The sequence below is a fragment of the Alteromonas sp. AWJ4_197 genome, from assembly GCF_056160285.1.
Genome location: NZ_JBSWWW010000007.1, coordinates 57,672 through 173,014, shown reverse-complemented (window position 1 = coordinate 173,014; position 115,343 = coordinate 57,672). Strand labels below are relative to the sequence as shown.

Annotated in this window: 102 protein-coding genes (2 of these 102 cut by a window edge); 63 read left to right on the top strand and 39 right to left on the bottom strand. The window is 49.1% G+C overall.

All coding sequences use genetic code 11. The features are described 5' to 3' along the window. Positions 1 to 968, bottom strand: partial view of an exodeoxyribonuclease V subunit gamma gene (recC, locus tag ACXAGC_RS16715; protein ID WP_474845611.1) — the 5' portion only. Its footprint begins 2,368 nt before the window's first position; the window shows 968 of its 3,336 coding nt (coding positions 1-968); it begins with the start codon at positions 966 to 968; its stop codon lies off the left edge, out of view. Positions 969 to 1,434: 466 nt separating this feature from the next. Here recC and ACXAGC_RS16710 point away from each other — a divergent pair, with 466 nt between their 5' ends. After that, entirely contained in the window at positions 1,435 to 2,088 is a 654-nt protein-coding gene (locus ACXAGC_RS16710) for a dUTP diphosphatase (protein WP_474845965.1), read from the top strand. Between the two features lie 65 nt (positions 2,089 to 2,153). Here the strand turns inward: ACXAGC_RS16710 and ACXAGC_RS16705 are convergent, their stop codons facing one another. Both ACXAGC_RS16705 and ACXAGC_RS16700 read right to left on the bottom strand, forming a co-directional pair. Beyond that, positions 2,154 to 2,549, bottom strand: a complete 396-nt coding sequence (locus ACXAGC_RS16705; protein WP_474845609.1) for a hypothetical protein — start codon at positions 2,547 to 2,549, stop codon at positions 2,154 to 2,156. 91 nt (positions 2,550 to 2,640) lie between these two features. After that, entirely contained in the window at positions 2,641 to 4,317 is a 1,677-nt protein-coding gene (locus ACXAGC_RS16700) for an AMP-binding protein (RefSeq protein ID WP_474845607.1), read from the bottom strand. 191 nt (positions 4,318 to 4,508) lie between these two features. Here ACXAGC_RS16700 and ACXAGC_RS16695 point away from each other — a divergent pair, with 191 nt between their 5' ends. Continuing rightward, positions 4,509 to 4,964 (top strand): (2Fe-2S)-binding protein, encoded by a 456-nt coding sequence (locus ACXAGC_RS16695; protein WP_474845963.1) that lies wholly within the window; start codon positions 4,509 to 4,511, stop codon positions 4,962 to 4,964. Further along, positions 4,961 to 7,219: a xanthine dehydrogenase family protein molybdopterin-binding subunit gene (locus tag ACXAGC_RS16690; RefSeq protein WP_474845605.1), complete on the top strand. Its 2,259-nt coding sequence runs from the start codon at positions 4,961 to 4,963 to the stop codon at positions 7,217 to 7,219. The genes ACXAGC_RS16695 and ACXAGC_RS16690 overlap by 4 nt, the downstream gene beginning before the upstream one ends. A 67-nt stretch (positions 7,220 to 7,286) precedes the next feature. Here the strand turns inward: ACXAGC_RS16690 and ACXAGC_RS16685 are convergent, their stop codons facing one another. From ACXAGC_RS16685 to ACXAGC_RS16650, 8 genes are all read right to left on the bottom strand, one after another. Further along, entirely contained in the window at positions 7,287 to 11,450 is a 4,164-nt protein-coding gene (locus ACXAGC_RS16685) for an EAL domain-containing protein (RefSeq protein ID WP_474845603.1), read from the bottom strand. Positions 11,451 to 11,712: 262 nt separating this feature from the next. After that, a complete protein-coding gene (locus tag ACXAGC_RS16680; RefSeq protein ID WP_474845961.1) occupies positions 11,713 to 13,020 on the bottom strand; it encodes a ribonuclease J in 1,308 nt (435 codons plus the stop codon). Positions 13,021 to 13,163: 143 nt separating this feature from the next. Continuing rightward, positions 13,164 to 15,329 (bottom strand): S46 family peptidase, encoded by a 2,166-nt coding sequence (locus ACXAGC_RS16675; RefSeq protein WP_474845601.1) that lies wholly within the window; start codon positions 15,327 to 15,329, stop codon positions 13,164 to 13,166. Between the two features lie 175 nt (positions 15,330 to 15,504). Further along, positions 15,505 to 15,738, bottom strand: a complete 234-nt coding sequence (locus ACXAGC_RS16670; protein WP_303574528.1) for a DUF2789 family protein — start codon at positions 15,736 to 15,738, stop codon at positions 15,505 to 15,507. A gap of 58 nt (positions 15,739 to 15,796) precedes the next feature. After that, positions 15,797 to 16,162 carry a DUF2750 domain-containing protein gene (locus tag ACXAGC_RS16665; protein ID WP_474845599.1) on the bottom strand — a complete coding sequence of 122 codons (366 nt, stop codon included), beginning with the start codon at positions 16,160 to 16,162 and terminating at the stop codon, positions 15,797 to 15,799. An 8-nt stretch (positions 16,163 to 16,170) separates the two neighbouring features. Further along, on the bottom strand, positions 16,171 to 17,322 hold the full coding sequence (locus ACXAGC_RS16660; protein WP_474845597.1) for a peptidase M16 family protein: 1,152 nt from the start codon (positions 17,320 to 17,322) through the stop codon (positions 16,171 to 16,173). 248 nt (positions 17,323 to 17,570) lie between these two features. Further along, entirely contained in the window at positions 17,571 to 18,404 is an 834-nt protein-coding gene (locus tag ACXAGC_RS16655; RefSeq protein ID WP_119500988.1) for a LysR family transcriptional regulator, read from the bottom strand. 126 nt (positions 18,405 to 18,530) lie between these two features. Beyond that, positions 18,531 to 18,695, bottom strand: a complete 165-nt coding sequence (locus ACXAGC_RS16650; RefSeq protein WP_474845595.1) for a hypothetical protein — start codon at positions 18,693 to 18,695, stop codon at positions 18,531 to 18,533. Positions 18,696 to 19,011: 316 nt separating this feature from the next. On the opposite strand from ACXAGC_RS16650, the gene ACXAGC_RS16645 reads away from it, so the two are divergent. After that, entirely contained in the window at positions 19,012 to 19,368 is a 357-nt protein-coding gene (locus ACXAGC_RS16645) for a MaoP family protein (protein WP_303574533.1), read from the top strand. 223 nt (positions 19,369 to 19,591) lie between these two features. Further along, positions 19,592 to 20,341 (top strand): PRC-barrel domain containing protein, encoded by a 750-nt coding sequence (locus ACXAGC_RS16640; protein WP_474845593.1) that lies wholly within the window; start codon positions 19,592 to 19,594, stop codon positions 20,339 to 20,341. Positions 20,342 to 20,385: 44 nt separating this feature from the next. Here the strand turns inward: ACXAGC_RS16640 and ACXAGC_RS16635 are convergent, their stop codons facing one another. Next, entirely contained in the window at positions 20,386 to 20,706 is a 321-nt protein-coding gene (locus ACXAGC_RS16635; RefSeq protein ID WP_119500985.1) for an ArsR/SmtB family transcription factor, read from the bottom strand. A 207-nt stretch (positions 20,707 to 20,913) separates the two neighbouring features. On the opposite strand from ACXAGC_RS16635, the gene ACXAGC_RS16630 reads away from it, so the two are divergent. The 14 genes from ACXAGC_RS16630 (at position 20,914) to ACXAGC_RS16565 (ending at position 33,372) form a co-directional block, all read left to right on the top strand. Beyond that, positions 20,914 to 21,264, top strand: coding sequence for a rhodanese-like domain-containing protein (locus ACXAGC_RS16630; RefSeq protein WP_474845591.1), 351 nt, complete (start codon positions 20,914 to 20,916; stop codon positions 21,262 to 21,264). Positions 21,265 to 21,395: 131 nt separating this feature from the next. Further along, a complete protein-coding gene (locus ACXAGC_RS16625; protein ID WP_119500983.1) occupies positions 21,396 to 22,313 on the top strand; it encodes a LysR family transcriptional regulator in 918 nt (305 codons plus the stop codon). Positions 22,314 to 22,491: 178 nt separating this feature from the next. Beyond that, on the top strand, positions 22,492 to 24,348 hold the full coding sequence (locus tag ACXAGC_RS16620) for a putative bifunctional diguanylate cyclase/phosphodiesterase (protein WP_474845589.1): 1,857 nt from the start codon (positions 22,492 to 22,494) through the stop codon (positions 24,346 to 24,348). A 92-nt stretch (positions 24,349 to 24,440) separates the two neighbouring features. Further along, positions 24,441 to 25,775, top strand: coding sequence for a sigma-54-dependent transcriptional regulator (locus ACXAGC_RS16615; protein ID WP_303574538.1), 1,335 nt, complete (start codon positions 24,441 to 24,443; stop codon positions 25,773 to 25,775). Between the two features lie 11 nt (positions 25,776 to 25,786). Beyond that, positions 25,787 to 26,011, top strand: coding sequence for a histidine kinase dimerization/phospho-acceptor domain-containing protein (locus ACXAGC_RS16610; protein ID WP_119500980.1), 225 nt, complete (start codon positions 25,787 to 25,789; stop codon positions 26,009 to 26,011). 6 nt (positions 26,012 to 26,017) lie between these two features. Next, entirely contained in the window at positions 26,018 to 27,529 is a 1,512-nt protein-coding gene (locus tag ACXAGC_RS16605; protein WP_474845586.1) for a sensor histidine kinase, read from the top strand. Then, positions 27,519 to 27,971, top strand: coding sequence for a response regulator (locus ACXAGC_RS16600; RefSeq protein ID WP_474845584.1), 453 nt, complete (start codon positions 27,519 to 27,521; stop codon positions 27,969 to 27,971). Before ACXAGC_RS16605 ends, ACXAGC_RS16600 begins: the two co-directional genes overlap by 11 nt. Before the next feature lie 37 nt (positions 27,972 to 28,008). After that, entirely contained in the window at positions 28,009 to 30,060 is a 2,052-nt protein-coding gene (locus tag ACXAGC_RS16595; RefSeq protein ID WP_474845582.1) for a response regulator, read from the top strand. A 175-nt stretch (positions 30,061 to 30,235) separates the two neighbouring features. After that, a complete protein-coding gene (locus ACXAGC_RS16590) occupies positions 30,236 to 30,565 on the top strand; it encodes a DUF883 domain-containing protein (protein ID WP_474845580.1) in 330 nt (109 codons plus the stop codon). A gap of 1 nt (position 30,566) precedes the next feature. Next, positions 30,567 to 31,145, top strand: a complete 579-nt coding sequence (locus tag ACXAGC_RS16585; protein ID WP_474845578.1) for a hypothetical protein — start codon at positions 30,567 to 30,569, stop codon at positions 31,143 to 31,145. Continuing rightward, positions 31,142 to 31,399 (top strand): hypothetical protein, encoded by a 258-nt coding sequence (locus ACXAGC_RS16580; protein WP_303574544.1) that lies wholly within the window; start codon positions 31,142 to 31,144, stop codon positions 31,397 to 31,399. The genes ACXAGC_RS16585 and ACXAGC_RS16580 overlap by 4 nt, the downstream gene beginning before the upstream one ends. 9 nt (positions 31,400 to 31,408) lie before the next feature. After that, positions 31,409 to 31,984: a CC0125/CC1285 family lipoprotein gene (locus tag ACXAGC_RS16575; protein WP_474845576.1), complete on the top strand. Its 576-nt coding sequence runs from the start codon at positions 31,409 to 31,411 to the stop codon at positions 31,982 to 31,984. 151 nt (positions 31,985 to 32,135) lie between these two features. After that, positions 32,136 to 32,681: a type II secretion system protein gene (locus ACXAGC_RS16570; protein WP_474845574.1), complete on the top strand. Its 546-nt coding sequence runs from the start codon at positions 32,136 to 32,138 to the stop codon at positions 32,679 to 32,681. A 229-nt stretch (positions 32,682 to 32,910) separates the two neighbouring features. Beyond that, positions 32,911 to 33,372, top strand: coding sequence for a ferritin family protein (locus tag ACXAGC_RS16565; RefSeq protein ID WP_474845572.1), 462 nt, complete (start codon positions 32,911 to 32,913; stop codon positions 33,370 to 33,372). 24 nt (positions 33,373 to 33,396) lie between these two features. Here the strand turns inward: ACXAGC_RS16565 and yfbR are convergent, their stop codons facing one another. After that, positions 33,397 to 34,041 (bottom strand): 5'-deoxynucleotidase, encoded by a 645-nt coding sequence (gene yfbR, locus ACXAGC_RS16560; protein ID WP_474845570.1) that lies wholly within the window; start codon positions 34,039 to 34,041, stop codon positions 33,397 to 33,399. Positions 34,042 to 34,334: 293 nt separating this feature from the next. On the opposite strand from yfbR, the gene ACXAGC_RS16555 reads away from it, so the two are divergent. Then, positions 34,335 to 34,511 (top strand): DUF1328 domain-containing protein, encoded by a 177-nt coding sequence (locus ACXAGC_RS16555; RefSeq protein ID WP_070125299.1) that lies wholly within the window; start codon positions 34,335 to 34,337, stop codon positions 34,509 to 34,511. 30 nt (positions 34,512 to 34,541) lie between these two features. Continuing rightward, the gene (locus ACXAGC_RS16550) at positions 34,542 to 34,736 is read left to right on the top strand and encodes a hypothetical protein (protein ID WP_119500971.1); all 195 of its coding nucleotides are present in this window, start codon (positions 34,542 to 34,544) and stop codon (positions 34,734 to 34,736) included. A 52-nt stretch (positions 34,737 to 34,788) separates the two neighbouring features. Here ACXAGC_RS16550 and ACXAGC_RS16545 read toward each other — a convergent pair whose 3' ends face one another. The 5 genes from ACXAGC_RS16545 to ACXAGC_RS16525 all read right to left on the bottom strand — a co-directional run bounded on the left by ACXAGC_RS16545 (position 34,789) and on the right by ACXAGC_RS16525 (position 39,271). After that, positions 34,789 to 35,331, bottom strand: a complete 543-nt coding sequence (locus ACXAGC_RS16545; RefSeq protein ID WP_474845568.1) for a DUF6942 family protein — start codon at positions 35,329 to 35,331, stop codon at positions 34,789 to 34,791. 90 nt (positions 35,332 to 35,421) lie between these two features. Next, a complete protein-coding gene (locus ACXAGC_RS16540; RefSeq protein WP_474845566.1) occupies positions 35,422 to 37,869 on the bottom strand; it encodes an efflux RND transporter permease subunit in 2,448 nt (815 codons plus the stop codon). Continuing rightward, the gene (locus ACXAGC_RS16535) at positions 37,820 to 38,722 is read right to left on the bottom strand and encodes an MlaA family lipoprotein (protein ID WP_474845564.1); all 903 of its coding nucleotides are present in this window, start codon (positions 38,720 to 38,722) and stop codon (positions 37,820 to 37,822) included. Before ACXAGC_RS16535 ends, ACXAGC_RS16540 begins: the two co-directional genes overlap by 50 nt. Beyond that, positions 38,709 to 39,050: a hypothetical protein gene (locus ACXAGC_RS16530; protein ID WP_474845562.1), complete on the bottom strand. Its 342-nt coding sequence runs from the start codon at positions 39,048 to 39,050 to the stop codon at positions 38,709 to 38,711. The genes ACXAGC_RS16535 and ACXAGC_RS16530 overlap by 14 nt, the downstream gene beginning before the upstream one ends. A 53-nt stretch (positions 39,051 to 39,103) precedes the next feature. Beyond that, positions 39,104 to 39,271, bottom strand: coding sequence for a hypothetical protein (locus ACXAGC_RS16525; protein WP_161599134.1), 168 nt, complete (start codon positions 39,269 to 39,271; stop codon positions 39,104 to 39,106). A 37-nt stretch (positions 39,272 to 39,308) separates the two neighbouring features. Here ACXAGC_RS16525 and ACXAGC_RS16520 point away from each other — a divergent pair, with 37 nt between their 5' ends. Beyond that, complete coding sequence (locus tag ACXAGC_RS16520) at positions 39,309 to 39,542, top strand: hypothetical protein (protein ID WP_474845560.1); 234 nt, start codon at positions 39,309 to 39,311, stop codon at positions 39,540 to 39,542. Positions 39,543 to 39,680: 138 nt separating this feature from the next. Here ACXAGC_RS16520 and ACXAGC_RS16515 read toward each other — a convergent pair whose 3' ends face one another. After that, positions 39,681 to 40,283: a BON domain-containing protein gene (locus ACXAGC_RS16515; protein ID WP_474845558.1), complete on the bottom strand. Its 603-nt coding sequence runs from the start codon at positions 40,281 to 40,283 to the stop codon at positions 39,681 to 39,683. 261 nt (positions 40,284 to 40,544) lie between these two features. Between ACXAGC_RS16515 and ACXAGC_RS16510 the strand changes: the two genes are divergently transcribed. Next, a complete protein-coding gene (locus ACXAGC_RS16510) occupies positions 40,545 to 41,531 on the top strand; it encodes an endonuclease/exonuclease/phosphatase family protein (RefSeq protein WP_474845556.1) in 987 nt (328 codons plus the stop codon). A gap of 58 nt (positions 41,532 to 41,589) precedes the next feature. On the opposite strand, the gene ACXAGC_RS16505 is transcribed toward ACXAGC_RS16510, so the two are convergent. Together ACXAGC_RS16505 and ACXAGC_RS16500 are read right to left on the bottom strand one after the other, a co-directional pair. Then, positions 41,590 to 41,976: a response regulator transcription factor gene (locus tag ACXAGC_RS16505; RefSeq protein WP_474845554.1), complete on the bottom strand. Its 387-nt coding sequence runs from the start codon at positions 41,974 to 41,976 to the stop codon at positions 41,590 to 41,592. A 406-nt stretch (positions 41,977 to 42,382) separates the two neighbouring features. Continuing rightward, on the bottom strand, positions 42,383 to 42,913 hold the full coding sequence (locus ACXAGC_RS16500) for a hypothetical protein (protein ID WP_474845552.1): 531 nt from the start codon (positions 42,911 to 42,913) through the stop codon (positions 42,383 to 42,385). Between the two features lie 272 nt (positions 42,914 to 43,185). On the opposite strand from ACXAGC_RS16500, the gene ACXAGC_RS16495 reads away from it, so the two are divergent. The 3 genes from ACXAGC_RS16495 to ACXAGC_RS16485 all read left to right on the top strand — a co-directional run bounded on the left by ACXAGC_RS16495 (position 43,186) and on the right by ACXAGC_RS16485 (position 46,988). Then, on the top strand, positions 43,186 to 45,294 hold the full coding sequence (locus tag ACXAGC_RS16495; protein ID WP_474845550.1) for a TonB-dependent receptor plug domain-containing protein: 2,109 nt from the start codon (positions 43,186 to 43,188) through the stop codon (positions 45,292 to 45,294). 108 nt (positions 45,295 to 45,402) lie between these two features. Further along, positions 45,403 to 46,464 carry a hypothetical protein gene (locus ACXAGC_RS16490; protein WP_474845548.1) on the top strand — a complete coding sequence of 354 codons (1,062 nt, stop codon included), beginning with the start codon at positions 45,403 to 45,405 and terminating at the stop codon, positions 46,462 to 46,464. Further along, the gene (locus ACXAGC_RS16485) at positions 46,464 to 46,988 is read left to right on the top strand and encodes a response regulator transcription factor (RefSeq protein WP_474845546.1); all 525 of its coding nucleotides are present in this window, start codon (positions 46,464 to 46,466) and stop codon (positions 46,986 to 46,988) included. Before ACXAGC_RS16490 ends, ACXAGC_RS16485 begins: the two co-directional genes overlap by 1 nt. Before the next feature lie 2 nt (positions 46,989 to 46,990). On the opposite strand, the gene ACXAGC_RS16480 is transcribed toward ACXAGC_RS16485, so the two are convergent. Beyond that, positions 46,991 to 49,879, bottom strand: a complete 2,889-nt coding sequence (locus tag ACXAGC_RS16480; RefSeq protein WP_474845544.1) for a response regulator — start codon at positions 49,877 to 49,879, stop codon at positions 46,991 to 46,993. A gap of 225 nt (positions 49,880 to 50,104) precedes the next feature. On the opposite strand from ACXAGC_RS16480, the gene ACXAGC_RS16475 reads away from it, so the two are divergent. Beyond that, complete coding sequence (locus ACXAGC_RS16475; RefSeq protein ID WP_303574561.1) at positions 50,105 to 50,593, top strand: GAF domain-containing protein; 489 nt, start codon at positions 50,105 to 50,107, stop codon at positions 50,591 to 50,593. 33 nt (positions 50,594 to 50,626) lie between these two features. Continuing rightward, positions 50,627 to 51,859, top strand: a complete 1,233-nt coding sequence (locus tag ACXAGC_RS16470; RefSeq protein WP_474845542.1) for an MFS transporter — start codon at positions 50,627 to 50,629, stop codon at positions 51,857 to 51,859. A gap of 4 nt (positions 51,860 to 51,863) precedes the next feature. Here ACXAGC_RS16470 and ACXAGC_RS16465 read toward each other — a convergent pair whose 3' ends face one another. Next, entirely contained in the window at positions 51,864 to 51,992 is a 129-nt protein-coding gene (locus ACXAGC_RS16465; protein WP_474845540.1) for a hypothetical protein, read from the bottom strand. Between the two features lie 115 nt (positions 51,993 to 52,107). Between ACXAGC_RS16465 and ACXAGC_RS16460 the strand changes: the two genes are divergently transcribed. The 3 genes from ACXAGC_RS16460 to ACXAGC_RS16450 all read left to right on the top strand — a co-directional run bounded on the left by ACXAGC_RS16460 (position 52,108) and on the right by ACXAGC_RS16450 (position 55,156). Continuing rightward, on the top strand, positions 52,108 to 52,551 hold the full coding sequence (locus tag ACXAGC_RS16460; protein WP_474845538.1) for a hypothetical protein: 444 nt from the start codon (positions 52,108 to 52,110) through the stop codon (positions 52,549 to 52,551). A gap of 63 nt (positions 52,552 to 52,614) precedes the next feature. Beyond that, positions 52,615 to 54,411, top strand: coding sequence for a copper resistance system multicopper oxidase (locus ACXAGC_RS16455; RefSeq protein WP_474845536.1), 1,797 nt, complete (start codon positions 52,615 to 52,617; stop codon positions 54,409 to 54,411). Then, a complete protein-coding gene (locus tag ACXAGC_RS16450; protein ID WP_474845534.1) occupies positions 54,404 to 55,156 on the top strand; it encodes a copper resistance protein B in 753 nt (250 codons plus the stop codon). The genes ACXAGC_RS16455 and ACXAGC_RS16450 overlap by 8 nt, the downstream gene beginning before the upstream one ends. A 77-nt stretch (positions 55,157 to 55,233) precedes the next feature. On the opposite strand, the gene ACXAGC_RS16445 is transcribed toward ACXAGC_RS16450, so the two are convergent. Beyond that, positions 55,234 to 56,538: a porin gene (locus ACXAGC_RS16445; protein WP_474845532.1), complete on the bottom strand. Its 1,305-nt coding sequence runs from the start codon at positions 56,536 to 56,538 to the stop codon at positions 55,234 to 55,236. 210 nt (positions 56,539 to 56,748) lie between these two features. Here ACXAGC_RS16445 and ACXAGC_RS16440 point away from each other — a divergent pair, with 210 nt between their 5' ends. The 3 genes from ACXAGC_RS16440 (at position 56,749) to ACXAGC_RS16430 (ending at position 62,082) form a co-directional block, all read left to right on the top strand. Continuing rightward, a complete protein-coding gene (locus ACXAGC_RS16440) occupies positions 56,749 to 59,457 on the top strand; it encodes a M14 family zinc carboxypeptidase (RefSeq protein WP_474845530.1) in 2,709 nt (902 codons plus the stop codon). Between the two features lie 106 nt (positions 59,458 to 59,563). Continuing rightward, on the top strand, positions 59,564 to 60,940 hold the full coding sequence (locus ACXAGC_RS16435) for an alkaline phosphatase PhoX (protein WP_474845528.1): 1,377 nt from the start codon (positions 59,564 to 59,566) through the stop codon (positions 60,938 to 60,940). A 149-nt stretch (positions 60,941 to 61,089) separates the two neighbouring features. Further along, complete coding sequence (locus ACXAGC_RS16430) at positions 61,090 to 62,082, top strand: patatin-like phospholipase family protein (protein ID WP_474845526.1); 993 nt, start codon at positions 61,090 to 61,092, stop codon at positions 62,080 to 62,082. A gap of 151 nt (positions 62,083 to 62,233) precedes the next feature. Here ACXAGC_RS16430 and ACXAGC_RS16425 read toward each other — a convergent pair whose 3' ends face one another. Genes ACXAGC_RS16425 through ACXAGC_RS16415 form a run of 3 tightly spaced genes read right to left on the bottom strand, consistent with a single transcriptional unit; the run spans position 62,234 to position 65,055 of the window. Then, the gene (locus ACXAGC_RS16425) at positions 62,234 to 63,253 is read right to left on the bottom strand and encodes an amidohydrolase family protein (protein WP_474845524.1); all 1,020 of its coding nucleotides are present in this window, start codon (positions 63,251 to 63,253) and stop codon (positions 62,234 to 62,236) included. Between the two features lie 15 nt (positions 63,254 to 63,268). After that, entirely contained in the window at positions 63,269 to 64,366 is a 1,098-nt protein-coding gene (locus ACXAGC_RS16420) for a 4-oxalomesaconate tautomerase (RefSeq protein WP_474845522.1), read from the bottom strand. After that, the gene (locus ACXAGC_RS16415) at positions 64,363 to 65,055 is read right to left on the bottom strand and encodes a 4-carboxy-4-hydroxy-2-oxoadipate aldolase/oxaloacetate decarboxylase (protein ID WP_474845520.1); all 693 of its coding nucleotides are present in this window, start codon (positions 65,053 to 65,055) and stop codon (positions 64,363 to 64,365) included. The genes ACXAGC_RS16420 and ACXAGC_RS16415 overlap by 4 nt, the downstream gene beginning before the upstream one ends. Positions 65,056 to 65,187: 132 nt before the next feature. On the opposite strand from ACXAGC_RS16415, the gene ACXAGC_RS16410 reads away from it, so the two are divergent. The 6 genes from ACXAGC_RS16410 to ACXAGC_RS16385 all read left to right on the top strand — a co-directional run bounded on the left by ACXAGC_RS16410 (position 65,188) and on the right by ACXAGC_RS16385 (position 72,917). Then, entirely contained in the window at positions 65,188 to 66,375 is a 1,188-nt protein-coding gene (locus tag ACXAGC_RS16410) for a LysR family transcriptional regulator (RefSeq protein WP_474845518.1), read from the top strand. 65 nt (positions 66,376 to 66,440) lie between these two features. Then, complete coding sequence (locus ACXAGC_RS16405) at positions 66,441 to 67,868, top strand: GGDEF domain-containing protein (RefSeq protein ID WP_474845516.1); 1,428 nt, start codon at positions 66,441 to 66,443, stop codon at positions 67,866 to 67,868. 83 nt (positions 67,869 to 67,951) lie between these two features. Then, positions 67,952 to 69,136, top strand: coding sequence for an AGE family epimerase/isomerase (locus tag ACXAGC_RS16400; protein ID WP_474845514.1), 1,185 nt, complete (start codon positions 67,952 to 67,954; stop codon positions 69,134 to 69,136). A 348-nt stretch (positions 69,137 to 69,484) separates the two neighbouring features. Beyond that, positions 69,485 to 71,176 carry a GMC oxidoreductase gene (locus ACXAGC_RS16395; RefSeq protein WP_119500945.1) on the top strand — a complete coding sequence of 564 codons (1,692 nt, stop codon included), beginning with the start codon at positions 69,485 to 69,487 and terminating at the stop codon, positions 71,174 to 71,176. After that, a complete protein-coding gene (locus ACXAGC_RS16390) occupies positions 71,176 to 71,775 on the top strand; it encodes a gluconate 2-dehydrogenase subunit 3 family protein (protein ID WP_474845512.1) in 600 nt (199 codons plus the stop codon). The genes ACXAGC_RS16395 and ACXAGC_RS16390 overlap by 1 nt, the downstream gene beginning before the upstream one ends. An 11-nt stretch (positions 71,776 to 71,786) precedes the next feature. After that, entirely contained in the window at positions 71,787 to 72,917 is a 1,131-nt protein-coding gene (locus ACXAGC_RS16385; RefSeq protein WP_119500943.1) for a ThuA domain-containing protein, read from the top strand. Between the two features lie 98 nt (positions 72,918 to 73,015). Here ACXAGC_RS16385 and ACXAGC_RS16380 read toward each other — a convergent pair whose 3' ends face one another. After that, on the bottom strand, positions 73,016 to 74,518 hold the full coding sequence (locus ACXAGC_RS16380; protein ID WP_474845510.1) for a carboxylesterase/lipase family protein: 1,503 nt from the start codon (positions 74,516 to 74,518) through the stop codon (positions 73,016 to 73,018). A gap of 259 nt (positions 74,519 to 74,777) precedes the next feature. Between ACXAGC_RS16380 and ACXAGC_RS16375 the strand changes: the two genes are divergently transcribed. The 6 genes from ACXAGC_RS16375 to ACXAGC_RS16350 are packed head-to-tail and all read left to right on the top strand — an operon-like array spanning position 74,778 to position 81,296. Further along, positions 74,778 to 76,031 (top strand): OprO/OprP family phosphate-selective porin, encoded by a 1,254-nt coding sequence (locus ACXAGC_RS16375; protein ID WP_474845508.1) that lies wholly within the window; start codon positions 74,778 to 74,780, stop codon positions 76,029 to 76,031. 11 nt (positions 76,032 to 76,042) lie between these two features. Next, positions 76,043 to 77,005 carry a Bug family tripartite tricarboxylate transporter substrate binding protein gene (locus tag ACXAGC_RS16370; RefSeq protein ID WP_474845506.1) on the top strand — a complete coding sequence of 321 codons (963 nt, stop codon included), beginning with the start codon at positions 76,043 to 76,045 and terminating at the stop codon, positions 77,003 to 77,005. After that, positions 77,002 to 77,472: a tripartite tricarboxylate transporter TctB family protein gene (locus ACXAGC_RS16365; protein ID WP_474845504.1), complete on the top strand. Its 471-nt coding sequence runs from the start codon at positions 77,002 to 77,004 to the stop codon at positions 77,470 to 77,472. The genes ACXAGC_RS16370 and ACXAGC_RS16365 overlap by 4 nt, the downstream gene beginning before the upstream one ends. 3 nt (positions 77,473 to 77,475) lie before the next feature. Further along, positions 77,476 to 78,993, top strand: coding sequence for a tripartite tricarboxylate transporter permease (locus ACXAGC_RS16360; RefSeq protein WP_474845502.1), 1,518 nt, complete (start codon positions 77,476 to 77,478; stop codon positions 78,991 to 78,993). Between the two features lie 18 nt (positions 78,994 to 79,011). Continuing rightward, positions 79,012 to 80,619, top strand: a complete 1,608-nt coding sequence (locus ACXAGC_RS16355) for a sensor histidine kinase (RefSeq protein WP_474845500.1) — start codon at positions 79,012 to 79,014, stop codon at positions 80,617 to 80,619. Positions 80,620 to 80,621: 2 nt separating this feature from the next. Further along, complete coding sequence (locus ACXAGC_RS16350) at positions 80,622 to 81,296, top strand: response regulator (RefSeq protein ID WP_119500937.1); 675 nt, start codon at positions 80,622 to 80,624, stop codon at positions 81,294 to 81,296. A 24-nt stretch (positions 81,297 to 81,320) separates the two neighbouring features. Here the strand turns inward: ACXAGC_RS16350 and ACXAGC_RS16345 are convergent, their stop codons facing one another. The 3 genes from ACXAGC_RS16345 to ACXAGC_RS16335 all read right to left on the bottom strand — a co-directional run bounded on the left by ACXAGC_RS16345 (position 81,321) and on the right by ACXAGC_RS16335 (position 85,323). Then, positions 81,321 to 84,119, bottom strand: a complete 2,799-nt coding sequence (locus ACXAGC_RS16345) for a rhamnogalacturonan lyase family protein (RefSeq protein WP_474845498.1) — start codon at positions 84,117 to 84,119, stop codon at positions 81,321 to 81,323. A 145-nt stretch (positions 84,120 to 84,264) separates the two neighbouring features. Continuing rightward, on the bottom strand, positions 84,265 to 84,855 hold the full coding sequence (locus ACXAGC_RS16340; protein WP_474845496.1) for a class I SAM-dependent methyltransferase: 591 nt from the start codon (positions 84,853 to 84,855) through the stop codon (positions 84,265 to 84,267). Positions 84,856 to 84,987: 132 nt separating this feature from the next. After that, a complete protein-coding gene (locus tag ACXAGC_RS16335) occupies positions 84,988 to 85,323 on the bottom strand; it encodes a DUF3718 domain-containing protein (RefSeq protein WP_474845494.1) in 336 nt (111 codons plus the stop codon). A gap of 294 nt (positions 85,324 to 85,617) precedes the next feature. Here ACXAGC_RS16335 and ACXAGC_RS16330 point away from each other — a divergent pair, with 294 nt between their 5' ends. Then, the gene (locus tag ACXAGC_RS16330) at positions 85,618 to 86,580 is read left to right on the top strand and encodes a sensor histidine kinase (protein WP_474845492.1); all 963 of its coding nucleotides are present in this window, start codon (positions 85,618 to 85,620) and stop codon (positions 86,578 to 86,580) included. Positions 86,581 to 86,769: 189 nt separating this feature from the next. Further along, entirely contained in the window at positions 86,770 to 88,296 is a 1,527-nt protein-coding gene (locus ACXAGC_RS16325; RefSeq protein ID WP_474845490.1) for a DUF3369 domain-containing protein, read from the top strand. A gap of 54 nt (positions 88,297 to 88,350) precedes the next feature. Here ACXAGC_RS16325 and dnaJ read toward each other — a convergent pair whose 3' ends face one another. The 3 genes from dnaJ to grpE all read right to left on the bottom strand — a co-directional run bounded on the left by dnaJ (position 88,351) and on the right by grpE (position 92,316). Further along, positions 88,351 to 89,481, bottom strand: a complete 1,131-nt coding sequence (gene dnaJ, locus ACXAGC_RS16320) for a molecular chaperone DnaJ (RefSeq protein ID WP_119500929.1) — start codon at positions 89,479 to 89,481, stop codon at positions 88,351 to 88,353. Positions 89,482 to 89,662: 181 nt separating this feature from the next. Then, positions 89,663 to 91,591, bottom strand: coding sequence for a molecular chaperone DnaK (gene dnaK / locus ACXAGC_RS16315; protein WP_474845488.1), 1,929 nt, complete (start codon positions 91,589 to 91,591; stop codon positions 89,663 to 89,665). A 110-nt stretch (positions 91,592 to 91,701) separates the two neighbouring features. Further along, positions 91,702 to 92,316, bottom strand: a complete 615-nt coding sequence (grpE, locus tag ACXAGC_RS16310) for a nucleotide exchange factor GrpE (protein WP_119503362.1) — start codon at positions 92,314 to 92,316, stop codon at positions 91,702 to 91,704. Between the two features lie 235 nt (positions 92,317 to 92,551). On the opposite strand from grpE, the gene ACXAGC_RS16305 reads away from it, so the two are divergent. Further along, positions 92,552 to 95,944, top strand: a complete 3,393-nt coding sequence (locus ACXAGC_RS16305) for a PAS domain-containing hybrid sensor histidine kinase/response regulator (protein ID WP_474845486.1) — start codon at positions 92,552 to 92,554, stop codon at positions 95,942 to 95,944. 55 nt (positions 95,945 to 95,999) lie between these two features. Here the strand turns inward: ACXAGC_RS16305 and ACXAGC_RS16300 are convergent, their stop codons facing one another. Together ACXAGC_RS16300 and ACXAGC_RS16295 are read right to left on the bottom strand one after the other, a co-directional pair. Then, on the bottom strand, positions 96,000 to 96,641 hold the full coding sequence (locus ACXAGC_RS16300) for a response regulator (RefSeq protein ID WP_474845959.1): 642 nt from the start codon (positions 96,639 to 96,641) through the stop codon (positions 96,000 to 96,002). Between the two features lie 119 nt (positions 96,642 to 96,760). Beyond that, positions 96,761 to 99,082, bottom strand: coding sequence for a TonB-dependent receptor (locus ACXAGC_RS16295; RefSeq protein WP_303574594.1), 2,322 nt, complete (start codon positions 99,080 to 99,082; stop codon positions 96,761 to 96,763). Positions 99,083 to 99,270: 188 nt separating this feature from the next. On the opposite strand from ACXAGC_RS16295, the gene ACXAGC_RS16290 reads away from it, so the two are divergent. From ACXAGC_RS16290 to nadK, 5 genes are all read left to right on the top strand, one after another. Continuing rightward, positions 99,271 to 100,566 carry a GntP family permease gene (locus ACXAGC_RS16290; protein ID WP_474845483.1) on the top strand — a complete coding sequence of 432 codons (1,296 nt, stop codon included), beginning with the start codon at positions 99,271 to 99,273 and terminating at the stop codon, positions 100,564 to 100,566. A 20-nt stretch (positions 100,567 to 100,586) separates the two neighbouring features. Next, on the top strand, positions 100,587 to 101,813 hold the full coding sequence (locus ACXAGC_RS16285) for an E22 family MetX-like putative esterase (RefSeq protein WP_474845481.1): 1,227 nt from the start codon (positions 100,587 to 100,589) through the stop codon (positions 101,811 to 101,813). Positions 101,814 to 101,865: 52 nt separating this feature from the next. Then, positions 101,866 to 102,864, top strand: a complete 999-nt coding sequence (locus ACXAGC_RS16280; protein WP_474845479.1) for an extracellular catalytic domain type 2 short-chain-length polyhydroxyalkanoate depolymerase — start codon at positions 101,866 to 101,868, stop codon at positions 102,862 to 102,864. Between the two features lie 9 nt (positions 102,865 to 102,873). Further along, entirely contained in the window at positions 102,874 to 103,638 is a 765-nt protein-coding gene (locus ACXAGC_RS16275) for a 3-hydroxybutyrate dehydrogenase (protein WP_474845477.1), read from the top strand. A 71-nt stretch (positions 103,639 to 103,709) separates the two neighbouring features. Then, positions 103,710 to 104,585 (top strand): NAD(+) kinase, encoded by an 876-nt coding sequence (nadK, locus tag ACXAGC_RS16270; protein ID WP_119500923.1) that lies wholly within the window; start codon positions 103,710 to 103,712, stop codon positions 104,583 to 104,585. Positions 104,586 to 104,607: 22 nt separating this feature from the next. On the opposite strand, the gene ACXAGC_RS16265 is transcribed toward nadK, so the two are convergent. Both ACXAGC_RS16265 and ACXAGC_RS16260 read right to left on the bottom strand, forming a co-directional pair. Then, complete coding sequence (locus tag ACXAGC_RS16265; protein WP_474845475.1) at positions 104,608 to 105,258, bottom strand: sulfotransferase family 2 domain-containing protein; 651 nt, start codon at positions 105,256 to 105,258, stop codon at positions 104,608 to 104,610. 111 nt (positions 105,259 to 105,369) lie between these two features. Beyond that, on the bottom strand, positions 105,370 to 106,227 hold the full coding sequence (locus ACXAGC_RS16260; RefSeq protein WP_474845473.1) for an alpha/beta hydrolase family protein: 858 nt from the start codon (positions 106,225 to 106,227) through the stop codon (positions 105,370 to 105,372). Positions 106,228 to 106,373: 146 nt separating this feature from the next. Between ACXAGC_RS16260 and ACXAGC_RS16255 the strand changes: the two genes are divergently transcribed. The 4 genes from ACXAGC_RS16255 to ACXAGC_RS16240 all read left to right on the top strand — a co-directional run bounded on the left by ACXAGC_RS16255 (position 106,374) and on the right by ACXAGC_RS16240 (position 109,850). Next, a complete protein-coding gene (locus ACXAGC_RS16255) occupies positions 106,374 to 106,820 on the top strand; it encodes a DUF3859 domain-containing protein (RefSeq protein ID WP_474845957.1) in 447 nt (148 codons plus the stop codon). A gap of 301 nt (positions 106,821 to 107,121) precedes the next feature. After that, entirely contained in the window at positions 107,122 to 108,102 is a 981-nt protein-coding gene (locus ACXAGC_RS16250) for a sialidase family protein (protein ID WP_474845471.1), read from the top strand. A gap of 77 nt (positions 108,103 to 108,179) precedes the next feature. Beyond that, positions 108,180 to 109,088, top strand: coding sequence for a hypothetical protein (locus tag ACXAGC_RS16245; protein ID WP_474845469.1), 909 nt, complete (start codon positions 108,180 to 108,182; stop codon positions 109,086 to 109,088). 60 nt (positions 109,089 to 109,148) lie between these two features. Then, positions 109,149 to 109,850, top strand: coding sequence for an SOS response-associated peptidase family protein (locus tag ACXAGC_RS16240; protein WP_474845467.1), 702 nt, complete (start codon positions 109,149 to 109,151; stop codon positions 109,848 to 109,850). A gap of 16 nt (positions 109,851 to 109,866) precedes the next feature. Here ACXAGC_RS16240 and ACXAGC_RS16235 read toward each other — a convergent pair whose 3' ends face one another. Continuing rightward, positions 109,867 to 111,123, bottom strand: coding sequence for a YbiU family protein (locus ACXAGC_RS16235; RefSeq protein WP_474845465.1), 1,257 nt, complete (start codon positions 111,121 to 111,123; stop codon positions 109,867 to 109,869). 156 nt (positions 111,124 to 111,279) lie between these two features. On the opposite strand from ACXAGC_RS16235, the gene ACXAGC_RS16230 reads away from it, so the two are divergent. The 5 genes from ACXAGC_RS16230 to ACXAGC_RS16210 form a co-directional block, all read left to right on the top strand. After that, a complete protein-coding gene (locus tag ACXAGC_RS16230) occupies positions 111,280 to 112,386 on the top strand; it encodes an ROK family transcriptional regulator (RefSeq protein WP_474845463.1) in 1,107 nt (368 codons plus the stop codon). A 77-nt stretch (positions 112,387 to 112,463) separates the two neighbouring features. Next, positions 112,464 to 113,189 carry an AzlC family ABC transporter permease gene (locus ACXAGC_RS16225; RefSeq protein WP_474845461.1) on the top strand — a complete coding sequence of 242 codons (726 nt, stop codon included), beginning with the start codon at positions 112,464 to 112,466 and terminating at the stop codon, positions 113,187 to 113,189. Next, positions 113,186 to 113,524, top strand: a complete 339-nt coding sequence (locus ACXAGC_RS16220; protein WP_474845459.1) for an AzlD domain-containing protein — start codon at positions 113,186 to 113,188, stop codon at positions 113,522 to 113,524. The genes ACXAGC_RS16225 and ACXAGC_RS16220 overlap by 4 nt, the downstream gene beginning before the upstream one ends. A 319-nt stretch (positions 113,525 to 113,843) precedes the next feature. Further along, positions 113,844 to 114,305, top strand: a complete 462-nt coding sequence (locus ACXAGC_RS16215; RefSeq protein ID WP_474845457.1) for a GIY-YIG nuclease family protein — start codon at positions 113,844 to 113,846, stop codon at positions 114,303 to 114,305. 678 nt (positions 114,306 to 114,983) lie between these two features. Beyond that, positions 114,984 to 115,343, top strand: partial view of a restriction endonuclease gene (locus ACXAGC_RS16210; protein ID WP_474845455.1) — the 5' end (the start) only. 546 nt of this gene lie beyond the right edge of the window; 360 of the gene's 906 nt are visible here — the first part of the coding sequence; the start codon lies at positions 114,984 to 114,986; its stop codon lies beyond the right edge, outside the window.

The window sequence follows — 115,343 nt, the reverse complement described above, 5'->3', positions numbered from 1 at the left end:
CGCCGGCCGGCCAGCTCTTCTGCTACTACGGGATCGGTGTCGAATGCGCTGACTTCATAGCTTTCAAGGGGGGTAAGCAGGTTAAACAAATCACGCCCCTGCTGACCCAGATTACCTAACAGGGGGTTGTCCTGCCGGGCTTCCTGCCATTGGGCCAAGCCGGACTCCCGTAACAGTTTCGCCTGCTCTTTGTTACTTTTTACCTCGCCCCAGTAATTCACACTGGGATTAAGGTGAAACACATGGATATGTGTGTGCACAGCCAGTGCATCGAGAAATTGCACCAGTTGCGGAGCCATGGTGTTAATGGCAAAAACAATGATATTTTCCGGTAAGGACAGTTCGCTGCCCCGTTCTGCCAGTGCTTGCATCGCATCGGCATGAAGCCGGGCCGGATGATCGCGGTTCTCTTTTACCAGCGCGCGCCATATAACAGCCTGCCAGACTTCATCGCTGTTACCGGTGTCTGCGCCCTTCCCTTCTTCCCAGGCGAACAGCCACTGAGGCCGGAATAACAGGTATTGTTCGTATACGTCTGCCAGCGCCGTGGCAAATTGAAGGCGCTGTACACTGGCTTCCTCTTCATTACTGCACTGCTGCCAGTAACGGTTTACCGCTTCAGCCTCCGGCAATTCACAGAATGCAGCGCTGCGAATGATGGCGTCTATCCGCCATACCAGCACTTCCCGCCGAAACGGCGACTGCTTCGGCACCCGTTCTTCCCCGAGTATTTTACGTGCGGTATCCCACATGAACCTGACCGGCAAAGGGAATGACAGGTTCATCGCCACGGAACGGTCCTGAGCCAGTGACATGTTCAGCCAGTGTTGCATACCGGGGCTTTCAACCAGAATCGTTTGCGGTGTGAACAGAGTGGCCGTGTCTTCCGACTGGCTCTGTTGGCTAAGCAACGCTGACAATAAAAAACTGAGATGTTCGAGCTTGTTTGAGGGATAAAGGGCTAGCAATGATCACCTGAATTCACGCGTTTTTTTCCATGTTACGGGATAACGTGAGAATGAGCCAGCAGCAAAAAACAGACTAAAGTTCAACAAATAAACGGTTGGCTAAAAAATGGCCTTGAGGTAAAATTATGCGGATAAAAAAAACCCATACAGACCTCAGGACACGAAAAATCTGTATGGGCAAGGTTACGGGCTCACTCGTGACAACCGGTTCGCGGCGTTGCCTGGCACCGGAAAAGGTTAACGCCAGGAGAAAGCACAGATAACACTTTAGATAAGGCACTATGCGTGCCAGAAAAAAATAGCCTATAAAATTCAAAAGCTTAGACTCAACCCCATCAAAAAACTGCGAAAGCAGTTTTTTTGTTTTGGTGCAAACGCACCAAGACAAGGCAACTTGCCAGTGCTTTTCTCCCGTATGCTGTTCCTATACAATTCTGTCATCCTGACAATCGTTATGAAGAAAAACATGTTAAGCCAACAACAACTCGCCACCATGCTCTCGCTGCAAAATAAAATGAATACCAAAGTGAACCCTCAGTGGTTAACCGCCGGATATGGTTACCTGCGTGCCGCGATGGTGGAATCGGTAGAGGCTATTGAGCACCACGGCTGGAAGTGGTGGAAAGCACAACAGAAAGATTTACCTCAGTTACAGATGGAGCTGGTAGATATCTGGCACTTTGCCCTGTCTGCAAGCATTATTGATTATCAGGGTGATGTGCAGGCAACCGCTGATGCACTGGCGGCACAACTTGCACAGACTTCAGTGCAAGTGCAGTTTGACGGCACAGATTATCACCCGGAGCAGCAATCACTGCTGGATAACCTGGAACTGATGGCCGGTCTTTGTGCGGCAAAACGTTTCAGTGTGCCATTGTTTATGCATATCGCCGGTCAAAGCGAAATGAGTAGTGATGAGTTGTTTCGCCAGTATGTGGGTAAGAATGTGCTGAACTTTTTCCGTCAGGACAATGGTTATAAAGCCGGAACCTATATTAAAGAGTGGCAAGGCCGGGAAGATAATGAACACCTTGTGGAAGTATTAGCGGCGCTTGATATCAACCACGAAGGCTACGCTGATCAGGTTTACGCAGGACTGGCAGAACGCTATCCTGCCTGAGAATAAATCATAGTAAAAAGCTCACTTCTTAGTGAGCTTTTTACTTTTTCATCCGGGCTAAGAGGCTATTCAATCAGACCCCTGGCCTTTGCCATAGATTCAGCTTCTTTGCATGAAGCGGGTTCATTTAAGTCTTCAAACTCACTGCAGTCAACATCAAGCATCTCATTAAGACACTCTGTACTTTTCTCCACTATGTCTTCGTGCGCAGCAAATTTCTCTTCGAACATTTCAGGTACATATTGCTGACACATCTGGTCGGCCATACCTTCTACCATCCCGCGCATTTGAGGGGGAACTTCGCCGCCCATTTCTTTTTCCATTTCCAGCGATATACACACTTTCAGCTTGTCGCAGAACGCACCGGCTGCTTTCATGTAGTCAGCAACGTCAGCGTGTGCTGAAGCAGATAAGGCCAGTGAAGCGAATACTAATGTGGCGGGTAATACATTCATTTTCATAAGCGTTCCTTTGCATGCCGGGCCCCGGCGACCCGGAGAGTTTCAATAGTAACAGAGAAACTGAAAACTGTATTAAATTTAACCAAAAAATTTAGTTAATCCACACAACCGGTTCCCGGTATCCGGCCAGAATCACTGACTTATACCGCTCCTCCAGCACATGTCGCTTCACTTTCAGCGTGGGGGTGAGTAACCCATTGTCGATGGTCCACTCCTCATTGATCACCAGCATATGATCAAGCTTCTGATGGCTTTCCAGATTGCTGTTTACTGCGTTCAGTGTGCTTTGCAAACGGGTTTCCAGTGTCAGTTTGGGTTGCTTAGCTGCTTCCTCCGATAACACCAGTAAGGCCACCGGTTGAGGCAATCCGGTACCGACGACACACACCTGCTCAATTAAATCATTCTCCATGATGCGGGCTTCAATAGGCGCCGGCGTCACATATTTTCCTTTTTCTGTTTTAAATATATCCTTCAGGCGTCCGGTAATTTTCACGTACCCTTCGTTGTCAATTTCTCCCTTATCACCGGTTTTTAAATAGCCGTCAGGGGTCAGGACTTCTGCCGTTTTTACCGGATCCAGGTAATACTCCACCATATTGCAGGGAGATTTAACCTGAATTTCGCCTTCACTGCTGATGCGGATATCCACACCTTTATAGGCCTTCCCAATTTTACCTATTTTATCCTGCCGGAACGGTACGCAGGCAGACCCGTATGCACTGTTTTCCGTCATTCCCCAACCTTCACTGATGGGAATACCAATCTTACTGAACCAACTGATAATTGCGGGAGCCAGTGGTGCTGAACCACTGGCAAACAAGCGTGCTTCTGATAAGCCCAGCCCCTGCTGTATCTTCTTTTTCACCATGGAATTGATGAAAGGTATAGCTAACAGCAAAGACAATTTTTTCTGCGGCATTTTGCCAAGCACACCATCTCTGAACTTGGTCCACAGACGCGGTACAGAAATAAACAAGGTGGGCTGACAATGTTTTACGTCCCGCTGGAAGGTATCAAGGGATTCGACAAAGTGGATTTTTCCGCCGGCATAGAAACTGGCCAGTTCTACCAGTACCCGTTCGGTTATGTGCGCCAGCGGCAAATAACTCATCATCCGGTCAGTGGCACAAAACGTCAGCGCATCCAGTGAATTAGCCGCAGCCCAGCAGATACTGCGAAAGCTGTGCACCACACCTTTAGGCTCGCCGGTGCTGCCGGAGGTGTAGATAATGGTCATTACATCATCAAGATCTCGATCAGGCGAGCCAGCTAGCGGTTCGCAGGCAATAAAGGCATCCCATTGCTCGCTGGCAGGGATCCCGGGATAAGGCATCGCCACAGTATGCAAGTCAGCCGGCACAGCAGGTAATTGTGTGTCGGGCTTATCCAGTTTGCCGATGAACAAGAGCTTAATATCTGCATGGCGAATAACATAATTCAGTGTATCCCCGCCGGCAGAGGCAAAAATGGGTACCGAAATATGACCAGCCATCATGATCCCGAGATCAACGACAAACCATTCCGCGCAATTTTTAGCGAAAATACCAATACGGCTGCCGGCAGGCAGTGACAACTCAGTTAACCGGCGGGCAACCCGTCTTGCAAGACCGGCAACCTGCGCGTAGGAATAAGGTTGATAATGACCATCTGAAGGCTGAACAAGAAAGGTATCGGCGGGCCGGGTATTTTCCCAATGGTACAGCATGGCCAGAGGGCTATACTGAACTTGCTGATTTTCATTTACGACGGCTAGAGTCATTGACATTACATCCGTTTTTATTGCTATTGTATCGCAGAGATTAACATTAAATTCACAAAGCGGTTATATAAATCTAAGCGTTATTCATGGTTAATCATAGTAGATACTGACACTTACACCACTTAAACCAGTTAACAGGCATACATTTTTCGCTCCCGGCACTGACCAGGGAACAAGGAATGAACAAACAAGGCGAAATCATGAAAATTACAATTAATGGCAAAACTCAGGAGTATGACGGCGACCCGGCCATGCCCCTGCTGTGGTACATCCGTGATGATCTGAAGATGACCGGCACGAAATACGGCTGTGGCATGGCACTGTGCGGCGCATGTACTGTACATCTGGATGGTCAGGCTACGCGTTCCTGTCAGTTACCCATGTCTGCAGCAGACGGTAAAACAATCACCACAATAGAAGGGCTGGATGAAAATAATGCTCACCCGTTACAAATTAGCTGGGCGGAAGAACATGTTCCCCAATGTGGCTACTGCCAGAGTGGTCAGATTATGCAGGCAGCTTCCCTGCTTGCCTCTAATCCTTCGCCTGATGACGCAGACATTGAACGGGCCATGTCGGGCAATATTTGCCGGTGCGGTACGTATACCAGAATTAAAAAAGCCATTAAAAAAGCAGCGGAGGCAGGAAAATGACTACGTCTGACTTGAAACTGTCACGCCGCTCGTTTCTGAAAAAGTCTGCCGCTGCCGGTGGCTTTTCCCTGTCCGTGACATTGCTGCCGGCCACTCACGCTCTTGGTGCAGAAATGGCCACATCAGCAGAGCGTCTTGCGCCGAACCTGTTTGTGTCTGTCAGTGAGGAAGGTGTGATTACTGTCACCTGCCACCGCTCGGAGATGGGTCAGCAAATCCGCACAGCCATTGCGCAAATCATTGCTGACGAACTGGATGCCGACTGGTCCAAGGTCAAGGTGACTCAGGCAACAGGCGATCCGGTTTACGGTGACCAGAATACAGACGGCTCCAGAAGTATTCGCCGGAATTACGACCGGCTGAGAACAGCAGGCGCTACCGCTGCATTGATGCTGAGGCAGGCCGCAGCAAAAGGCTGGGGAACCGACAGCAGTGAGTGCATTTGTGAAAACCATTACGTAGTACACAAGCCGACAGGCCGCAAAGCCGGCTTTGCCAGTCTGGTTCCTGTTGCAGCAACCTTGTCTGTCCCTGCCGAAGCAGATGTCACTGTTAAGGAAAAGTCCGCCTTAAAATACAGCGGCAAAGGCATGGCCAGCGTCGACTTACCGGATGTAGTAGCCGGCAAAACCGTATATGGTCAGGATGTGCAACGTGAAGGTATGCTTACCGCTGTCATTGTGCGCCCTCCTGTCATGTTCACGACGGTAAAATCGCTGGACGACAGCAAAGCGAAACAGGTCAAAGGCGTAAAACATGTTATCACCATGCCGGCTGCTGCTGCGCCGGCCATGTTTAATCCGTTAGGTGGCGTTGCTGTCGTAGCCGCGTCCACCTGGTCTGCCATGCAGGGCGCAAAAGCGCTGAACATTCAGTGGACACAAAACGAACATAGCCATTATCAGTTTGAAGATGAAAAACAGGCGCTTATTGCCTCAGCCCAAAAAGGCGGCGAAACCGTCAGGTCGAAAGGAGATGCTCCGGCTGTACTGGCATCGTCAGACAAGGCCATTGAATCGACTTACTTCGCCCCCCTTCTCGCACAGGCGCCTATGGAACCTCCAGCGGCAACAGCACACGTACAGGGTGATAAAGCTGAAATATGGGCATGTACGCAAACACCTCAGGCTACCCGTAACAACGTGGCCGGCGCCCTTGGGATCCCGGCTGACAATGTAACGGTCAATGTGACCTTGCTCGGTGGCGGTTTCGGACGTAAATCAAAGCCGGATTATGCTGCTGAAGCCGCGCTGCTTTCAAAGCAAACCGGCGCTCCGGTAAAGCTGATCTGGCGGCGGGAAGACGACATTCAGCATGGCTATTATCACAGTGTGAGTGCCCAGCACCTTAAGGCTGCGCAGGATGAAAATGGAAAAACGCTGGCCTGGCAACACTGCACAGCATTTCCCTCAATTTCCACCACCTTCGCCGGCGGGGTTACCACACCATCAAACGGCGAGCTGAGTCTGGGATTCATGGATAACCCGTTCAGCATCGATAATATGTTGCTGCAAAAAGGTGAAGCGGTTAATCATGTGAGGATCGGCTGGTTACGGAGTGTATGCAATATTTTCCATGCCTGGGCAGTGCAGAGTTTCGCTGACGAACTGGCCCATCACGCCGGTCAGGATCCCAAAGCCCATTTACTGTCCCTCATTGGACCTGCCCGCCTGATTGACTTAAAAGCGGAAGGTGCGGCGTATGAAAATTATGGCGATCCCATTGAAAAATACCCTGTAGATACTGGCCGCCTGATCAATGTGATTGAAAGGGTGACGGCCATGGCAGACTGGGATAAACGGAAGTCACAGGGTCGCTACCTGGGCCTGGCAGCTCATCGCTCATTTCTAAGTTACACTGCAACCGTGGTGGAAATAGAAGTAAAAGAGGACGGTACGTGGCATATTCCGGCTACCTGGGTCAGTATTGATGCGGGCACCATCGTAAACCCGGAACATGTACGGGCGCAGTGTGAAGGGGGGTCGGTATATGGTTTGAGCTGTGCGCTGGGGCAGATTTCAGCCACAGACGGGGCGATAGATCAGAGTAACTTCCACAACTACACCGTGGCACGCATGCAACATGCACCGGCACACTTTGAGATTGATATCGTTGACAGTGATGCACCGGCAGCCGGTGTCGGTGAGCCACCGACGCCGCCATTTACGCCGGCGCTTTGCAATGCGTTATTTGCCGCTACCGGCCAGCGTTTTAAAACCTTGCCGTTACCGTTAAAACTCAATCTGAAAAGCTAAGTGTTGAAAAAGCAAAATGCCTGTACTGAGTACAGGCATTTTGCCGGTTATGACAGACGAATAGCAGCTACCATTGCCGGTTCAGTAGCTCAGGCACATATTTCGCCTCAACAGGGCGGGAATAATAATAGCCCTGGTGGTAAATACATCCCTTCTCAAGTAAATATTCTACCTGTCCGGCTTCTTCTACCCCTTCAGCGACACAACGCATATTCAGATTAGTTGCCATTTCTATGGTCGCGAGCACCAGCGCATCGTTACTGCCATCAGGCTCAATGTCATCGACAAAACTTTTATCGATTTTTAGTACCTGAAGGGGGAATTTTTTCAGATAACTCAATGATGAATAGCCGGTACCAAAGTCATCCAGTGCCAGTATAAATCCTGCTTCGATAAACCGGTTAACTTGACGGAGAGCACCTTCCGCATCATCCATCAGGATCCCTTCAGTAAGCTCGAAGCGCAATGCACTTCTTGGCAAACCGGCCTCATCCAGTAAGGCTTTCACACCGTCAATATCGAACTCGGTTTTAAAGTGTAAAGCTGACAGGTTAATTGCCACATACCCCTCAAAGCCGTCCGCATACCACGTTATGAGATCATCCACGGCGCCCTGCATGGCAGCACGGGTCACATCAATCACATAACGTAATTCTTCCAGTACCGGAATGAATTCGGACGGGTATAAAGGAGGATCATTAAGTGAGCAACGAAGCAGTAATTCGACGCCGACAGTTTTGCCGGTTTTCGCATTTATGATGGGCTGATAATGATTGTAAAAACACTGTTCCTGCCAGGCTTTTTTCACCCTGTTTTCCAGCTTAAGTCTGTCGCGGACTTTGGCATTCATATCTTCAGTGAAATAACTGAAGCCGGACACAGTATCTTTCTTCGCCGTATACATGGCCACATCTGACTGTTTCAGCAACTCAGCGGGCTCAGAGGCATCTTCGGGATAAAAAGAAATCCCCACACTGGCAGACACCCGCACCACTTCGTTGCCAAGGGCGATAGGGGTTTCAACGGACTCAATCAGGTGCCCCACAAACTCGCCGACTTTTTGCCTGTCAGTAACATTTTCAGTCACAATAACAAATTCATCACCGCCCAGTCTGGCTACAGTATCGTCCGGTGATGCCAGGTTCAGCATGCGGTTGGCAACAATCCTGAGTAATTTATCGCCATAATCATGCCCTAAAGAATCATTAATGCCTTTAAACCTGTCCAGGTCGACGAACAATACCCCCACTTCGCTACCATGGTGATTGGCACGCTCAATGGCCTGCTCAAGCCTTTCGAGCAACAGTGTCCGGTTAACCAGACCGGTAAGACTGTCGTAGTTCGCCACTTTAATAAGCTTTCTTTCGGCGTTTTTCTGCTCCGTAATATCTGACATGATAATGAGGTAATGGTCGATTTTATCCGCATCAGTCATCGTGCCGGTCACAGAGACTTCAACCAGTACGTCATAATGGCGGCCATCAGCACCGGTGAGACTTTCTTCGCTCTTCCAGAACTCGCCGGCTTTCAGAACAGATAATTTTTCTCTTAACGTTTTACCCAGTCGCGGCGAGTTCTCAAACATACGATTCAGCTGGCGTTCCAGTCCCTTGTCGCTGTCGAGCCCGAATGCTGCACAGCATGAAGGATTCACAGCCACCGGCATATAGGCGTTGTCGAAAATCATTACCCAGTCACGGGTGTGCTGAAACGCGTCACCGAACAAACGCACCTGATGTTGCGCCTGATGTAAGCGGTTTTGCTGACGCTGCCGGTGAAAGAGATAACTGGCAAGTAAAACCAGCAGAAAGCAAAAATAAATACTGTAGGCCACCGGTGAACGTAGCGGCGGATACGGAATGGTAAAAGACAAAGAAGCCGGCAGCAGCACCACATCGTTGTCCTGCTTTAACGGGGACACATCAAAGTGATATTCGCCCGGAGACAGAAATGCAAATGTGACACTGCCATTTTTGGAGACCGACTCACTGACCACCGAATTTTCTCTGACGAGCTTATAGCGGAATGTTGTATCGCGGCTGTAACTGGACGACAGCGCAGTGAACTGAATAGTAATGCCGTAATCGTCATGATTAAACGTAACATGTTCACCGCTAAGGTTTCGCATAGGTTCATGGATCATGCGGGAGTCCAGCAACACGTTGCTGATCACCATTTTTTTCACGCTACGGGCCCGTTGCTTTGCTTTATCCAGCAATTTTTCCGGATCAAACAACACGAATCCTGCCGTAGAACCAAATGCCAGCCGTCCGTCACTAAGCTTTAACGCTGCGCCATCATTAAACTCAGAGACTCTGATGTCTTCTCCGTAACGGTACCGCTCTACGGAACCGGAAAGAGGTGAATAACGCCCGAGGAATCCATGGGTAGTAAACCAGATGTTCCCGCTTTCATCTCCGGTGAGGCTGTAAACAATGTCTGTGAACAACGACTCTGTTCCGTTCAGGTATGTTTTCACAGCAAAGGTTTCAGCGTCTAAACCCACCATGCCGTAACTGGGAAAGCCCAGCCAGAGTACATCGTGACTGTCGACCATGAAGCTGGTAACCGCGCTGATATTATTGCGTTCCTTTTCAGGAAACCGGTAGACATCGCGGATCCCGAAATCCGTGGTATCTACCATCAGAACGGCATCTCTCACTGACAAGAAGATCTTGCCGGGGTAGCGCTTATCTGCGCCAAGAAAGGTAAAGGAATAATTGGCGTTAATGCCTTCAATATCCAGCGGCAGAGATTCCAGTTTTTCTGTGGCCGGGTCGTAGCGCCAGAAGCCCCGGGTAATAAAATAAATGCGGCCTTCGTTGTCCGTTGCTGTGCCAAAATTCCAGTCATTTAAAACTTTTTCAGCCTCCGGTGTATGTGACGGCAGCGGACTGATTTCTCCGGTTTGCTTAGAGAACATCCGCAGTCCTCTGTATGTCTCCAGAATTAAATTGTCACCCGGCGCAGGATAGATATTCATGATAATACTGACATCGCTGCTGTTGGCGATATCATCTTCACGAAGGAAATGCCGGCTTTCTTCTGTCTTAAGATTGAATGCTGTTAATCCGTTTTTGGTACCCACCCAGAGAATGTCGTCTTCCTGCAAAAATGACCACACAGTGTTATCCGCAACGACCGGTTCATCGTCACGAATGGTGTTTTGATAGGTCTCGATACCTAATGGCTTGGCATACCAGAACAAAAGACCACCATATACGCTGCCCATCCATAAGTTCCCCTGCTCATCTGACAACAGGCTGCGGATACTTTTGTCAGCCAGCGCAATGATGCCTGCATGAGGATAAAGAATATGGCTGTTTTGCCACTGGCCATTTTCACGATACAGCCTGAACAGTCCCAGGTCTGTGCCCAGCCAGTACTCTCCGTTACCGGCCAGTGTCATTGTCCAAATATTGCGATCTTTAACGACATGGCTGCCCTGAACCTCAATAACATCACCATCTTTTTCGGTAAAGCCAGTCACGGGGATTGAAAAAAGCCCCCCTACCGTGCCGATAAATAATGTATCCGGCGAAGGGGTATATAAGGTTTTTGTATTAACAGTAAGATTGGAGATATCACCGGCCGGCAGATAGTTGAGGGTTTTAAGACTTGCCAGCCCTTTTGACAGTGACATAACCTCCAGGCCGTAACTTGTGGCGATAAAGAGCTGGTCGCCCATACTCTTTACATCCCTGATTACGTTCCCCTCTCCGATATGCTCTTTGGTAAGACGATACAGTTCAGTACTTTCACCGGTTTGGGGATAATATCTGATAATGTGCTGTTCCAGCGCCACCACCATAGAACCGTCCGCCAGTTCTTCGAAGGCATCAGCACCCTGGGTCCAACCTTCTTCATCAAAATAACTGACTCTGCTGACCAGTTGGTAACGGTTACTGTTTAAATCAAAAAAATAAACGCCGTCAGAATAAGTGGAAACCCACAGACGATTGCTGCTGTCGACAAACAAATTACGGATTTCGTTGTTGACGAACAATCCGTCAGGACCTTCCAGGGTAACAAAGCGGTAACCGTCCCAGCGGCTCACGCCCCCTTCTGTCGCCACCCAGATAAATCCGTCACGGTCGCGCACGATATCCTGAACCTTGTCCTGAGCCAGACCATCGGCGGTACCGAGCTGTAAAAAAGTGGGATCTTCGATAAGAGGAGCGGCATTCACCGTGCCAGTAAGAAAAAACAGAATAAAAAACAACAGTGTCATTAATCGTTCCCTGATGTCAGGGAACTGGCGCATTATTTTCATTGTTATCATCAGGTGTCGTTTCACTTCGACATGAAAGGCCTCAGCGGGCCTGACAACTTCGCCGTGCACCGTTTTTTTACCGGTCAGACACAGCGAACCGCAATTGCTATTTGTCTATGGTGTGCAGTTTAACGATTCTGCACATAATTGAAAGCGGCACTGCCTGACCTGAGGATAAATTTACATACCTCATTGAAAAATAAGAAGCTGTTAATACGTGTCAGTCTTTTTCCCTGATAGGGATCCGGCCGGCTTTCACCGCGCCGCGTTTGATACCGGCCTGAGGAGCGAGGCGGTAAAGATCACCATTGGTGCCCACATAGGTTTTCCGGATACCGCATGATTTTGCAATATCTGCATGGGCTTGCAGATGTGCAGCTTCGCCATGTACAGGAATGGCAATTTCCGGCTTCACCCAGTGATACATAAGCTTGAGTTCTTCAGCACAGGGGTGACCGCTGGCGTGAACCGGCAACGGGCTGTCTTCACTGAGCAACGTACTGACTCCCATGGCTGCAAAACGGGACAGTAACCGCTCTACCGGCTTTTCGTTACCGGGTATCACTATGCTGGAAAAAATAACATGGTCGCCTCTGGCCAGCTCCAGTTGCGGATGACTGTTTGTTGCCAGACGGGAGAGTGCAGCCCGGGGCTCCCCCTGACTGCCTGTTGCCACTACCAGCACTTCTTCGGGTGGTAAGTAGCCAATATGTTCTGGATCTGCCAGCGTAATATCTTCCGGCCAGAAGCCCTGAGCCCTGGCAATGCTGACCATGTTGATGAGTGAGCGGCCAAGCAGGGCAAGGTAACGCCCTGTCCGTTGAGCAATCCGCGCCAGAGAAATCAATCTGGCGATGTTACTGGCAAAACAGGCTACCACTACTCTGCCCTTCAATGGTTTGATAACTGATAACAAACCATCGAAGCAATTACGTTCAGACAGTGACATACCGGGCTTTAATGCGTTGGTGGAATCCCCCACCATGGCCAGAATGTTTTCGTCCTGCAGGGCCTGATAAAGTGTGTGCTGAAAAGGCTTGCCTGACACAGGCTGCGCATCAATTTTCCAGTCGGCAGTATGAAAAATTTTACCTGCGGAGGTGTCTATTAATATGGCGTAGGGATCAGGAATGGAATGAGTGATAGCCAGCCAACGCACGGTGAAAGGCCCAATCGTGTGGGAGCTGTTTTCCGACACTTCTATAATTGGCACCCGTCCGGCCATATTTTCCCTTGCCAGTTTGCGGCGCAGCACTTCGGCAGTAAACGGCGTGGTATAAACAGGACAACGAAACCGTTGCCAGATATAAGGAACCGCACCGACGTGATCTTCATGAGCATGGGTTATCACCAGACCGGCCAGTTGCTCTTTGCGGGAGGTGATAAATTCCGGGTCCGGCGCGACAACAGAAAATAAGGCATCTTTTGTGACGCCCGTTTCAGCGGCCGGATACAGAGGCTCATTAAATGAGACACCGCAATCCACCATTAACCACTGTCCGTCGTGTCCATAAAGATTCAGGTTCATGCCAATTTCACCGGTGCCGCCCAGCGGAATAAACCATAAATCATCTTTTGCCGGATTAAGTGAGCTGATAATCACCTCCCCATCAAGAAGTTAAAATAAAAACGGCCTGTCAATCACAGGCCGCACGTAGTCAGAACGGGCAATTATTTCACGATGGTCATTTCATCAATGAGATTGGTTGCGCCGTCTACATATTCCATTACCCACAGCATGTATCGCGCATCAACATGAATAGTACGTGTTGTACGGGGATCAAAATCCCAGTCTGAGTTAACACTTTCAAATGTACCGTCGAACAACAAGCCAACCAGCTCAGCATTGGCATTCAGCGTTGCAGAGCCTGAGTTACCGCCGGTGGAATCCAGATCGGTAAGGAAATTGACCGGCACACTGTTAATACTATCCAGCTTATAAGGTCCGTATTGCTTTTCTTCAATCAGCGACAACAATTTTGCCGGAGCATTGAAGGGACTTTCCCCGGTGTCTTTCTCTAAAATACCTTCAAGACGGGTAAACGGTTCATAGATTAAGCCGTCTTTTGGCGAGCCGCCGAGTACATTTCCATAGGTCACCCTCAGTGTATTGTTGGCATCGGGGTACGCCAGACTACCTTTTGATTTCTGCCAGTCAATAATGGCTTGCATGTACAAAGGCTGCAAGGCAGCAGACTGCCCCTGCAGCGCTTTTGTGGCATCTTCGATTTGCATTTCGGTGTCATACAACGCCACAGCAAGACGAATGAAAGGATCTTTACTGCTCTCAAATTCACTGCGACCGGCCTTAAGCCAGTTCACCCGCATTTCAGTATCTTTCAGTGTAGTTTCACGATAAAAAGTATCCAGTACTTCATCCAGGTTTCCTTTATCAGCAGCGGCCTTCAGACCCATTGCATTATCAAAGGCTTTCACCCTGGCTTCTTCAGGTTGAGCCATGTAAAGCGAAATCATTTTTTTCCATACCGCTTTATCAACAGCGGCATCGAAGCGGCGATCAACCCGTGTCAGGCTTTCTTCCAGCCGTGAACGGTCCCGATCCTGAAAACCCGGTTGATGTTCAGCATCCGGCTTCTCACTTTCTATTGCATTGCGGTAGAGCTGTTTCGCCACTGACAATAGCTGTGCGCGAGACAAATTTTTATACCAGAAATTTTGCTTGTTGTTTCTGATGCGCTCGTCCATGACACTATCCAGTTGACTGATATTGTCAACCAGGGCATTTTTACCCTGCGACGTTAGCCAGGAAGTCAGAGCCTCTTCCCTTTCGGCGCGGCGCGAAACCAGTCCCACCCGCTTAGCGCCTTCAAGTTGTCCCTGTATATTTTTCAGGAAGTTATTCAGGCTGGCGAGTAAGGCATCATATTTTATCCGCGCATCACTGCCCTCTTCAGAGGCGCCCTTGATGGTATCAACCCACTGCCCTCCCAAATCAAGGTTCGTTGGATACAACCAGTCAAACGTATAGGAAACCAGTGAATGTCTGGCATAACGGTTTGTCGAACCGGGATAACCTGCGGCCATAACAAAATCGCCGTCATCCAGTCCGGCTGCAGAGACCTTCAGTATTTGTGCAGGCTGATAAGGGACATTATCTTCACTGTAGTCTGCCGGCTTTCCGTCCGGTCCCACATAAGCGCGGTAAAATGAGAAGTCCCCTGTGTGGCGGGGCCACATCCAGTTATCAATTTCCCCGCCGTATGTCCCGGTAGACTCCGCCGGTGCATAGGCTATGCGTACATCACGTATTTCCATTTGCTTGATTAATTTATATTCCAGTCCCTGGAAAAAAGCCGGTACGGAACATTGGTATCCGGGCTCTGCTTCGCATTCAGCAATAATCGCCTTGCGGTTTTGCTCAATGGCATCGTATCGTTCCCGCCCCTGTAAATCCTCACTGAGCATGCCGGTCACCTGACTGGTCACGTCGGTAAAATCCACAGTAACGAACATGCGCGTGCCGGGCGCGGCCGGCAACTCATCTGCCAGTTCCTTTGCCAGAAAACCGTTTTCCAGATAATTGTTATCAGGTGTACTGTTATACTGCACTGAGCCCCGGGCACAGTGATGGTTGGTAACGGCCAGACCCTGTGCGGAAACGAAGGAAGCAGAGCAACCGCCAAGGGAAACAATCGCGCCCATGGGAAAACCGGTTAAGTCAGAGAGTGTTTCAGGAGAAATCTCCAGACCGGTATTTTTAAGATCACCGGCTATTTGCGGGAGCTGTTCAGGGGTAAACATACCTTCTTTTGCCAGTGCCGGAAGCGCTGCACAGCAAAATGCTACTGACGCAGCAATGATTGTTTTTCGGGACATCTTGATTCCTTTGCTTTTTTCCGTCGTTATTCTACGCCCTTAGTTTACCCGGCAGACGTCAGAATGGAAATTGCAAAAGCACTCTGGTTCGCGTTGACACGCTAAAGAGTGTGAGAAAATGTATCAGGGAAGAGCAAAAAAATAACGCCCTGTCAGATGCAGGGCGTGACTTTATTTAATGATGCAATTCAGCATTCAGTTGATCGATGATTTCGACCCATTCAGCATCCTCCAGCAACGCACTTCTCAAGAATGTAGCCTGTGCATCATTCCAGAAAGGTGCATCTTCAATGTGTCTGCTGTCGTTCAAACCCCGGTGTTTTTCGACAAAACTTTCCATCGCTTCATCGCTGTTGTCCAGACCCAGTTGAGCGAACAGATCCTGCATTGTGGGTTGTTGCAATAACATGCGCTGCTCCTTTTATTCATTTCTGATACGGTTTTAACGTAAGAGGCAGCAACTGCGATCAGCCTTTTGCGGCGAGAATTTTCTCTGCCATGACGTCCGGCTCAATAATCTCGCCTTCTTCGCCCGGTACCGGGCAAACCATGACCACCAGCGCGTCTTTCAACAGGCCCGGTGTCCACTTTTGCATCCAGTCCTGCAGGGAAATGCGTAACGGCTCACAGTGAGACCATTCATCCGTAGCCCAGAGCGCAGCCAGCGCCTCATCAGGCCATACCGGCACACCGTCTTCTTCATCAGAAGTGAGCATCACACAACCATCGTCATCTTTTAAGATCCACACCTCGCCATGTTCAATGACGGATTCAACGGTGGCCTGCAGGCGTTTTTCAGCACTGACTTCCAGTAGAGGGTGAGATAAAGACATACATTTCCTTACAGAACCGGCAAGCGGTTATCTGACTTAAATTTTTCAGCGTCCGGCTTATCATCCTGTGTTTGATATTCCGGCTTTCCGTTACCCGATGATAATGAATCTGCCATGGGATTTCTCTCCACAGTATTGCCAGACCGGACGACTGATCTTTGATGAATATAGCTGATATATTGGGTCAGACTTCTTTCCTGCAAGTCAAAAGCGTAAAGATTTGCTAACTGATTAATTAATTCACCGCGCTGGTGTTGCATCAACACAAAACTGGAAGCAGGTTTATCCCCTGCCGTTAAGCGTTTTTCCGGCGCAAAAGCTGCTGTTACCCGGCTGGCCGGCGTTGCCACTTCACGGTGAACTAACGTGTAGCCGGCATAGCGGTTTTCACCGGCGGACGCACCTGCGTTTCCTGCCGGCATGCCGGCAAATGCCTGTCGTATGGCCTGTTCCAGTTTACCCGGCATAAAATCACCTGCCACAAAGAGTCTGGCGCGGCTGGCCACCAGTGTGTCAGTCACATAGTTGCGGATATCATCGCCGGTGATGTTCAAAAATGAAGCCGCTTCCGGTTGCACTGTCCCGCGGCTTATATTACCGGTCTTAATACCGGTAGCTTTTTGCAAACCGGCAATTTCATAGTTCCGCCAGTGTTCTGCTTTTGTTCTTGCCAGAATGTCTTCATCAATACCGTTATAGCGTACAGCCTGTGCCAGCACATTAGCCGCTTCCACAGCTCTTTCGCCGGACGTATCCACGCTCACCTGACTGGTACGGGCGCCGCTGACCAGCCGGAGATCACCGTTAAAATCTGACAGAGCAGGATTTGCTGCCAGTACGTCGAAAGCCAGCGCAGGTAATCCTGGCAAAGGTTTATCAGGATACCGGTTGGTATCAAACTGCAAATGCAAGGTGACGGCGGCTGTAGTATCCATGGGCAGCATGACCACGTTGAGGCCATTTTCCAGAGTGAACGTTATCGCGCCCTGAGCAACAGAATTGAACGCTTCGCCGTTGTCGGGCTGTACCTGTACCGCACTGGTAACAGATGAGAAATATTTCGCCGGAACTGGTTCCGCAGAGACAGTTTCAACTGAGGCTGTTACCGCCCATGAGGTCAAACACGCGATTACCAGACCCCATATTTTCAGACAACGCATGCTTTTACTCCTTCCATGGCCGCATATTCTGTCAGTCAATACAGTATTATTAGTGATTTGGTTCCCATCTGTGCTAAATCCGTCAGACACAGAGATAAACGGTAAACTTTTCATCCGCCAGTCTGGCGAAAGTTTAACCGCATGCAGGTATCATAACCCAAACAGAATTAAATTCCAGATTCAGACTGGTATTACGCCAGTCTGACGGTGTAATTAAGGAAGTGAGTGACCGGACAATACCGGTAATATCACACTTGAGCGGATGTGAGTAAATCGAGCAGTGCGGGTAGCCCGGGACGTTTAACCGATTTCATTGTATTAAGATAAACCGTCGCAGAGAGATCCTCAAAGGTACTGACACAACGGAGTTCCCCGGCCGGTAACAGTTTTTTTGCAACCGATTCCGGTAACAACGCAAAGCCGCCTTCTTCAGTAAGGCTGCTGGCAGCCAGCCGGAGAGAATTTGTACTGAGTCTGGCATCCCGGAGCTGAGGACTGATTTGCTGTAACTTATCCCTGACTTTGCTGCCCCACTCTACAGACACATAGGTGTTCGGCGCAGGCTCTTCTGCTTCAGTACCATAAGCAAACATAGCAAGGGGTTCACACAACAACTCGGTACTCAGTATTTCTTCAGACTTCAGCGGTTCAGAAGACAATGCAATGTCGATGGTTCTTTCATGAAGCTGTCGGGATAAGCTGTCCAGCGTAAGCACTTCGGCTTTTACAGACCAGTCAGGAAATGCCTGATGAACTTTCCCCAGCACAGAGGTAAACCCCATTTCACTGGCCAGTTGAGTGGCGGCACATACCACAAATTCGCCGGATTCAGCTTGCAGTTCCCGTTTGGCGTCTTTTAGCGTATCAGTCAGTTGATGCGCGAAAGGAAGGAGTTTCTCACCAGCCTGCGTCAATTGAATACTGTTGCGGTGGCGTATAAATAAAGTGGTCTGAAAATACTCTTCCAGCAATTTAATTCTGGCGCTGACAGCAGATTGCGTCAGATAAAGATTCTCTGCGGCTTTACCAAAATGCCGGGTCTTAACAACTTCAAGAAAGGTAGATAAAAAGCGGATATCCATAGATGCTACACAGCGAGTCACGTTACAGGGTATACGGTCTCACAGCTTTCTATGGTTGTAAAACAAAAATGTACACAACGCATCAGAAAACTGATGCGCTGCTCAGATAACATTAATCGCGTGTTATCAGTAACTTTCCTGGTGAAGCCTTCGCTGTTTTTCGCGACGCTGAACGTCACGCTTTTGCTTAGTTTTCACCTGATGACGACGGTCCTGGCTTTTTTTGCCGTGAAGGTCACCATCTTCTACCGAGTCCCATTCTTCACGCTGGTAACGATAGTCTTTACTCATTGCTGTCTCATAGTTATTGCCACATCTCCATTATCAGTGTGCTGACAAAAATGGGAAACAAAAATTAATCATCGTGACGATGAATAATTTCACTGAACAAAAATCAACCACTCTCTATTCATTAGCTACCTCAATAGTGTAGCGTTAAAGGGCTAATTTCCCCGTTGAGCCCGTTTGCCGGACTGCTCACGGTGCTTGTCGTCCTGACAAAAGCACATTCAAAATTATTTATCTTAAAGGTAAAAAAAATTTGTTTCCCATGATGTTTTTATTGATTTAAAAGTCTGCTGAGTTTACTCCTTTTCGAGACTTCGCCATGAAAACGTTTGATATCCGACCAGCTCCAAAGCCCTTCATCGACAGGGTAAAATTTCCGTACGGTTTTAAAAAATCCGGAGACTTCAGTATACCAGAGGCCGACTTGCTGACACGTTACGGTAAAACTTTGTGTGATCTGGAATCAGGCACAATACAACCTGAATCCGCTGATGAAAAACACTTTGTCGCTTTCATTTCCGGTACTGTTCCGGCTGAGAACGGACTGGAAAAAGCGTGGCAAAAGTACGTACACCTAGCCCGTGGAAAACGTAACTTCTACACGTTACACAGTTCGGCCAGCAACGCGGCCGAATTTGATGATGACTACTCAGACGAAACATTCGACGTCGCCTGATTCATCTTCACAGTCATCTTTATGAACCTGCCCGGTTTCTTTCACGGAACCGGTCAGGTTTTGCTGTTTTATTCACGCCTTAACTTTTTACTTTTTCCCGCAGCTTTTTGTGATCTTTTTAGATTGCCTGTACGAAACAGCATGTATACCCGTGCAATCTCAGTACTTGTAAGACCGGGATTTCACTGCGCTTATGGTTTAAGCAGGCAAAAAGGACAAAAAGATGATTGCTTTTAATACCCTGACAAAATTCGGAATTCATGCCACTGACGGCGACATTGGTCAGTGCAAAGATGTTTTGTTTGATGATCAGGATTTCGTTATCCGCTATTTTGTGGCCGATACACACAAGTGGCTGCCCCTTGGCCGCAAAGTTGTACTCTCCCCCATTTCACTTACTGAGGTGAATGACACAGAAGAAAAACTCTATGTGTCTATGACCAAAGATGCTTTGAAAGAAAGTCCGTCCATCGACGACCACAAACCGTTATCGCGGGAATACGAAGAAATCTTATTTAAATATTTCGGTTACGGCTATTACTGGACGGGACCGGGTGCCTGGGGCGACTTCTCACATCCTACAGAGCTTGTTGATCAGCAAAGTATGCAGGACGACATGGACAGCCTTGAAAGCAAGCCTGAAAATCACTTACGGTCCTGCGACGAAGTAAACGGGTACGATATCAGTGCGCAGGGCGAGGACACAGGTCACGTATGTGATTTTGTCATCGACAAACGCAACTGGGCCATTCAGCTTTTCATTATTGATACACGAAACTGGCTGCCCGGCGGGAAAAAAATTGCGCTCGCTCCCGCGCTGATAAAAGACATCGACTGGTCGACGCATAAGATTCATGTGAACGTCAGTCATGATGACCTGATGACATTACCGGAAGTGGATGATGACCGCCTTGATGACGCCGACTACCTTGCGTCTCTGGCAAGTAAACCTTTAATGACAGATCGAAAATAATAAAGGCGGCAGCAGCCGCCTTAATTCAATAAGAACCGGAGATGTCACTCTGCAGCACAGAAGAAACCATAAAGCAGGCCTATAGTCTGCTTCACTCTGTCGTCAGCAAGACTATAGTAAATTGTTTGCCCGTCACGACGGGTGGCCACCATGTTGGCCTCACGTAAAAGTGCCAGATGTTGAGAAAGTACCGGCTGAGTTACCGGAATCCGGGTCAGTAAATCAGATACAGAAAATTCATCATTTAGCAGAGAACACAACACCATAAGGCGGGTTTTGTTCGCTAATTGCTTTAAATATCGCTCTGCCTCGGAGGCATGGGATAATAATTCTTCTGTGTCAATGTTATTTGCAGTCGCTGTCATTAGTAGTACTTCTTTATTATTTATTTGTGGGTATTAAAGCGTAAATGATTCTCACTTATCAACAATGTTCATCGTAAATAACATGCGTTCCAAGGTATTACCACTGTTTATTTACCGCAAGCTATATTAAATTTAGCTTATATTGTAAAATTTTATCACTCTCGGGGGACATGACTGTCATGACCCGACCATTTCCGGAGAATAACCATGCTGAAGACGATTCAGGAACGCATTGCTTCTATCACCCTGCCCTTACGAATTATCACCGCTCAAGAGGCAGCGTCGGAATGCGCCGGCAATGACGGCGTATTGATTGACGTTCGTGAGCCGGGTGAATGTCAGAACCAGCCGTCTGAAAGCGCTATCAATTTCCCCAGGGGGGTATTAGAGATGAAGATGGCCGAAAAGTTCCCTGACGCCACCAAACCGGTTTATTTACATTGCGCATCAGGGGTCCGTGCCAAACTGGCTGCAGAACAACTTGCATTGATGGGATACGAAAATGTCTCTGTGATCACCTGTCCTGTTATAGATATTTGTAAACACTTCCCTGAATGACAGACCGGCGCAACCGGCTGATAAGGTTTTATGCTTTCGTGTTTTACCAGCGTGCGCTCTGAGGTAAACTGATTATCAGAAACAGAAGCAAAGTTACCTTAGTGGTTGATTAAAGACAGACACGGAAAATTATGTTGAAAGCAACGTTAGAGCAGTGGCGGATGTTTAAAGCCGTCGTGGATGCAGGTGGCTTTAATCAGGCAGCACAGCTGGTACATAAAAGTCAGTCGAGTGTGCATCACGCCGTTCAAAAACTGGAAACAGCCCTTGGCATTACTTTATTTGAAAATGACGGGCGAAAAGTTAAATTAACAGAGGCCGGTGATTTGATGCTGCGCCGTGCTAATTTTCTCCTTGATGAAGCGCACAAACTGGAAGCCGTTGCAACGAACCTGCAAAGTGGTACCGAGACGCAATTACGCATTGCTGTTGATATTATTTTCCCGCCTACGCTTTTATATAATGTTTTAAATAAAGTCTCTCAGGAATATCCCCTTTTACGGATAGAACTGATGGAAACCGTACTTAATGGTGCAAATTCACTTTTAAAAGCTGCTGAAGTAGATATTGCTATCTCACCTTTTGCAGTTAAAAACGGTTTCAGCGAAGATTTATGCGAAATCGAATTTGTTGCCGTTGCCCACCCGGACCATCCGCTGCATCAGCTTGAACGTGCTTTAACCGTAGAAGATTTAAAATCTCACCGTCAGATAGTGGTGCGTGATTCGTCGGCAGAACGCAAAGCCGAATCCGGCTGGCTGGGTGCCGACCAACGCTGGACAGTAAGCCACGTACGTACATCAATCGACATTATATGCAAAGGTCTGGGTTTCGCATGGCTGCCACTGGCTATTATCAAGCCACAGCTCAATCAGGGACTGTTGAAACCACTTCCGATGGAGACCAGCGGTATACGTAAAGGCCTGTTGTATCTTTGTTTTGAAGACGGAGACCGTCTCGGACCCGCTGCCCGTGCTTTTATTGGCGAACTGCGCTATCAGTCAATGAATCTTCCCACAGCAGAAGCGGAAGGCTTTTTAATTCGTTAAACAGCACGCAAATCGGGCGCAAAAGTTGCCCCAAAAAGCGTAAGCAGGTATAACAAACAGGTCCCGTATAAAATAATAACAAAGGAGGGACCCGTGCCACATACCATCATTTATTGTTATTCCGGAACCACAGGGTCTGCACCTGAGATTCAGCCTTCCAAAGCGGATACCACAATCAATGCCGCATAGAGTCGAAATTCAACATAATAAAGCCAGCTTGCGCAAGCGGTTGCTGGCAGGCTCCACAGGCTTATCTATGCTGCTGATAGGCGTATTGTGCTACCTCGGCCATGGCATTCTGATTGAGCTTGAAACCGATTTTGAAAAACAGTATTTCGACAGCCAGATGCCTTTTATCAGCACCCTTGCCAGTCAGCCGGCCATTAACAAAAGATTGATGCCTGATGCGGTAATGATGGTGAAACGGGGTCCGGTAATCTTGTATCAAAAGTCCGGCATAGTTGACCTTCCCGACACACTGACGGCAAACTCAGGCGAGCCGGTCACAGAATTTAATAACCTGCGTCTTTATATCCGTGAACTGCCTTCAACCGCAGATGGAGCCCCGTTAACCGTTATCTGGCGCACAAAAGATCTCACTGAGATATCCTCACAGATAGTCAACACCCTTTCTGTCGCCGGCTTTATTACGTTTTGGGTTGCAGTGTGGGCTGCCCTGCTGATGTCCGCCTTTATTGCCCGCCGCTTTGAGCAGGCTAACAACACGCTGGAGCGACTGGCTCTTGAAGATGCACTGACCAAACTTCCCAACCGCAATGCGCTGCTGTCCGGTGATACCTTCAACTCAACCCATGGCGCGTTGTTTTTTCTTGATCTCGACCGATTCAGAGAAATAAATGATGCGCTGGGACACGCGATGGGTGACAGAATGTTGTTTGCTTTTTCACAGCGGTTAAAAAATATTGCCGGAAAAGGCGTCAAGGTATATCGCTACCGTAGTGATGAATTTGTTATCTGGCACCCTGACCTGCCGGCAGACGATGTGCTCAGCCGCGCGTTTACCCTGCTGTACGATTGCCGCGAGCCGTTATTTATCGGAAACAGTGCATTTGAGGTCAGTTGCAGTATTGGTGTTGCCTGTTTCCCTGAGCATGGTCATCACCACGAAATGCTGATCAGAAATGCTGAAAACGCCATGCACAGGGCAAAAAAACTGCGTCTTGGCGTGCAAATTTATAATGAAAGACTGGCATATAACAGCACCATTAAAGTGACGTTGCGCAGTCAGCTTCGCTCTGCATTAAACAATAAAGAATTTGTACTGCATTATCAGCCCAAAGTAGAAATTGGCAGTGGCAGGCTGGCAGGCGCCGAAGCCATTGTACGGTGGCAGCATCCTGAAGAAGGACTGCTGCAACCTTCGTTATTCATTGATTTGGTCGAACAAAGCGGCATTATTCATGCTTTTACCCGTTACACGGTGGAAATGGCGGTCACTCAGATCAAAACCTGGTCATCCTACGGGTTTGAATTACCTGTTTCTGTCAATCTGTCTGCTTATAATTTAATGGACAGCGCATTCATCCCCTTTGTCCGTAGTTTGCTGGAAAAGTCAGGTATTAAACCGGCCTTGCTGGAGTTTGAACTCACTGAAAGCGCAACGATGGTGGACATCGCGGTAAGCCGCCGTGTATTGTCAGATTTCAGAGAAATGGGCATTGCCACCTCGATTGACGACTTTGGTACCGGCATGAGTTCATTTGCCTACTTGCGGGAACTGGATATTCATACTGTCAAACTTGACCAGTCCTTTATTCGTGGTCTGGCTGAAGGAAACCGTGACGCAAAAATAGTGGAAGGCATTGTGTCTTTATGCCGTAACCTGGGGATCGATGTGATCGCCGAAGGTGTAGAAACACAGCAACAAGCCAGCCTGTTGACCCGGCTGGACTGTCACATCGCACAAGGTTATCTTTACGGCAAACCCATGCCGGCAAAAGACATCCTTTCTGTGATGCAGGACGGTACTTCCCTGACATCACCGCAAAGCCGTACTCACGCCGGCGGTCACTGAATTTATAATTATAAAATAATGCGTGATCTTAATCCGCAGACACCCTGTAAAACGTACATTGCGACAATAATTTTTACTAAAGGACTAACACAGTGCTGACTGTTTTACTTGTGGATGACGACCCTGAGTTTACCGAGGTAGCTTGCACAATTATCGAATTTTTGGGTCATGACATTCTGACCGCAGGCAACCTTGCCGAAGCCAGGGAATGGCTGGAAAAAGAAACCTTCGACCATGTTCTGCTGGATTTCATGCTCCCCGACGGTAGCGGCGTCCACCTTTTTGAAGAACTCGATGCCCTGCCCAAACGTCCCAAAGTGACGTTAATTACCGGCCATCCTTCTGTCCGCGGCATTATCAAGGGCCTGTGCGGGCCGAATATCGATTATCTGGTCAAGCCCATACAGCGGGAAGACATCGAAGCAGCCCTGTCCGGTAAAAAAGAAAAACCGGCTTCCGGTGGTAATAAAATTAAGAAGTATTTCGGTCATCTCATTGGTGAATCAGCGCCAATGAAAGAACTGTATAAACTTATTGAACGGGTAAGCCGCACGAGCGCAAACGTCATGTTGCTGGGTGAAAGCGGCGTGGGTAAAGAAGTGGTTGCCGCCTCAATTCATCAGGCCTCTGATGTGACCGGCCCGTACATCGCCACCAACTGTGGTGCGTTTTCTAAAGAATTGATCGGCAGTGAATTATTTGGTCACGAAAAAGGTGCTTTTACCGGCGCGGTGAATCGTAAGGAAGGGGTATTTGAACAGGCTGAAAGCGGTACGCTGTTTTTAGATGAAATCACTGAAATGCCTATCGATATGCAGCCTAACCTGTTACGGGTACTGGAAAATAAAGTGGTCATCCGCGTGGGCGGAACCAAAACCATTCCGGTAAACTGCCGCGTCGTATCAGCGACAAACCGCCGGATGGAAGAAATTGCTGAAAGCAAAGTATTACGGGAAGACATCTATTTTCGTCTCGCCGTGTTTCCCATTACGATCCCGCCATTGCGGGAACGCAAGGAAGATATTCCGCTTCTGGCCATGCAATTTATTGAAGAATTCAATAAAGAAAATGATACCCGTTTTGAATGGGATGAAGCCCAGCTCGATACCCTCACTGCTTACGACTGGCCGGGTAACGTACGTGAACTGCGTCACTTTGTGCATCGTGCTGCCATCATGAGTGACCCGGATAAAACCAACATAGAATTACCGAAAACAATTGAATCTCCTTTCGCGAAAAAACAATCGACGACGACGGCGCTGGAAGCCGGACGGACCATTGAGGATGTGGAAAAAGAACTAATCTATGCCACTCTCGAGAAAGTGAACGGTAATAAAACACTGGCAGCAGAGATGCTGGGGATCAGTACCAAAACACTCTATAACCGTTTGCACGCATACGGTGATTTGAGCAAAGACGAGTCCTGAGGAAAGGATCCATGACTGATGAAAAGCTGGCGGTAATTGCAAAGTGGGTACATGATGCAAGAAAACCGCTCAACCGCATCTCGATGCAGGCCGAACTGGTAAAGATGGCGCTGAACGGCGATATTCCGGTAGAAAAAGCGCAGGAAGCGCTGGATAAAATTATCGTAAGCACAAAAGATTGCAGCCACGCCCTGACAGAAATGATGGATGAACTGGCCAGCGGCACGGCGGAATAATAATGTATGCTGAATAAAGTTGTTCAATCTGCTTACAGTTGGATCACGCTGGTTACCGTGGTCATTGTTATTATTACCGGAAATGCATTTTACGTTGTCAGTACACTGGATGAGCTTGCCTCTCTTGAGAGCAGGCTGTTCAGTACTAACCGCGTGATCAATGCTATCAATAAACTTCACATGGCTGTACTTCGTGCTGAATCCGGGCAACGGGGTTACCTGCTAACCAAAGATGAAGCCTACCTCACCGATTACACCATCACCCTGAACAAGCTCAATGAACTGCTTGAAGAAGTTGAAGCCGCATCTGTGGAATCGGATCTTCCCGAACAGGAAGATAATATCGAAGATTTAATCGATTTGAGTAAGGCGAAAATTAACGAGCTTATCAAAACTGTAGAGCTTACCCGTGCCGGTGAATACTCCGAAGCACTGTCTCTGGTGAATACCGATTTGGGCCTGAGCTTATACGATGAATTCGATTTACGTTATGACAGGGTGGATGCCACGGAAAGAGAGGCACAGGTCAAGCACCTCGACAGCCTGATGCGCCTGCGTTCAGACTCGGTAACGACCCTCATTATTTCCGGTATTACTACCGGTTTACTGATTATCGCTATTCTTATCTTATTGCGCCTTAACTTGCGGGAAACCGTTAAGCATCAGCGGGATCTGGAAGAATACAACGAAGAACTGGAAGATAAAATTGAGGGTCGCACGCAGGAACTCAAACTGTATGCAGATGAGCTATCCCGGAGCAATCGCGAACTGGAAGATTTCGCTTTCGTCGCCTCCCATGACTTGCAGGAACCGTTAAGGAAGATTCGCGCTTTCGGTAACCGTCTGGAAGCTGGCTATGCTGACGTGATGGATGAACGGGGAAGAGACTTTCTGCAGCGCATGCTCAATGCAGCTGAACGCATGTCGATGTTAATCAGTGACTTACTCGCCTTCTCCCGGGTGACCACAAGAGGTAAGGACTTCTCAAAAGTTGCCTTGTCTGAGATCCTCGACAATGTCACCAGTGACCTGGAAATTGCAATAGAAGAATGCAAAGCCACCATCAATGCAGGCTCCCTGCCGGTGGTGCAGTGCGATAAAACGCAAATTGAACAATTGTTGCTCAATCTGATGTCCAACGCACTTAAGTTCAGATCCGAAGACACACCACCGGTTATTTCCCTGAATTCCCGCCCATCCGCAGAGGAAGAACTCGAACCCATTTTATTGAAAGATGAATACGAATGGGTAACCATCACAGTTGAAGATAACGGCATTGGCTTTGAACAGTCTTTTGCTGAAAAAATATTTGCGCCGTTCCAGCGTTTACATGGCAGAAGTGCCTACAAAGGAACGGGCATTGGACTAGCCGTTTGCCGCCGGATTGTTGAGCGGCACAATGGCGTTATAAAAGCATTCAGTGAACCGGGCAAAGGATCGCGCTTTGTCATTACGATGCCTGTCGATGGCGAACCGTTTGCGACAAACAGCGAAGGAGTAGTAAAACATGTCTCTTAAACATGCCACCCCGATAAATATTCTGATGGCAGATGACGACGAAGACGATCGTCTGCTTACCCTCGATGCACTTAAAGAAAGCCGTGTACTGAATAATCTGTATTGCGTCGAAGACGGTGTAGAGCTTCTGGAATACCTGCGCCGTGAAGGAAAATATGCCGATCCGAAAGACTCGCCCCGTCCCAGTCTCATTCTTCTGGATTTAAATATGCCCAGGAAGGACGGCCGTGAAGCCTTACAGGAAATCAAGGCTGATCCGTCGCTCAGAGGCATTCCTGTGGTCATTTTGACGACATCGAAAGAGGAAGAAGACATGCTGAAAGGCTATGATCTCGGCTGCGCTTCATATATTACCAAGCCGGTAAATTTTGAAGGTCTGGTTGACCTCATGCGGGCATTAGGACGTTACTGGATTGAGTTTGTAGAGTTACCCCACGATTAAAAGTGGGCAGCAATAAATAGTGCACGGGGAAACGAGCGTGGCAGAAGTTATTCGGGTTTTACTGGTAGAAGACGATGAGGATGATTATTTCCTCACCGCCGACTATATGTCCCAGTGTGAAGACCCTAAATTCCACATCACATGGGTGACAAACGGCAAAGCCGCCATCGATGCTTTTCAGAAGCGCACCTTTGATATCTGTTTGCTGGACTACATTTTAGGGGCAGAAAACGCGCTTGATGTGCTTGCCACTTTTAAAGCTGCAGGTATCACTGTTCCTGTTGTCATTCTGACTGGCCAGACAGACAGTCAGGTGGATGACATGGTGATGCGTGCCGGTGCAGCTGACTATCTGAACAAAAGCGAAATTGAATCCCCCCGTTTCATGCGGACTATGCGATATGCCATGGTTCGTCGCGAGATAGAAAACGAGCGCATTGAACGTCATAAAGTTGAGCAACAAAATAAAGCAAAAGATAAGTTTCTGGCCCACCTTGGCCATGAATTACGCACACCGCTGACATCCATTCTGGGCTACACCGAGCTGCTGCTTGACGATGAAGCCAACGAACCGATGAACCAGGAACTGTCGATTATCCACACCAACGGCAAACACCTGCTCAGTTTGCTGAACGATTTGCTGGATATGTCACGCATTATGGCCAATAAGCTTGAGCTTTCACTCAGAGAAGTGAATCTCAACGGCTTTCTCACAGACGTCCATTCACTGATGAATCTCGCTGCGAAAGACAAAGGGCTTTGCATGGAAGTCTTTTCGCAAAACGATATACCGGATTTTATTACTGCTGATCCCACACGGCTCAGACAGGTATTAATCAACCTAATCAGTAATGCGGTTAAGTTTACTGATACCGGCACCATCCGGGTGTCAGTAGAAACTCTGCCTCCACGAAAATCTGATAATAAAGAATTGCTGTTATTCCGGGTTACCGACTCGGGTATCGGTATGCCGCCGAACAAACTGGATGACATCTTCCGGCCTTTTGAACAGATCGAAGATGTTATGCGGGCTAACCATGGCGGCGCGGGTCTGGGTCTGGCGATTTGTCGTGAACTGGTGTCCAAAATGGGCGGAGAAATCAGTGTTGAGTCAGTATTTGGCCGCGGCAGTACTTTCTCTTTCACCATTGACCCCGGTGACATCAGCGAACAGCATTTTGACGTATTCCGGTTATCAGCGCCAACGCCGGATGAACTCAGCAAGAACCATCTTCATGTCACAGGCCGGGTACTTATCGTCGACGACTTACGTGAACTGAGAAAGTTGACCGGTCACATGGTCAGTCAGTGTCATGCAACTGTGTCCTATGCTGAGAACGGTGTTAAAGCGCTGGAAGCCGTTTTGCAGGCTGAACAAGCGGGTAAACCTTATCACCTGGTGCTGATGGATATACACATGCCCGTGATGAACGGTATTGATGCCCTTAAAGCCATGCGTAAACACCAGTGTAATGTCGCCGTAGTGGCAATTACCGCCGCCAGCAGAAAAGGCCTGAGACAGTCGCTGCTGGACGAAGGATTTGATGATGTGCTGGGCAAGCCCATCGATAAGCCCGCGTTGTTCGAAATACTGGATCGTTATCTAATCAGCACGCCGGGAATGGCAAAGCCTTCAGAAGATGAAGCATCCAATGTCAATAAAGCGCTGGAGTTTGTACCTTATAAAACAGCTGAAACGGAGTCCTCTTCCCCGCTTTCAGATACCAGTGACAATCAACCCGGTGATTCTGACGGAAAACAGGTATTACTGGTTGAAGATGACCACGATGCTGCAGAACTGATGAAGTTGTTGCTCAGTCACCTCGGCCACAGTGTTGAGGTTGCTCATAATGCCCGTGACGCGAAATCCCTCATTGCCATTAAGCCATTCGATGCCGCCCTGCTGGATTTAACCCTGCCGGATGCTGACGGGATCAGTCTTGCCTGTGACATCCGTCAGGACCATAAAGATTTAAAGATATACATTGTCAGTGGCCGTGAGCCTGATGAAAATGACTTAAAAGACATCGATATCGCCGGCACATTGCTCAAACCTGTCAACCGGAACGATCTTGCCACGCTGTTTTAGTAAGAGGTTGCCTGCAATTATTACAGGCAACCTGTAACAAACTCAGGTACGGGCAAACACTATAAATTCCCCGAAAAAGCAAAAATTATTAAATATCAACACCTTGTAATAAACAATCGTAGTGGTATTGGCCTTGCAATACTCCTTATGAACATTCCAAAAAGGAGAAATTATTATGGCTAATGCAGCATCAACCGCTTCACCAGCTTCAGCAACAAAGACATCTAACGGTGTGGCTGATTCGACTCATCCTTTTACAGACAAAGCTCAGGCGTCTCTGCACTCGTCTGTAGATAAGCTGGCTGAATCAGCGGCCCGTGCCGAACAGAATATCCGCTCCACCGCGTCTGACTCTGCTGACAACATGGCAGCACGTAAGGCGCAGATGGATGCGAAGTGGAAGGCCTCAGGGGTACGTAAGTACGCCATTGAAAACCCGGTAGCCACTGCAGGTATCGCGTTTGCTGCAGGTATGCTGGTTACTTCACTTTTACGTAAAAAGTAACATGGGCGTCAGGGAGCCGACTGGTCCCGGTGAAGAGATGGTCACCGGGCACATTCCCGACGACCCCCCGGTCAGTGATACTGACCGGGGTTTTTCTCCTTCCCGCTCAGAATTCCCGGAAGGCCGTCAGGATCCTTATACTGAAGACGCAGGCAACGAAGAAACTGAGACTTCCGATGAGTCTGATCCTTCGCTCGACGACATGATAACCAATGCGCAATGGGTGCTGTTCCAAAAGCAACAGGAATTGATAGCACTGACGGAACTTACCGCAGCCGAAGTGAATGTTGCCAGGCAATCAGTGGTAGTTACCGGCATATCAATTCTGGCGTCATTCGTGTTTGCCTGCTTCTGCTGGCTTATCGCCAATATCGGTATTGCCATCACATTGCATCATTTCAACGTTCACAACGGCGTAACAGCACTGATTGTTTTTGTGCTTAATCTCGCTCTGGCGGTGGCTGCATTTGCGATAGCCAGAAATGCTTACCGCTATATTTCGCTGATGCCTGCAGTCAGAACGCTGTTGCAGGCTGTTGGTGTGAACAAAGAGGAAAAACAGGAGGAAACAAAATCATGAACCTGTTTTTAAGTTCGGCACTCCGCGCCCGTGACAAGGCGCAGGAAAACTACGAAATATCGCAATATGAAAGTGCGGTTGCAGTGAACCATGCTAAAGTGACAGCAAGACTTTTTGTTGCCCGCCCCGAAACCCTGCTTACCTGTTTCGGTGCCGGTGCCTGGAAAGGTGCAACCAGTGATGATCCACCCGGCAAGCGCCGGCAAGCCCTGTTTGCTTTTGCCCGCACGGCAGTTTTCAATTTTTTAGGATAAGGACACCTTATGTCAGGTTTTGCATCAGGATTAATGATTAAAACGCGCAACGTATTTTTACCGGTTTTAACAGCAAGTGTGCTGATTCTCAGTGCCTGCAGCAGTGTTCCGGACTCAGCGCCAACGCCATATAAGGCGGCAAAATCTGAGAAACAGTACGGATATTCATCTGTTCAACTGTCTGATGCGGAGTACAGGGTGATGTTCCGCGCCACAGAAGCCACCGATGCGGCGCTGGTGCAGGAATACACTTTATACCGCGCAGCTGAAATCGCTCAGGCCGCCGGCTATCAGTATCTGGCTATCGTGAAAACAGATGTTGAACGCAAAATGACTACCGGCAAACGCCTGGTAAAAGACACCAGTGCTGCTCAAATCCCTGTACTGCAGGAAGAACAATGCACAATGTCAGGCTGTTCCGGCGTAGCCCAGCCATTCCCGGCGCAAACCACAGAGATGACCGTTGAAACACAGACCATGGAAGACGTGTATTTTTCAATCATGGTTAGAATGAGCAATGATGCGGCAACTCTGGGTAAAAAAGCGTTCACCGTCAGTGAACTGCTGGCAAACAAACCTGCCTGATATCTGAATTGTAAGCATCGCCGGGGCAGCCATTTACTGATTCTGCTCTATACCTGATAAACGCCTGAAATACCCGTTTCAGGCGTTTCTTTATTGGCGCAAACGTTCCTTTCCTCTATTCTCATCATGTCGTTAATAAGAACCTTATACCATGATGAAAACTATTAAATATTCTGCAGGCTTTACATTAATCGAACTGGTCATCGTCATTGTCATTCTTGGCGTGCTGGCAGTAACAGCTGCTCCCCGTTTTATTGATTTATCTGAAGATGCCACCAATGCCGTCACTCAGGGTCAGATGGGCGCATTCAAGTCAGGCATTACGCTGTTACAGGCCAAATATCAGATTCGCCAGACAACGCCGATAAATATCGGCGGACAATCTGTAGATTTCACATCCGATGGCTGGGCTCAGGGTAGCACTGCGGACACCGCCGGCTGTGTGGACCTGTGGAACAAAGTTTACAGCAGCCCGGAACCGGTGAATGCGCTGGCCAGCTACAACAGTCCCCTGGTGACTGGCTGGAACGCTTACTACTACAGTGGCGCCTGCGGATACATTCCCGGTAATGCCGGCGAAGTATTTTACGATGACACCGGTAATCCGACTCAGGTACATTTCGTGTACTTCACTCAGGATCTCACTGTATCTACCTATTCCGGTAATGCAGGCGATGTGAAAATGTACAACCTTTAATTACTGTTATCAGCACTTAAAAGCCGGCATTGTTCTCAATGCCGGCTTTTACTTTTTTACAGAGCAAATTGTAAAGATGTATTTACCCGTTTCTTCCACACGCTGCCTGTTTAAGCACCTGGAAAAAAGTCCTTACATATCATAAATATAAATTTTCACTAGCAGAGACAGCATATGGCCTGATCCCTGCAAATTCCCATACAGAGTTTTGCAACAAAGGGAATCCGCTGTGTCTGCTGCTAATTATCCGTCTGATAATATTTCATATCTCATCAATGTGCTGCAAAGCGGTATCACGTTTTACAGTGACGGAATTAAAGCCGTGAGCTGCGACAGTACCCGCGCCCTGTTTTCGCGTATACTAAGAGAGAAGCAACAAGCCTGTACTGATCTCATGCCTTATGCAGGTCAGCACAGTGATTTTACTGAAACGTCTCTGCTTATCGAAGCGAGAAAACTCTATACCCATGTAGTCAGTAAGCTTTCTGCAAACAGTGAGCAGGTGTTTGTTGAGCAACTGATAGCGCTGGAATCACGGGTTCTGAGACAGTTTGATGATGCGTTAAACGAAAAACAGAGCCAGTCTTGTGCTCAGTTGTTGCGGAAAATCCGCACCCGCATGCAGCAATGTTATGATGAATTATTATCCCTGAAACAAGCCAGAACGCGGTTATTGAAAGACCGCGCCTGAACTGAGAACGTTAAACGTTCCCTATTATTCTTTAATATTCAGTGTATTAGCCCTTTCGACCCAGTCTAAATCGCGGGTCTGCTCATCCAGCGTTCCTTTTGCATCTTCAAGAAATACCTGACAGAAATAATCCACACATTTAAACGTGTCCCGGTATTTTTTCAATTGTATGTCCATTTCGTGCATAGCATTTGAAAACTCTGAGTTAGATTTTGATAACTCATAGTCACATTTCAGATAAGCACACAATACGTCTGCGGCTTTCGCCAGCGCCACATGAATATCTTCTTTATCCTGCTCAATCAGAGGCTGATAACGCTGACGTAGTGGTTCAGGTAACGTTTGAAGTAACATGGCTTCAAACCTTCGCTCCAGCTTTTTAATCGCCATGGTAGTTTCAGGGTCGTGATATTTTACCGGGCTGGGAATGTCGCTCATACCGGCAATTTCACTGCCTTCATGGAAAATAGCCATGGAGGCTACCCGGTCAGGCTCAACATCTTCGTTAAATACGTCTTTTGCAATTGCCCCGAGCATGTGAGCAGCCACCGCCGCTTCATAAATATGCGTTGATAACATTTCTTCCTGAAACTGCGCCATCAATGGCCAGCGTTTTACGTTTCTTGCTCTTTGCATCAAACCGATAAATGCAGAATGGTTTTTACTCATGAATAGTTGTCCGTGTATCGAAAGCGGGACCGGCACCGGCTGGCGGGCCACAGGTAAGCCGGATTAAATAAATGATGAAATATAAATCTAGTGTACCAGCGTCTCTCATGCACTGCATGAAAGCTTTCCGGAGACTGTGTAAAAAATGCAAGTAAGTTGTAACTACCGCCCTGTCCATCAGGCCCAAACGCAGCAAAACAAAAAATAAATCTTAATTTTCAACACCTTAAACAATGGCACAATACCAGCATAAGTTAATATGTCATTCACTAGAGCAATATGAGGAAATAATTATGCTAGGTTGGGCAGTTACATTTTTCATTATCGCCATTATCGCAGCAGTTTTTGGCTTTGGCGGCATTGCCGGTGCAGCATCAGGCATTGCTCAGTTTTTATTCTTCGTGTTTGTAGCGTTGCTGGTGATCTCTTTGATCGCAAATGCATTACGCGGCAAATCACCTAGAGTCTAACAATATACATTGGAACAAGGAGAAAGGACTATGAACTTATCTAAATTAATGCTTAAAGCACTGTTAGTAGCAGGTTTCGCATTCTCACTGGCCGCTTGTGGCGACGGTGAAGCAGAAAACGCAGGTGAAAAACTCGACGAAGTCGTTACCGATGCAGGTAATGCAGTCGAAGACGCCTGTGAAGATGCCAAAGAAGGCATGAATGCAGAAGACAAAGACTGCTAATCAGTTCTGAGAAAATCAAAACCAGACCTCCGGGTCTGGTTTTTTATGTCTGTCACCCCATAGCCTGTTTCAGTAAAGCCGGCCTCCTTCTGATCAGATAATTCAGAAAACCAATTTTTTCATTTGTCAGCTGCCGGTAGTCAAAATACGGCGTCACAACCAGTGACCGTTGCAAGCACACAGCAAAATCAGCCGTCAGCCATTCCACACTGTCTGTTAGTCCCAACGTCCCGGCAAAGGTTTTGCCCATCACAATATTTAATCTGGCGGGGTTAAAGTGTTCCGGCGCTTTAAACCAGAGTGCAGTACTTCCCTGCTCTGTCAGCAACAGCTCGTCACGATACTGCTGCCATGAGGAAATGCTTTGCGTTGTGCCGGCACTCTCTGACAAGGCAAATACCCATTTTGCGTAGACATTAAATACTTTACGCCAGCCGTTTCCGCATTCCCGGTTTATGTTCTCAATGAGGGTATTATTTGCCGGCAACAATTGTCCCGGAGGCCCCGTCAGAGGATAATCAGGCCGGTTTGCCATAAACACCTGAATACACGCCTCTTCACACCCTAACCCTGCAACGGAATCTGCCTCAGGCATTGCTCAGCTCCTTTCTCAGCCATCAGTAAAAAAGGCCTGCATCGCTGCAAGCCTTTATTCGTCTATATATCATACCTGATTGCAGGGGCATTACCCGCTACTTTTCTTACCAACAAAACGGTTTAGCAGCGCCGGCAATAAACTCAGGTCAGTAAACAGTGCCAGCAGCATCGCCAGTGCCGTCAGCAAGCCAAAATACACACTGGGTAAAAAGTCAGAAAAACCGAACAGTGAGAAACCCGTTGCAATAATGGTAGAGGTGAACAATATAGCCAGCCCGGAATGCCCGAACGCTGAACGGCTCCCCGCGTCTGCGCTGCCATCTCCCTGTTTCATACCAGACAGGTAACTGTGTAAAAAGTGAATGGTATCATCGACAGCTATGCCCATGGCTATGGCCGCAATAGTGATAGTCATAATATCAAGGGAAATACCGGACCAGCCTATAATCCCTAAAATTCCCAGCGTGGTGAGAATATTCGGTAGCAGCGCAATCAGTGTGACCTTAAGCGAGCGGAAAATAGCAAACAGCACCAGCGCCAGCACAGCATACACAATGCCGAGAGTTTTGATTTGGGAGTCAAACAGACGACTGAGAATATCCTGATACAACACGAACAGGTTAGTCAGTTCATACTGAGAATCATCCAGCCCCGTGGCTTTTAAGTCAGACTGCAGTTGGGTCATAAACAGTTGACGGTTCAGCCCTTCCGTAGTGTCCTGAATACGCGTAGAGATACGAAAGGCATTATCTTCAGCAGAAAAATACGCCCCCACCAGCTGATTTACGACCTTTTCATCCAGTAAACGGTAGATAGAGGTAAGCTCATACTCAGTAAGAGGTTTTCCGCCATTTAACTGTTTTGCCAGTTCAGTAAAATTTACTACCGACGTCACACTGCCTGTGGCGTCAAATGCCTTAATGGCCGCCTGCGCCAGCTGCAATTGTGCGACAGAATCTGCCGTCAGTACCAGTTCCTTCGACGCGTTTTGTTCATCCAGTGTAATAATGACATCCAGGGCAGTAGAACCACCAAATTCACGGTCGATAAACGCCAGTTCTTTGTAGATTTGCGTGTCTTTATCAAAGTAATTAATAAAGGAGTTTTCAACATTAAGCCGTGTGATGCCCGCAGCCATAACAGCAAACACAATGAGCACAAACCCGCTGACAGCCAATGGTGCGCGCATCGACAGCCCGCGCAGGCGTTCCAGCAATGCTTTAATAAAACCGTACTCTTTCGTTTCTTTACTGGCCGGTAAAAATGACAGCAAAGCCGGGAACAGCAGCAAACTTACCGCCATGGTGATCAACATGGAAGCCAGCATCATCCATCCAAATGCGACCACCGGCTGCAAGCCTGAAAAGATGAGAGCGCCGAATCCTATAGAGGTTGTCAGCGTGGCGTAAAAACAGGGAGACAGTTTATCTTCCAACGTAGCGATAATGCGCTGGCGTTGAGAATACTCAGGGTTATCCCGGCTTAATTCGCGGTAACTGCCAATAACGTGGATCATTACTGCCAGGGTAAGAATAAGTTGCAAAGCTACAAAATTTGCGGAAATGACCGTGGTACGTAAATCCAGCAACCCGAACAGGCCCATGGTCAGAAATACGCTTACTGTACAGGAAAGTAACGGAAAGAATACCCACTTAAATGAACGGTACAATAAGGCCAGAAGTAACACGATAACCGCAGCGATTGCGGTGCCAAAACTCACCAGGTCTGACTTGATGATATCTATAAGATGCTGGCCTACCACATAGGCACCGCCAAGGTAGGTGTTGGCTCTGTCAGACACAGACTGCGTGATTTGTTCAATTTGTTCGATTTCGGCTTTTCGCTGTGTGGTCAGTTGCTGACGGATAGGATCAGCCTTCGCCTTTAACGCTTCAATTTTCTTATTGTCGGCGTCACTGAGGCTCTTACCGTCAAGTACTTTGGCCTGAATGGCGGTAATTTCTTTGTCTATTTCTGCCAGTTCAGGATTGTCTTTAAAAACAATCTGAATGCCCGTTGCGGTTTCCTGACGGTTAACCAGCAGATCAGTAAAAATCGGATGGCCTGAAATCATCGATTTCATTTGCGCGGGAGAATACTGCTGCTTTTCCCATGACAGAGAAGCCACATCGGTATCACCGGTAAGTGCACCGGCATCATTAATAAGCGGCACGGTGATAATGGATGTCACAGCTTCAACACGGTCGATTTTCTTGATTTCTGCCGACAGCGCAGCAATATCATCAAATGTCTGCCGGCTGAACAGATCATGAGAAACCGGCTCATAAGCCAGCAGAATAAATTCCTGTGGGGCGAATGTCTGATCAGCAACCTGAGTCTGAATGTAGAGCTTGTTATCTTTCACCAGTAAGGTGTCTGCGGATGCATCAATGCGAAATTGCGATATGTATAATCCCAGCCACACTAAAACCGCAATAAAGAAAACCAGAATACCCCAGCGGGCTGAAACAATCCCTGCCGCCAGCTTACTGGTTATCTTGCTGTTCGCGTTCACTGAGTTCGAAGAGTTCGTCACGTCGCTGTCCCTGAATGTACTGATTACGGAAATAGATGTAAGGATCCTCAGCCTGCTCATACAGTTTCCTGTACGTATCTGACTGATTAGAGAAGTCATCAAAACCTTCAAAAATCCTCAATTGATAGCTTTCCGGTGGTTCGGCAATGTAATTTACCGGGTGGACAAACCCTTCGGTGAGCGTAGATAACGCGCCCCGGGAATCAGACGGACCTAAAATGGGAATAACCAGATAAGGGCCGGAGCCAATATCATAGCGTTGTAAGGTATTTGCGATGGTTTGCTTTTGCGGTTTGATGTCGAACCAGTCGGATGCCGGGTCGAATAAGCCGAGCAGTCCCACCGTAGAATTGATCAGAAAGCGCCCTAAGTTTGCACCAGCCTCACCGAACTCGCCGGCAAAGGTGTTATTGACCAGATTCAACGGCTCTCTGAGATTATCAAAGGCATTACCAATTTTGTCTCTCACCACCCCCGGCACTACATAATGATAGCCGTCTGCCAGCGGTAAAAGTACATACTGATAAGACACATTATTAAAGCTGAACATGGCCCGGTTGAAGCCTTCCCAGGGATCGTTGTAATACACCCCATCACCGGTATTCCCTGACTGAGGGGTATCACCTACTGCAACCACTACCGGAGAAACGGATACGGCTCCCTGGCTGGTTTGTACGGTAACGTCTTTCCCTTTCGCAAGCTCTTCAGCCAGTGCAGGTTCGTTTTTTTGAGGTTGTGTGTTGTCCTGCGGTTGTACAGCAGAATATTCAGGCATGTCGGGCGCGCTGGCACAGCCGCCCAATAAAAATACACAAATAATTAAGGCGAAAGCACCTTGTCTATAAGCTGGCATAGATACCACTTTCCTTCCTTTCGTGGTGATTCATTATATTTTGAGCCCGCTGCAGAGCTTCATCCCTGCTGTAGTCCCAGTCACTATCATCATAGTTACGGGCCAAATCAAGATAATGCTCAATCCTTTGCTTACGAATTTGATGAAACGAATTCGCCGGGTCAAAATCCAACTCATTAAATACCGCCTCAACTTCTGCCAGATCAGCACCAGTTGATGTTTCTGCCGGCGTTTCCCCCAGCCAGGTTGAAAGTTGCTTTCCGGACCCCAGAGCTACAAGACTGGTCAGAAGTAACACTGTCATTACTGCAATTTTTAAGTAATTCATGTTTTTCACCATCGTTGTTTAATTCAAGGACCGTCCGGATCGCTTTCCTGTACTTACTTAGCGGTCGCTGCCTCCGCCATCACTGCACCTGCTGTTGCCTTACCGGCTTTGTGGTCACGTTTGTCGTAGCGATCGAACCAGTTAAAAACTGGCTGCGAGTGAATGAGACGTTCAAAAGACGTTGACGGTAATGGACGGTGTTTAGTCTTCAGAAATTTCATACTGCTCCCTTGCGTGCGTAGGATTGAATTCCGGTAAATGACTTATTTACTCTCACAACTATTTCTAGTATTCCAATTTCCGCGCCATATTTTTAAAGACCTCACAGAAACGCCGCAAAAACCACCGCCACGCACCAACCTCATGACCGGCCTTTCCGTAACCTACTGTTTTATTAGACTTAAGTATCAATTCATTATCATAGAAGAAAAATCAGAGGAAAAAGGTGCAGGCAATAACACCCAAATAATTTCCGTTGACCCGGGAATTTGATGATACTTTTTTACTACAGGCAGGAAATATTTTCACAGACGGGAAGGAAGGTTTTTCAGCAAGGTTCACTAACCGGGACGCAATAAAAAAATGGGCTGAGATAACTCAGCCCTTTCCGGATTATGCAGTTAAAAAGTATTATTCACTTTTCATCGCTGTTTTCTGTTGAACGACCTTCAGGTTGTCTTCAACGTCTGTAACATCTGTGGCGTTTTTCGCAATCTCAACGGCCAGGTCACGCTCAGCGTCTGAGTCTACTGTACCGGTAAGCGTAACATTGCCCTGATCAACATCCACGTCGATATCAAAACCGGAAATATCAGAGTCCATCAGCAAACGGGTTTTAATTACAGTCGCGATTTTAGCATCTGTCAGTTTGCCGGTTGCAGAGTCCATGTCCATATCATCGCCGGCCATAGCTTCAGAGTCATGCTCTTCTACAATTGTCAGTTGGTTATCAACATCTGTTACGCCGTCGATATTTGCTACCAGCTCTTCCGCGAGCTTTTTATCAACCGAGTTGTCTACCTTACCGGTCAGAATAACCTTGCCATCCTGAACGTCGGTGTTGATGTCAAAAGAATTCAGATTACCGTTAAACAGTAATGTTGCTTCAGCTTTGCCGTCTATCCAGGCATCCTTGGCACCTTCCTCCCACTTGTTCGCAGTATCCATAGATCCTGCAAAAGCAGAAGTAGTTAATGTACCAGCTACTAACAGTGAAAGAATTGAACGTTTCATAATTTTGCTCTCCTTAATTATCAAGCAAAATAAGTGAAGCCAACTTCATGCCAGCAAATTAAACAGCTGAAATATATGATTTTTATAGTGGACTCCAACTTTCCGCTCTTTCCCTTCATGCAAACTTTTCTCAGAACCCCGTATTTTTTACCTTGCATTTACGATTGCTGAAATCACCTCGTTTGATCGAACCGGGCAGAAAGTCTTTATATAAGTAAGCTAAATATTTTGATTCCGGACAGTAATTTCAGCGGACGAACCATGACAACAGTACTCTCTATCATTACCCTTTTCTTTATTGTGGCTGCGATACTGCCTCACATACCCGGCCAGCACTGGTTAATCCGCGTATGGGAGTTTCCCCGTCTGCAGCAGGCGTTTATTTTACTTGTGCTCACCTTAGTCTGGACGTACTCGTATATCGAAACGCCCTTACTGGCGCTGTGCATGCAGGCCGGTGCTGTCTGCGCTTTGCTCTATCAACTTGCCTGGGTAATCCCTTACACACCGGTATGGCGCACAGAAGTGAATCAGGTACCGGCAACTGATGACGAACGCACAATAAGCATTCTCACCAGCAATGTATTAATGACTAACGATAACTATGACGCACTGATTAATCTTACCAGGCTACGTAAACCGGATATTCTGGTGACGCTGGAAAGCAACAAAGACTGGGAGCAGGCATTATCGGTCCTTCACGATGACTATCCCTACCGCCTCTCTTGTCCGCTGGAAAATCTTTACGGCATGCATCTTTATAGCCGGCGTCCCTTCGGCAACGAAAAAATCCGGTTCATTATTGAAGATGACGTACCGTCTATGGAAATCTGGCAGGAAATGGCGGGTACTCAGGTAAAAATCCATTTTGTACACCCTAAACCGCCAAGTCCCACAGAAAATAAATCTGCCGGACCCAGGGATAAGGAACTGACACGGGTAGGAAAAGAAATGGCAAAGTTAAAGCATCCGGCCATTGTTACCGGCGACCTCAATGATGTGGCATGGTCACCGACGACCCGAAAATTCAGAAAAATAAGTGGCATGCTGGATCCCCGTCGTGGCCGTGGATTCTTCAACACTTTCCATGCGGATTATCCGTTGCTGCGCTGGCCCCTCGATCATGTCTTTCATACTGAACATTTCGAACTGGTCAAAATAGAAAGAATGCCGGATGTAGGCTCAGACCACTTTCCCTTACTTACAACACTGAGATTAAGAACTGCTCCATCAATTGAACAGGCATAAAAAAACCTGTGGCTTTTCAGCTACAGGTTTCCATGAACTCTCTTTTGAGGGTATTTTGTCAGGCTGTGATTGCCAGCGGTTCCTGTGTGGCAAAGCGTTGACAACGACTCACAATGTCACGATAGTCTGAAGGATCCGGAACACTGTCATCTGCAGCGGCAAAGGCTGCGTTACCTGCGGGGTCTTGTCCGGGGTTCATCAGTAATACCGGCGAATCACAGGCTTGTTTTATTTGTGCCAGTATTTCCGCACCGGGTAAATCCGGCATCGCCACATCAAGCAGAATAGCGTCGTATCGCTGAGCCTTGCTCAGACGGATAGCCAGCTTTCCGCTGGCAGCAAAATCCACTTTCCATCCCAGTCCGGTCAAAAAGCAGGTTAACTGGCTTGCTACCACAGGATCGTCTTCAACGACCAGAATTTGTAAGATTGTACCGGGGGTCATGTTGCCTCCTTGCTGTTTTCACACTCTGTCCGCATTTCTGCGACAGGTCTCATAGACCCTAAAACTTAAGGAAACGCACATTTTACTCGTACTACAGGTGCAGCAATCAAGTTGCTACCTTTCTGCACTTCTATCTGCAGGATTTACGAGTGCAGAATTCACGCCATCTCTGTATAAGCGGCGTTTATTACGAATTTCATATACCACCGAGTCCGGAATTAGCCAAAAATATCAACAACTTAAATAAATAAGCGTGCTAATTTCATGATCAAAGGTAAGACAACATTACCATTAATGAAATTTGAAAAACAATTCTATCTGTGAATATTGTCCCCATTGCAGGCCAAATTGGGACAAGTCAACCGGCACCTGCTCACTTTTCGTGCAAACACCGGGGAAATGGATATCAGGAAAGGAAAGAATTAATTTTCCGGCATGCTTTATCGCGGGATATAAAGTGCGCAAGAGCCAGCAACCGGTCGTCCCGTGGCCAGACCGCCTGATTAAGGGTACTGACATCGTTTTCCGATAGCCGCTGCGTATCCAGTATAAGCGCCAGTGCTTTTTTATTCGGCTTTATCAGCGCGGGTTCAGCTGTGGTAACCAGACTGACAGGCACACATATAAATTCCCGCTTTTGCGGATCGCGGATCACGCAAATTTCATCGTCACTTGAAAGTACAGCCGGCCAGCCTTCAGCGATACGGCTTTGACCAAACATGGCCAGCGTAAACGCAATCAGTACACCAAACACGGTAAGTTGGAAAACCTGAGATAAATCAGGAGCCATAACCACAATAATGGCGACTACAACACAAAAAATACACCACGCAGCAAACACCCGGCGCATGGCCTTCGGGCTGATACCGGAAAAAATTGTTGCGTGTTTAAGTTGCTCTTTATCGAGAGTCTTAACAGAAACCAGATTATCAGACACTACAATATCCTACAGAATAACTTTATACCTGAAACGTATAACCAATATGATAAAGCCGCAACTAATCATTAGTATGACAAGGATGGACCGGATGAGCGGCTATTGTTACATGATTTCTGAGCCTGAATAAGGGCCTATCTTCCTTAAAGCCAAATAAATATCGCCAAACTTCTCAAACGCTTAACTTTTGAACATGTGCGACAATTTGCCGCATGTTGGTTTTGCGACGCCGCCGTTACACTATCGCCGGATTTAATAACCGGAAAATGTAAGTGAAACCATTCCCCTATGCTGTGTTGTCTGCAACCACACTGCTCAGTACATTAGCTTCTGCCGGAGAAACTCCGGTGGAAACCATCGAAGTCACTACCCGCCAGCCTCATCTTCATGGTGATGAGAACCTCTCATCACGCCTGGCACAAGCCGGTATCACGTTTTCTGCAGCAGGCGGTGTCTCTGCATTACCGGTGATGAACGGTATGATGGGTGACCGCATTCAGCTACTCACCGACGGTGTGCCTGTTACTGCAGCTTGTGGTAACCAGATGAACCCGCCTCTGTCATATGTTTCCGCTAATCAGGTCAATACCATTGCCGTTTTACCGGGCGTATCTCCGGTCAGTGCCGGCGGTGACAATATTGCCGGGGTTATTGCATTGTCTACTTTCACACCAGCATTCAATACAAGTGATACGGTAACGTTTGAGAAAGGGTCGCTGGGGTATTTTTATCAAAGCAACGACAATGGCAGAACGCTGAGCGCTGATGCCACTGTTGCCAGTGACACATGGTATCTGAGCTATGCAGGAAATCAGTCCAAAGCAGAAAGCTACGAAGACGGGCATGGTAACCTGGTACTTGATACCCTTTATAAAGCCACAAACCATTTGCTGAGTGGTGGTTATCAGGATGCATCACAACGCCTGCAACTGAGCATTTCTCACCAGCGTATCCCCTATCAGGGCTTCCCGAACCAGTACATGGACATGACTGACAATACCAGTACAGGCATTACGGCACTGTATCAGCGACAGTTCGGAGATATTGCCCTGGATGCCACCGCCAGTACCCGTCATACCACCCATGAAATGGGTTTCTTCACGGCGGAGAAAACAGGCATGATGCCAATGAACACAGACAGCCACGACACTGCACTAAAGCTGAAATGGACAATGCCGGCAGACAACAGCAGTACCTTTGTTTTTGGTCAGGAATATTACGCCAATCGCCTGGACGACTGGTGGCCGGCCGTAGAAGGCTCAGCTATGATGGGCCCCAATGACTACATCAACATTAATGACGGGGAGCGGGACCGCCTTGCAGCCTGGGCTGAATGGTTGTCCGCCGCTGATGAAGACTGGCAGTATCAGGCGGGACTGCGCGCTGAATATGTCACAACAGATACCGGTGAAGTTCAGGCATATGTAAACAGCAGCATGGATGGAATGTCCATGGGTGGCATGTCCATGGGCAGCGGGATGATGATGGCAAACAATCTGGCAGCAGCCAGCGCATTTAATTCAGCAGACCGCAGTCAGTCTGACACACTGTTCGACGCCACGTTGCTGGCTACACGCAAATTATCCGGCGATCAAAGCCTGACCCTAGGTATCGCAAGAAAGAACCGCGCCCCTAACCTTTATGAACGCTACAGCTGGGGAACCAGCGCCATGGCCACATCCATGATTGGCTGGTTCGGTGACGGAAACGGCTATATCGGCAACATCAAACTTGCACCTGAAACCGCCAGTACAGCCTCGGTGTCCTGGCAGGCAGAAAAATCAGACTGGGCAGCAGAAGTGAGTATCTGGTACACGCGGGTATCAGACTACATTGACGTCGACGTCACCGGTACTTTCAACCGCACAGAGTCCGCTGCGGGACAGAGAAACATTCTGCAATTTGTGAACACAGACGCTACTCTTACCGGTGCTGATGTAAAAGCATCGAAGCGTCTGTTTGACAATGAAGCAGGGGCACTGACCTGGAAAACAGCGTTCAGCTGGCAACAAGGTGAGCGCCGTCACGGAGAAGGCAATCTTTACCAAATCATACCGGTACAGAATACTATGAGCCTGGAATATGCCATATCGTCGTTCTCCGGTGCATTATCCTGGCAATGGACAGGCAGTAAAAACGATGTGGATAACCGGCGGAATGAGAACACCACTGACGCCTGGTCACTTCTGCATCTGTCTGCAGCCTGGCAACAGGGTAATATGACTTTCCACTTCGACATCCATAATTTACTAGATACCTGGTACGAAGAGCCCGCTGGCGGTGTCAACATTGCTCAATTTAAGCAAACGCCGGAACAGGGCTTCGCGCAGATTGCCGGAAGGGGGCGGTCTTTTGACCTTGGCGTAACACTGGCGTTTTAGCCTTAACACTTTATACTCTGCGGTTGTACGCCGCAGAGCACTCTATAATCAGGCCCGCTCTGCAGAAGCAGTACGCCGGAATAACAGACAATGCGGTAATCCACGCTGATGCTACTGATCTTGCTCACCCTGCTACCCGAAAAGCGCCGGCTGAACGCCGTAGCGTTGTTTATCTGCACAGTGATGGAAATCGTGCTGATAAACTGGCTTATCGGATTGAACGGTGCGGCCAGTAACCCCTACGCCATCATATTACTGATCCCCCTTGTCGCCGGTCTGGTTCAACTTCCCTTCAGGTTGGCCACGGCGGTATTGCTTATCAGTACCGGTGCCCAGTTATTACAACTGCTTGCTTCCCCTGCTTCTCATCATGATGGCATGGCGCAGCATGCGGCCAATATGGTGTGGAGTTTTGCCGGCACCAGCGTGTTTATCGCAGCCATCATTTTTTATTACCGCCGCCAGTTAAGAAAGCGCAATGCGGCTATTGTTGCGCTCAGAGAAACTCAGTTAAGAAATGAACAACTCCTGGCTATTGGCACTGCCGCCGCACAACTTACCCATGATGCTGCAACGCCGGTTCAGACAATTAATTTGCTATTGGAAGAATGGCGGGACAGCCCGGATCCGGCACTCATAAAAGAGCTTAGTGAACAGGTCAGCAGACTGAATGGTTTGTTATCTGACTGGCGGGAAGTGGCTGATGATGTCAGAGAGTCCCGCACCACAACCTACCGCAGTTCAGGATTAATCAAAGCATTACGGCATAGTCTGACTCTTGCCAGACCGGAAGCCCTTATTCACTGGCAAACCTGTAATAGCGATTACATTATTCACGCTGACCGCACTCTGCTGCCTGCGCTTACAAATATTGTCGTTAATGCCTGTGAGGAAGCGTCCGGTGAAGCAGACAACGGCGTGAGCATCACTCAGGTTGTCAGCACCGGCCAATGGACGTTACGGATAGCTAATCCGCTGAATAGTGCGCCACCTGAACACGCACCGGTCATCGGCTGGCAACTTGTTCACAGCGAAAAAGGAAACGGGGTTGCCAGTGTGCTGACAAACGCAACAATTGAGCGGTTCGGTGGCAAAGTCAGTTGGGAAATTATTGATAGCCGGGGCACTCTCACACTTGAAACCACGGTTATTTTGCCGGCAGAGCAATAATGCAGACTATCTTTATCATTGACGATGATCCCAGACTTTCACAAGTGCTTACCAGACGGTTTACCACCAAAACAGAATTTAACGTACATTGCTTTGCATCGGCCAGTGAAGCCATGCACCACCAGCAAACCGGTGTTTATGCAATTTTACTCGATATGATGTTGCAGGATGAAACCGGACTGGATTTTATTGAGCAGCTGGCCGCCCGCTTTTGCCCCCGACACCTGATTGTGATGACAGGATACGCCAGCATTCCTACCACCGTGCGGGCCATAAAAAGCGGTGCCACAGACTATTTAACCAAACCGGTTTCTTTCCAGACCATTTTGAAACGCCTCGGGGTGGTGTCAGCCGGAGATGAAAAAGAATCGCTGACACCGATGACGCCGGCACAGGCGGAGTGGGAACATATTCAGCGCACCCTGCACGATCACGCACACAATATTTCCGCTACAGCGAAGGCATTGGGAATGCACCGCAGGACTTTACAAAGAAAACTGCAAAAGATGTCACCGGGTAAATAATATTACCCCTTGCCGTCGTCACGGGGTGACGTCAGGGTAGATTTTGATGCATTCAACCATTTGGTCAGTGCCGCATACATTTCTTCCTGCCGGAATGGCTTACTTAAATGATCATCCATGCCACATTCCAGTGCTTTACGTTTGTCTTCCACCATGGCCGCAGCGGTCAGAGCAATAACCGGCACATTGATGCCAGACTCACGGATTTGCCGGGTCGCTTCATAGCCATCCATCACCGGCATCTGAATATCCATTAAAATAATATCAAAATGATGGCGGCGTGTTGCAGCCACAGCCAGCGCCCCGTTATCTGCCATGGTGACATCCAGTCCAAGGTGACGTAACTGTTCACCCACCACTTCCTGGTTAATCTCGTTATCTTCTACCAGTAATACGTGACCGCTAAAAGCCCCTTCAAGGTTGTCTCTTACCCGTGCCCGCTCAGCTTTAAACTCATCAATTTCCCGTGGCTGAGGTAACTTAAACGGCAGTTTTACTATAAAAGTCGTGCCCTCGCCCTGACGGCTTGTTACTGAGATATTCCCGTCCATGGCGGTTGCCAGACGATGGCTGATGGTCATTCCCAGCCCTGTACCACCAAATTTGCGGCTGGTTGAAGAGTCCGCCTGCGTGAAGGCATCAAAGACTACCTTCTGCTGACTTTCCGACATGCCAATCCCGGTGTCTGTCACTGAAATTACCAGCAAGCATTCATGATCGTCGATATCTTCATACCGGCACACCAGGGTAACACTTCCCTCACTGGTGAATTTAATGGCATTGCTGAGTAAGTTCACCAGTATCTGCCGCAGCCGCAACGAATCACCGGTAAGCCAGGGGCGAAGTTTGCCGTCAAAACGGAATTGCAGTTCAATACCTTTTGCTTTTGCCTGTTCAAGAAACAAATCCCGCAACTGGCTGATAATGTCCTTAATAGAAAAAATTTGTTCTTCAAGTTCCAGCTTCTGTGCTTCGATTTTGGAAAAATCCAGAATGTCATTGATGATCCCCAGCAACAGCTCGCCGGAATGATTAATTTTTTCGAACTTGTCACGGAAGTTGGCCGGCGGCTCCTGGTTCAGCCCCAACCGGCTTAATCCCAGAATGGCGTTCAGCGGCGTACGGATTTCATGGCTCATATTGGCCAGAAATTCGCTTTTCGCACGGTTTGAACGTTCTGCGTCTTTAACCGCTTCAGCCTGAGCATACTCTGACTCAACCAGTCTGCTGTTAGCCTGAGTCAAATCACGGGTACGTCGTTTGACCTGATATTCAATTTCATCAGTATGTCCGGCCACAATAATAATGAACCAGCCCAGCAGCCCGGCGAACAACACAGAACCTGCCAACAGTAAATGCACGCCCCAGGGCTGATAAAGGAAACTGCTGTCGCTCACCTGCAGCAGCACCCAACTGTGTCCTCCGACAGTAATTGTTCTGACCTCATTTAGCGGAAAACGCTCAGCCAGGAAGCCCGCATTGTCTTGTGCCTGCTTATCCCACCCTGTAGTCAGAAACTCTACATCTTCGCCGGAGAGGTTTTGCCGGAACAAGATGGAATGGCCGGGCGGTGCCGCAGGGTCAAAGACCAGTACGCCCAGGGTAGGTAAAAGAGAATCACCAAAAGCATTCTCAATCATTTCCTGAGCTTTCAAAACTGCAGTGGCATAACCGGAATGATTTGATCCTGTAGTTTTTCCGCCAGGCATGAACATAAGTACGCCGGGTTCAGAGCGGTCTCCCTGAACAAGGTTAATGGGCGAAGTCGGGAATAAACGATGGCTGGACCACGCGTTATCCAGCGCTTTCCGGCGGGATATTTGTGAATAAACATCCAGCCCCAGTGCTTTTATGTTGCCCGTCATAGGCTCAATAAACGACACGATTACGTGGGTATCACGGTTATCTACCGCCACCATATCTTCTTTGGCATCCAGACCTTTCACTTCAAAATGAATAGTGGGATCGAAGGCCTCGTAACTCGCCTGCATAGCAGTTTCAAACGCCTTCAGTTCCCGCCCCTCCAGTCTTTCATTCCACGATAACCCGTGAATTGAAGGATTCCGCTTCAGCAGATCCAGCGTGAAGACACGGTATTCTGAAGGGGTGACATCTTCCTGAATTCTGACAAACCCCGCCAGCGCCTGAAGGATATCTGAGACTTTGGACAGTTCACCGCTGAGTGCACGCTCAAGAACGTTCACATTAACAGTAAACTCAACTTTGTGTTTTTCCATTTCCGTTTTGGTCACCAGCCAACCCAGCAGCGCCGTGCAGGAAGTAATAGTGATCAGGGAATAGAAAACAAAGCGGACCTTGGATACATGAGAAGATAGGGTTTTCGGTGTAAATACCAGTAGCCAGGGGATAATAAACACGATGCCGATAGCATCGCCCATATACCAGCTTACCCAGTTTTTAAACCAGTCCTGGTCAGATATAACCCCCTGAGCCCAGAGAAAAATATTACTCAATGTGGCGCCGGTTAAGGGGCTGATAATTGCTCCGAGCAATAAAAATTTCGCCACAACCGCAGGACGCACAAAATTAACCGGCGCGGGAATGACACTGACAATCAGTACCCGCCCGACCAGCGCCTGTGTTGCCGCGAACGCCCCCATCATGCCGGAAACAAACAATGACGGCTCTCCGCCGGCATAGTTTAAAGATATAATGAAATTAAGAACTGCAGCACCGGCGAATACACCAAATAATGCAAACGGGCCGAGCAAAAGTACGGCCAGCAGACCGAGGCCGGCAGCGGGCCATACTACCGTAGCAAAACCGGGCGGAATGGCAGCCCATATACTGAGCAGTCCAAACAATATATAGCCTGTTGAGACCAGAAAAGTGGCCAGCAGTTTTTGCATGTGCGACTGAACTTTAAACATCTATTCCTTTACCTGACCTTCCACCTCAGAAAATCCTGTTTTTTCCGCTTTCACAACATGTTACATACGTAAACCGTGTTCAGCGTAACGCATTAAAACATAGTCTCTATACTATAGTTCAAATTTAAAGAAAAAATATTCTTCACCGGACAGAGTTAATATAGAATCCCATACCTGTCGTAACAAACATTGGCAGGTCCCTTGCGGATCTGATGTGACCCCTGTATGGATTATCCCGTTCTGCCCCACGAAGACGCCCGCTTAAAAGCGTTGCATGACCTGAAAATTCTCGATACTGAGCCGGATGAACGGTTAGATGCGATTACTAAGGCCGCGCAAGCGTATTTTGACTGTAAAATATGCCTTATCAGTTTGATAGCAGAAGATCGCCAGTGGTTTAAATCCAGACAATGTCTGGATAAAACTGAGACCCCGCGTAATGTATCTTTCTGTACGTATGCCATTGCCGAAGAAGAATACCTGATAGTACCTGATGCCACACGGGACAACCGCTTTGCAGGGAGTCCGCTGGTTAAGGGTGAACCCTTTATCCGGGCTTATGCTGGCATGATCCTGAAATCCCCGGATGGTTACGAACTGGGTACATTGTGCGTTATCTATGACGCGCCCCGCACGTTTTCTGATCAGGATATCAATGTTTTGCGGGACCTTGGCAAGCAAATTGAAGAGATAATTTTCCAACATCTACGTTAAGTCATCGCTCCGTAAAAGGATGTTTAACCAGTAATGGATACTATGACACAACAATCAGGACGTTTTCCGCCCGGATTTTACGCATTTCTCACCGGCAGAGGGCTGTTCAGTGTCATAGACTCCATATTAGGCACTGCTGTTGGCTGGCATTTATATCAGGCCACAAAAGATCCCTTCGACCTGGCGCTGGTAGGATTATTTCAAATCGTCCCGGTGTATGTATTTTTTATTCTTACCGGCTGGGTTGCCGACCATATGTCCCGTAAGAAGGTACTGCAAACCGGGGCCGTTTGCTGGCTGGGTATCATTCTTTGTATCGCCTTTGAGATGCACGACGGTAACTTTAATAAGTGGGTTTTACTGTCGTTATTAATGGCACTCGGCACCGTCAAAGCGTTTATATCTCCGTCCATGCAGGCCATTGTGCCCAACCTGGTGCCCCCCGACCGGCTTGGCGCAGCCATCGCGATTACCAGCACCGTCTGGAATCTGGCATTAACCGCCGGCCCCTTCGTCGCCGGGCTGCTAATAGCGTTAATGGACTTTAAAGTGTACTGGACAGTATGCGTAATTTGCTTTGTGATCAGCATCTGTTTCTTGTTTCTGCCCCCGATTGGTCCTGCTAATACCGGAGGACAACGTAGTAAAAAAGCCTTATGGGAAGGCGTACATTTCATGCAGCGAAATCCCATCGTACTGGGTAGTTTGTCGCTGGATTTACTCATCGTGCTGGGCGGTTCCGTCGTAGCATTGTTACCCGTTTATGCCGCGGACATTCTGCACACAGGTCCGCAAGGACTGGGCATGCTGAGGGCCATGCCTGCTATCGGCGCGGTATTCATCGGCATTTATCTGTCGAAATTTAAAACCGACTTCCGCCACGCCGGTTATACACTATTCTCTGCCCTGTTTGTCTTTGCCTGCTCTGTACTGGTATTTTCGCAAACGACCAGTATCTGGATAGCCTGCGCATGCTTATTTATTTACGGCGCATCAGATATGTTCAGCGTGGTTATCCGCGGCTCCGTTATTCAACATAATACACCGGATGCACTGCGGGGGCGTGTAGGCGCGCTGAATGCCATCTTCATTGCGTCTTCAAATCAACTGGGAGATTTCAGGGCGGGCACGGTAGCTGCTGCAGCAGGGCCCGCCGGCGCTGCTCTGATTGGTGCGATTACGGCTTTTGGTGTGGTTGGATGGGGAATCTGGCAATTCCCCTCACTGAGAAAACTGACTTCAACGGATATGAAAGAAAAAGCCTGAGGCTTTAAGGATTAATCACCAGATTGTTTTCCACAATAAGCAGCATCATCAGACCCGCTGCAAAACAATACAGTACCGGATCAGACACACAATCTTTCAGATAGTTTTTCATTTTATCAATACGGTGGTTCATAGAGGACTTCCCGTTTCTTGGTTATCAACCCCTTAAATTTACCATAAATTAACAATTTTTAAACATTAAACTTTAGCATGAAGCTGCCCGCCGTATAATCCGGTAACAGAGTCGTATGATTGCGTGTCTGTTCTTGCATAGCACCCGGCGCCCGTTATATGCTGAGAAGGTAAAAGAACAGGAACAATCTATTCCCCTGATGAAAGTCTTCACCGCATTTTTAATGATTTGTCTGCTTGGTGTGTTCACTATGAACGCGCAGGGCAATGTGCACGATGCTGCGCGACACCATGCTATGCAAACTGTACAAATGAATATGACCGGCCACATGCAGGCACATTCAGAGCCTGATGTCATGATGTCTGGTATGACTCAGGAAGTTTGCTGTAAACAGGAGTGTCATTGTGATGTCTCCATGTGCCACGGTAGCCTGTTCGTGCTGTCTCACTTTACGCACTTTACCGCAGCAGTTGTGGTAAATGATACCACTAGCACCATATCAGAACCGCTGACTGCTCATGGTGGTCCGCCCTTCAAGCCCCCTATCCGGTTAAGTTAATTACAGTTAAACACCGCCTGCATTGCATGCAGGCGGACATTACTTTTTTAACCGGAAATAGCTATGAACAACCAGGATTCGTCACGTCGTCGTTTTCTTTGCGGCGCGGTGACCTCAATGTCAGCGATGGCATTATATCAGGCCGCCCCCCGTTGGGCTGTTGCTCAGGGGAACACTGAATTTCAGACCCGTAATGATGAAGTTAATCTGAAGATCAGCCAGCAAACATTTTCTTTTGGCAACAAGAAAAATAACACCATTACCATCAACGGTCAGATGCCGGGGCCACTACTGCGTTTTCGCGAAGGTGAACGGGCAGTGATTAACGTCACTAATACTCTCAGCGAAGACACGTCAATCCACTGGCACGGCATCATTTTGCCCGCCAACATGGACGGTGTGCCGGGCTTATCCTTTGCCGGCATCAAGCCGGGCGAAACCTTCAGATACGAATTTGATTTGCAACAAAGCGGTACCTACTGGTACCACAGCCACTCGGGCTTACAGGAACAGATTGGACATCTTGGCCCGCTGGTTATTCATCCCGCAGACGGCGATATTGGTGCCGACCGGGAACATATGATCCTGCTGTCAGACTGGACCTTTGAAGATCCTCACGAAATATTCCGCAAGCTTAAAGTGTCTGAAGGTTATTACAACTACCAGAAGCGGACCATTTTCGACACGTTACAAGATGTGGAGGAACAGGGCCTGGCCGATACATGGCATGTTCGCAGTATGTGGAACAGCATGCGGATGGATCCCAGGGATATTGCTGATGTGTCAGCCAGCGCATATACCTACCTGATGAACGGCCGGGATGCAGTGATGAACTGGGAAGCTCTGTTTAATCCGGGAGAAAAAGTCAGGCTGCGGCTGGTGAACGGTTCCGCCATGACTTATTTCGACTTCCGAATTCCGGGGCTGGAAATGACGGTTGTCGCGGCAGACGGTCAGCCGGTAAAACCTGTCACCGTTGATGAAATCCGTATTGCCATCGCAGAAAGTTACGATGTCATTGTGCAGCCCAAAGAGAACAAAGCTTATACCCTCTTTGCCGAAAGTTATGATCGCAGCGGTTTTGTTCGCGGCACGCTCGCGCCACGGCCAGGAATGAGCGCCGCCGTCCCTCCCCGCCGGACGATTACAGAACGCGGTATGGATGCCATGAGCATGGATCATGGTGATATGGACCACAGTAGTATGAATCACGACGATACTGGCCATGGCAGCATGGGCCACAGTGGAATGAATCATGCTGCTATGAACCACGGTGGTCACGACATGCAGGGCAGCGGCAAACCTGCCGTCGATGATATTGCCATTCATCACGACGCGGACGGACACGGTCCGGGGGCAGCGATGATTGCAGCGAATCCCCATTCAAGACTGGACGAACCCGGTATTGGCCTGGGTAATGACGGTCGCCGGGTACTCGTTTATAAAGATCTCACCGGAGCACAAACCTGGGGGGATGAACGGGAACCGTCCCGCAACCTCGAACTTCACCTTACCGGAAACATGCAGCGCTACATGTGGTCATTTGACGGCAAAAAGTTCAGCGAGGTTGACGGACCGGTAGTGTTCCGCCACGGAGAACGGTTAAGGCTGGTGCTGGTAAACGATACTATGATGGACCACCCTATCCATTTACATGGTATGTGGATGGAACTGGAAAATGGTCAGTATCCCCGTCCACGAAAACATACCATCAGCTTAAAACCCTCAGAAAAAGTGTCATTACTTATCACCGCGGATGCGATGGGTGACTGGGCCTTCCACTGCCACCTGCTTTATCACATGGAAGCCGGCATGTTCAGGGTAGTCAGTGTTCAGCACGGAGGGCATCATAATGATTAAACACAATCTTTTAGCCGCTGCTGTGCTCAGCAGTATTACATTCTCAACCTGCGCAATGGCAGAGGATAAATCAGACTGGCCTTCACCGATGATGGAAATGGCAGCCTGGCAAGTCATGCTCGACAGGCTGGAATTATACCGTAATACAGATAAAGAAAATGTGTTTACCTGGGATGCCACCGCCTGGTACGGCGGCGATTATCACCGCGTAGTGTTAAGGACTGAGGGCGAAAATCAGCAAAACGATGGTCATCCCACCGACCTTGAAAGAACAGATATCAGCTACAGCTACATGATTTCATCCTTCTGGTCACTGCAGGCCGGGCTTGGTCTGAAAGGTGAAATGTCGTCCGGGGAGAACGCAGAGCACTATGCAGTATTCAGTCTGACAGGCCTGGCGCCTTACTACTTTGAAACTGACTCCAGTTTGCTTATTAATGAAGACGGCGACGTTCAGTGGCTTAACGAGTTTGAATATGACTTTTTGCTGACACAAACCAGTTACCTTCAACCCAGGTTAACGGTGAACACCAACCTGACAGATTCAGAGCGCTTTGGCAGAGAGGCCGGTGTTGAATCCGTGCGGTTCGGCTTGCGTTACCGTCAGGAAGTGGTGCGGGAGTTTGCGCCATACTTTGGTGTTTACTGGCAAAAGCAGTTAGGACAAACTGCGAACACTACCGCTGCAAACGGTGAAGACACGTCCGAATTCGGCTTTATTGCCGGCGCGCGGATCTGGTTCTGACAATAAAAAAGCACAGCGGCCGTTGCTGCTGTGCTTTTAGTATCTGAATATGTCACCGGGGCTGATGCCCCGGCCTGTTAAAATGCGGTATTAATCTGTACGCTCAGAATTTGCGCTTTCGCATGCTCTGTAGCGGTAAGATCGCTGACAATAGAGCCGATTGCACGTTGCTGAGATACCGCCGCTTCACGTCCTTTGATATACACGTAGGCCATATCCACACTGGTGTCATCAGTCAGCGCCCAGGTTGCTCCGGCACTTACCCAGTGACGATCTGTGTCAGGAATGCTCAGTGAGCGGTGTGCAAAACTCACAGCGCCTTCATCATAAGCATAACCGGCACGCAACGTCAGCTTCTCATCATACTGATAAGTAACACCTGCACTCCAGCGCCAGGTATCTTCAAAATCTTCTTCTTTTAGCAGCAAATCATAGCCACTGTCCAGATTCGCTTCCAGCTTGTCAAAGGTGCTCCAGTCTGTGTAATTCACGCTGGCCTGTACAGACCATTGCTCATCAATTTCTTGATCGATGGCCAGCTCAGTGACTGCAGCGAAATTCAAATCCAGACTACCGCCCTGATTATACAGCTCAGCAACTTCAGGGATCAGCACACCCAGATCTGACTTAATTTCACCGGCCAGTTCCAGCTGTGTTTCAGCACGGTAACTTAACGCCACGTTAGTGCCGTCAGCCGGTTGCCAGAATACACCGGCGTTCCAGCCGTAGCCGATATCATCACCGGCCATTTCGACAATAGTCAGATTCCCCAGCGCCGGATTGCCCATCACCTGGCCGAAGACCTGAGGAATAGAGGTACTGATTTTCGCATCGGCATAGGTAAAATTCAGGCCAAGTCCCAGACTCAACGTGTCCGTTGCTTTCCAGGCGACAGCCGGATTTACAGTAAAAGAGATGATCTCAGCTTCATCTGCATAATGCAGCGCATTGTAATCATCGCTGTAATCTGTCGACAGGCCGTAGCTGGTAAACAAACCAATGCCCCAGGAGAACTTATCGTTAACCGGCGCAGCGTAAAAAATGGAAGGAATGACGGCTGATTCAGCAATGTCTTCAGCACTGGCATCGCTGGTAATGGTTGCGCCGCCTACTGAGGTGGTCATATCACCACGGATATCTACTTCGGGGTCAAGGTAGCTGACCTGGGCGCTGAATTGTGCTTTATCAAACGCGGTGATAGCAGCCGGGTTAGTTGCCAGCACAGAAGCGTTTTCCGGCTTTGCAGCCTGACCCGCCATAGCGCGACCCAGTCCGTTCGCACTGTGTTCATTGACCTGAAAACCTGCAGAGAAAGCAGAAGAAGAGAACAGTCCGGCTACAGAAAGCGCAAGCGCTGTACGGACGAATAAAGGATGCTTCATAAAAACTCTATGATTATTGAAAAAGGGCCGCATCCTACTGGTACGACCGGTTAGCTTCAAGTAAAACAAATGTAAATGCTTATTTTTAAGACGAATTACAGTAAAACGATTCGATAAAGGCCTGAAAACCATTGATAAGGGAAATGTTGCGGGGTGCTTTTAATTGCTATGATTCACTTTGCATAATAAAAATATCTGACCGGGAAAATCATGACACTCAGACACTTATTCACCATTTCTGCACTCACAGCCTCTTTATGTTTCAGTGCAGGAAAAGTTATTGCAAGCACGCCCCAGCAAACAGAAAGTTTTGAAATGTGGCCTGGCGCACAGTACAGCCCGTCCATCCCCACGGTAAAATCGGTGCTCGGGTATAACACCGGCGAACGCATCACGACCCACAGTGATATGCTGACCTATTTCAAAGCACTGGCAGAAGCTGCTCCGGAGCGGGTCCATCTGGTTAAATACGCAGAAAGCTGGGAGGGCCGTGCGCTTATTTATGTCGCTATCGGTTCGCCTGAGCATATTAAAGACCTGGAGCAGTTCGCAGCAAATATGAACCGCCTGGCCGACCCGCGAAAAACTTCCCGTGATGAAGCTAATAAGCTTATCGCTTCCCTGCCCTCATCGGTATGGCTTCAGCACGGTGTTCACGGCAACGAAATCAGCAGTACCGATGCCGCAATGATGACGGCTTATCACTTGCTGGCAGCACAGAATGACCCGTTAACGGCGAAGGTGCTAAAAAACACACTGGTCTTTATTGACCCGCTGCAGAACCCCGATGGCCGCACCAGATTTACGCACAACTACTATTCCTCCACCGGCTTACAGGACAGCGATGATCGCCTGAGCGTCGATCAGAATGAACCATGGCCCAGGGGCAGAAGTAACCACTATCTGTTCGACATGAACCGCGACTGGCTCGCCATTACCCAGCCTGAAACGCTGGGCCGGGTGAATGCCCTGAACCACTTCAAGCCAACGGTAGTCATCGACTTACACGAAATGGGCAGTGACTCCACTTACTTTTTCGTGCCGGCAGCGAGCCCGGTCAACCCGCATATGCAGCAGGCACAGCTCGACAATAACGATTTAATAGGCAGAAACAACGGTAAACATTTTGACCGCATGGGTTTTGACTATTTTACCCGCGAAGTCTATGACGCATTTTATCCGGGCTATGGAGACAGCTGGCCTACTTTTTACGGAGCATCTGCTGCCACCTATGAAGTGGCTTCTACCCGTGGTATGACATTCAGAAATAAAGACGGCAAAGTGAATCACTATCGCGATCCTGTGCAAAAGCACTTTGTTGCCTCCCTTTCTACCCTCGAAGCAGCAGCGGATAACCGTGAAAAAATCCTCACTGATTTTTACCAGTATCAGGTTAATGCTATTGAAGCCGGTAAAAAAGATGACGAGCGTACCTTTATTATTCCGGCTACCACCGACCGTGCCGGCAGCCACCGTCTTGCTACATTAATGGCGACCCACGGTGTCGAAGTAAAACAGGCAGGCGAATCATTTAAAGCATGCGGCACCCGGTATAACAAAGGTGCCTATATCATTGATACTGCCCAGCCCCGTGGCCGTTTTGTGAAAACTACGTTTACCCGCCAGGTCGATATGGCGGAATCATTCATCAAAGAGCAGGAACGGCGCCGGGCCCGCAAGCTGGACGATGAAATTTATGATGTGACAGCCTGGTCTCTGCCACTGTTATTCAACGTTAAAACCGACAGTTGTGATGATGGTTTATCTGTAAAAGGCAGCTACGTGACACCTGATATGCCCCTGAAAGGCAATGTGGATAAACCGGACGCAAGTGTTGCCTGGCTGGTGCCCTGGGGTGATGCCGCAGCAGGCCGTTTTCTGACTGCTGCGCTGCAACAGGGGCTCCATTTAAAAAGTGCTGATGAAGCCTTCACTCTCGACGACAAGCGCCGGTTTCCGGCGGGTACATTAATTATTGAAGTGAAAGCCAATGGCGAAGGCACCGGTGAAAAGATTGCTGCTCTGGCAGCACAAACCGGCGCGCTGGTAACTGGTACTGACAGCAGTTGGGTAACTGACGGTCCCAGCTTTGGCAGCCGCAGTACGCCGGTGATGTCTGCACCCAATATTGCTATGGCCTGGGATTCTCCCACCAGCTCACTGAGCGCCGGCAGCACCCGCTTTGTTATTGAGCGGCAGTTTAACTATCCGGTCACCGCAATCCGGACAGATATGCTGGCAAGTAGAAACCTGAACCACTATCAGGTGATCATTTTGCCCGCAGGCTGGTACGACGGAGCCTTAGGCCAGCGCGGCGCTGAAAACCTCAAGACCTGGGTAAAACAGGGAGGTGTGTTAATTACCTTTGCACAGGCAACCGCTTTTGCAGCCTCACCGGATAACGGCCTGCTGGATGCAGATCTGGAATACAGCTTTAATGATGAAACGGTGGTAGCAGATGAACAGGCAGACCACCGTGGTCATGTGGCCGGTTCACATATTACTGATAAATCGCAACTTATACGCCGCATTGAAAACAACCAGCGTTCACCGGATTACGTCGCCGGAATCCTTGCGAAGGTTGAAGTGGACCAGGAGCACTGGCTTACCGCAGGGGTCAATCCTGAAGTGGTTTCGCTGGTAACAGGCAATACTATTTTTGCGCCCATGAAACTGGATGCCGGTAAAAATGTTGCCTGGTATAAAGGTGCTGATGAGCTGCTCGCATCCGGATATTTATGGGACGAGAACCGCGAACAGCTGGCTTATAAGCCATTTCTGATGGTGCAACCGTCCGGCGAAGGCATGGTGATAGGCTTTACCCAGGACCCTTCAAGCCGCGCATATATGGATGGTCTGAACGTCATGCTATTGAATGCTATATTCCGTGGCGCAGCGCATGCATCACCACGACGCTGATCTGACGGTTAATCCTGTTACGGTTTCATCTTAACGTAACAGACTGGCATGAAGAATTAAGGTATTGTTATATTGTAACAATACCTTTTTTTATGAGAACACAACAATGATAACAAGACGACAATTCACCTTTGGTCTCGCGGCCCTTTCCGCTGGTAGCAGCGCATTCGGCGGGCTCGCGAATGCAGCAACTCAGCATGCCGCAGGCGGACTGCGTGCAGCGACCGGGTTTGGCCCGCTGAAACCGGATCCCGCTTCCCTGCTGGATTTACCGGAAGGCTTTACTTATAAAGTCATTTCAGCGCTGGGCCAGGCCATGTCTGACGGCCTGAATGTGCCGGATAAAGCTGACGGAATGGGCTGTTTCAAACTGGATGAACAACGTGTGGCTCTGGTGAGAAACCATGAGCTTACGCCAAAAGACCGGGCCTTACAGCCTGCATCGGTTGCCTCGCACAAAACTGCAGACGCCTACGACACCGCCCCCGACGGGAACGCACTGCCTGGTGGCACGACTACCATGGTGTATAACTTAATTACCGGTGAAACAGAGAGCCAGCATGTGAGTTTATGCGGCACAATCCGGAACTGTTCCGGTGGCATTACTCCCTGGGGCAGCTGGCTCACTTGCGAAGAGAGTATTGATAAGCCGTCGGCTTATAACAATAAAGACCACGGCTGGGTTTTTGAAGTCCCCTCAACAGCACAAACCCTTGTCTCACCTGAGCCGCTTAAAGCCATGGGTCGCTTTAACCATGAAGCTGCAGCAGTGGATCCCCGCACCGGTATTGTTTACATGACGGAAGACCGGGGAGACAGCCTGTTCTACCGCTTTATTCCCGATGTGCCCGGCGATCTTATCAAAGGTGGCAGACTTCAGGCGCTGGCAATAAAAGCCAGTCCGGGTTACGACAGCCGCAACTGGGTTAACCCGGCGATGCCGCTTCAACAGTGGCTCGACGCCAGCTGGATAGATTTGACAGACCCGGAGAGTCCGGAAGATGATCTCCGCAAACGGGGATATGCAGACGGTGCAGCCCTGTTCGCCCGTGGTGAGGGGATCCACTGGGGAGACGGTGAACTCTATTTCTGCTGCACCAATGGCGGCAAAAAGCAACTGGGACAAATTATGCGCTATCAGCCTTCTACGTCTGAAGGCACAGAACACGAAGCAGCTAAGCCGGGCCGGCTGCAATTGTTCCTGGAAAGTACAGACAAATCTCTGTTCAACTTTGGCGACAATCTCACTGTTGCACCTTTTGGTGATCTAATTGTTTGTGAAGATCAGTACACAGACGTTGTCGACAACCACCTGCGGGGTATAACCCCGGATGGCAGTGTGTATCCTTTTGCCCGCTTAAATGATCAAACCGAACTTGCCGGCGCATGCTTCTCACCGGACGGCAGTACCCTGTTTGTTAATTTGTATTCACCGGCCAGAACCGTCGCAATTACCGGTCCCTGGTCAGCCAGAAGCTCATAATACCTGTTTACCGGACAGCCGGATAAGGCTGTCCGTTTCCCCCTCCCACCTGAAATGTTTATTTTTTATTCAATTTTGCACTAAACCCCGGGCAGAACCGTATGCTATCCTGAAAATGCTGCATAGCAGCATAACTTAAGGAACAGGCGATGAAACCACTGAAAATTAATCTCGCTTTACAGGGTGGCGGGGCCCACGGTGCTTTCACCTGGGGGGTGTTAATCAGGCTGTTGGAAGAGGAATGGCTGGAGTTTGACGGCATCAGCGGCACCAGTGCCGGCGCAATGAACGCAGTAATGCTGGCTGAAGGCTGGCGTAAAGACGGTCGCCGGGGTGCAGCGGCGCAACTGGATGCATTCTGGGAAGCCATCGCTGACAAAGGTGTACAGATGCCCATGCCGAAAATATTGGAGCAATCATTGAACAAATGGTGGATGAGCATGTTTCAACACTTTTCCCCATACGATATCAATACCATGGACATCAACCCGCTGCGGGATGTGCTCGATGAAATTACTGATTTCAAAGCACTGCAGCACCACTCCCCTTTTCGCTTGTTCATTGCCGCAACTGAAGTGACGACGGGAAAACTGGAACTCTTTAATGAACAGGAGCTGACCGTCAGTCACGTTCTGGCTTCCGCCTGTTTGCCCAACGTTTACAAAGCGGTAACGATAAATAATAAACACTACTGGGACGGTGGCTACGCGGCCAATCCGGCTATCTTTCCGTTGATCCACAGTTGTGACGCTCAGGATGTTTTGATTGTACTGCTGCAACCGTTACAACGGGGAGCACTGCCCGTCCGTTCGGAAGAAATCAGTGACCGCATCAGTGAACTCACATTTCACTGTGCTTTTTTACGGGAGATGCGCTCAATGCTGGACATTAAAACCTCGTCTCAACGGTGGGGCTGGGTTTCCGGCGATTTTGAGAAACGCATACGGGCAACCCGCACACACATCATAGAAAACAGTGAATTAATGTCTGCCCTTGACCAGATGAGTAAGTACGACAATTCACGGGCGTTCCTTCTGGAACTGAAGGAGGAAGGCATAAAAACCGCTGAGAAATGGCTGGAAACCAGCACCGGAGATTTGGGAAAAAGAGACAGTTGCGATTTACCCGGACTTTTTGGCTAAACCTTATTGATAAACATTCTCATTTGCATTAAGATAAGTTCACCTTTTGAGAATTGAGCCTGTTAATTTTCAACCTGGTACTACTCCTCCAGCCAAAAGGCAGGACCCTTAGACCGCCGGAGCTCATCCCGGCGGTATTTTTTTGCCTGAATTACAGTCCCATGGATTTCAGTTTTGCATCCAGACGGGGATAAACACGACGGGCGTTCCCTGAGTAAACCTGAGTTCGTTGTTCCTCAGTTAAATCCAGCGCATCGACATAACGTTTCGTATCATCAAAGTAGTAACCGGTTTCCGGGTCAATGCCGCGCACAGCACCAATCATTTCTGAACCAAAAAGAATGTTGTCCAGATCGATAACATCAAACAGTAAATCGATACCCGGCTGGTGATACACACATGTATCAAAATACACATTTTTCATCACGTGCTCACGTAACGGGGGCTGCTCAAGCATATCGGCAAGACCACGGTAGCGTCCCCAGTGATAAGGCACTGCGCCGCCACCATGAGGAATGATAAAGCGCAGATTCGGAAACTCTTTAAACAGATTTCCCTGCAGGAACTGCATGAATGCCGTGGTGTCTGCGTTCATATAGTGAGCGCCGGTAGCGTGGAAGTTTGCGTTACAGGAGCCGGACACGTGAATCATTGCCGGTACATCCAGTTCTACCATTTTTTCATAGAAGGGATACCAGCTTTCATCTGTCAGCGGCTTTGATGTCCAGTGTCCGCCTGAAGGATCCGGGTTCAGGTTACACCCGACAAAACCCAGTTCGTTCACACAACGCTCCAGTTCGTCCACTGAATTTTTAATCGGCACGCCGGGTGATTGCGGCAGCTGGCAAACACCGATAAATTGCTTCGGATATAAATCCACCACACGCTTAATTAAATCGTTACATGCGCTGGTCCACTGTTTAGAAACGGCCTCGTCCCCCAGGTGGTGCGCCATGGCTGACGCGCGGGGAGAAAAAATGGTCATATCTGAACCGCGTTCAATCAGCAAACGAAGCTGGTTTTTCTCAATACTTTCCTGAATTTGCTCATCACTGATATGAGGAACTTCAGGTAACGCTTTACCCGCCTTAAACGCCGCCAGTTGCGCATCACGGAATAATTGAAGTGGTTCCGGTGCCGTTGTGTAATGGCCGTGACAATCAATAATCATAATCAATCCTGTAACTTATTGTTTCCCGGGCGCAGAGAAAGCTGAGCCTGCGACCAGCACTTCTCCCCGCATGAGCAAACGGGCTGTGCGCAACAGCGCAGAACGGTTAATTTTTAAAGTCGACAGCGAACCGCTGCCTTCCACATCCATTGCCACAGTAAAACTGCCGGTTGGATGTTCTATTTCAAGACGGGAGTAGTCGCTACAACCTTTGAGGTAGCCGTAGGCGATGGAACCGTCCACCACGCAGGCTGTAGCAACACTCACCGAACCCAGGACACCTATGGCATCATGCACACGGTGTGGAATAAAGGTGCGGGTATTCAGCAAACCACCCCGGACAGGGGCCGATATAAGCGACATTTTAGGGACAGTTTTATCGCTTACATCACCAAGGTTCATTTGCCGGCCCGCTTGTAACCTGATGCTTTCAATGCGTTCTTTAACGCCGGTATTTTTTTCAATTTCCGCAGGAGACTCATCGCCTGTTAAGCCAAAGTCAGCGGCATTTAACAGCACAACAGGCATGCCGTTATCGATACAGGTCACTTCCACACCATCAATCACATCTTTGGCGTTGCCGGTGGGAAATAATGCACCGCAACTGGCTCCGGCAACATCGAGGAAATCAATCAGAACCGGCGCTGCCGTGCCCGGCACGCCGTCAATACGGGCATCACCTTCATATACCGGCGCACCGTCTTTAACTTCGACCTGTGCTACCGCAAGGCCACCGGTATTAACCATGTGAATACGCACACTGGTGGTACCTTCCTGTGCGTCAATTAAGCCTTGTTCAATCGCGAAAGGACCCACGCCTGCAAGAATATTTCCGCAATTCTGGCCATCACTAACCACGGCTTTATCCACCACAACCTGCAGGAAAAGATAATCCACGTCGGCATCGTCTCTGGTAGAAGGACTGACTACTGCAACCTTGCTGGTTAACGGATGGGCACCGCCCACACCGTCGATTTGTCTGTCATCCGGAGATCCCATTGCAGCCAGCAAAACCTGGTCCCGCAATACGGTATCTTCCGGTAATGAAGATGCCAGAAAATACAAGCCTTTAGACGTTCCGCCGCGCATCAGATGGCAGGGAATGGCCTTCACTTGCTGTACTCCTCGTAAGACACATAATTCAGGCCTTTTTCAGCCAGGCGCTCACGCATATTGTAAATATCCAGCCCCAGTTCACCGGCGGCCAGGCGATCCCGTTTGGATGCTTCGTTATCGAGACGCTTCTGTACTTTTTCATGCACTGCATCCGCTTCGTTACGCTGCACAACCACGACTCCATCGTCATCGGCAACAATAATGTCGCCCGGATGAATCAGTGCGCCGGCACAAACCACCGGCACGTTTACGCTGGCGATGGTTTCTTTCACTGTGCCCTGGGCAAAAATTGCTTTAGACCAGACGGGAAATTCCATTTCCTGCAGCGTTGCGGTATCACGCACACCGCCGTCAATGATTAACCCTTTCACGCCACGGGCTTTTAACGAGGTAGCCAGCAAATCGCCAAAAAAACCATCAATGCAGTGACTGGTGGGCGATACAACTAATACATCTCCGGGCTGACACTGCTCAACAGCAACGTGGATCATCCAGTTGTCACCCGGGGCAACCTGACAGGTTACAGCCGTACCGGAAATACTGGCCGGGCGGTAAATTGGACGCATGTAATCAGCCAGCAAACCTTTGCGACCCTGAGCTTCGTGGACGGTAGCCACTTCCGCGCCTTCATATGTTTTCAGCGTGTCCTCAGATGCACGTGGACAATTCGTAACGCATACTGCCATAACCTTTAACCCTTCTGACTTTTTGGTGTGGCTCAGTATGCGCCGGTAAATGTTAAAAAGCCGTTTAGAAACCTGTGCAGCATCATTACTTTTTTCTATAATGGCAAAAAATCGCTACTGGTTTGCCATGCCATGTTGAATATCCGGCACCTGCACTGTGCACTTGAAATTAAAAAGTACTGCAATCTGTCAGAAGCAGCCCGACAAGTGCACCTCACCCAATCTGCCCTTACTCAAAGCATTAAAAAACTGGAAAAGAGCATTGGCTGGACGCTGTTTACCCGTTCCTCCTCCGGTATGTTCGTAACCCCGGAGGGAGATGTTTTTCTTAACCGGTTTGGCCGTGCCTTCAGTTTGCTGGAAAGCTTTGCCACCACTTTACTCAGTGCCGACAAGCATGGCAGAACGTCGTTTCTGCGGGGGGTCACTGCAAGGCAACTTGATGCTCTGGTACATATTGTTGAATTGCAAAGTTACACGGCTGCATCAGTAAAAATGGGCTTGTCTCAACCCACGCTTCACAGAACTATCCGTGATCTGGAAACCTTGTGCCAGCAAACCCTGTTCAACCGCTCCCCCACCGGTGTTGAGGCCACCTGGCGTGCCAGACAGTTTTCCCGTATTGCCTCATTATATTTTTCAGAACTCAGCCAGGGGCTGGATGAAGTCGCAGAATTAAATGGTGAAAAGCTGGGTAGCGTGCGTATTGGCAGCTTACCGCTCGCACGGTCTGAGATTGTTCCCAAAGCTGTACTCGCTCTGCTTGAAGAAGCGCCGGGCGCCAACATAAGCATTGTCGACGGTCCTTATGAAGAGCAGTTGCATGCCTTGCTGCACGGACATATTGATATACTGGTAGGCGCCCTGCGCTTCCCCGCCCTGTCTGACGATATTGAACAGATCCCTTTGTTTGATGATTACCTGTCAATTGTGACCGGCAGTCACCATCCGCTGGCCGCCAAATGCTCCCTCACGACACAAGACTGGCAATCACTGAAGTGGATTGCGGCAAAAGAAGGTACACCTGCACGTAAGGCCTTTGGTGATGTGCTACAAGCCATTTGTCCCGATCACGCTTACGAAGTGATTGAATGCAGCTCACTGATGGCAATTCGCGGATTGCTAATCAACAGCGACCGCGCCGCCATCCTGCCTGCCCGCCAGGTTGAAATTGATGTTGCCGCTGGATTGCTGGCGGTCAACCCGACGCCCCTGAGCGATGCTCCGAGACAGATTGGCTATACATTAAGAAAAAACTGGCACCCCACCCGGTTGCAAAAAGAATTTTTGTGCCATCTGGAAGCAAAATCCGGACATTAGACTAAAGTATAAAAATATTTAATGTTAATCCTCAAAATCAGTCTGACTTTTTAAGGAAAACAACCATGTCACCGGTCACAAAAGAGAGAACCCGCTATCTTGTTCTTGTTGCAATAGATCTCAGCAAAAAGTTGTCGGTGCTCATTATGGCAATGAGCATTATGTCACTTGCCGGTTACTTCTATAATGTTGGTTTTTTGTATCGTCCCGCCGAGGATCAGGTAGCAACCCACCCCTACACCGCTATTCAGGCTTTTTTGATCGCTTTATGTATTGTTTTAAACAGGCCCGGAAGACGACAGCATATGAAATGGATACTGGCAGTGAGTTTATTGCTGTCACTTTCGTGGCTCGCAGACGAGATACTAGGGAGTAAGATCCTTTATACGATCATTCCTTTTACCGAGATTGCACTGTCAGAACACAATGCAGGAAAAATCAATCATGTTGGTATAAATACCTTTATCACCTTTCTGCTGATTTGGTTTGCCGTGGCTATGAAAGCATTTAACTATAATTTGAGTTCACAGTCTGCTGCGTTCGCAGCATTATCTTTTCCGTCACTTTCTCTTTTTGGTTATGCGTACGCAATTGCACCTTTCCACGGAGAAATGTCCTTATTAAGCACTGCGACTTTACTCCTGCTTAGTTGCGCCGCACTTTGGAGTACTGCAAACCACGGAGTAGTAAGGGCAATCTTGTCACCGTACATTGGTGGTCAAATAGCCCGCTTTCAATTCGCTACCGGTTGTATTTTTGCTTTCTTCCTTGGATATCTTGTCGTCAAATCAATTGCATCTATCCAATATTCCGGAGTAGTCGGTGCTTACGCTGTTGCTGTGTGCTGGTTGATAATAATCCTTGTCACTATTAGTGCTGCTTTGTTTGAACGAAGCGATAAAATTCGACGGAGGATAGAAAATCAATTAGCGAATTCAGCAAGAACTGACTCGTTGACAGGTCTGATGAACCGCAGAGCGTTTAACGAAGTTTTAAAATACGAAGCAGGCCGGACCAACCGCTACGGAACGAAGGCAGTTCTGATCCTCATGGATATCGACCATTTCAAAGGGGTAAATGACACCTACGGTCATCCTGCCGGTGACGAGGTTCTCAAAACAATTGCAGCAACGATTAGGGATAATATCAGAGATACAGACAGTGCCTGCCGTTTCGGCGGTGAAGAATTTGCCATATTGTTATCTGACACGAGTCCCGAAGCTGGGTTGACAGTAAGCCATGCTTTGCGAAAAGTGATTGAAGAAACAGACATTGTTCCGTCACCAGAACAGAGTATCAAAGTTACCGCTTCATTCGGGCTGACACAACTCGATGAAAACCGGATTGAAGAAGCTCTGATACGCGCTGATAAAGCACTCTATCAGTCAAAGGAAAGGGGTCGCAACAGGGTATCAGTTCATGTTCTGGCGACCTCCCGGCACAATGTTTACTGCAGACGCAGCAACCAGGTCGTCCGCCAGCTGGCTTTTTAGACTGCAAAAACACTGTCAAACCCATGTACTGACGATTACAATGCGTGTCCGTTGTCCATTCATCTGTAGTGCAAGGAAATTTCATGGAAACGATACATCGCGATTTTATCGACGCCTGGCAGCGTTTCGACCTCTGGCTGACGACATCATTGTTTCCGAAATGGGCTGCACAGGGTTTTGCTGAAAACGGCGCCGCACTGGAATGTTTTGATGGTGAAGGCAAGCCCGACAGGCAAGCCGACAAACGTATGCGGGTGCAATCCAGACAAATATTTTCAATGTGCTACGGCTATAAAAAAGGGTTCCTGCCTGAAGGTAAAGCCCTGGCGCAGGCAACGGAAAAGTTTATCAGCAATGCCTGTCCTGACGCCCTTCCCGGCTTTTACCCGATGACCCTTGATGCATCCGATAAAGTAAAAAATGCCGCTACCGATTTGTATGATGTGGCATTTTTTCTGCTGGCATACAGTTGGCAGAAAGACGCGCTGAATGATGATCATGCTCTGCTGAAAGCGAAAAACCTTGCACTGCACGTGGATACTGTTCTGAAAAGTGATCATGGTGGCTGGCTTGAAGGGACATATGCCCACACCACGCGGCGTCAAAATCCGCACATGCATTTGTTCGAGGCCTTTATTCACCTGTACCGGGTCAGTAACGACTCGTTCTGGCTTGAACGCTGCAATCAGGTGTATGCACTGTTTGAGCAGCATTTTTTCGATGCACAGCACGGTGTGTTGCTGGAGTTTTTCACCACAGACTGGCAGCCATGCCCCACCGGCGGCCGGAGTGTAGAACCCGGCCACATGATGGAGTGGGTATGGCTGCTGCATGAATTTCAGACTGTCAGTGGCACAGATACCACACGTTATCAGTCGGTATTATACCGCCATGCCAGAGACTACGGGTTGACGCACGGTAACCGCTGGTTGCACGATACTGTTACACCTGAAGGAACAGTCGTATCGTCCACCTTTAAGAGCTGGCCGATGACGGAGTGGATAAAAGCCGCACTGGTTCACAGCACTTTCCCTGACAATGCAAACCGTGAGCAGGACATTGCCAGTGCCACATTTGCCATCCACCAGTTGATTGACGGCTTCTCCCATCCGCAACTTGAAGCCCATTACACGTATGTTATAGACAGCAACGGACAACCCGTGGACCCGAAAATGGCTGCCAGTACCTTATATCACCTGTGTATGGCACATAACGAAGCCTCCCGTTTTGCCGCTGCATTTGCTGAAAGCCCAGCTGTTTCCGGATAACGTTTCAGGTTGACTTTCCTGCTCACGGCGTTTTGACACCGTGAGCCATTGAAACAAAATCTCACAATTTCCTTCTGACATTAATTTTTCAAAAACCCCTTACTGCTAATATGCATAGCAGGCAAGCAAGAAAGCGCTTACAAAAACACCCGCACGCCTGTTACAAAACACGTCAATTTTATAATGACATCGATGACATAAATACATTATAGTGTTACTAAATTTACTTTTTGTTAACCATATTGATTACAAATAAAATCAATCAGGTTAAGGTCAGGATTCACTGTGTGATCTGCTTGTAGGGACAAAAACAGGCGCAGATCGTTTTCAACTTGAACAGGGGCGAAAATGTCAAAAAATACATATGATGCCATCGTAGTTGGCTCTGGTATCAGCGGGGGCTGGGCTGCTAAAGAGCTTACCGAAAAGGGCCTGAAGGTACTTATGCTTGAGCGCGGCGAGAACGTCGAGCACATCAAAGACTACACCAACATGAGTAAAAATTTATGGGACTATCCACACCACGGTCGTCCCAGCCTGGAAGCACTGGCCGCTGAACCCAATATGGCCCGTGGTAAGGGGTATCCTTTTAATGAACCCACAATGGGCGCCTGGGCTTCTGCGCAAACATCCCCCTATGTGGAAAAAGAACCTTTCCAGTGGTTTCGTGCCTATCAGGTGGGTGGACGTTCTTTGTTGTGGGGTCGTCAGTCTTACCGTTTAAACCCTGAAGACTTCGAAGCCAATGGTAAAGAAGGTGTGGGTGTTGACTGGCCTATTCGCTATGAAGATGTGGCACCATGGTATTCGTATGTTGAAAAATTTGCCGGAATTTCCGGTAACCGCGACGGTCTGGATGTATTACCTGACGGTGAATTTCTGCCGGCATTTGCTTTCAATGCTGTAGAAAAAGACGTTCAAGCCCGTCTTAAAAAACAGTACAAGGGCAAGCGACAATTAATTATGGGCCGTACCGCCCACATTACCGAGCAACGTCCCGAACAGGGTCGTGTGAAGTGTCAGCACCGTGACAAGTGCTGGACAGGCTGTCCTTTCGGCGGCTATTTCAGTACCCAGTCTGCAACCCTGCCTGCAGCACTTAAAACCGGCAATCTTACTCTGCGCCCGCTCTCCATCGTAAAAGAGCTGATTTACGATAAAGACACCAAACGGGTTACCGGAGTTGAAATAATTGATTCTGAAACCGGACTAACTGAAGTTTTCCACAGCAAAATTGTCTTCCTGAATGCCTCGGCACTGAACTCTGCCTGGTTATTGATGAACTCAGCCCGTGATGTCTGGGATAACGGTCTTGGCTCAAGCTCAGGTGAACTGGGTCACAATGTCATGGATCACCACTACATGCTGGGCGGTATGGCAGAAATTGAAGGCCATCTCGACAAATACGTCTATGGCCGCAGGCCAACAGGCTTCTACATTCCCCGCTTTGCAAACTGGGGCGATGACAAACGTGACTTCCTCCGTGGCTTCGGCTTCCAGGGTAACGCATCCCGTTCAGGTTTCAGCCGCAGCGCTGACGACTTAGGTATCGGAGCCGGATTGAAAGACGGTCTCAGTGAGCCGGGTCCGTGGAGCATCAGTACAGTTGGTTTTGGTGAAATTCTGCCGGACCACCGCAACAAAGTAAGTCTGAACCATGATGTGAAAGATGCATGGGGACTGCCGGTGCTGGAAATGGATGCCAAAATCCGTGACAACGAACTGAAAATGCGTAAAGCCATGAAAGAAGACATTGTAGAAATGTTTGACAGCATCGGTCTTAAAAACGCCACCGCCTGGGAAACCACTTACCACATGGGTAAAGGTATTCATGAAATGGGCACTGCCCGCATGGGCCGGGATCCTAAGACTTCCGTCCTCAACAAGCACAACCAGGTGTGGGATGCGCCTAATGTATTTGTTACCGACGGAGCCTGTATGACATCGTCTTCGTGTGTTAATCCTTCACTTACTTACATGGCACTGACAGCCCGTGCCGCAGATTTTGCAGTAGAAGAACTCAAGCGGGGTAATCTGTAATGGATCGTCGTGATTTACTAAAACTTATCGCAACCGCCACCGGCACAAGCTTTATCTGTTCTCCGGCCATGGCCGTCTGGCAGGAGCAACCGGTCCTGACCTCTGTAAAAGACTCAGGACTGGACGACAACACCGTCGCGCTGATTACTGAACTGTGCGAAACCGTATTACCGAGAACTGATACGCCGGGAGCAAAAGATGCGGGTTTGCCGGCGTTCTTTATCGGCATGATCCGCGAATGCTACACACCGGAACAACAGGCTTTGATGGAAGCCGGATTTAAAGATGTGGATGCACGCAGTCAGGAAGAATATGGTAAGCCTTTCGTTGGCTTAAGCCAGAAACAGAAAACGGCACTGGCTTCAAAGCTGGACAGTGAGGCGCTGGCGTTTAACCGCGGTGAAGACTCGCCCTGGGACGGTAAAGAAGATGGCCTGCCCCATTACTTTACCCTCTACAAGCAGCTGATGATCTTTGGTTTCTTTACGTCGAAAACAGGCGGCACTCAGGTGCTCCGTCACGTAGACATACCGGGCGACTACAAAGATATCCCTTATAAGAAAGGGGACAAAGCCTGGATGACCGTTTGGCCGATGTAAGGAGACTCCTGATGATGAAGAAAAATATGCTTAAAGCCATTATTGCCGGCAGCATCACAATGGGCAGTCTGGTAGCGACAGGCAGCGCGTCTGCCGCAGAGGCTTTAACCGACTGTTCCTTACGGGATGTTCCTTTTTCCAGCTCTATGCCGGCTTACGATGTGGTAATGCGCCCGAAAGCCAGAGCCATTGTTGAAAAACACTATCCCGGCGTACTGGCTAAAATTCCGGCGTGGATCTTAAGTGAATCAATGCCTTCTTTCAGTACATTGATCACACTGGACCAGTTACTGGCCCGTGTGGGTGTTGAAGACGATGCAAACGCTGCGGCTATGCGTAAAGAACTGGCAGCACTGCCGGTCACCCGTGAAGATAAGATTGCACGTTGTGCAAGGTTCGATTCAGAACCGGTGGAATTCGACCTGGGTGGAGAACCTGTTCAGGTGCTGATCTATCAGAAAATCAATGGCTATGACCACGGCGAATCAGTAACTGCTGCCACAGAAAACCTGAGCAAGCTGGCAAAAGAAATGGGCTATGGTGTTTCTGTCAGCGCCAAAGGCAGTGCATTTACACCGGAAAACCTGTCTGAATTTGATGTGGTGATCTGGAATAATGTCAGCGGTGACACCCTCACTTTGTCACAACGTAAAGCGTTTGAAGACTACATGAATAACGGCGGCGGCTTCCTGGGCATTCATGCATCAGCCGGCGACTCGGTGTATTTCTGGGACTGGTATCGTGATGTGCTGATTGGTGCTCAGTTTATCGGCCATCCGGGTGATGACAACTGGTTCCAGGATGCATCGCTGGATGTTACCCGTCACGGCACCGGTGTGGCAGAAGGGATCCCTGACCGCTGGGAATTAAATGATGAGTGGTATTCGTTCTCAGACAGCGTGTCCTCCAAAGGCTACGACATCGTAGTGGCCATAGATGAAACTACTTATGTGCCGGGTAAAGAACTGGAAATGGGTGAAGATCATCCGCTGGTCTGGACCCATTGCATCGGCGAAGGCCGCGCAATGTACAGCGCTATCGGTCACCGCAAAGAAGTTTACAACGCTGAATACAACATTAAGTTATTAAAGAACGGTATGAAGTGGACGGCGGGACAAGGTAACGATACCTGCAAGCAGTGATATTTTCGCTGAACAGTTGAAATGATAAGGCCCGGTCATTCCGGGCCTTTTTTCGTTTAACGGCAGATATGCCTTGTTATTGATAATAACAAACGGGGTTAAGGATTCACCCGCGTCTGATAAACCTGTCGCAATATGCCAAGCTTTCCGGCTCTGACCTCTTTTTCAGCATGGGCTGTCTTATCAAAAACCATCCAGTTCTTGTCCTGCTTATCCACTGGCTGCCACTCAGATAAGCCCTGCCCGTTCGGGTTGCCGGTTCTTATGAAATTCCGCCAGTACGCCTGCATCGCTTTAACGGCATCATCGCCGGCAGGTTTAAAAAGTGCAAAGGTTTCTGAGGCATGACCTGCCCCCGGCGTAGTCTCATCCGCAACATCGTAAAAGTAACGGTACCCCGGTTGCTTAACAGTTTGCATTGCGCCGGTTGTCACCATACCGGCCAGAACATAACGTAAATCACCGAACAAATGTTGAAAAGGTAAGGCCGTCAGCGCCTGCTCGCCCAGTCCATACGCTTTTTGCACACTGTCAGCAGCAGATGCCGTTAAGGTGAGCATGCGCTGAGGTGACACACCGGCATAAGGATAAACATTGCCGTCGTAACTGTTTCCGCCACTAATATAAGGTACGGCGTGCTGCTTCCCCTGAGCAAACAATCGCGCCGGTTCGTCGGGCAACGTGATACCGTCTGCAACCGGCAGGTGAAAGCCGTTTATCGCATTGACGAATGCTTCCGGACTGGTCTGATAAAGTTGCTCCCTGCTGACTTTGTCTGTTCCCGTTGCCCGCTGTGCGATGGCAGAGGACAGGATCTCTGCATCCGGGCTGCCCTGAAGGGCCGGTGCACCTGAAGTGCGTGGCAACGGCCAGGTGCCGTAGCCACTTTGAGAAATCGCGCCGGAGAACAAACCTTCAGCTTTGGGTGTTACCATTAGCATCTGCACGGCCATGCCACCTGCAGAGCCGCCGGCAATCGTCACCCTGGCGGGATCGCCACCGAATTCAGCGATATTGTCCTGAACCCAGGACAGCGCAGCGACCATATCCATCACACTATAGTTAACACCATCAGGTTGAGATAAAGCCGGATGAGCAAAAATACCCAGTGCACCAAGCCGGTAGTTAAACGATACCAGTACGAGTCCCTGACTTACCCAGTGTGAAACGATTTTGGGATCCAAATCACCTGATCCACCTACATACCCGCCACCATGAATCCACACTAACACTGGCCGCGCAGTCTGCCCGTCATCCGCTGACTGGGAGAATACATTAATTCCCAAACAGTCTTCGCTGCCATTATCTTTGCCCCGCTGCGGGCAGGGAGGAAAGAAAGACGTTGCTGCATAGGGCGATGCAATAGCATCCGGTGCCTGAGGCGGCTGCCAGCGCAAGTTACCCACCGGCGCTTTGGCATAAGGCATACCGCGGTAAAAGTTTATTCCGTCTGCATACTGTCCGGTTACTTTACCGGAGGCGAGAGTCACCTCAGGCGTGTCATGGCCGGCAGCATACCCGCAGGATAGCGACGAAATAGTTAAAAACAGTACAGAGAAACACCCGCGAAAGCGCTGGCAGCAAAAAAAAGTGAATAACATCCTGGTCCTCATCATAGAAACCGGTGACGGGCACCGTTAAAGTTTATGCAACAATAACATTAACTTAACATTATCAGACAGTAATTGTTACCGGTAAAGCTTCTTTTATTCCTGCAACCTGATCTATTTTGTTCATTAAGTTCATGGACAAAACAAACAAAACAGACAGTTATATTTTCAAGCACAAAAACATCCATTACATAGCCTTAACAAAGGACTAACAATATTCTTGCGTCACGAAACATTGAGGTACTTTGTGATGCATAAAACAACAATTGGTCTGCTGTGCCTGGCAGCCACTTATCAGGCTTCGGCACAAACGGAATCAACCAGTAATCAGTCTCTTGAAAACAGGCTTTCTCAGTTAGAGCAACAGCTCGCATCAATGGAAGCGAAAGACGCAAGTGACGATAAATGGGTGACGTTAGGCGGACGACTTCAGATAGACGCTAACATCTTTGACGGCGCCTACAATGCAGACAACGAAGGCAACACAGGTTCTACTATTTTTCCCCGCCGTGCGCGGTTGTCGGTAGAAGGCGAACGCAGCGATCTGGAATACAAGATGATTCTGGAATTTGCCGAAGAAACCATCGAAATTTTGTTACTTCGTTTTGAATATACCGGTTTTGAAAACGGCCCGACGATTAAGTTCGGTAAAATCCGTGAAGACATTACTCTTGACGCTCTGACCAGCTCTAAGCATATGGCTTTAATTGAGCGTGCGAGCATGGCAAATACTATGTCGCCCTATTTCCGTTGGGGTGTGGCTGCGTATCAATACTTCCCGTCAACAGGTTTACGTTACGCTGTGGGTGTACATAAAAACGATGCATTCGGCGCAGAAGGTACCGATGATGACTCCGCCATTTCACTGGCAACCACCGGACGCCTCACCTGGGCTCACGAATTTAAAGAAAACAATCTGATCCACCTGGGCTCATGGGGCTCGTACCGCAAAATGGATAACAGCCAGTTGTCAGCTTCTTTTGCCCGTGCGGAAGTCAGAGAGCCGAACGTGAGACTGGTAAATTATGCCGCAGGCGGCGACACCGTGCCCCTTGACCATCTGAGTCAGTACGGTATTGAAGCCGCCTACCAGTACAACAGCTTACTGGTTCAGGGTGAAGTAGCCCGGCGCAATATCGCCACCAGCGATCCTGCATCCTTGCCCGACGACGAAAACTATGACGGCTATTACTTTCAGGCCAGCTACATGCTAACCGGCGAGAGTAAGTCATATTCCAAAGGCAGCGCACGTTTCAATCAGCCTAAAGGCGTTGAAGACGCGTGGGAAATAGCCGCCCGCGTTTCGTCTATGGATGCCACCAGCGAATTTCAGGGCACCCGGGCCAAATCATTCACGGCGGGTGTGTCTTACTACATCGATGAAAATACAAAAATTATGCTGAACGGCGTGCATAGCAAAGTGTCAGGCCCCGGCACAGAAGCGCTTGTGGGTGATGAAACCAGCGGCAATGCCATCACCATGCGTTTCCATTACGACTTCTAACGGAGGGATTCATGCGTTCTGTTTTGATTAGTGCAGCAATATTGTGGCTGGTGAGTGCCAGTGCCTTCGCCAAGGATCACTTTCTGATCCCGGGCGGCCCCGGCGGAGGCTGGGACACTACCGGTCGTGGTATCGGGGAAGCGTTGATGAAGTCAGGTATTTCAGATAACGCCTCGTTTCAGAATATGTCCGGTGGGGGTGGCGGTCGCGCTATCGCTTATCTGATTGAATCGGGTAACAAACACGGCGATATGTTGATGGTTAACTCTACGCCTATTGTAATTCGTGCGTTAACCGGTCAGGTACCCTTCAGCTACCGTGATGTGAAACCCGTAGCCAGCATAATTGCTGACTACGGCGCCTTTGTGGTGCGAGAAGACTCGCCCATCAAAAGTTGGAATGAAGCCTTAGCGATCCTGTCCAAAAACGTCCGTGAACTGACCATCGCAGGCGGTTCTGCACGGGGCAGTATGGATCATCTGGTGGCTTCGCTGGCAGTCAATGCTGCCGGCCTAGACGGTGCCCGCATCCGCTACATCCCTTATGACGCAGGCGGTCAGGCAAAAGCCGGACTGCTTTCAGGTGAAGTACAAATGCTTTCTACCGGATTAAGCGAAGCACTGGAAATTGCAGAAGGTGGCCAGGCACGTATTTTAGCCATCACAGCCCCTGAAACCGTGCCCGCCTATCCGGATATTCCCACTTTAAAATCGCTGGGCTACGACGCAACGTTCGTAAACTGGCGTGGATTGTTTGCAGCGCCTGATACATCTGATGAAAAAGTACAGGAATATATCGATAAATACGCCGCGCTGCTGAAAACCCCTGAGTGGGCGGCAGTTCGTGACCGGAACGGTTGGATGGATTTGTTCCGTACCACGGACGATTTTGCCGCAGACCTGGCAGCCCAGGAAGCACAAATTAAGACCCTGATGATTCAACTTGGCTTTATTCAACAGGAGCAACAACAATGACACGTCAGTTAACCGGCCCTGCCCTGTTTCTCGTTTTTTTCACGTTTTACGGTATCTATGCCTGGCAAATTCCTCTGCTACCGTTTGAACAATATGAAGTGGTGGATTCATCCACTATGCCAAAACTCTACGCCATGGCAGGCGCTCTGTTCAGTTTTTTAGCTATCGTCAGCCATATGATTAAAAGTAAGGAACCACAGGGCGAACAAAAGCCGCTGGGGATCACTAAACATACCGTTCGTCAGACCGCGGTTGTTATGCTGCTGATGGTGATCTACAGCGCGCTGCTCGATCCGTTAGGGTTCATTGTGGCAACACTTATTTTTCTGATTTCCGGCTTTTGGGTTATGGGAGAAAGACGCGCCCGCATAGTGCTGTTCGCCTCAGTCCCTATGGTGGTGTTTTTCTGGCTCCTCATGACCCAACTTCTTGATATTTACCTGGCCCCCGGCAGCCTTTGGAGTTAACCCATGTTTGATGCAATGATGATAGGCCTGGATGCCGCATTCCAGTGGCACAATTTGATGTATGTTGTGATTGGCTGTCTGGTCGGTACCTTTATCGGTATGCTCCCGGGCTTAGGACCCATTACTGCCATCGCATTAATGATCCCCATCACTTACAGTATCGGCCCGAGTTCAGGCATGATCCTGATGGCCGGGGTTTATTACGGTGCCATCTTTGGTGGCTCAACCAGCTCCATTTTGATTAATGCACCGGGCATTGCCGGCACCGTTGCCTCATCCTTCGACGGTTATCCGCTGGCTATGAAGGGACAGGCCGGTAAAGCACTGGCTATCGCGGCCTGGGCCTCTTTCACCGGCGGCACCATTGGCGCGATAATGCTGATGGTAGCAGCTCCCACGCTGGCAGAAGTCTCGCTGAGTTTCCATTCCGGCGACTATGTAATGTTAATGCTGGTAGGTTTAACCGCTATTGCAGCGTTCTCCAGCAACGGCGAATTTTTAAAAGCCATGATGATGACCGTATTTGGTCTTGCCCTGTCCACCATTGGTATCGACCCGTCATCCGGTACTGAGCGCTTTACTTTCGGCCAGCCCGATTTGCTGGATGGGCTGAGCTTTCTGCTGATTGCTATGGCCACTTTTGCCTTGTCTGAAGCACTGATGAATGTGATCAAACCAGACAGTGCTAAAGACACCAGCATGGGCGGTAATCAATTGGGCAGCTTTAAGCTGAGCAAAGACGAAGTAAAAGAAATCGCGCCATCAGTAGGCCGTTCATCCATCCTTGGCTTTTTAATTGGTGTTTTGCCCGGTGCCGGTGCAACCATCGCCAGCTTTATGGCCTATGCCGCAGAAAGAAATCTGGCCCCTGCCCGCTTCAAGAAAGAGTTTGGCCAGGGTGCCAAGCGTGGTCTTGCTGCACCTGAAGCAGCGAACAACGCGGCGTGTACAGGTTCATTTGTCCCTTTGTTAACGCTGGGGATCCCTGGATCAGGTACTACGGCAATTATGCTGGGTGCACTGATTGCTTACGGCTTACAACCGGGACCGCTGCTTATGCAGGAAAATCCTGACGTATTCTGGTCTGTCATTGTGTCCATGTATTTTGGTAACGTGGTACTGCTCATCCTGAACCTGCCACTGATCCCGTATCTGGCCAAAGTGCTGGTATTGCCCAAATCACTGCTGACCATTTTTATTCTGTTCTTCAGTTTAATTGGTGTGTATCTGGTATCCTTTAACACATTCGATTTATTTATGATGATCGGGTTTGCCTTCGTGGCGGTTGTCCTGCGCATATTACAATTCCCTATGGCCCCGCTGCTACTGGGCTTTATTTTGGGCGACATGATTGAGCGTAACTTCCGTCGTGCCATGCTGATTTCAGACGGTTCATTCAGTTTCATCTGGGAGCGGCCGCTTACCCTGTCGATTCTGATCGTGGCAATTGTTGTGTTGCTGGTACCGCTGTTAGGTTTTGTCAAAAACCGCCGGGCAAATACAACGGCAACGCCGGACTAAAAAGGGGCAAAATAACTGGTGGCAACAAAACGTTATTTCATTCGTAACAAACTGGAATCCTGGTTAGTTGCCGCCATCGTTGTAATGAGCCTGCTACAGCTTGCTGTATTAGGCTTTGCCAGTCAGTACCTGCTGGCTTCTGTCATTGAAGAAAAAACCGGGCAACAGGCCCTTGCCATTGCCCGTTCCCTCGCCAGTCGTCCCGATATCATCCATGCTGTAGAAGCAGAATCCGTTCCTGAACCGCTTCAGCGGGAACTCGCTCTGCTGCAACACGGTTACGGCGCCAGTTATGTTGTCATTGGTAACGAAAGTAAAATCCGTTTATTTCACCCGGTAACAGATCGTGTCGGCCAGCCAATGCAAGGCGGCGACAGTCAGGCTGCACTGGAAGGCAACTATTACATCTCCTCTTCAACGGGTTCTATGGGTCCGTCAATCCGTGGTAAAGCGCCGGTTATCAATGCCAGTGGCGATGTCATCGGATTGGTGTCTGTGGGATTTTTGGAAAAATCAGTAAGCCTCGCCATTGAGCAACAAACCTGGCTTATCCTGGGCGTTATTTTTGTGATTCTGGCGTTGGCTGTGATTGCCGCGCGCTGGATTGGTAACCGTGTGCGTAGTCGTTTATTTGGTCTGCAACCGGATGAAATTGGCCGCTTGTATGCCGAGCAGGAAGCTATCTTTAACACCGTACGGACCGGTATCATTGCCATGACATTGGACGGTAAAATACAACGCATGAACCAACGTGCCAGGGTATTGTTATTCGCTGAGAACGAAAACGGCGGCACGATAAACGACATCCTGCCCCAGCATGCAGAATTTCTGCTGAAAAACACCGACAAACACATCCGTGGTTTCGAACTGTTTGCCAATCAGCAATGGCTGGTGTTATCCCGCGTACCTTTACAAGTTCAGGGTCAGATGGCCGGCCTGATGCTGACGATGCGTCCTGCCGATGAAGTGGAACATTTGTCACAGCAACTTGCACGGGTGGAAGCGTTTGCTGAGCTGCTGCGGGTTCAGACTCACGATTACTCGAACAAACTGAATACCCTTGCCGCCTTGCTGCAGATGGGGAATGTGGAAAAAGCCCTTGAACTGATCAGTAATGAAAGTCAGGAAGTGCAGACGCAGGTACACAGTCTGGTCGGCCGGGTACAAACGCCGGTGCTCGCCGCTTTGTTGTTCGGCAAATATCACAAAGCACAGGAAGGCAATGTGGCGCTGGACATCAGTCCGGATACGCAGCTTTCTGTGATTAACGATAAACACTTACTCGAATGTCTGGTTTCTATCTTCGGTAACCTGATCGATAATGCCATCGAAGCGTCCCAGCGTGCGAGCAGTCACCGGCCGGCAAAAGTCAGTGTGAGCCTGGAAGAAATGGGCAATAATATCGTTTTCGATGTTGAAGACAGCGGTGACGGTATTCCCGCTGCTGAATATGAACGTATTTTCGCACCGTCGTTCAGCTCAAAATCTGATGCCCGTCATGGAGTGGGCATGTATATAGTGAAAACGCATCTTGAAGGCTGCAACGGCAGTATCGAGATTGGCGAGTCGGAATCAGGCGGAGCCCGCTTCTCTGTGTATATTCCGAGAACAGAAGTGTCAAAATAGTTATGCCCTACTCTTGTATTATTGTTGAAGATCAGCCCCACGTAGCCCAGTATCTGGCTCAGTACCTCATTCAAACCGGTCGCTACATGGTGATGGGCATGGCAAATAACGTGGCGGCAGCTGAAGCTTTGCTCGGCGCCATGCAGCCTGACTTACTTCTGCTGGATGTTTATCTGCCCGACGGTAATGGCCTTGAACTGATGAAAAGCCATCACGATGAATTGCAGAAGACAGAAGTGTTTCTGCTAACGGCAGCGAAAGAAGTACAGGTACTGGAGCAGGCAATGAAATTAGGCGTGTCTGACTTTCTGGTAAAACCGATTCTGCAAAGTCGTTTGGAACAGGCCCTGCAGCACTTTGAGAACCGCCATAAGCAGTTATCCGGTGCGTCAGAGCTTACGCAAACTGTCGTGGATCAATTCTTCAGCCGGCAGAGCGACGGAAAGGCGCAGCGCTTACCCAAAGGCGTAGATGGCCTGACACTTCAAAAAATACAGCAGGTCTTTACTGCAGCGCCTAAAGACAGCCTGAGTGCACAACAGGTTGGTGACACTGTCGGCGTAAGCCGCTCCACCGCCCGTCGCTATCTCGAATACTTATTGGAAACCGAAGAGCTCATTGCTGAACAGGTTTACGGCAACGTGGGCCGCCCCGAGCGCTGCTACCGGCTGAGATAACAACGCCAAAAACCGGCTTCACACCTACTGCACAAAAGTAACCGCAGCTTCCGGTTCGGTGTTGTAAGTTGTACCGTCTTCCATGGTCAGTTTAAACATGTACCAGTAGGTTGTACCATTTTCCAGTGACAGGTTGTCGGTCAGGCTGCCGCTGACCGGCGCTGACGGGCTGATACGCGTGCGCCCGCTCAGCTCTGCTTTGGTGTTCCGGTAAAGTTGTACACCACGAATAGCTTGCGGGAAATCTTCCAGTTGCCAGCTGACCACAATACCGTCACCATTTTGCACTGCAGACAAATGTGTTTTGGGCTCCAGCAGACGTTCTGCATTCACCGGATCACTGGTTATCCGGCCTTTTGACGCAGTATCAAACACGAGCCAGTAAATGTACGGCGTACCGGGCACTGATGATTCGTCTGTCCACTCTGTTGAATCCGCAGCAAGTGAAGCGACTCCTGATGCCTGTTCAAAAACGGGATCGGCTTCACCTTCTACACGCTCTGCGCGGAACACAAATACACTACTCACTTCAATATTCGCAGTGAACCAGCTCAGGGTTACCGGACTGGCAGAACTTTGATGAAAAGTGCGGATATCCGGTATGTCGCTTGAAGTTAATGTTGCAGTTGTCACAGGCAATAACTCAGGCTCATTATGCTTACTTTTCACACTGCCCCAGTAGTAATACCGGATGTCCGGTTCGACATCAGTGTCCACAAAACGGCTTTCACCGCTGCCCAGAGTAGTGAGCAATTCCCGGGTTTCCGGATCATCAGATAAACTCTTATACAGTGTCATTCCTTTGTAAGGATAGCCGTTTGAATGAATGCTGATTTCAACCGAGTCTGCATTTCCGCGGGCAACAGGCTGCAGCCACAACTGACTTTTTTGTGTCTGAATGTCATATACCGGCATAGCTTTCATATCACTTCCCAGGTAAAACGAAGGATGAGGCGGCTGGTTATAACCCACGTTTTGCCACGCAATAGCTGTCCGGTATTGCGGGTTGTGCATCAATGCCGGAATACGGTATTCCGTGTCTTCAGTGGTAGAAAAGAGAAGTAAAGCACTGCTGTCACTGTTGGCCCAAATGACTTCTTCCCGCCAGTCACCCAATATATCTGCCGACAGAACCGGCGTTGCTTTCGTGCCGTTATTCGACACGGCTCCCCATTCGCTTCCATCGAGTACGACTTCAGAGGTTTCCGTAGCCGGCTGCCACTTATAGATCCGGTTTCCGTCCAGTAACTCGCGATTCAAATCACCATCCCACCATGATAAAAAATTTACCTGAGACGGCCGGGTATCCGAAATAACTGTTCCGTTGGCAGCGACCAGTCCGCCCCGGGTTGCCCAGTTCTCGTTACCTGTATATGCGGGGTCAATATCAGCACTTACGCCCCGCCCCACATCGGTACCGTTGCCTGAACGATGCCATAAGATTTCACCGGTGGCGGCATCATGTAATTCAACGCCATACTCTGTGCCGTCTTTGGTATAAGCAGACGGTGATTCATGCACCATATGAATTTCAAGACCGGGACGTTCAGGATCGATATCCGACATATGCAAAGCATCACCGTGACCTAAATCCGTGCTGTACAGCAAATGGCCGTCATCGTCAATAGTAGCGGCGCCGTACACGATCTCATCTTTTCCGTCGCCGTCAACATCTCCCACAGAAATGCTGTGGGCTCCCTGACCATATCCACCGGCATCTGCACCGCCGTTATTACTGTCATAAACCCAGCGGCTGACAAACTGACCGTCAACCCAGTCGAAGGCACTGACCACTGCTCTGGTGTAATACCCTCTGGCGAAAAAAGCGGTGGGTGTGGAGCCGTCAAAATAGCCCACGCCGGCAAGAAAGCGATCCACCCGGTTTCCGTAACCATCCCCCCAACTGCTTACACTGCCCCGCTCAGGGACATAGTCAATGGTATCCAGTGCTTTGCCTGACAAACCATCGAACATGGTTAGAAATTCAGGCCCATCCAGCACGTACCCCTGACTGTTACGGTAGTCAGCATTGGCATCACCCATTACCGTCCCCTCTCCGTCCACAGTGCCATCCGCCGTTTTCACGGCGACTTCAGCCCGGCCATCCTGGTCGAAATCGTAGGCAACAAACTGAGTATAATGGGCACCGGAGCGAATATTTCTGCCAAGGTCGATACGCCAGAGTTGCAGCCCTTCCAGTGTGTAAGCATCCAGATACGTGTTTCCGGTATGACCGGCCTGTGAATTGTCTTTGGCATTTGACGGATACCATTTAACAATGACTTCGTAACGGCCATCTCCCGTTAAATCCGCCACCGAGCCGTCATTTGCAGAATACGTGAAGGATAGTCCGTTTACCCAGCCGTCCGCAGGCTTGTTCAGCGGGATCTGCAGCATCACATCCTGCCAGGCTGTGGCCATGGCAGCACTGTGATCTTTTTTGCGTTTATATTTATTGTTCAGGCCGGTCGCTTTTATTTCATACACATCATCTTTGTCTCCCTGCGGGTCGGTGAAGAACGTCGCACCGGATAGCTTTTTACCGTTCAGCTTGTGACCGTTCCTGTAAATATCAAAGGAAATATCGAGAGGATCGGTGCCCAGCAAGCGCCAGCTCACCGCATTGCCCTGCTCAGCGGGAATAACAACCAGTCCACGGTCGAGGGATTCCATGATGATACCTGTAGCGGGGTCACTTTGATTTTGTCTGTGTCTGTCGCTGGCATCAGCGCATGCGGCACTGAGCAGAAGGACGGGAGGGATTAAGGCGCCGGTGATAAGGCGGCCGGATTTTAGTGCGCGATGCTTAGTCTGGAATATCATGTATTTTCCTTGTCCGAAATATCAACAAAAATGTTAATTTTTCGTAAACTAGAAAATTACACGCAAGGACTCAAGCCAAACCTGTCAACTTCTGTCAGTTTGGTTCAAATGCGAAAATTTGCTGTCATCTGAACTGTTTCTAATCTTACCTTCTGGCGATAATCAGCACATGTTTTTGCGGATACTGGTCAAGTTCAGTATGCACGATGGTCAGTCCGGCTGACATCATCAGTTGAAGATTCCGGTTAATACCAATTGAACTGTAATAGAATGTATCATCCATCCAGCTGTCAGTATGTTCACCACAATCGTTGCCGCAAGTCAGCAGCAAGATCCCGCCTTCAGCAACATGTTTGCTCAGCTTAGCAATGACCTGCTCCTGGGCACTAAAAGGAAGATGGAAAAGGCTGTCCCAGGCAAGAATAAAATCATATTGCACTTCAGGCTTAAAGGAGCAGATATCCTGATGAATAAATGTGTGCTCAGGGTGTTGCGATTTCGCCAGCGCTATCATTTCAGCAGATACATCCACACCGGTTACAGCAAGCCCCCGTTCCTCCATCAACCTCACCATTCTGCCGCCTGCACCGCAACCTGCATCCAGTGCAACGGTTCCCTCACCAAGGTAATCCAGTGCACGGGTTACAGCAGCTACACCATATTGAGAATGTTGGTGACGTTCATGCCACCAGCGAGCGATACGATCGTACTTTTCACCGGTCTGACGGGGTTCCATAAAAGTGACGGAATAAAACGAATGATAGGGAGAGTAAACAGAATACAGGGAAGGAAGTCCAGATGTTTACCTCACCCCGCTCCGGCAACGCCGACATCCCAGCGGGGTAAGTAAACATAACGCAAAACCGGATTAATGACGGGATTTTACACTCGCGATGTAGTTGTCAGCCACATATTTACCACTGGTGATAAAGGCATTAATGCTGTCAGGGTTGTCGCTGTATTGTGCAACAAATTCAACAATAGGCAGGCCATTACAGGTAACATTATTTTCAACATAGTGCTTAGTCAGACCAGCATCTTCCAGCGCATTTCGAAGCTTCAGTTTGCTGCCGGTTGCTGCGGTGACACAAATTTTAGACGTCACTGCTGTATCTGCAGGCGTCAATTCAGGACTTGCGTTTGCCATACCCATTGCACCAAAAGACAAACCAACAACAGCCAGAGTTTTCGTAAATGCTTTCATAATTATTTCCTTTTCAATTATTAAGAGATTTAAGCGTTATGCTTGCTCTTACTATCGCAATGGAAGTGCCAACTTTTTTATCTATTTAAAATCAATAACTTAATTTTAAATGATCTGATGATAGCAAAATGAGTGATTGTTTTAGCCAGCTCAAGTGGCCGTATTGACTAACAATTAGTGCTATTTACATTCATTCGAATAGAAGACCGGATGTGATGCCTCGATTGAACTTTAGGCTAGAACCGACATGCCCAGTTTGCTGAATGCTACCTGACGCCCCTGAATATCAACGCCATGCTCGATGTACCTATACGTCACCGTGGTAATATGATTGGAATAATATGCTGCGAACATCGCGGAAACCCGAGACAGTGGGATCCCGATGAAATTGTGTTTGCTGCGGCGTTGGCCGACTTATACGGCCGGGCAGTGAGTGCCAAGGAGCGGGCTGATTATGAGAATAAGCACATTGAAGCTAATCAGACGCTGGAACAAAAAGTTAAGGATCGTACCGCAGAGCTTGAAGATACTCTGCGATCTCTGGAATCAGCACGGGGGAATCTGGTGGCCGGCATTGCGCACGAAATTAATACACCACTTGGCATTGCGCTTACTTCTGTCAGTAACTGTAAGGAAGAACTTGCCGGGATTTATAAGGATTTTGAATCCGGGGAACTGTCGGAAGAAGGCTTCAGAGATTTTAATGATATATGCAACGAAGGACTCAATCTGGCTGAATCCAGCCTCTTCCGGGCTGCCGACCTCGTACAGGACTTCAAACGTACCTCTGCCGACCAGACATCCATGGACGTGGAACGTTTATCTCCCGATGATTACATTCCCAGAGTATGCAATCCCCTGCGGCCTATGCTTAAAAAAGACAACATCCAACTTAAGCTGGATATTCACCCTGACACTATCATCATTACCAGTCCGGGTATTATTGCCCAGCTACTTACTAACTTACTTTCAAACGCACAACGACACGGATTTCACGGCTATAAAAATAACGGGGGCAATCTCATCACTGTGGGCTGCTATGGTGTGGATGACGGCGTCATCATCAGTGTCAGTGACAACGGCAAAGGCATTCCCGCCTCACTGCACAAAAAAGTGTTCGAGCCTTTCTACACCACTGCGCGGGATCAGGGTTGCACTGGTCTTGGTCGGAACATTTTAACAACCTTGTTATCCAAAAACTTCAGGGCGAAGTTGAACTCATCTCAGCACCTGACGAAGGCACCACATTCCGCCTGAAAATTCGCCAGGTGTCCGGTGAACTTGAGTCATAGATGACTATTTCGAATGAATATTACCGCTCCGGCACCATGAGCCACCTTCAGGCTGAGGCTGGCTTTTTAATAATTTGAAATTATCTGCCTGTCACATTTGCGGTATCGCAGATTGTGAATTAAGTTTAAGCAACGCAAACTTTTTTAGTCGTATATGCCGTTATTTAAAAAGTCAGAGATTGCAGTCAAGAAATCGAAGCTCCCCCCCTGGAAAGTAGTCATTATTGACGATGAACGTGATGTGCATAAGGTCACGAAACTCACGCTGCAAAAATTTACCTTTGAGAACCGCAATCTCGAATTATTATCGGCATACAGCGCTAAGGAAGGACTTGAACTCTTCAAAAATACGCCAGACATCGCGCTGGCTTTTGTCGACGTGGTCATGGAGACAGATGAAGCTGGTCTGAACCTTATCGACGCCATTCGCAATACACTTAAGAACCGTACGACACGTTTAGTTTTACGCACCGGGCAGCCGGGTCAGGCACCGGAAGAAGAAGTGATCAGCCGCTATGATATCAACGATTACAAGTCGAAAACCGAACTGACCTCTTCAAAACTGAAATCCTGTGTGTACACGGCTATCCGCTCCTACCGTGATATCCAGACTATTGAGGAAGGTAAACGGGGCATCGAAGGCGTGTTACAGTCTTCATCTTCAATTCTGGAAAGCCAGTCGCTGGGACAATTCGGCACCGCAGTGTTAAAACAAACCCTGACTCTGCTTAATCTGAATAACTCTGTACTGTATTTATCTGCCCAGCACACAGACTTGTACGGCCACACTAATATGACCGTGCTCGGTGCCAGCGGTGATCTGGTGGGATTGAGTAAAGAAGGCGTTTCAGCAGAGATCCCGAATGAAATTGCGGAGAAAGTGAAAGAAGTACTGGAGAAGAAATCTCATTTCCAATCTGAAGAGCTGTTCATCGGCTACTACCCCACGGGCAAAGACAGCCATAATATTCTGTATGTGGAACTAAGCGAGCCGCTGAATAAGTTTCAGTTGAAAACGCTGGAAATGTTTGCCTCAAATGTGTCCGTCATTTTCCAGAACCTGATGCACAAAGAAGATATTCAGCATACCCAGAAAGAGCTGATTATGGTGCTCAGTGACGCCATAGAAATGCGCAGTAAAGAAACCGGCGGCCATGTTAAGCGTGTCATGCTGATGTCAGAGTTTTTGGCTGAAAAACTGTTCATGAGTGACGAGTTTATTGAAACCATCCGCTATGCTTCTGCCCTGCATGATGTGGGTAAAATCAGTATCCCGGAAACCATTCTGCACAAGCCCGGTAAACTGACTCCGGATGAATGGGAAATCATGAAAACCCACGCTGAGAAAGGCTACGAGTTACTGGCTGGCTCAGACAAAATTGTCGCGAAGATGGGCGCTATCATTGCCAAAACTCACCATGAACGTTGGGATGGTGAAGGCTATCCGGAAGGACTGGCCGGTGACGATATCCCTATTGAAGGCCGTATCATGGCTATCGTTGATGTTGTCGATGCACTGTTATCAAAACGCTGCTACAAGCCGCCCTGGAGCGCAGAAGATGTCAAAGCTTACCTGACTGAAAATGCCGGTAAGCAATTCGACCCTATCATCACACATGTCATGCTGGAGCATTTTGAGCAGATTCAGGAAATCCGCGCACAAGCTCCGGACGAGGAATAATATCAGGCACAAAAAAGCCCTCATACGAGGGCTTTTATAATGCTTTGGATTTGATTAGTTAGTCAGGTCGTCGAAGAATTTCTTCACGCCGTCAAAGAAACCTTTTTCCTTCGGTCGGTGCTTCGCAGAATCACCGCCCATAGAGTCGTCCAGTTCCTGCAGCAATTCTTTTTGTCTTGCAGACAGGTTAACCGGGGTCTCAACCACTACCTTACACATCAGATCGCCGGTCACGCCGCTTCTTACCGACTTCACGCCTTTTCCGCGCAGACGGAACATACGGCCGGTTTGGGTTTCCGGACTCACTTTCAGCTTCACTTTACCGTCAAGTGTAGGTACTTGCAGCTCGCCGCCCAGGGCAGCGGTTGTGAAGCTAAGTGGTACTTCACAGTACAGGTTGTTACCGTCACGCTGGAAGATATCATGCTCGCGTACGTGCACCTGAACATACAAATCACCTGCCGGTGCGCCGTTCTCCCCTGCTTCACCTTCGCCGGTTAAGCGGATGCGGTCACCGGTATCAACGCCTGCCGGAATTTTAACCGACAAGGTTTTCGTTTTTTCTTTGCGACCATGACCATGACAAGCATTACAAGGGTCGGAAATAATTTTGCCCCGCCCGGAACACGTCGGACAGGTTTGCTGGACAGCAAAGAACCCCTGACGCATTTGTACCTGACCGTTACCATGGCAGGTTGGACAGGTAGTTGGCGAAGTGCCTTTTTTCGCACCGGAGCCGTGACACGAATCACATTCCACCAGCGTAGGTACGCGGATTTCAACTTCTTTACCACGCACCGCTTCTTCAAGCGATAACTCCAGATTGTAACGTAAATCAGCTCCCTGACGTGCGCGGGACTGACGTCCACCGCGGCCACCACCAAAGATATCGCCGAATACATCACCGAAGATGTCACCAAAGTCTGCGCCACCGCCGAAGCCTGCACCACCACGATTCGGATCCACACCGGCATGACCGTACTGATCATACGCAGCGCGTTTCTGCGAATCGGTCAGAACCTCATAGGCTTCCTGGATTTCCTTAAATTTTTCTTCCAGTGCTTTATCGCCCTGTGTGCGATCGGGGTGATATTTCATAGCCAGCTTTTTATACGCCTTCTTAATATCGCGTTCGCCAGCACCTTTATCTACACCCAGCACTTCGTAGTAGTCACGTTTCGACATATCGCTTACTTTTCCTACTCGTTACATCAAGCACCCGGTTCAAGTTGTCTTAAACCACACACTTTTAAATCATCCGGCACTGAGCCGGTCTTTACACGACAAAGGCGCAACAAGAACTTCCTGCTGCGCCCGGCTTGTACAGCACTCCGGCACAAAGTACCGGAGACACACTGACTACAGCTTATTTTTTGTCGTCTTTCACTTCTTCAAATTCAGCGTCAACAACGTCATCTTCCGCTTTCTTACCGGAAGCTTGCTGTTCAGCACCGGCATCTGCGCCGCCTGCTGCACCGGCTTGCGCCTGAGCTGCTTCCATCAGTTTAGAAGACGCCTGAATAAGCTCCTGCGTTTTCGCTTCGATTTCAGCTTTGTCTTCGCCTTTCGAGGCGGTTTCCAGCGCTGAAATAGCAGCTTCGATTGGTGCTTTATCGTCGGCACTTAATGCATCGCCAACTTCATCAAGCTGCTTACGGGTAGCGTGAATCATACCGTCAGCCTGGTTGCGGGCCTGGATCAGTTCTTCAAACTTCGCATCAGACTCTTTGTTTGCTTCTGCATCAGCAACCATTTTTTCGATTTCATCATCGCTCAGACCAGAAGATGCTTTGATGGTGATCTTCTGCTCTTTACCAGTATCTTTGTCTTTCGCAGACACATGCAGAATACCGTCAGCATCCAGGTCGAAAGTTACTTCGATTTGCGGTGTTCCGCGTGACGCAGGACGGATACCTTCAAGGTTGAACTGACCTAACGACTTGTTACCGGCAGCTTGCTTACGCTCACCTTGCAGTACGTGTACTGTTACCGCAGACTGGTTATCTTCCGCCGTTGAGAAGGTTTGCGATTTCTTAGTAGGAATCGTAGTGTTCTTCTCAATCAGTGACGTCATTACGCCACCCATAGTTTCAATACCCAGAGACAAAGGCGTTACGTCAAGCAGCAGTACGTCTTTCACGTCACCGGACAATACACCGCCCTGGATTGCCGCACCAACAGCAACTGCTTCGTCAGGGTTCACGTCTTTACGTGGCTCTTTACCGAAGAAATCAGTTACGTACTTCTGAACCAGAGGCATACGCGTCTGACCACCAACCAGAATGATATCGTGGATATCAGATACTGACAGGTCAGCATCAGCCAGCGCCTGCTTAACAGGATTCAGCGAGTCTTTCACCATGTCTTCAACCAGAGATTCCAGTTTCGCACGGGTCAGTTTAATGGCTAAGTGCTTAGGACCTGTCGCATCAGCAGTGATGTACGGCAGGTTAACTTCTGTTTGCTGTGAAGAAGACAGTTCAATTTTCGCTTTTTCACCGGCTTCTTTCAGACGTTGCATGGCCAGCGGATCTTTACGCAGGTCAATACCCTGATCTTTCTTGAATTCGTCTACCAGGTAAGTAATTACACGGTTATCGAAGTCTTCACCACCTAGGTGAGTATCACCGTTGGTTGCCAGAACTTCGAAGGTGTGCTCGCCGTCAACTTCATCGATTTCGATGATAGAGATATCGAACGTACCACCACCTAAGTCGTAAACCGCAACAACGTTATCGCCTTTCTTCTTGTCCATGCCGTAAGCAAGGGCAGCAGCAGTCGGCTCGTTGATAATACGTTTTACTTCCAGACCAGCGATACGGCCGGCGTCTTTAGTCGCCTGACGCTGAGAGTCGTTGAAGTATGCAGGTACTGTGATAACAGCACCGGTTACTTCTTCGCCCAGGAAGTCTTCAGCAGTCTTCTTCATTTTCTTCAGCACTTCAGCTGAAATCTGAGGAGGCGCCATTTTTTCGCCTTTGGTCTCAACCCATGCATCACCATTGTCAGCTTTAACAATTTTGTAAGGCATGATGTCGATATCGCGCTGTACTTCTTTATCTTCGAAGCGGCGACCGATCAGACGCTTGATAGCGAATAAAGTATTTGTCGGGTTGGTTACTGCCTGACGCTTCGCAGACTGACCTACCAGAGTCTCACCATCGTTTGTGTAAGCGATGATTGAGGGGGTTGTGCGATCGCCTTCGGCGTTTTCAATTACGCGAGGTTTGTCGCCGTCTAGAACTGCGACACATGAATTCGTTGTACCTAAGTCGATACCAATGATTTTACCCATTACGTGTCTCCAAAATAAGAATCTTTAATTTCTGCATTATTAGTGGGGTTATTCCCGCACCATTTCAATAGTCGCCAGAAAAAATCTGTCGTTTTTGGCTTCCGCCCCGGTTAAGCCTGCGTATCAACGCCACCTTCAGGTGCACGGGACACCATCACCATGGCCGGACGAAGCAGGCGACCGTTAATTTGATACCCTTTCTGCATCACGGCCATAACGGTGTTCGGCGCATGATCTGCACTTTCCTGCATAGACATCGCCTGATGCAGTTCCGGGTTAAAACCTTCGCCCTGTGGATCAATAGGTGTTAAACCGAATTTTTCAATTGTGCTGACGAAAGATTTCAGCGTCATATCCACGCCTTCAAGCAATGGCTTAACCGCATCATTTTCGCCGTCACCGGCCTGGATAGCACGTTCCAGATTATCGATAACCGGAAGCAGTTCACCGGCAAAACGCTCTAACGCGAATTTACGGGCTTTTTCCACTTCAGCTTCAGCACGACGGCGGGCATTTTCCATATCAGCACGGGCACGTAATACGCTGTCCTGTTGTTCTTTAATCTGCGCCTGAGCGTCAGATAAAGCCGTTTCCAGTTCGTAAACTTTTTGCTCGTGCTCAGAAACCGGTTGCGCCTCTGCAGCGTCTTCGTTAACTACTTCACCCTGAATCACTTCTGCGTCTTCAGGCTGTTTTTGATCCTGCACGTCGCGATCTTCGCTCATGCTATCCTCCCAACAATACTCATCTGCGGTGAATTTTTGCTTAGCGGCCTGCACAGGAAAGTCCGTGCCACAGGCTGCGTGAATGCGTTCAGTGGGGCTATTAATGGGGTTACTTACCCACCCTTCAAGGGTATCCATGAAAAATTTGTGGCTAAACCGCAATTTTTTTGTGATTTGCTTGCCAACGGGTTTGCTGTAGAGTTTGTTAACGAATTGTTTTCATCTCTTTCTGGTCATGTTTAGTATCTGGACTGTCGGCGTTATTACCGTGATTTATCTCACGTTTTTGTTTCTTGTTGCCTTCTGGGGAGACAAGCGCTTGCGCGACAATCAGCAGCATCCGGTGCTGTACAGTTTAGGGTTAGGCATTCACTGCACTTCCTGGGCATTTTTCGGCACAACCACTCAGGCGTCACAATTTGGCTGGGCACTGGTACCGACGTATGCCGGGATCATTGCCGGTATGGCTTTTCTTTTTCCGGTGCTGATAAAAATTTCCCGTTATTGCCAGAAAAATAATGTGACCTCACTGGCAGACTTCTTCGCCCTGCGCTTCAGGCATTCACATTTTCTGGCTGCCTCAGTCACCGTATTGTGTTTTACCGGCGTTATCCCGTACATTGCACTTCAACTTGATGCCATTTCGGCCAGCATCCGCCTGATTGCTTATGATGCGGAACAGGGAACCAACACGGTTGGCTTGTATGTCGCCGGACTCATGGCTCTGTTTGCCATTTTGTTCGGTACACGCACATTAAACCTTACCGATAAACATCCCGGGCTGGTGCTGACCATTGCCGTAGAATCGGTGGTGAAACTGGTGGGGCTTTCCATCGTCGGTATTTTTGTCTGCTATGGCCTGTTCAGCGGGCCTTTTGACTTAATCGCTCAGGCTGCCAGTCACCCCGTTGCCAGAGAAGTGCTGTACGCAGACAGCGCACCGCTTGTGTATGCCAGTCACGTCCTGCTGGGAGTTTGCTCACTCTTTGTCTTACCCAGACAATTTCATATGAATTTTGTTGAGTGTAACGGTGAAGGAGAAATGCGCACCGCACGCTGGCTGTTTCCTCTCTACCTGCTTGGCATGACGACGTTTATTCTGCCGGTTGCACTGGCCGGGCACGTGTTACTGGATACCTCAGTGGTAAAAACGGATGCCTTTGTACTGGCATTGCCATTACAGGCCGGCAATGCCGGTGTGGCGCTGGCCGCGCTGATAGGTGGTCTGTCAGCCACCACCAGTATGATTATCGTGGCAACCCTTGCCCTTGGCATCATGATATCCAACAACCTTATCACGCCTTTATGGCTGAAAATCCGCCTTAAAGATGATCCACATAACACCATGACGCCGTCGACCCTGCTGACAGTACGACGTTTAACCGTGCTGGTTGTGCTGTCAGTGGCGTACTGGTATCACGTGAACGTCAGCCAGTCGGCGCCACTGGTGAAAAGTGGTGTAATTGCTATCGCGTTACTCGGACAACTGCTGCCGGCAATGTTGTTAAGCCTGTACTGGAAAAAGACATCAAAGACAGCCGTCATTATTGCCATTTTCACCGGTTTTTGTTGCTGGTGCGCCTGGCTGCTCCACCCTTCTATTCTGTCGAGCTATTACTTTGAAAGTCCGCCGACTGAACTGGAGCTGGGCCGGAGTTTTATCATTAGCCTGTTTATTAACCTGGTCACCCTGGCCGGATTGTCTCTGCTTTTTAATCAGGGCAGCGCCAGGTCTGTTCAGGCACCGGATACAGGCGATATCGTCAGCGACAGTCACCCTGATCTCGCAATCAGATTAAGAGATCTGTTCCTGCTCACCGGCCGGGTACTGGAGCCATCGGTGCACCGCACGCTTAAAAGTCAGTTGTCCCATTCTTCTGCATATGCAGAAGGGTTTGCCAGTGCTGGTCTGTTGTCACGGGTAGAAAAATTACTGGCTGCTCAGATGGGCACACCGGGTGCCCGTATTCTGCTTTCAGCCATTGCGCAAAAGCGCGACGGCGAACTCAGTGACATCGTAGAATGGGTAGAAGAAGCTTCCCAGTCATTCCAGTTTAATCACGACATATTGCAGTCTTCGGTACAAAATATACAGCAAGGGATAAGCGTACTGGATCAGGATCTTTCCCTGCTGGCCTGGAACGACCGCTATACAGAGTTGTTTGGCTATCCACCGGGATTCCTGAAGGCCGGTATGCCGATCCAGTCCTTATTGCAGTACAACGCTGAGCGCGGCCTGCTGGGCAATCTTCCGGATGTCGAAACGGAAATAAGCAAACGTGTTACTTACATGGAAAACGGCAGCAGTTACCAGTATATCCGCAAGCAACCCGACGGGCGGGTTATTGAGCTTAACGGCAGCCCGTTGCCCCACGGTGGTTACGTGACTACCTACAGCGACATTACGGCCTATATACGCATTCAGGATGAACTGCGGGCAGCAAAAGAAGATCTTGAGGTTCGCGTAGCACAACGTACGGCTCAGCTTGAGCAGGCGAAGCAGGAAGCCGACCGGGCGAGCGAGAGTAAAACCCGCTTTCTGGCTGCTGCAGGTCACGATCTGATGCAACCTTTCAATGCTGCCACTCTGTTTGCCGGCATGTTGTCGCAGAAAACCGAAGGCACCGGACTGGCAAGTCTGTCACAGGGACTGGTGACATCACTGAACAGTGCCGAATCATTACTCTCTACTTTGCTGGATATGACCAAACTTGAGTCCGGAGTACTAGTCCCGCAAGTCACCGAATTTGCCCTCGACGACATGCTGTCACCGTTGGTGGATGAGTTTAAGGTTATTGCAGAACAAAAAGCGCTGTCACTCCGTTATATTCCCTCTGCACTGGTTGTGCGTTCAGACAAAAAACTGCTCCGGCGTATTATCCAGAATCTGATTTCAAACGCGATCCGTTACACCCCGGAAGGCAAAGTGCTGATTGGCGTCCGGCGACGGTCAGACAATCAGATTCAAATCAGGGTGTACGACACCGGAACCGGGATCCCTGCGGGTCAGCAAAAAGCGATTTTTAATGAATTTCATCAACTGGAACATTTACCCGGAAACCAGGGACTGGGCCTGGGGCTGACCATCGTTGAAAGGATCAGCCAGCTTCTCGGTCATCCTGTTGCGCTGGAATCGGAAATGGGTAAAGGAACGGTATTTACAGTGACATTGCCCCGTGGCGTAAGGGCACTGCAGAAAAGTAGTAATATGCTTGCAGCAGATATCAATCCAAACATGGCAAATACGGCAAACTGGCTGGCTGAAAAACACATTTTAGTGCTGGAAAACGATGATCAGATCATGACTGCGATGAAAACCCTGCTCACCGGCTGGGGCGCGACGGTCACCGGCAGTCAGTCATTGCAACAAGCCAGAGCCTTATGCCCTCAGGCGCCTGATGTGATGCTGGTTGATTTTCACCTGGATTACGGCGAAAAAGGCACAACATCGGCCGTTGCGTTAAAAGACTTCTGGCAAAAAAATGTACCCGGTATTCTCAATACAGCAAACCGGGAAGACGGTGTGAGAGACGAAGCGGCTGCAGCGGGTTTGCGCTATTTACCTAAGCCGGTAAAACCCGCTGCCTTAAAGCGCATGCTGAAAAAGCTTATCATCACAGACGGGTAAACCATAGTCAGCCTGACTGCGCGCTTTATAGTCACAATTACCTGATGTACCGACACTACTCCGCGCCGGTGAGTTGACGGAAAAGCACGCCGGCACGGGTACGGTTTATCACATTGAGTTTACGTAACACCGCCGAAGCATGTTGCTTCACCGTGGATTCGGAAATAGACAATTCCCAGGCAATCTGTTTATTCAGCAAGCCATCTGCCATCATTTTCAGAACTGTAAACTGATGCGGTGTGAGTTGAGCCAGCCGCTCTGCAAATTCTGCCTGAGCGGCGTCTTCATGAGAGGCTAATTCAGCCTCCAGCCCGTCCGGCAACCACTGACCACCGTCCAGCACCTGACTGACGGCACCCGCAATTAACGGCAGTGGCGTTGATTTGGGAATATAGCCGCTGGCACCCAGGTCAATGGCTTTGCGGATCAGATCCGGTTTGTCCTCCGCTGACACCATCACCACCAGCACATCGGGGAATGTGGTGCGAAGTTCACTCAACCCTGTGAGTCCGTCGTTACCGGGCATGTGTATGTCCAGGAACACCAGTTCAATACTGTCATCCCGGATCAGGGCCTCCCTGGCTTCACTGAATGTTGAGGCTTCAATCACTGATTCACCGGTAATACCGGCCAGCGCCTGGCGCATAGCGGCGCGGAATAACGGGTGATCATCAGCTATCAGTACATTGGCCTGCATGGGTAAATCCGTTTGAGTCATATTCATGAATTACTTTGACGAAGTCTGCCTCCGGGTTCAAGTCATCAAACACAAAAAGGCGGCCCTTGCCGCCTTTCAGAGTTTACACACAATCAGAGTCAGAACCGGTAGCCTACAGTAAGTTGTACTGTGCGCGGATCGCCATAATAGCCAATCAGCGTGGTGTCGTTACCCAGACCGGGACCGTAACTGCCATCCTCATTGCGGGTGACAAAGTCATAACCGCCAACCAGATATTCTTCGTCAGTCAGGTTTTTCACGTGCAGACCACCGTACCAGTTACCTTCCATGCTTTCCCAGCTTACGCCGAGGTTGACCATACCGTACGCGTCCTGCTCAATAAGGTCGCTGGTTTCAAACAGCAGATAGTCATCACGGTAGTAATAGTTTGCGTTGAAAATGAAATCACCCATGCTGGTTTGCAATAAATAGTTTGCACCGAAATTCAGGGTGTTTTCCGGTGTGCTTGCCAGTCCGATTAGCGGCGGCGTAGCGTTATTTTCTTTAATTTCAAAATCGATAAAACCGTAGGCCAGATCAAACTTCAGTGCCTCATTCACCACGTAAGTCATCTCCAACTCAATACCCGAGGCGGCAGTTTCAGCGGCGTTTCTCAGACGCTGAAGCAATGCTGTGGGATCATCGGAGTTACCTTCAATACCAATATACTGACGATCTTTATGGTTGTAGCTGAACGCCGTGGCATTGACGCGGAACTGACTGGTTACATCACTTTTCACGCCCAGTTCAAACGAGTCCACTACTTCCGGTGATACACCGGGTTCATTGATTGTCGCGCGGGGGTTAAACGTACCGGACTTAAAGCCCTGAGAATAACTGGCGAAGAACATGGTGTCCCTGGTGTACTGATATTCTACCCCTACCCGCGGCGTAAAACGTGACCAGCTTTCTGTTGCCGGCGCATCAAGCACGCCGTCGCCGTCGGAATCGCTGCCCAGCACCTGCGGCATAGTCAGACCGTCAGGACGGACATAACCGTCAATCCAGCCGGATTCAGGATACAGATTAAACAATACCGTGCCGTTATTTACCGTTGCCTGTTTTTCTTCGTCGGTATAACGGGCCCCCAGAGACAGAGAGAGTTTATCGGTAATATCGTAATTTAACTGGGTATACGCCGCCCAGCTTTCACTGTTATTACAACCGGACACTTCACGGGTGAAACCCGGCGTACCTTCAGGGAAGATGCCAAGCGCCGCGTAGTCCCGCCCCAGCACACCAAGTACCGCATCAAATACGCCGCAGGATTCACCGTCATAATAATACAGGCCGCTTACAAGGCTGAACGCACTGCCGGTATAGTTCGCCTGAATTTCGTGAGTATCGTTAGAGTCATCGTAAATGGCCGGTACGTCAAAAATATCCAGCTGAGTATTATCAAAATCGATATTGGTATCAGAAAAACTTTCGCGGTGGGAGCCGATATATTTCAGCTCCAGATTTTCATTCACATTGTATCTGGCGAGCCAGCTGAAGCCTTCCAGTTCAACATAGTTGTCTGTAGGCATGCTGGTGTAAGAGTCGAAAACAGAATCCGGTTGCGGTGCGTCGGTACGTAAGCTTGGCAGTAACCGGTAACCCCCTTTAGCATTTGAATCATCTTCGGTTTTATCCCAGCCGAACCGTAGGAACAGGTTATCAGACGGATGAATTTCCAGGGTCAGTCTGGCAGCCCACAGATCTTTGTTGTAGTTTTCTGTATCCTGACCATCCAGTGCAGAGATCAGGAACTCACCGTAACCATCGCGGTTCAGGTTTGCATAACCCACACCCAGGTAAACTTTGTCTTCAATCAGCGGCATCTGACCGGTTAATTTCATGTCACGGCGGCTGTAATTGCCCAGTGTCACCTCAGCGTTAAACTGAGGTTCACCGGTCATTTCTTTCGTGACATATTTCACCGCACCACCAATGGTGTTCTTACCGTACAATGTGCCCTGCGGCCCCCGCAGCACTTCAATTCGCTGTACATCAAGTAAATCCAGCACCGCGCCCTGTGGCCGTGCCATATACACATCATCAATGTAAATCCCAACACCGGGCTCATAACCCCAAAGCGGATCCTGCTGACCCAGCCCGCGGATAAATGCTGTTAAGGTAGAGTTGGTACCGCGGCTGGTTTGCATGGTGGTATTCGGTGAGAACTGCTGAATTTCCGTCAGCACGCTGATGCCCTTTTCCGTTAATTCAGTTGCACCGATTGAAGTGATAGCAACAGGCGTTTCCTGTAATGACTCTACCGTTTTACGGGCAGTCACCTCAATGCGCTCTAATTTGCCTCTGCTTTCATCGTTGTTTTGCTGCGCAAAAGCAGTCTGACTGCTTAAGCATGCGGCAGTGACCGCCACTGCACTTAGCGTGCGGGTAAAGCGGTTAACGGGTTTCTGTGCGTTTATCATGATGTGTCCCTTTTGTTATCTGTTTCAACTATTCGGCACTGAAGCTGCGGTCTGAGGTAAACTCTATGTTAATTTTTTGTAGCAGTAAGTAGTACCATCGTACTATGGGCATCTTACTGATTTAACGACACAATCTTTTTCAGTTCCTGAAGCGTCTGCGGTCACAGATTGTTATTAAGGAACCCGATATGATCAGTATGATTGGCCTTACAGGCGGGCTTGCCCTCCTTATTGTGCTTACCATCCGCGGCATGAATTTATTTATTGCTGCTCCGCTTTGCGCCGTTATTGTTGCGCTTACCAGCGGTATTCCTCTTTTTCAGGGCGAAGAGAATTTTGTCACCTTGTACATGGGCGGCTTTTCCGGCTTCATTGCGGCCTGGTTTTTTATGTTTTTGCTGGGGGCTATTTTCGGTAAATTCATGGAAGATACCGGTGCGGCAGACTCCGTGGCCCGCTGGATAGTCGATAAGCTGGGTTTTAAACACGCCGTGCTGGCCGTGGTGCTTGCCTGCGCCATTTTAACTTACGGTGGTGTAAGCCTGTTTGTCGTGGCATTCTCGGTTTACCCCATGGCGCTCAGCCTGTTTAAAGACGCCAATCTGCCCCGCCGTTTTATTCCGGCTACACTGGCGTTCGGCTCTGTCACCTTCACCATGACATCAGCAGGTTCACCTGAAATCCAGAACTGGATCCCGATAAAATATCTGGGTACATCTCCCTTTGCAGCATGGGAAGTCAGTTTGCTGGTTGCTGTTTTTATGGCCACATTCGGTTACTGGTGGTTGAAGCGCATGATTAGCCGTGCCATCGCGAACGGCGAAAAGTTTGAAAGCCGCACCGGCGATCCTGAAATTGAAGCCAGAGATTACCCCAGTCCGCTGACCGGCATACTGCCCCTGTTTGTCGTACTGGCATTATCCTTTTTACTCCATGACAGCATGGCGCAACTGGCATTAATCGTTGCACTGGCAGGCGGCGTACTGACGCTGATGATCATCAATTTCCGCTACTTTCATAATTTATCCGCCGCCATTAACGATGGCACAACCGGTGCTCTGGTCGCCATTGGCAACACCGCCGCCGTGGTGGGTTTCGGTGCCATCGCCAAACACACAGAGGCTTTTCAGCAAACCGTTGAAATTATGACGCATATTCCCGGCAATGAACTGATTGGCGCAGCGATTGCGGTCAGTGTCATCGCCGGACTCACCGGCTCAGCGTCCGGCGGCCAGGCCATTGTTTTACCGCTGGTTGCACCGCATTATATTGACCAGGGCGTGCAGCCCGAACAATTGCATCGCATCGTGTCTATTTCATCCGGCGCGCTGGATTCATTGCCGCATAATGGTTACGTTGTTACCACCATCCGTGCTATTTGTCGCGAAACCCACAAAGCCGCATACGGTGCCATGGCCGCACTGACAGTGGTAGTGCCGGTTATTGGCTTAGCTATTGCCATTACGCTGTTCAGTCTGTTTTAAGGAAAATGATGACTACATTTATGACTAATTTTCGTAGCATACTGGTAAGGTTAATTGTCTTATGCGCGGTAGCCGTCCAACCGGCCTGTGCCGCCACACCGCCCAACCAGTCAGGTACAGCCATGTTGATGACAGAAAAGCAGGTTTTCACCACTACTCAGTTTGAAACTTACGGCGGAGAAATTATTCCTGAAGTGAAAGTTGGCTGGGAAAGTTACGGCAAACTCAACGACGCCAAAGATAACGTCATACTTATCACGCATTATTTTTCGGGAAACTCACACGCCGCCGGCCGGTATCACGGAGATGATGCGGAACCCGGATACTGGGATGCCATTATCGGCCCCGCCAAGGCCATAGACACCAATAAGTTCTTTGTGATCAGTGTGGATTCTCTGGTAAACCTGTCCGCTTACGACCCGAATGTGGTAACCACAGGCCCGGCCACCATCAATCCCCAAACCGGTAAGCCTTATGGTTTGTCGTTTCCGGTGGTGACCATCCGCGACTTTGTGAACGTACAAAAACTCGTACTGGAAAGCCTTGGCATTTCATCGCTGCATGCCGTTGCCGGTCCCTCTATGGGCTCCATGCAGGCACAGGAATGGGCCGCGACTTATCCGGACTGGGTGCCCCGAATGATTGCCGTGATCCCTGCGGCTCAGGCTGACGCCTGGACCACCGCCGCGCTGGAACAGTGGGCCACGCCAATCCGGCTGGATAAACACTGGAATAACGGTGATTATACCCCTGATAATCCGCCAAAAGACGGTCTGGTCGCAGCACTCATGAGCATTACTCTGCAGGCGCTGCATCCGGATTTTTTCAATCAGCAAGGCAAAGCGCTGGGCTATACACCACAGGAAAAAGGCCCGCTTGAGGATATTCATGCCACCCATTCAATCATTAACTGGCTCAGAAGCAGGGCAGAAGACCGTGCTGATTTAATGGATGCCAACCACCTGCTTTACCTGGTACGCGCAAATCAATTGTTCGTTGCCGGCCACCGGGGCTCCTTGCAAGAGGGGCTGAAGAACGTTAAGGCGAAAACGCTTTATTTGCCCGCTGAAACCGATCTTCTGCTGATGCCATACATGGCGGAAGCACCCCATGGTATTTTGAAATCACAAGGCAAGAATACGCAACTCAGTTACCTGAAAGGCGCACTGGGGCATCTTGAAGGAGTGGCTGACATCAAACAAAAAGCACAACTGCTGCGCCGGTTTTTAAACGACGAAACTGAATGATGCACCCGGTTCCTCATTCAAACATTCACGATTCATAACGGAAACACGATTTATGCACGGATTGAAAAACAACGCCACCGCCGCCCTGCTCTCAGCATTATTTAGCGCCGGCGCAATGGCACAGGTGCCGGCGCTTAACCTCGATACTGCTCACATCACAGTGTCAGGCTTGTCTTCCGGCGGTTACATGGCCAATCAGTTTCATCTGGCTTACAGCGACTGGATTGACGGAGCGGGCATTCTGGCGGCAGGCCCTTATTACTGCGCAAAAGGTGATATCAGCACAGCGCTGAGTCAGTGTGTTGATAAAACTGAACCAGCCATTGATGTGAATGCACTCACCGGAAAAGTAAAAACGCTGGCGCAGGAAGGAAAACTGGCGCCACTGTCAGCACTGCAAAACGATAAGGTCTGGTTATTTCACGGCACCCGCGACGTGCGGGTGAACAGCGCCGTCAGTGACGCACTGAACGCCCAGTATGCGGCTTTGATGCCGGCTGAACAAATTACTTACGTTAACAATAAACCGGTTGCCCATTTATTCCCTACAAAGAACAACGGCGGACAGTGCATGTCGTCTGACTCACCCTATATCGGCCGCTGTGACTATGATGCTGCAGGAGAAATGCTCAACTTTCTGCTGGACGGTTTACAACCCGCCAGCGACAAGCTGAGTGGTGAGGTAGTGAGTTTCAGTCAGCAGACACTCGCCGGCGATAATGCGTCTACCATGGCAGAAACAGGCTATGCTTATATTCCTGCCAGTTGCCGTGAAGGTGAACAATGCCGGGTGCATGTCAGTTTTCATGGCTGTAATCAGTACGCAGAAGCAGTGGGCAAAGCTTACGTAGAGCAAACCGGCTTGAATAACTGGGCCGACAGTAACAATATGGTGGTGGTGTACCCGCAAACCCGCAAATCGCTTTTCATGCCTTTAAATCCTCAGGGCTGCTGGGACTGGTGGGGTTACACCGGAGAAGATTACGCCACACGCAGCGGAGAGCAGATTAACGCCGTCCGCGATATCGTTCTTGGATTATCATCAAATTAAGGTTCTATCATGGCTTTGAATATATTTATCACTGGCGGTGCCAGTGGCATCGGGTATGGCATTGCTGAATCACTGGCAAATGACGGGCATCATCTACTCATTGCAGATATTAATCTTGATGCCGCTGAGTCTGCGGCTCAGCAATTAAAGGACGCCGGCTTCAGCGCGCAGGCCGTTGAAGTTAACGTATGCGATGCTGAGCAGGTCGCAGCACTTCCCGGTAAACTGGGAGACGTGAAGGTAGATGTGCTTATCAACAACGCCGGCATCCAGCATGTGTCTAAAATCGAGGATTTTCCGGCCGAAAAATGGCAACAGCTTATCAATATTATGCTGGTTGGCCCTGCCCTGCTTACCCAGACATTTTTACCCGGTATGCGTGCTGATGATTTTGGCCGCATTATTAATGTGGGCTCAATACACTCGCTGGTTGCCTCTCCTTTTAAATCGGCTTACGTCGCAGCAAAGCACGGTTTACTTGGCTTCGCGAAAACTATTGCGCTTGAAACCGGCGACTGCAATGTCACCATTAATACCATTTGCCCTTCTTATGTAAAAACCCCGCTGGTAGACAAGCAAATTGCTGCCCAGGCTAAGGAAAACGGGATCAGCGAAGAAGAAGTGGTAAATGAAATTATGCTCAAACCCATGCCTAAGAAAGCATTTATTTCCATGGACGAACTTGGCGCAACGGCGAAATTTCTCATCAGCGACGGCGCCCGCAATATCACCGGTCAGACCATGGTACTTGATGGCGGCTGGGTGGCGCGCTAACCCTTTCTTTTTTATCAAACTCTGTGCTAATGTCCGAAAAAATGTAGCAGCATGCGGGCATTAGCCAGATTATGACTTATCAAACCGTTGGCCTGATTGGTAAACCTGACCATACCGGCACTCAGGACAGTCTCAAACAAATAGCGACCTGGCTCGATAAACGTGGTTGCCGCGTACTCATCGAAGAATCCATCATTGATGAGATGGATAATGACAAATATCCTGCCGCCAATTTAGTCACTATCGGAAAAGAAGCCGACCTTGCCGTGGTTATCGGCGGGGATGGCAGTATGCTGGGCGCAGCGCGTGTCCTTTCCCGTTTTGACATTCATGTGGTCGGCGTAAACCGTGGAAACCTGGGTTTTTTAACCGATATCCACCCGGACCAGATTGAAGAGCAACTGGATATTATTTTTTCCGGTGAAACCGTGGTTGAAGAGCGCTTCCTGCTGGAAGTGTGTGTGTATCGCCACGAAAAACTGAAGAGCAATAATGCCGCGATGAACGAAGTAGTATTGCACCACGGTAAAGTGGCTCACATGATGGAGTTTGAGATTTATATCGACGGCCAGTTTGTGTTCAGTCAGCGCTCTGACGGACTGATTGTTGCCACACCTACCGGCTCCACGGCCTATTCTTTATCTGCCGGCGGCCCTATCATTGTACCCCACCTGGATGCATTAACTCTGGTGCCCATGTTCCCCCATACCCTCAGCAGCCGCCCGATTGTGGTGGACTCAAAAAGCACAATTTCTATGCGGGTATCAAAAGTAAACAGTGACAGCCTGCAGGTGAGCTGTGACAGTCACATCGTATTGCCTGTTCTGCCCGGGGATGAGATCCGCGTGCATAAAAGTCAGGATACCCTGCGCCTTGTGCACCCTAAAGGCTACAGCTATTTCAATGTACTGCGGAATAAACTGAGCTGGGGCAGCAAGCTTTACTGATCCTCCCGGGCAGTATGCCCGGTTAAAACTCATACCCCAGCATCTGAATATCCCGGGCGAAATGTTTAGCCACCTTTTCCGCCAGGTCATCATCGTAATAAGCGCGGTAGCGTTTTCTGTCATCCGCTTTACGCTTGTGGGGCAGCTTGATTTTTTTCAGGCCGATATGCTCACAGATGTTATCGAAATCCCCTTGCAGGTTTTCGTACTTGCCGACTTTATTCACCAGCACATTGCCGTGCAAATCCACCAGATAGTCAGACTGTAACTGCAGCGAAGTATCGATGTGATACTGATAAGGCCGTGCCGGATCGAACTTGAAACGCATGAAGTCTTTAAAGTTGTCATGCCCTTCCAGAACCTGAGGGCGTTCCCGCTTGATGTGATAAAAAGAGCTGACCTGCAAATCCCAGGGATTGCGCACGAAGGCAAATTTATACAGATTACTAAAATAATCCGCCGGCAACATTTCACTGGCTGCCACAATGCGGCTGTGGCGGGGAAAACGGCATCCCAGTTTATGCCCGGTGAACTGGCTTAGCTTGTTCACCACAAACTGCGGCAGACCGTATTTAACATCCCAACGGTGAGAGGATAAGGCTTTTCTTACACTGGTACCGCCGGTTTTGGCGATATGTACAAACAAAAACTGATGCTTATGGGATAACAACAAAACAGCGTCCTTACTCTTTTTCTTATACGGCTCAGAATACGGTTGTCAGATGACAGAAAAAAGCCACTTTATGCATATTTACTGCAAATTACACGAAAATTGTACTAGGGGCTAACGGGCCAGCAAAGAGGTAAACACCTGAAAAGCAGGCGTATCAGGATGTAGCCAGTCGAAATGTCCGGCGCGTTCCACTACAACAAAAGTGGCCTCAGGTATGGGATTCTGTTCAATGGTCACCGTAATATCCTGCTCACCGGCAAGGATCCAAAGCGGTGTATCGTAACTGTGATTAACAGGATTTGCCTCAGCCCAGGCCTGCGGATCGTCCTCCCGGCGGCTTCCCATGAATGAATTAACAGCTTGCTGACAACTGTTTGCACCCTGTGAGTAAGCCAAAATGTCCGTAACGGGCGCAAGCCCGGTGATACGCGCAACAGGTAATGTGACTTGCTGACTGGCCAGCAATGCAAGGTGACCGCCTGAAGAGTGTCCGGCCAGCGTAACGCTGGTTTCGTCAAACCGGAACTCGTTCTGCTGATAAATATAATTGATGCTTTGCACGACATCTTCCAGCGTACCCGGCCAGCCGCCGCCCCCATCCCCGTTGCGACGAAAACCCGGCACCCACACAGCAAAACCGTCTTCCTGAAGCGCTGAGGCAAGAGGATAGAGTTGTTCCGGTCCGTACTGATTTGACCAGCAGCCGCCGTGGATCATAACCACCAGCGGCGGCGATACAACGTCTGCGGGCATCCACAAATAGCCTGTTTGCAATGGCTCTTCGCCATAAGCCATATTTACATCAGGGGATGTGGCATTCAGAGCCAGCACCTGACGGTAACTGACATTTTCTGTCACTGTTGTGTCAGGCACACTATCAGCCGGCACTGGCCGGCTGGTGCTGTCTCCCGAACCACCACACCCTGTCAGTAATAAAACACACACCGCCACAATGCCTGTCGTTTTCATACTGCTAACCACCTGTCAGACTCTGTTTACTGCATTTATCACAGTATAGTTGATCGCCACCAGCATTCTACAGGGTTCAAACAGACTGTGAGACCGGCACGGGATTTGATACCATGCCCGCGATTTTACCCCAGCCGGATAAGACCATGGCCAGACCTGAACCCGTTATAGAAATGCTGACTTTTGGTATCCATTCAAAATGGGATGCTGAAGACAAAGCGTTGCCTAAGATAAAGACGTTTACCCTTGATATCCCCCTTGAACTGGATATTGAATTCGGCTTCATTGTGAATATCAAGCGGGCGAAAAATCAAAAGGTCCGGTACTGTATTTATCACCCCGACATACCGGGTAAAGACGGAGAGCCCATGGCGCCCTTCGACGGTGAGGAATATGTACGCTCAAACGACTGGGACTTTTATTTAGGGGATACTCTCTGGGAGCCCCTTGACGATAAAGCCGGTGACTGGCGTATGACACTGGAACTAAACGGCAGCATTATTGCCGACAAAACCTTCACTGTAGAACATGAACTCCCATACGAAGGCGCTCAATTCTGGCAACGCCGCAAACCTAAACTGAAGCGCTGGTAACCGGCCCGGAGTGTTAATATCTGCCATGTTTCAATCCCCATTCTCAGCTTCCCTCTTTGCATTCCGCCAGACGGCTTTTCGTTAAGTAGATCTGCGTATTCTGTTTGCGTTACTTGTCCTCACTTATCCGTTCAGTGCGTTTTCAGAAGAATCCGCTGAGCCCTCGGCGCCGTTTACCGTCAATCCGACGCTATTTACAAAGCACGGCGACACTTTCCCTACACTTAAATCGCCGGATGGCGTACAGCACTTTACCGTATTTGAAGGTGTTGAAACTCAGGCGGGCTACAACCACGGCGCTGTGCTCACGGGCTTTAAAGGCCAACTTTTCTGCCAGTGGCAAACGTCGGGAAAAGATGAAGACGGACCCGGCACCCATGTCATTTACAGTTTCAGTGAGGACGGAGAACACTGGAATAAGTCCCGTATGCTTGCACCGGCCAGGGAGCACGCCATTGTTACCAGCGGCGGTTGGTGGATGCAGGGTGATACTTTAATTGCGTTTATTAATGTATGGCCAGACGATGCACCACAAAAGCAGGGGCATACTGAATATGCCACTAGTTCAGATGGCATAAACTGGAGTGCATTTAAACCGGTTACCGGTGCCGGCGGACGCCCGGTACAAGGTATTATTGAGCAGGATTTGAAAGCCTTGCCGTCAGGCCGCATTCTTACGGCTTTTCACATGCAACCGGGTTTGCATGCGACACCTTATTACACTGAAGACCCCTCAGCCACGTCAGGATGGACAGCGGGCAGTTTCACCCATTTACCCCACAAAGACACCATCAGCAGGGAGCTTGAACCGTCATCCTTTGTTGATGCAGACAACAACATTGTTATGACGTTTCGCGATCAGGCCGGCAGCTTTCGTGTGCTGGCATCGGCGAGTAAAGATAACGGTGACACCTGGTCTTTGCCTGCGGTTACCAATATGCCTGACTCACGGGCCAAACAGAGCGCCGGTAATTTACCCGATGGCACCGCCTATCTGGTAAATAACCCCTCCGGCACAAAAGACCGGCTGCCGCTGGTTGTCACACTCAGCCGTGACGGCAAACACTTTGATCATGCCCTGCTCGCCAGAGATGAATCTACGTTGCCGCCGATGAAATTCGCCGGAAAATATAAACGCACCGGTTACAGCTATCCGAAGAGTATTGTCTGGCGTGATGCACTCTGGATCAGCTATGCCGTCAACAAAGAAGATATAGCCGTCACCAGAATACCGGTGAGTAGTTTGCGCGTTCAGGATAGCCTCGAAACAAACCCTGACTAATGCTATGCTACCGGTGGCATTTTTTTATGTACCGATAAAGCGGGTACAGAACCGAATCGTTTTAACAGGTGAAATGAGTGACTCAGCAAGCAAATAAACAAAAAAACGTCTGGTTAAGTCAGCACGAAGCGACCGTCAGCAACTACAAAGACTATGGTGTTTCCCCCGTTGTTCTGCCATCAGAAGCGGAAGTGGGTAAAGCCATGCTGGAAGAATTACTGAAAACAGCAGAAGGCAAGGACGGCGATATTAACATTGCCCTGCTTGGCGGGCGTGGCGCTCAGGCATTTCACCGTTTGCTGGGAGAAAAAGCAAAAGGCAGGGAACTGGATGATGTACTTGCGCGGCTGAACGTATTCACACAGGATGCACTGGCCCCCATGAGCATGCAAAACAGCCTGAGTTTTGTGCGGGATTTCGAGCGTATTCTTGGCGATGCATTCTTTGCCAAAATCAAAAGCTTCACCCCAATGCAAACGGATCTTGAAGATGTACAGGCAGGTCTGAAAGATTACTTACAAAAACTTGAACGCCTTGGTGGTCTGGACATTTTCTTTATCGGTCACGGTCCGGAAGACAATGCGGCGTCTCACCTGGCTTATATCAAGCCTTTCTCCGGCGCAAAAGCCTCACACATGGCAGGCCTCATTCCCATTTCTGCCAGTATTCTTGAGCACCACATCAGTAAATTTAAAGCCGGTGGCAGCGCAATCAGCCCGCAGGACGAAGCAGAATGCCGCGTAGCAGGGATGATTTTAACCCTCGGACCGGCCGCTATTCTGGGCGCGAAAAAACTGGTTCAGTCAGTGGTGGATGCCAGCACCGCACCGGCCAAAAAGGTGACCTATGCAAAGGTGCTGAACACATCCGTCAGCAAAGACGAAACCACCGCACAGGCACAGCTTGATGAGAATCCCGGTTTATGGTTCCGCCTGCACCCGAATAAAGTGTCTTTCGTGTTGCCGGATGTCACAGACGGCAAATAACTGTGTTATCGCCACGATTGTCCTGTACTGTGTAATGATTATTCTCAGAAAGGCATTGCTATGTGCGGATTCATTCAGCGGGTGACAGATTGCCCCGCCGTCATTGACCTGCTAGAAGAAGTTGGCTTAACCACCACACTGCCCTTGTTTAAGGAAGAAAGCGGCGGGGTACTGAATTTCTATCCCGCTTTTGGTAAAAATCCGGCCCGTAAAATCACCAATCTGATAACAGCGCCTGACAACGTCATTGATGCGACCTGGTGGTTTGATGCCAGACCAGAGGGCGACGGACTGGTTATTGGTGACCGTACTACTTTCAATGCGCGTAATCTCGACAGTCCTTTCTGGAAACATGCGGTACGTTATCAAAGAGGTATTGTGGTTGCCACCGCAGTTGGCGAGTCGAATCCGCGGGGAAAAGGGAAAGTGCATTACCTGATGGAAGCGCAGGGCGCCATGTTAATCGGTGCAGTGTACAGGCAGTTCGACAACGGCACGGCTGCCTGTGCGGTGATCACCAGACCGCCCCATCCCCGTTTCAGCCAGTTTCACGAAAAATCCATTCCGTGCTTTTTGCCCCACAACCGTGACGCTGTGAACGCCTGGTTAAATGGGGGACCGGACGATCCCGTCGTCAGTGCCATTGTGGACGAACCCAAACTATACACCGGTCTCACCGTCAGTGAGGTGAAAACCTTTAAAGGCGGTGAGAAAACCGGTGACTCCTGCTTTCTGGCACCGTCCGGTGAGGATATCGTATAAGCCGGCACTGTCCGGCTTATTCACCAAATGCTTTTTTGTCTGCGTCAGATAAGTCTGACCATTTCACTCTGTTGTCCCAGCTTTCTTCGTAATGCTCTTCCGGAAAGTCATCCGGCGATCTGCCTGCTTTAAAGTCATCTGCACAACGCTGTGCATATAAACGGTTTTTCTCACAACCCGGCGCAGCAGGAATATACATTACATTCCCCCACCCCTGCTGGTTTTCAACCGGTTCTACGCCGTGGATCACATCGCAATGCCACCACACCGAATCTCCCGGCGACATATCGGGGATAGTTGCCTTCGCCCGCAACAGCAAGCTGTGCCATTTCTCATCCACCGGCAACACCTTACGGGGCGACACACCACATAAACTGTCTTCCGGCACATCGTCCAGCAACGGGCGAATAAGCAAATACGCCATCGCCGCCGGCACGGGAATGGTAAACAGCACGCCCTGGTCCCGTTTAATGTCACTTAATGCCGTCCAGCCCTGAAACGTTCTGAACGCCGAACATTTCGTTGTTCCGCTTTCATATTCATTCACGAGCGGTCGCCAGGCTGCATCCCAGGGGTCGTACTTATCAAAGTTGCCGTCCAGAATATGGCGGAACACCTTCTGATATGCCGGTAATAACCATCTTTCCAGCGCGCCGGAATCAGTGTGTGGTCCGAGACCGCCGGATGTCACGCCGGGCGGGCGGCGTCTTACACGGTCGGGGTAAATATAATTACAATCCGGATCAAACCATTTCCTGCCTTCCGATTCCGTTTTCCAGAATGCATTTAAAAATACCTGTACATCCTGCATGCGACTGCTGAGGCGCGCTTCCATCTGAGGTTTAGACCAGTAGATAGGAAATATTTCAGGACGGGACGCCGACAAGGTCCCGAAAAAGTCATCTCCCGGACCCCGGTACTGATTATCAAAATCGTTAGATTCCACATAATCCACCAGCTCTTTGTCCCACTTAACAGCCTGTTCACGGGGAAAGTGCCTCCTTACCACCAGACATCCCCGTTGTTTTACCCGTGCCATCACATCCGCGGGGACCGTACCGGCGGCAATATCTTCGTAGTTTGCTTCGGGCCAGCCTGTGTTGCCGTTTTTAATATCCTGTTCAATAGCCTGAATGTCTCTTTCAAGGCCCGCGACAATATTTTCCAGCAGAGCAGGTACATCACCAATGCGCTCCCGCCACATTTGTTTAGTGTCTTTAATGGCTTTTTCGATATCGTCGGGCAGATACGATTTAGACGTCGGTTCGCTCACAGTACTTCCCTCTCATTTTATAGATCATTAACCTCACAATTAAATAAGTAAGGTTTCCTAATTTGTTAAATTATACTAGTCTTGGCTCCGCATTGAGTAAAGACATTTTTTCATTTCGTTAACAAAGCAGATTTAAGAGAAAGGAAGCAGCACACGATGTCAGCCAAGCCTGATCACCGGCCCGGCAGCCTGGCCATGCGCACAGACCAGCAGTTCTTTCAGTGTCTGGAGAAAGCGCAGCGTTTGTCCCGTGCAGCCATAGCCAAAATGACCGGGATCTCCAAACCTACGGTGTCAGAATCTGCACAAAGGCTGACTAAAAAAGGCATGATTAAAACCGCATCTGAAATGGATAACGTGTCTTCAAAACGTCCGTCGGTCATTTATGAAATAAACCCGGATTTCGGGGTTCTGCTCTCCCTAGCACTGGAAGAAAATGCCACCTGGATACGGATTACGGATTTTACCGGAGATACACTTTCTGAAGAGTATGTGACTTATCCCAAAGGGCGTTTGCAGGCAGATTTCGTGCAGGATATGTTCACCCTCACAGACAAAGCTCTGGCAGCAACAAACGCACCGCTGCTCGCCACCGGCGTGTCGGTGGCCGATCCTGTCAGTCCGGTTACCGGCAATGTGCTGGCTCTGCCTCACTCTCCTTTTCCGCTGGCGCACGGCCTTCAGTTTGCACAGCTGCTTGGCGATCGTTACCAGTGCCCCGTGACCGTCGATAACGATGTAAACTGGGCCACACTCATCGAATATTTGAATGACGGCTGTCAGAATTTTGCTTATATCCATCTTGGCAGAGGCATAGGCTGCGGCCTCATGCTCAACGGTAATATTGTGCGTGGTGCTGACGGTATGGCCGGTGAAATTGGTTATGTCAGGCTGGGCACTGCGCCACCGCTACTTGAATCTCTGTATACTGAACACTTTTATGAAATGGCGCTGACACCCGGCAACGCACTGCCCGCGGAGGTGCTGAATGCCACCGGTAAGGTGGTGGCCGCCACCTGCGTACTGACCAATCCGGAAAAGGTGGTGCTCGGCGGTCGGCTTTGTCACCATCCGGCACTGCAAGCCTGCGTTGAAGATGGACTGGCCAGTAATATTGCCGGCACGGCTATTTCTGTTACCTCAGAGCCGGAAAAGGCACCGTTATACGGCGCATCTGCCGGTGCCAGAGAACTTGCACTGGAGAAACTGGCTTTACGGGATCCCGCCGCCCCGGTGCTGCGCGGTTACAGCCGGAACGTTTAATTTCATCTCACCTTGCACATGACACACTATTTTCACCATGACCGGGTTACCGGAACATGCATACAGGAACCTGCGGAATGAATACGCTTACAATCACGCCGGACTTTTCGCCATGGCGTCAGGGACTGAAGGATGCCCTTCCCTTGTTCGGGGGTTATATTCCCGTAGCCATCTCCTTTGGCTTAATTTCAATACAAGCTGGTTTCAGCGTATTTGAAACCATTCTGATCTCAACATTTATCTATGCCGGCGCTTCACAATTTTTATTTGTAGCCATGGTGGCATCCGGTGCTCCCCTGCCACTTGTTGTGCTGATGACACTGCTGATTAACGCCCGCCATATGGTTTATGCACCGAACATTGCCAGGTACATGGATTCAGATAAACGCTGGCTTCCTTTGATGCACGGACTTACCGACCAGGTATTTGCCTTAGCGCTGGTGCGCTTGCCACAACTGCCCAAAGCGCACCGGATGGCATGGTATACAAGCTTAGGCTTGCTGGCATGGTTCAGCTGGATTGGCGGTACAGCGCTTGGCGCAGTAGCCGGCGAGACACTTACCCAACGCTGGCCACTCGTCAATGAAGCCCTGCCGTTCGCCCTGCCCGCCCTGTTTGCGGTATTGGTTGCCCCCCGCTGCAACAGCATGTTGTGGACCACCACTCTGGTAACCGCTGCGGCGCTGTCTATGCTGTGCAAAATAGCCAGTTACCCGAATGCAGCCATTCCCCTTGCCGCCTTAGCCGGCGCCATCGTGTTTTATGCAATGAAGGCAATGCAACCCGGAGACAGCCAGAAATGAGTCAGGAAATGTGGCTGACCCTCATCAGTATTGCTGTAGGCACTTATTTAATCAGACTGCTGCCTTATTTGTGGATGCGCAAAAAACTCGCTAAGCATGAGAACGATGAAACAACACCCGATCTGCCAGACTGGCTCACCGTATCCGGCCCTGCAATGATAGCCGCCATGCTCGGCAGCTCGCTGGTACCGGTCCACCTCACCATCCCCTCATGGACAGCAACGGTAGCAGGCCTGCTGGCAACATTGCTTGTATGGTCGAAAACCCGCTCGATGGGATTACCCACTCTCACCGGCGTGGTGGTGTTCGGGGCCGTGAAGGTGGTTTTGGGGTGATTATCCTTGCCGGAGGTTTGAGAAAATCTTTTAGTTTTTTTGTCTGGCGGAATTTACTGGGGGATGAATGAGCCTTTTATATGGCAGGAAATGGTCAGAAGCGGACATCATCGAAATACTTAGCAAGGTCTCCTCTGTACGTTTAGCGGTCATTGGCGATGCGTGAAATCATCTTCAATAGAGAACGTATTGCGATGGTTGACTCATCAAAATTTTAATGGCACGAATGAGCGAGGTTCTGCCTTTCCATTGTGCCTGATAACACATATAAAGCTCAATCTAAAGTCACTGATGGAAAAGTGCTGCAAGGAGGTAAAATTTGGCTTGGGTTTATATAGCGTTTGATAAAAGAAAGGGAAATCAGTGCAAAGTTGGTAAGACTAAACGCGACCCCAAAAGGCGTATATCAGAAACGGAAAACCCTGATTATGTGTTGTTTAAAGCGTGGAAAGTTCCCGCTGAACAACTTGATGAACAAGAACTCCTGCTACACAAGCTACTTGCTCAAAAATATACGCGCCTAAAACATAAATCAACAGGGCGCCTTTCTGAGCATTTTTCTTGTACACCTGAAGAAGCACAGGCTGTTATCCATGATTTTCTGCATCAAACCAATCCAACATTACGCAAGCAGATAGACGAAGAAAAGGCAAAAATTGAACAAGAAGAGTGCAAAAAGGAAGAGCATAAAGTTCGTCAGAGTTTATGGAATTCGATGACTACTGAGCAAAGAAAGGAATCTCTCATAAATTCAATTGCTCTTTTGAGTTCACAAATTTAAGGACATACCAAGAAACTCATAATACTCTAGAGAACAAGATCAACGCAGAAAAATCTAGATGCGCGAAGTTTACTTACAAAATCGAGCGGTTCTTTTCCAATATCGTAGCACTGCTCTTTTCGGGACTTATTGGCTCTTTTGTTTTGCTTTGCATCGCAATATCTATTCTGGATGACTTTCCTAGAAATGCCATCCCTTGGATACTTGTACCCTTTATCGGGCTACTATGCTGGTTGTATTGGCGCTCTTTTCTATCTGAGTTAAAAGCTTCTGGCGAACTCAAAGAGCTTTTACAGAGACTTGATGACGTGAAAAGAAAAATAAAAGAAGAGGAGTATCGTATTTATAAAGTCACCACTAAGAAAACTAACAAAACTGTACCAAAAAATGTGTCTACCAATGCTTTGAAAAGCACTGCAAAACGCGTAGATGGTTTCTAAGTATCAATTAATTTAAAGATTCGCAATCTAAAATAAAGAGAGTTCGTCTGATCTGGCTTCCTTAAAAGTCCAGACGCTTTCATCACAGAGCTTGATTAAATCTGGAGATCCGCTCCTTGTCTATTGATGCCCGTGGGCTTGAGAAGCAGAAACGTACGTGAAGCGGTCGTTGGCTTACAGCTATTTTTCGACAGCTTTATTTATATCGATACCCTGAAAAAATTAAAAGGATTTACTGATGATTCCAACCTATCAAGAATTAATGAAGCCAGTCCTTGAGAAGGCGAGAGAAGGAGAAGTAAAATTTCGAGATGCTGTAGATGAGATCAGTAATGAGCTAGAGCTAACCGATGAGGAAATTTCAGAGCTTCTCCCAAGCGGTAAACAAACCGTTATTGCTAATCGTATCGGATGGGCGAAAACTTACCTTTCTAAGGCTGGCCTATTAGATACTAGAAAAAGAGGCTTCTTCTCGATAACTGAAAGAGGGATAGAAGCACTCAATTCTGGCCAGAATATCGACAATAAATATTTGAAGCAGTTTGACACATTCAATTCATTTCACGGACAGAGTTCTGAAATAAAAGTAGTGGATAGC

Coding starts and splice junctions, on each gene's coding strand:
- ACXAGC_RS16710 (WP_474845965.1), top strand. CDS start 1,435: ATGTTAAGCCAACAACAACTCGCCACCATGCTCTCGCTGCAAAATAAA.
- ACXAGC_RS16705 (WP_474845609.1), bottom strand. CDS start 2,549: ATGAAAATGAATGTATTACCCGCCACATTAGTATTCGCTTCACTGGCC.
- ACXAGC_RS16700 (WP_474845607.1), bottom strand. CDS start 4,317: ATGTCAATGACTCTAGCCGTCGTAAATGAAAATCAGCAAGTTCAGTAT.
- ACXAGC_RS16690 (WP_474845605.1), top strand. CDS start 4,961: ATGACTACGTCTGACTTGAAACTGTCACGCCGCTCGTTTCTGAAAAAG.
- ACXAGC_RS16685 (WP_474845603.1), bottom strand. CDS start 11,450: ATGACACTGTTGTTTTTTATTCTGTTTTTTCTTACTGGCACGGTGAAT.
- ACXAGC_RS16680 (WP_474845961.1), bottom strand. CDS start 13,020: ATGAACCTGAATCTTTATGGACACGACGGACAGTGGTTAATGGTGGAT.
- ACXAGC_RS16675 (WP_474845601.1), bottom strand. CDS start 15,329: ATGTCCCGAAAAACAATCATTGCTGCGTCAGTAGCATTTTGCTGTGCA.
- ACXAGC_RS16670 (WP_303574528.1), bottom strand. CDS start 15,738: ATGTTATTGCAACAACCCACAATGCAGGATCTGTTCGCTCAACTGGGT.
- ACXAGC_RS16665 (WP_474845599.1), bottom strand. CDS start 16,162: ATGTCTTTATCTCACCCTCTACTGGAAGTCAGTGCTGAAAAACGCCTG.
- ACXAGC_RS16660 (WP_474845597.1), bottom strand. CDS start 17,322: ATGCGTTGTCTGAAAATATGGGGTCTGGTAATCGCGTGTTTGACCTCA.
- ACXAGC_RS16655 (WP_119500988.1), bottom strand. CDS start 18,404: ATGGATATCCGCTTTTTATCTACCTTTCTTGAAGTTGTTAAGACCCGG.
- ACXAGC_RS16650 (WP_474845595.1), bottom strand. CDS start 18,695: ATGAGTAAAGACTATCGTTACCAGCGTGAAGAATGGGACTCGGTAGAA.
- ACXAGC_RS16645 (WP_303574533.1), top strand. CDS start 19,012: ATGAAAACGTTTGATATCCGACCAGCTCCAAAGCCCTTCATCGACAGG.
- ACXAGC_RS16640 (WP_474845593.1), top strand. CDS start 19,592: ATGATTGCTTTTAATACCCTGACAAAATTCGGAATTCATGCCACTGAC.
- ACXAGC_RS16635 (WP_119500985.1), bottom strand. CDS start 20,706: ATGACAGCGACTGCAAATAACATTGACACAGAAGAATTATTATCCCAT.
- ACXAGC_RS16630 (WP_474845591.1), top strand. CDS start 20,914: ATGCTGAAGACGATTCAGGAACGCATTGCTTCTATCACCCTGCCCTTA.
- ACXAGC_RS16625 (WP_119500983.1), top strand. CDS start 21,396: ATGTTGAAAGCAACGTTAGAGCAGTGGCGGATGTTTAAAGCCGTCGTG.
- ACXAGC_RS16620 (WP_474845589.1), top strand. CDS start 22,492: ATGCCGCATAGAGTCGAAATTCAACATAATAAAGCCAGCTTGCGCAAG.
- ACXAGC_RS16610 (WP_119500980.1), top strand. CDS start 25,787: ATGACTGATGAAAAGCTGGCGGTAATTGCAAAGTGGGTACATGATGCA.
- ACXAGC_RS16605 (WP_474845586.1), top strand. CDS start 26,018: ATGCTGAATAAAGTTGTTCAATCTGCTTACAGTTGGATCACGCTGGTT.
- ACXAGC_RS16600 (WP_474845584.1), top strand. CDS start 27,519: ATGTCTCTTAAACATGCCACCCCGATAAATATTCTGATGGCAGATGAC.
- ACXAGC_RS16590 (WP_474845580.1), top strand. CDS start 30,236: ATGGCTAATGCAGCATCAACCGCTTCACCAGCTTCAGCAACAAAGACA.
- ACXAGC_RS16585 (WP_474845578.1), top strand. CDS start 30,567: ATGGGCGTCAGGGAGCCGACTGGTCCCGGTGAAGAGATGGTCACCGGG.
- ACXAGC_RS16580 (WP_303574544.1), top strand. CDS start 31,142: ATGAACCTGTTTTTAAGTTCGGCACTCCGCGCCCGTGACAAGGCGCAG.
- ACXAGC_RS16575 (WP_474845576.1), top strand. CDS start 31,409: ATGTCAGGTTTTGCATCAGGATTAATGATTAAAACGCGCAACGTATTT.
- ACXAGC_RS16570 (WP_474845574.1), top strand. CDS start 32,136: ATGATGAAAACTATTAAATATTCTGCAGGCTTTACATTAATCGAACTG.
- yfbR (WP_474845570.1), bottom strand. CDS start 34,041: ATGAGTAAAAACCATTCTGCATTTATCGGTTTGATGCAAAGAGCAAGA.
- ACXAGC_RS16555 (WP_070125299.1), top strand. CDS start 34,335: ATGCTAGGTTGGGCAGTTACATTTTTCATTATCGCCATTATCGCAGCA.
- ACXAGC_RS16550 (WP_119500971.1), top strand. CDS start 34,542: ATGAACTTATCTAAATTAATGCTTAAAGCACTGTTAGTAGCAGGTTTC.
- ACXAGC_RS16545 (WP_474845568.1), bottom strand. CDS start 35,331: ATGCCTGAGGCAGATTCCGTTGCAGGGTTAGGGTGTGAAGAGGCGTGT.
- ACXAGC_RS16535 (WP_474845564.1), bottom strand. CDS start 38,722: ATGCCAGCTTATAGACAAGGTGCTTTCGCCTTAATTATTTGTGTATTT.
- ACXAGC_RS16530 (WP_474845562.1), bottom strand. CDS start 39,050: ATGAATTACTTAAAAATTGCAGTAATGACAGTGTTACTTCTGACCAGT.
- ACXAGC_RS16525 (WP_161599134.1), bottom strand. CDS start 39,271: ATGAAATTTCTGAAGACTAAACACCGTCCATTACCGTCAACGTCTTTT.
- ACXAGC_RS16520 (WP_474845560.1), top strand. CDS start 39,309: ATGACTTATTTACTCTCACAACTATTTCTAGTATTCCAATTTCCGCGC.
- ACXAGC_RS16515 (WP_474845558.1), bottom strand. CDS start 40,283: ATGAAACGTTCAATTCTTTCACTGTTAGTAGCTGGTACATTAACTACT.
- ACXAGC_RS16510 (WP_474845556.1), top strand. CDS start 40,545: ATGACAACAGTACTCTCTATCATTACCCTTTTCTTTATTGTGGCTGCG.
- ACXAGC_RS16505 (WP_474845554.1), bottom strand. CDS start 41,976: ATGACCCCCGGTACAATCTTACAAATTCTGGTCGTTGAAGACGATCCT.
- ACXAGC_RS16490 (WP_474845548.1), top strand. CDS start 45,403: ATGCTACTGATCTTGCTCACCCTGCTACCCGAAAAGCGCCGGCTGAAC.
- ACXAGC_RS16485 (WP_474845546.1), top strand. CDS start 46,464: ATGCAGACTATCTTTATCATTGACGATGATCCCAGACTTTCACAAGTG.
- ACXAGC_RS16480 (WP_474845544.1), bottom strand. CDS start 49,879: ATGTTTAAAGTTCAGTCGCACATGCAAAAACTGCTGGCCACTTTTCTG.
- ACXAGC_RS16475 (WP_303574561.1), top strand. CDS start 50,105: ATGGATTATCCCGTTCTGCCCCACGAAGACGCCCGCTTAAAAGCGTTG.
- ACXAGC_RS16470 (WP_474845542.1), top strand. CDS start 50,627: ATGGATACTATGACACAACAATCAGGACGTTTTCCGCCCGGATTTTAC.
- ACXAGC_RS16465 (WP_474845540.1), bottom strand. CDS start 51,992: ATGAACCACCGTATTGATAAAATGAAAAACTATCTGAAAGATTGTGTG.
- ACXAGC_RS16460 (WP_474845538.1), top strand. CDS start 52,108: ATGATTGCGTGTCTGTTCTTGCATAGCACCCGGCGCCCGTTATATGCT.
- ACXAGC_RS16455 (WP_474845536.1), top strand. CDS start 52,615: ATGAACAACCAGGATTCGTCACGTCGTCGTTTTCTTTGCGGCGCGGTG.
- ACXAGC_RS16450 (WP_474845534.1), top strand. CDS start 54,404: ATGATTAAACACAATCTTTTAGCCGCTGCTGTGCTCAGCAGTATTACA.
- ACXAGC_RS16445 (WP_474845532.1), bottom strand. CDS start 56,538: ATGAAGCATCCTTTATTCGTCCGTACAGCGCTTGCGCTTTCTGTAGCC.
- ACXAGC_RS16440 (WP_474845530.1), top strand. CDS start 56,749: ATGACACTCAGACACTTATTCACCATTTCTGCACTCACAGCCTCTTTA.
- ACXAGC_RS16435 (WP_474845528.1), top strand. CDS start 59,564: ATGATAACAAGACGACAATTCACCTTTGGTCTCGCGGCCCTTTCCGCT.
- ACXAGC_RS16430 (WP_474845526.1), top strand. CDS start 61,090: ATGAAACCACTGAAAATTAATCTCGCTTTACAGGGTGGCGGGGCCCAC.
- ACXAGC_RS16425 (WP_474845524.1), bottom strand. CDS start 63,253: ATGATTATTGATTGTCACGGCCATTACACAACGGCACCGGAACCACTT.
- ACXAGC_RS16415 (WP_474845520.1), bottom strand. CDS start 65,055: ATGGCAGTATGCGTTACGAATTGTCCACGTGCATCTGAGGACACGCTG.
- ACXAGC_RS16410 (WP_474845518.1), top strand. CDS start 65,188: ATGTTGAATATCCGGCACCTGCACTGTGCACTTGAAATTAAAAAGTAC.
- ACXAGC_RS16405 (WP_474845516.1), top strand. CDS start 66,441: ATGTCACCGGTCACAAAAGAGAGAACCCGCTATCTTGTTCTTGTTGCA.
- ACXAGC_RS16400 (WP_474845514.1), top strand. CDS start 67,952: ATGGAAACGATACATCGCGATTTTATCGACGCCTGGCAGCGTTTCGAC.
- ACXAGC_RS16395 (WP_119500945.1), top strand. CDS start 69,485: ATGTCAAAAAATACATATGATGCCATCGTAGTTGGCTCTGGTATCAGC.
- ACXAGC_RS16390 (WP_474845512.1), top strand. CDS start 71,176: ATGGATCGTCGTGATTTACTAAAACTTATCGCAACCGCCACCGGCACA.
- ACXAGC_RS16385 (WP_119500943.1), top strand. CDS start 71,787: ATGATGAAGAAAAATATGCTTAAAGCCATTATTGCCGGCAGCATCACA.
- ACXAGC_RS16380 (WP_474845510.1), bottom strand. CDS start 74,518: ATGTTATTCACTTTTTTTTGCTGCCAGCGCTTTCGCGGGTGTTTCTCT.
- ACXAGC_RS16375 (WP_474845508.1), top strand. CDS start 74,778: ATGCATAAAACAACAATTGGTCTGCTGTGCCTGGCAGCCACTTATCAG.
- ACXAGC_RS16370 (WP_474845506.1), top strand. CDS start 76,043: ATGCGTTCTGTTTTGATTAGTGCAGCAATATTGTGGCTGGTGAGTGCC.
- ACXAGC_RS16365 (WP_474845504.1), top strand. CDS start 77,002: ATGACACGTCAGTTAACCGGCCCTGCCCTGTTTCTCGTTTTTTTCACG.
- ACXAGC_RS16360 (WP_474845502.1), top strand. CDS start 77,476: ATGTTTGATGCAATGATGATAGGCCTGGATGCCGCATTCCAGTGGCAC.
- ACXAGC_RS16350 (WP_119500937.1), top strand. CDS start 80,622: ATGCCCTACTCTTGTATTATTGTTGAAGATCAGCCCCACGTAGCCCAG.
- ACXAGC_RS16345 (WP_474845498.1), bottom strand. CDS start 84,119: ATGATATTCCAGACTAAGCATCGCGCACTAAAATCCGGCCGCCTTATC.
- ACXAGC_RS16340 (WP_474845496.1), bottom strand. CDS start 84,855: ATGGAACCCCGTCAGACCGGTGAAAAGTACGATCGTATCGCTCGCTGG.
- ACXAGC_RS16335 (WP_474845494.1), bottom strand. CDS start 85,323: ATGAAAGCATTTACGAAAACTCTGGCTGTTGTTGGTTTGTCTTTTGGT.
- ACXAGC_RS16330 (WP_474845492.1), top strand. CDS start 85,618: ATGCTCGATGTACCTATACGTCACCGTGGTAATATGATTGGAATAATA.
- ACXAGC_RS16325 (WP_474845490.1), top strand. CDS start 86,770: ATGCCGTTATTTAAAAAGTCAGAGATTGCAGTCAAGAAATCGAAGCTC.
- dnaJ (WP_119500929.1), bottom strand. CDS start 89,481: ATGTCGAAACGTGACTACTACGAAGTGCTGGGTGTAGATAAAGGTGCT.
- dnaK (WP_474845488.1), bottom strand. CDS start 91,591: ATGGGTAAAATCATTGGTATCGACTTAGGTACAACGAATTCATGTGTC.
- grpE (WP_119503362.1), bottom strand. CDS start 92,316: ATGAGCGAAGATCGCGACGTGCAGGATCAAAAACAGCCTGAAGACGCA.
- ACXAGC_RS16305 (WP_474845486.1), top strand. CDS start 92,552: ATGTTTAGTATCTGGACTGTCGGCGTTATTACCGTGATTTATCTCACG.
- ACXAGC_RS16300 (WP_474845959.1), bottom strand. CDS start 96,641: ATGCAGGCCAATGTACTGATAGCTGATGATCACCCGTTATTCCGCGCC.
- ACXAGC_RS16295 (WP_303574594.1), bottom strand. CDS start 99,082: ATGATAAACGCACAGAAACCCGTTAACCGCTTTACCCGCACGCTAAGT.
- ACXAGC_RS16290 (WP_474845483.1), top strand. CDS start 99,271: ATGATCAGTATGATTGGCCTTACAGGCGGGCTTGCCCTCCTTATTGTG.
- ACXAGC_RS16285 (WP_474845481.1), top strand. CDS start 100,587: ATGACTAATTTTCGTAGCATACTGGTAAGGTTAATTGTCTTATGCGCG.
- ACXAGC_RS16280 (WP_474845479.1), top strand. CDS start 101,866: ATGCACGGATTGAAAAACAACGCCACCGCCGCCCTGCTCTCAGCATTA.
- ACXAGC_RS16275 (WP_474845477.1), top strand. CDS start 102,874: ATGGCTTTGAATATATTTATCACTGGCGGTGCCAGTGGCATCGGGTAT.
- nadK (WP_119500923.1), top strand. CDS start 103,710: ATGACTTATCAAACCGTTGGCCTGATTGGTAAACCTGACCATACCGGC.
- ACXAGC_RS16260 (WP_474845473.1), bottom strand. CDS start 106,227: ATGAAAACGACAGGCATTGTGGCGGTGTGTGTTTTATTACTGACAGGG.
- ACXAGC_RS16255 (WP_474845957.1), top strand. CDS start 106,374: ATGGCCAGACCTGAACCCGTTATAGAAATGCTGACTTTTGGTATCCAT.
- ACXAGC_RS16240 (WP_474845467.1), top strand. CDS start 109,149: ATGTGCGGATTCATTCAGCGGGTGACAGATTGCCCCGCCGTCATTGAC.
- ACXAGC_RS16230 (WP_474845463.1), top strand. CDS start 111,280: ATGTCAGCCAAGCCTGATCACCGGCCCGGCAGCCTGGCCATGCGCACA.
- ACXAGC_RS16225 (WP_474845461.1), top strand. CDS start 112,464: ATGAATACGCTTACAATCACGCCGGACTTTTCGCCATGGCGTCAGGGA.
- ACXAGC_RS16220 (WP_474845459.1), top strand. CDS start 113,186: ATGAGTCAGGAAATGTGGCTGACCCTCATCAGTATTGCTGTAGGCACT.